Here is a 115,343-nt window from a genome sequence, read left to right on the forward strand (position 1 = left end):
TCCCCATTCGAGGTAAGCACTAATGTACCTAAGTTTTCTAGAGTTGAATCTCCTGAAACAAACTTATTAGAAGAACCGATAAGTTTCAAAACATTCGTATTTATTAAGGTTCCTCCTCCGGATAAGGTTCCTGTTGTCCAATTAAAATTATCTGTTTCCGAAAAGTTAAAAGTGGCATTTTCTCCGTCTGGGATATTTAAAATACTATTCCAGTTTAGGTTACCCACTATATTTCCTTCTAGTGTACCAGATGGATTAATGGTTGTATCCCAATCCATAGTAGCACCAGCAAATACATTATAGGTTCCATCTGTAAAATTTTTTCCTAATGTATTTTGAAAAGAAAGTGTACCAGCTTCTACTTGAATAGTTCCATCATTATTATTTATAGGAAGTACAATTGCAGCGACTCCAGAAGAAGTTGTCTTTTTTATCAATCCTTCATTACTTAAAACACCAGGTGTTCCCGACCAACTGATATTTCCTGTATCTGCCTGCATATCAATAATCCCTTCTATTGGATTATGCAACACACTTTCACTACCAGTAATGAGTAAATCCCCACTAGAAGTAATGTTGATGAACCCCTCATTTTCAAGTGTCATTTCACCACTTATAGACTTATTAGAAGTAGTTCGCAAATTTATAACACCTTGATTGGTTAATGAACTTAGCGAACCATTAATGGTTCCAGAATTCCAATTAACAGTAGTATTAGGTCCAAAATTAGAAGGCGCTGTAAAAGTTAGATTTGTATTTATTTCAAATACAGAATCGCCTTGTAAATTGATGGATTTAATGTTGCCAAATACGTTTAGGACGACTGTATATCCGGATGGTATTATAACATCATCTGTTGTTGAAGGAATGGCAAATACATCCCAATTGGCTGGGTTGTCCCAATCGTTATCTGTTCCTGCGCCAATCCAAGTGACTTGCGAAAATGTTGCTGTACTAGTCAAGCATAGCAAAGTAATTAATTGTAATAATCGTTTCATGATTAATAGCTTTTTATGGTTTATATACTATTACATCGAAACGATTGTAAAATGTGAGCATAAAAATTTAAACTTTACTTAAATCGTACAAACTTGGAACTTTGAAAGGTATAGTTCGACACAGGAATAGTTGTATCCTTTTGTAAAGAATACCAAGGAGAAAGCTTGGTGTTTTCTAAATTTTTAACAAGATGTACACTTTGCGCTGGTGTATTGCCTTGAAACAGCAAGAATATTTTTTCTCCTTTATTATTTACTGCTTCGTCACCAAGCATTACAATATGTCCTGGAGAACCACCTTTAATTAACATATCGCCAATTTTTAAATCTGAAGCCTCTATAGATTTTAGTTCATTAAAAAGAGACAATGTCCCCGAATACATGTAGATTACATTAAGGTATTTATAAAAATTTTCTTTCGTATGGTTTTCCGTTGCTGTTTTATAAAAACTAACTTTATTTCCATTGATTTTTGGTCTAAAACCTGCTGCATATTTTAACCAAGAACAATAATGACCACTAGTAAAATTAAAACCAATTTCGTCTTTTCTATTTTGCATCCAAAGGTATTCACTTCTAATTCGAATTAAAGCATCAGCACATTGTTGGAGTCCGTTTTTTGGAACAGGAACTTCTAAAATTCCGATATGTCCTCCTTGCCAAAAATACTCGGTGTCATCATAATTAATAATTTTACTTCCAAAGGGTTTCAATGGATAGTTTCTTAAATATTCTTGAAAAGATCCTTTGGGGTAGATTACTCGTTTATATCCTATAGGCAAATTTACTCTCGACACAATGGTAAGACTGTCTTTATTTATAAGACTTGTCGTTACTACAGTTGCTTCCACTTTTGCTACCATCTTTTTTACTGGTTTAAATTGAAAGACGCAAACAACAATTGCTGATAGTGATAAAACAAGTAATACAAATTTCTTCATAGCGTTTATAACGAAAAAACCCAACACTTTCGTATTGGGTTTAAATTTTTTAAGCGATTTATAAATTTCGCGTTTTATTTCTAGAAATAATATTTCTTTTAATCTGCGGAGCCAACGGTAAGGCTTAAATTATTGCAACTGCCTATACCTAAGACTCTAGTTCCTGTCCAAGTATATCCCGAACAACTAGCTACGTAATTGTATGAACCTGCAGGAATATCAATCCATTGTACAACAGACGCGCTTGAGTCCTGACAATACACAAAGCCGGTAGAAGGATCTTGACCGTCCATAGTTTTTGTTTCCAGTAGATCTACAGCAACTGTAATTACGCCACATCCAATATCTCCAAAAGCGCTAAATATTAATTGCGATTGTCCTTGCCCTTCCAAACTTTCACTTTCTGACTCATTGTTATCGCTGGAACAAGAACTTATTAGTAAAATAAAAACTAAAAGGGATATTATTTTCAATGTTATTTTCATGGTGTTTTTTTATAAAAGGCAACTTTGATTGTTTCTCCATTGCCTTTTTTTATTAAAGGCTAATATAATTATTAATTAATACAACTAAAAAATTCTAGTATAGTAGCTTCATTATTTGCTACAGTTACGGTTATTGTTCCAGTGCTTGGATTAGACGAAATCCAACCTGTTTGGTTCACAATTTCTACGGTATAGGTTCCATCTTCTAATCCAGAAAAGAATACATTTCCATTTGCATCTGTTGTTTCTGTTCTTATAATGGTATTTGAAATATCTTTTAAGATAAATGACCAACCATTTCCTAATTGATCTACGCCATTATCAAAAACAGAATCACAATTTTCTTCTAAAATATTTAAAACACTTATTACATTGTTTTGACAACATCCTTCCACGTTATTAGAAATAGAAGCATCCCCATTAGTAGTTACTAAATTCCCTACAAGTGAGAAACCTAACACTGTAGCGTTGGTATTTACCAAATAGGCTCTTAAACTATAACTTCCTGAGGACAAACATAAATTAGAAGTGCTCCAAGTTTGAATTCCTGTATTAGACCAAATATATGTTGGACTTGTATCTATTGGAAAATTATTTGAATTATCAATTAATTCTAAATACACTTGATCATCTCCTTTTAAGGTAAAACTAAAGTCTATACAAGTATCTTCTAATATGCAAAAAGGTCTTTCAAAAACATATGGCACTTTATCTCCATTATTATTACTTGCGTTATTACAACCAAAAGTATCTGTGGTTCCTAAATCCATTGGTGCTAATGTTGTAGATCCTGTTTGATTAACCCATCCATCTGGACCAAAATTGGCAAAGTTAATTACATAAGCATCTCCATTAATTGTTGAAACTAAAGGGTCTGAACAAGATAATAGTGGTGGGTTATTAATCACTCTCCAAAATGGATCTACAATTCCTTTCCCAGGAGTAAGCACATTTCCATTTGTATCTATTCCTGTAGAAAGATTTAATTCGGATTGCAAATCACAAGTAGGTGGAATTACTGGTCCGCCTGTAATATATTCACAAGATTCATCACTACTACAAGAAAACTGTAGGAACAAAAAGCATAAAAAAACTAGTTTAAAAAAGGTATAGGTTATTGTATTTATTTGGGTATTGTTTGTTTTATCTATTGTTTTCATAATTTCTAAATTTTTAGTTTAAATCCAAGCAGCAATTAACAACTGCTTGGATTTGGTTATTGATTAATAGCAGATTAAATCAAATTATATTAAAAGCATACTACTTTAAATTCTGTTCTTCGGTTTACACGATGCTCATCATCTGTACATGGTACATTATTTTCACATTTTGTGTTTTTTAATTCACTTTCGCCTGCTCCTCTGGCTATTAAGCGATCTCTAGATATACCTTGGCTTGCTATATAGTTTACTGTAGCATCTGCACGACGTTGTGATAATTGTTTGTTATAGGCATCAGAACCTTGACTATCGGTATGTGATGACATTTCTACTTGAATGCTTGGATTATCACGCATTAGTTTTACTACACGTTGTAAATCTGGAATGGATATTGGTAGAATTTCGGCCTTATCTAAATCGAAATTAATATTATCCAGTTTAATTGCCTTACCACATGGATCTACACACATTTCTAAGTCTATAAATAGTGTAGTATCTCTATTGTACCATCCTGTAGAAACTTCTACTTCATTTGAATAGTAACCATTTTTTCTTCCGTTTAACACAAAAGTGGACTCTTGTGTTAGGTGAAATATAAAATCACCTTCTGCATTTGATAACGTATTCTTCTGTGATGCTTTTGTTTTATCTTTTAAAATAATATCTACACCTTGTATTCCTTCATCTGTATTACACTCTAAAACATTTCCTTTAAGTATAAATTTCTCATTGGTGTATAGAATTGTTTTTTGAATTCCGGAGCTTTCCTTTTGACAATTTTTAAATTCCTCTTTAGCAATACTTCCTTCTAATAAATCTATATTATAGAGCTGTCCTTTAATGATATAATTATCTTCTACAACATCATTAAAAACAACTACTCCGTATGTATTTGTTGTTCCTGTTTGCACAATATTTCCATTTAAGTCTGTTAAAACCACATCTGTATTTGGTAATACTATTCCTGAAAATTTATCTTTTGCTGTTACCGTTACTCCACATCCGCAAGTTGTGCAACAATGTGGCATATGGTCTTCTTTACACACAGGGCAAACATTTTCCATCTTATTTAGTTTAAAAGTGACACCTGCAAATATGCCTACCGAAGAAATATCACAATCGCATGACTCATCTCTTAATAAAGGATTTGCGTCTAATTCATTAATTGGTTCTCCTACACTTCCTGTTCCAGAACTAAAAGGGTGGTACATAGCCGATATTCCTGATTCGTTTAATTCTTGTACACCAAAATGTTTCATATAATATGCTCCTGCATGGACACCGAAATTTTTGCTTAAGAAATAAGTGAAACGCACTTGACCTTTAAAAGTAAATACCCCGGAATCTTTATAACCAGCATGAAAGTTTAAAGGCGTTGTTCCTAATGTAGATGTACCTTCTAAATAGGTTCTTCCTCCATCTATTGAAGCGAAACCAAAACGTGTATTCAGTTCTGTTTTAAATGTACCCGATTTATTTCTAAACTGAGCATTTGGACCAATACCATAAAACATACGAGTTATATTATCTTCGCTTACGCGGAAAGTATTTATAGGTGTCAATCCATCAGATGCATAAAGATCTGTAGTTGGATATGTACTTTCTGGCTGGTTTTTGATATAATCAAAATCGAAACCCAACCCGAACCAGTTCCAATAATAGTCTAAAGAAAGACCTAAATCTATTCCTCCTTTATAATCTATGTATGGTGTGTTATTTTTGTAGGTAGGAAAATCATAACCAATTCTTGGGCTTAATTGAAAATAATTTCGATCTAATGGCTCTTGTTGTCCCATGGCTGAAAATGTATTTGCAAATACAAATAACATTAATACTAATTTTAATAAATTTTTCATGATAAAAGTTTTTGTTAATTTGTTACTCATACTTATATAAAGAAGCAGGTAAAATTGTTACCCTGTATTTGGTATTAATTTATAGCAGAACAAATATTTTATTAGAACTTCTTATATATAAGGGGATACTTATATATGTAGATTGGACTTGTTTATGTAGGTAGAATAAAAAACCCAACAGGAATATGTTGGGTTAAAAGTGCGCTTATAATTTAAGGTAATTAATCTCTATGCACATGAATAGTTATTAAAAGTGTATGTGGATTTGGATCTGAAACTACATAAAAAGTTCCTGACAAAACAATATCTATATCGTCTCCTGGATTATCACCAAAAGCAATAATATTAAAATTAATACTGTTAGCTGCTGCATCATCAAAGTTAATTCCTGGAATGATAAAAAATGGACTTAAAGATCCTGTCATAGTATTAGAAAATGGAGCTGTAACTGTAAAAGGACAAGTTGCTACTTGCATCCCTAAATTTGCAATAAAAGTATTTGCGCTTAAATCTTCAGATGTAATAGTAAACTCGCAATTATAACCTGAAGTTGGTGTCATTGGGTAATCTTTTGCGATAATATTATAAGAGTAATTCTGAGGTATTCCGTTATCGATAATAATCTCAATACTTTCAGCAGCTCTTGATACGGAATTATTATTAGTACTACAGCTTGAAAAAACTAAAAAAAACATACTAATAAAAGCGAATTTGTAAATATAATTTTTCATTATAAAAAAGGTTTTAAATTTTGTTATTCATACTTATATAAAGAAGCATGTAAAATTGTTACCTCCTTTTTGAAACAAATTCAAAAAAAAAAAAAAGACCTTGCAGTTTTTAAACTGTAAGGTCTGTATATCATTAATTTTTACTTTTCTTAAAATTACAGTCTTTTAAAGACTCTTAATTTCTATCCTCCAAAATCATCAAATCGGATATTCTCATCATCAATACCGAAATCTTCTCCCATTTTTTGAACCGCTTGATTCATTAATGGAGGACCACAGAAATATAATTCTATATCTTCCGGTGACTCATGTTTAGATAAATATTGATCAATTACCACTTGGTGAATAAATCCTGTAAATCCGTCTCCTTCTGTATCATCAACATCTTTTTTAAGTTGCCAGTTATCTGCTTCCGTAGGATCGGATAATGCAATAAAGAATTTAAAGTTCGGGAAATCTTTTTCTAATGCTCTAAAGTAATGGATGTAGAATAATTCTGCTTTAGAACGTCCACCATACCAATAAGTTACTTTTCTTCCTGTCTTAATAGTTCTAAACAATTCATATAAATGAGAACGCATAGGTGCCATTCCAGCTCCACCACCAACATATAACATTTCGGCTTCACTATCATTGATAAAGAATTCACCATAAGGTCCAGATATAGTTACCTTATCTCCAACTTTTTGGTTGAATATATACGATGATGCTACTCCAGGATTTACATCCATCCAGCCACCTTTGGCTCTATCAAAAGGAGGAGTTGCAACACGTACGTTAAGCATGATTTTTCTTCCTTCTGCTGGGTAAGAAGCCATAGAATATGCTCTTTCAACAAGTTCGTTATTTTTCATAACTAAAGGTCTTAAACCGAACTTATCCCAATCTGCTTCAAATTTATTTGGCTCTCCAGGATGATCTTCTGGATGCGCAGTAATATCCATATCTGAATATTTAATTTCACAGTTAGGAATTTCAATTTGAATGTACCCTCCTGCTTTGTAGTCCATATCCTCAGGTATTTCTACTACAAACTCTTTAATAAATGTTGCTACATTATAGTTTGAAACAACAGTTGCTTCCCATTTTTTAATTCCGAAAACTTCTTCAGGAATTGTAATTTCCATGTCTTGTTTCACTTTTACCTGACAAGATAAACGTGCTCCATGAGCTAATTCTTTTCTAGAAAAGTGAGGTGTTTCTGTTGGTAATGCTTCACCACCTCCAGAAAGAACGTGACATTCACATTGAATACATGTTCCACCACCACCACAAGCAGATGGCAAGAATATTTTTTGTGCACCTAAAGTAGATAGTAAACTGTCTCCAGAACCTACTTCTATTTCTCTTTCTCCATTAATAGTAATCTTTACAGGACCAGATGGAGATAATTTTTGTTTTACAAATAATAACAGAGATACTAATAGTAAAGTTACTAGTAAAAAAGCTGCTACAGTTGCTATTATGGTTCCTAATGTACTTGCTGCTAATATCATGTTACTCTGTTATTGTTGTGTTGTTAGCTAACTCTTTTGTGTTCTCTTGATCTACAGTTTCGATTTGTACTGTTTTATCTTCTTTAGTTTCTTCATCTCCTCCTGTTAACATTCCACCAAAACTCATAAAACCAATTGCCATTAAACCTGTAATGATAAATGTGATACCTAAACCTCTTAATGCAGGAGGCACGTTAGAATATCTAATTTTCTCACGAATAGCTGCAATTGCTAGAATTGCTAAAAACCATCCTATTCCAGAACCAATACCATAAGTGGTAGCTAATCCTAATGTTGGAATTTCTCGGGATTGCATAAATAAAGACCCACCTAAAATAGCACAGTTTACTGCAATTAATGGTAAGAAAATACCAAGTGAATTATATAATGATGGTGAGAATTTTTCAACCACTATTTCTACTAATTGTACCATGGTTGCAATAGTTGCAATGAACATGATGAAAGAAAGGAAGCTTAAATCGTAGTCTGCATATTCTTCACCTAACCATGATAGTGCTCCTGGTTGTAACACATATTGATCTAATAACCAGTTTAAAGGTACTGTTATAGCTAATACAAAAATCACAGCAGCTCCTAAACCAACTGCTGTACTAACTTTTTTAGATACTGCAAGGTATGAACACATTCCTAAGAATACGGAAAATACCATGTTATCTATAAATATTGATTTTAAAAATAATTCTAAATGTTCCATTTTTTTATAGTTTGTTAGTAGTTACTAGCTTAATCTTCAATTAATGCTTTGTTTCTACTACGTTGTACCCAAATAATAATTCCTACAACAATTAATGCCATTGGAGGCATAATCATAAAACCATTATTTTCGTAACCTAAAGCGTATAATCCTGTTTTTTCAATAGGATCTCCTAAAACAGGAATACCTAATAAAGTTCCAGCTCCTAAAAGCTCTCTAAAGAATGCTACGATTATTAAAATAACACCGTATCCTAAAGAGTTACCAATACCGTCTAAAAAAGAAGGCCATGGTTTGTTCGCTAGAGCAAAAGCTTCAAAACGTCCCATAATGATACAGTTTGTAATAATTAATCCTACAAATACAGAAAGCGTTTTACTTAACTCGTAAGCAAAAGCTTTTAAGACTTGATCTACTATAATTACTAATGCAGCAACTACGATTAGTTGAACAATAATTCTAATTTTTGAAGGTATAATGTTTCGCATTAAAGAGATAACTACGTTACCAATTCCTAAAACAAATAATACCGAAACGGACATTACGATTGCTGCTTCTAATTCTGCAGTAATTGCTAATGCAGAACAAATACCTAAAACTTGAATTGTAATAGGGTTATTATCTGCTAAAGGGTCTGTAATTAATGCTGCGTCTTTTTTTGATAAAAGTCCCATAAATTAATTCTTTTTTAAGTTATCAAAATAAGGCACATACTGTTTAAGCTCTGATTTTATCATTGCAGAAACACCGTCTCCTGTAATAGTTGCTCCAGCTATAGCATCTACCTCATTATCTGTTTTGTCTTCGTTTTTAGGATCGTTGTTGCTTTTAGATATATTAATACCTTTAAAGTTTCCGTTAGACTTTAAGTGCTCACCAATAAAGTCATCCATAAAGAAACGTTGTTTAATGTTTGCACCTAAACCAGCAGTTTCTCCTTTATGATCAAAATAAGCACCTTGTACTACCATGTTTTCATCCATAGCAATGTACGCCCAAACGGCATCCCATAATCCTTTTCCTCTAATTGGTGCTATATAAAATGTTTGACCATCTTTTTCACCTACAAACAAAGGAAGTTTTCTAACATCACCTGCTTTAGCAGCTGTTTGTTCTTTTTTTACATCGATTAGATATGCTTCTTGATTTTCTGAAACTTTATCCCCTTCTAACACTAATTGTTTTTTAATGTATTGTGAAAATAATTCAGGAGCTTTATCTGTTGAAACAAAAATAGCAGAATTGCCTTCATTTTCATTAACCCCCATAGCATACAAAATGTTTTGTTGCCTTTCTAATCTTTCGTTATTATCAATTCTAGGACGTAGTGCAGATGCTGTAAAAGCTAGCAAACCTCCTACTACAATTACCATAGCAATGGCAAAAAGTATAGTATATGAATTTTTATCTGTTCTTTTTTCCATGTTTAAGCAACTTTAGTTTTTAAACGCTTCATTCTTCTTTTTACATTTCCTTGTACCACATAATGGTCAATGGTTGGAGCAAACACATTCATTAATAGAATAGCTAGCATAACTCCTTCTGGATATGCAGGATTGAATACTCTAATTAGTATTGAAATGAATCCGATTAAGAATCCGTAAATCCATTTACCTTTATTAGTTTGTGATGCAGTAACAGGATCTGTTGCCATAAACACCGTACCAAAAGCAAAACCACCAATAAGTAAGTGATGCCAAAAAGGAGTACTCATTAATCCGTAAAACTTACTACTATCTGCAATGACATCTGCATTTACAAATCCATTAAATATTAATCCCATTACTAAAGCCCCTGCTACAGAAGACAACATGATTCTCCAGCTTCCTATTTTAGCGAAGATTAAGAATAATGCGCCTAGTAATATTAATAATGTAGAAGTTTCACCAACAGAACCAGGAATAAATCCTAAAAACATATCTGCAACAGAATGCGTTACTTCGTTGTTTTGTGCAAGAGTTCCTAAAATGGTTTCTCCTGAAATAGCATCTGGAGTACCAGCTGCTTCTACAGCTCCTTGCACCCAAACTTTATCTCCAGACATCCAAGTAGGATATGCAAAGAATAAAAAAGCACGTATAGTTAATGCTGGATTTAAAATATTCATTCCTGTACCTCCAAACACTTCTTTTCCTATAACAACACCAAAGGCTACTGCAACTGCAAGCATCCATAATGGAATATCAATTGGTACAATTAACGGCACTAACATTCCTGTTACTAAGTATCCTTCTTCTACCTCGTGGCCTTTAATTACAGCGAAAATAAATTCGATAAGCAAACCAACTCCGTAAGAAACAATTACTAGTGGTAAAATTTTAACTAAACCAATAACTAAGTTATCCCAAGTCCAAAAAGAGGAGCTAAAAAACCCGTTAGCAGCTTCTATCGTTCCAGAAGCTAAGTGATGTTGGTAGCCTGCATTAAACATACCAAATATTAAACATGGTACAAGTGCCATGATTACGGTATTCATGGTACGCTTTAAGTCATCTGCTGCTTTTATATGAGTACCATTATGCGTGGTCTCATTTGGTAAGTATAAAAAGGTATGGATTGCATTAAATGCAGGAGCCATTTTGGTACCTTTATACTTTTCTTTTAAGTTATGTAAACTACTTTTTAAACCCATTATCCTATCTCTTTTAGCATTAAGTCTAAACCTTTTCTTATAATATCTTGATGTGGTTGTTTAGATACACATACAAATTCTGTTAAAGCAAAATCTTCTGGTGCAACTTCGTACATTCCTAAAGCTTCCATTTCATCTAAATCTTGATACATACAAGCTTTTAAAATTTGCATTGGATATATATCTAAAGGAAAAACCTCCTCGTACGTCCCTGTAGTAACAAAAGCACGATGTTCCCCATTTGTATTGGTATTTAAATCGTATTCTTTTTTAGGAGTTAACCAAGAAAATGTAAGTGCTCTTGAAGTAGAAACCTTGTTAAACACAGGTTTATTCCATCCAAAAAATTCATAATCATTACCTTCTGGTATTACAGTAATAGTATTGCTATAATAATCTAAAAAGCCATCAGGTTGCACTTGCTTTCCGCTTAATACATTTCCTGAAATGATTCTAATGTTATCGTTTTTATCTACACCGTTATCATAAATCATAGAAGCAACTTCTGCTCCTAACTTAGTAACAAAATATCTAGGTTTTTTAACGGATGAACCTGCAAGAGCAACAATTCGCTCTGCATTAAACTTACCCGTTAATAATAATTCCCCAATTATAACAAGGTCTTGTGCGTTAACCGTCCAAACTACTTCTCCTTTATTAACAGGATCAATTTTGTTTATTTGCGTACCAACATTACCAGAAGGATGTGGTCCGGAAACTGGATGTATTGTTGCTCCAGAAACATTTGCCAGTGGCGAGTTCCCGTTTTTACCAACAGAAATATGAACTTGCCCTTCGGTCAATTTAGTTAAAGCAGTAACTGCAGCCTGTAATTCTGCTTCTTTACCTTGAAGGGTAAAGTCTAAATCTGCTACTAAAGGAGCAGAAGCATAAGCAGAAACAAAAATTGCTTTTGGTGCTTTGTCTGGATTTGCAATTACATCATAAGGACGTTGCTTAATAAAAGGCCAACAACCTGAAGCTAACAAATGTGCTTTAATGTCTTCTGCCTTTGCGGCATCTACATTAAGCTTACCATTATCTTGGTAAGACTGCTCTTTGTCAGCTTGAATTTTAACTGCTAAAATTTTGCGTTTTTCTCCACGAGGAATATCTATTATTTCACCAGAAACTGGAGAAACAAACTTTAAAGCTTCATTAGATTTATCGTAAAAAATAGGCTCTCCTGCTTTTACTTTAGTTCCAACTTTTGCAATTAATTTTGGTATAACACTGTGGAAATCTTCTGGTCTTACAGAGAAAAAGTTACTGATAATTGCGTTCTCTTTTGCCGCTTCTGCAGTTCCTTTTAACTTAATATCTAGACCTTTTTTAATCTTAATGTCGTTTGACATATTATAAATCTATTTGTTAATAGTTATAGTGTTTTAAATTTTTAAGTCTCTTAAAAATCGATGCAAATTTACGAATTAATCCATAAAAACACGTCTAAAAATCGCCTTCCATACTATTTATACTCAATCTAAATAAATTAATAAGCTTAGGCATAAAAATTGCTTATATTTACTGCAAAACAACAATTACAGATCTGTGAATTTTAAACATCTTATAGCAACCCTTTTATTCTCTACAAGCTTAATTGCGCAAATCGCACAAGAAGTTGCTCCACCTGACTACATTAAAACAATTACTTTTAAAGGAAATACAGATGAAAGTCAATTACCTGTTTTAAAACTTGGAGAATACTTACAATTAGAATTTGACGCGCTAAATGGAGACGAAGAAGATTATTATTATATAATTGAACATTATAATTACGATTGGACACCTTCGGTTTTAGCTAAAATGGAATATCTAGAAGGTTTTGACAACCAACGTATTCGAACTTACGAAAATTCGTTTAACACCTTACAAATTTATTCGAATTACCAACTTACAATCCCAAATGAAAGAACACGAAGATTAAAAGTATCTGGAAATTATATGCTTAAAATATATGACGATTATGACGAGCTAGCATTTTCCAGAAAATTCATGGTTTACGAAGAAAGTGCAAATGTTGGAGTCGCAATAAAACGATCTCGAGATGTTAGAAACATTAAAGACAAACAAACTGTAGATATTACTATTTCTTCTAACAATACTCCGTTTAACAATCCAAAGCAGACTATTAAAACAGTTATCATACAAAACAATAATTTAAACACTGCAATTTCTGGCATACAACCAATGTACACCCTTGGCAATGAACTTATTTATAAATACAACACCGAAACTAGCTTTTGGGCAGGAAATGAATATTTATGGTTTGAAAACAAAGATGTAAGAGCTGCAAACACAGGAATACAGTTTATAGATTTAAAAGAATTATACCACAATTATTTATACACCAACCTTGTTAGGAGAGACACACCTTACACTTACAATCCAGATATTAATGGTAATTATCTAGTAACTGCATTAGACGCTAGCAACTCAAGTATTGAAGCAGATTATGTATGGATGTTTTTCTCTTTATTGTTAGAAGAATTACCAGAAAACAAAGAACTACATGTATATGGTAACTTTAATAATTACACTATTGATGAAAGTACTAAAATGAGATTTAATGCAGAAAAAGGAGTTTATAAAAACGAAATATTACTAAAACAAGGATTTTATAACTACAAATATGTTGTTGTAAATAAAAACGGAAAGTTAGATGAAGGTGCTATTAGCGGAAATTTTTGGCAAACTGAAAACAATTACAAAGTATTAGTTTACTACAAAGATTTAGGTGCACGCTACGATAAAATTATTGGTTTAGGTGAAGCAAGCTCTGTAAATATCACTAATTAATAAAAATAATTTACTATCTTCCTATCAAAGAAATACTAAATAAAGGTTGAATAATTTATTTTTTTAGTATTTTTGACTATTAAACCCCTTGATTATCAGAAGTTAAAATGGTTCAACAAGTTACAAAAGGCATAAAGATTTCAGTAGATACTACTTTTGAAGGCACTTTTTATAGAAACTATAAAATACAATTTGCCTTTGGATACCAAGTAACTATTGAAAACCAGAGCAAAGACTCTGTGCAACTTAATGCAAGACATTGGATAATTTTTGACGCTTTAAATCATGTAGAAACGGTTTCTGGCGAAGGTGTTATAGGTAAAAAACCTGTTTTAAAACCAGGAGAATCTCATACTTATAATTCCGGATGTTTACTTACCTCTCCTTTTGGAGCAATGAAAGGATATTATGAAATGGTAAATTTTAGCAATACCAAAAAATTTCAAGTAGCAATTCCTACCTTTAAATTAAGCGCTCCTTTTGCTCTAAATTAAATTTCTTTTATTTCAAATTTATAAACAGTTTCTTTTTGTTTTACATGAAAAAACTTACAATTAGAATAATGAATAAACTCAAATGCTTCCTGGTAATTAAATCCTGCTTTTGTGACTTTATATAAAGCGTGTACATCAATGTTTCCATAAGGCGAAATTCTTTTATACCAATACTCTAATCTATTTTCAGTAGCATGTAATTCGTACCAAGCTCCTGCTGCAATACCCGAAAGCCATTGTGCATTTTCATGAAGATTTTCAACAGGCTTAGGTTTTAATGTACCAACAAAACTTGGTACGTGATTTTTTAATCTATCCAAAAAATACAACCTATTATCTTTACTTACAGTCGATTTATATTCTGAAATTTCTCCAGTTTCAGAAACCTCATAAACCATATTCTCTGTATCTGCAATTACCACATTCCCAATGGTACTTGGTGTAAACCATTTCGATTTTTCTAATTTATCTTTTATCAACTTATCGGTTACAGAAACAATTAAAGCGTCCGTTACAAAACGTGCACAATTGCAAGCTTCTTTAATAAACGCTGCATAACGTATAAAGTCTCGTTGCTGCATCATAGTGATATGTTGTCTTGCCGAATAATAATCTACAGCATTACAAACCGAAGCTATTAATTTACCATCACCATGTGTAAGTTTAGGATGTGTCGCTAGAAACTCTAAAATTTCATTTAAATTCTCAATTTTGTCATTTTCAAATTTGGCAACAACCGGAAAACACAACTCATGATCCGTGTCTTTTCCTCGAACCCTTCCATTAGGTTCTGGAGTAATATATCTTCCAAAATCATGATATTCTAAAATACCTGTAGCTTTTTCAATTAAAACCAAAGCAGCATGACCAGCTCTCAAATAATTCTTTTTACCAACTCCTAAAAAACGTAAATATGGAGAATACCATTCGTCTGCAACCATAACAATAGTTTCAGGATAGGCAAGTGTTAAAATAATTGCTGTATTATTCATGAATAGTTTCTGGAAATGAAATAGATTTTGATAATGTAGTATTTTTTTGCAGGTTTTCAAAAACCATAGAAACAGAATCTTTTGTCTTAACTACTTGTGTGATACTAGTAGTTTTAACAACACCTCTATCCATTATTACACCATAATCGGTATTCTTTACATTAGTTTCTTTATGAAATTGTAACGCTTTCGCGGAAGTCAATTCGGTTCCGTTTTTAAAATCATCAAACCATTGTTTACGTTCTTCTTTCATTTTTTCAGAATACAAAGTTGAAGAAGACCAAACTCTAGCCATTTTCGGCAAATTACTAAAATGTTTTTGAGTACCATCCCAAACCAATTCATAAAATTTTAATTCGGTATTCCAATCTGCAATTACTAATGTAAATGGTTCTATATTTTTAAAATCATAGGCTTCAATCGCAGTTACAATTTCTTCCGAAGCTAATAAATCTGTAACCACAACACCACGACTTAATCTGTAGTTCTTTTTTTTATTATGCGCTTCAAAACCTCCATTTAACAAGCAAACTATTCGATTCTTATCACTTACACCGATCCAAGTCCCTCCGGATTTTTCATCCTTTGGAAATAACATTTTAGTATTATTTACCAAATAAAAATCTGGAGGTAATGAAATACGATTTGGTGCTTCATCTCTATTAGAGGTTAACACAAAATCATTTCTGCCTTTAGAAAAAATGGTTACTGTACACATGTTTTTTGTAGTCTTTAAAGCGCATAGCAACTTACAAAAAAAATCTTATAATTTAACTTGCCTTTAGCATTACAAAGAATTTCTAATCTATAAAAATATCGTAACTTTGCATTTTAAAAATTTTTGAATCACAAAACCAAAAACAATCATGGGAAAAGGATTTTTTAATGTACCAATTGCAGTTAACGAACCAGTAAAAGATTACGCACCAGGTTGCGAAGTTCGTGAAGCTATTGCAAAAACATATAAGAAAATGTACAATAGCAATCTAGACGTGCCAATGTACATAAACGGTAAAGATGTTACTACAGGTAATACCAAACCAATGTCTCCACCACACGATCATAAACATATTGTAGGACAATATCATGTAGCAGAAAAAACGCATATTGATGATGCTATTTCTACTGCACTTGAAGCAAGAAAAAACTGGTCGCAAGTGCCATGGCAAGATCGTGCTGCTATTTTTTTAAAAGCAGCCGAACTAATAGCTGGGCCTTATAGAGCAAGAATTAACGCTGCTACTATGATGGCGCAATCTAAAACAATTCACCAAGCAGAAATTGATGCCTCTTGTGAATTAATAGACTTTTTACGTTTTAACGTACAGTTTATGACAGATATGTACCATGAACAACCAGAAAGTACTAGTGGTGCTTGGAATAAAATTGAATACAGACCATTAGAAGGTTTTGTATACGCAGTATCTCCATTTAATTTTACAGCTATTGCTGGAAACTTACCAGCTTGCATGGCGATGATGGGAAATGTTGTAGTATGGAAACCTAGTGATTCTCAAATATATTCTGCAAAAGTTATTATGGATGTATTTGAAGAAGCAGGTGTACCAGCTGGTGTAATTAATGTAGTATTTGGTGATCCAGTAATGATTACTAATACCGTATTAGCTAGCCCAGATTTTTCAGGTTTACACTTTACGGGTTCTACTTTTATATTTAAAGAATTATGGAAACAAATTGGTAACAATATTCATAATTACAAAACATACCCAAAAATTGTTGGAGAAACTGGAGGTAAAGATTTTATTGTAGCTCACAAATCTGCAAACCCAAAACAAGTAGCAACAGCTATTTCTCGAGGTGCTTTTGAGTTTCAAGGCCAAAAATGTAGCGCAGCTTCACGTGCTTATATTTCTAAAAGTATTTGGAATGAAGTTAAAAAACATGTTATTGAAGATGTAAAATCTTTTAAAATGGGATCTCCAGAAGATATGAGCAATTTTATTACTGCTGTAATCCACGAAGGTTCTTTCGACAAACTAGCAAAATATATTGATGCAGCTAAAACAGATAAAGATGCAGATATTATTGTTGGTGGTGGTCACGACAAAAGCAAAGGGTACTTTATTGAGCCTACAGTAATTGTAACAGAAGATCCAAAATACACAACTATGTGTGATGAATTATTTGGACCTGTTATTACTATTTATGTTTTTGAAGATGATAAATACTCGGAAACATTAAAACTTGTCGACGAAACGAGCGAGTATGCTTTAACTGGAGCAATTTTAGCTACAGACAGATATGCTGTTATAGAAGCGACTAAAGCTTTAGAAAACTGTGCTGGAAACTTCTACATTAACGACAAACCAACTGGAGCGGTAGTAGGCCAACAACCTTTTGGAGGCGCTAGAGGTTCTGGAACAAATGATAAAGCTGGAAGTATTTTAAACTTACAGCGTTGGGTTTCCCCTAGAATGATTAAAGAAACATTTGTAACTCCAACAGATTACAGATATCCATTTTTAGGATAAACACCAAATGATTACATATTCTTACAAAAACCTTTAAAATTTTATCATTTTAAAGGTTTTTTTACGCCTTTTATCTTAAAATCACATATTATTAAAAATCTATTAATAGAACTTCATATATTTAAAAAGATTAATCAATCTTTTTAAATATATGAAAAGTTACTACTTATTATTATTACTTTCCCTCTTTACTTTAAGTGCTCTCGCTCAAAATAAAAAAGCGTTTCAAAAATTGGATGTTTCCGATATGGAAACTTCTGTTTTAGCACAAAAATCGACTATAATAGATATTACAAGTTTCAACCAAAAACCAATTAACAAATTAAACTTCTATCAAGTCTATAAGACTATCGCGCAAGGAGATATAAAAGAACGTCTTTTACCTGTTCAAAGTTTAAAAAAACAGAGTACAGAGAGTTACTTTACAAAAATAATTCCGCTTGCAATACTACATAGTGAATTTGAATCTATAACAGATGCTGCTATGCAAAACAATATAGTTACTAGGAATGCACAAGGAAATTTAGTCCGAACAAACACTACAACATCCATTTTTGAAAAAAGCACAGTAACCACTGCTACCGCACTTCGAACAAAAACCAAAGGGTTAAAAACTACATTTCGCTTAGATGCTAATAATATTTTTAACACTACAAATAATGCAATTGAAAATATAGCAATAGACTTTAATAATGGAGAAGGTTTTAAAACAGTAAACCCTAACCAAAACATAAGTATCCTCTATTTTGAAGAAGGAGAAAAAACACTCCAATTTGCTATAACTTTACATACTGGAGAAGTCCTTTCAAGAACTTCAAAAATAGAGATTAAATACTCAAACGAAGATTTAAGCAACATTTTTAACCGAGAAGTTTTCACCTTTACTTCCAGTATTACCCCAAACTTATCTGCTTATGGAGAAGCTACTTCATATCCTGGTGTTGGGGAATATGAAATATACTTAAGTGACGATAATGTATTAGATAAGCCTATTTTTTTAGTCGATGGATTTGATCCTGGAGACGGAAGAAATATAACAGGCTTACGCGAATTATTAGATTTTGATGACAATGGCATCACTTCAAACTTAGAAGCTTTAGTTAAAGAAGAAGGTTTTGATGTAGTCTATTTAAATTTCCCAATCTACACTAGAGCTGCAGACAATGCTGTTATTGATGGTGGATCTGATTTCATTGAACGCAATGCCATGCTATTAGTAGAATTAATAAATCTAATAAATGCGCAAAAAGTAGGAACAGCTCAAAACGTAGTTATTGGTCCAAGTATGGGAGGATTAATTTCTAGATATGCTTTAAATTATATGGAAGCTCAAAGCATGAGTCATGAAACTAGATTATGGATTTCTTTTGATGCGCCACATCATGGTGCAAATGTACCTATAGGTTTTCAACACCAATTCAATTTTCTTGCTTTTGGGCTAGATGATTTTTGGGTTCTGGGAGACCAAAATGTAGAAGAATTACAACCTATTATTGACGGTATGCTTACTTCTGCAGCAGCAAGACAAATGCTTACAGACCAATTCGAACCGCATATAACAGATAGTGATGGAGTGACTTTTAATAATAGCTTGTCAACACCAAGAGCACATCCTTACAAAAATACTTTTGACAATAATATAAACAGTTTTAACAGTTCTGGGTTTCCTGAATTAACCAGAAACGTTTCCATTATTAATGGTAGTGGAAATAATAGTCGATACCCAGACAACACAGCAAACGCAAACAATTTAGTTCCAGGCAGTCAAATTGTAAATGCCAATATTGATCTTTTTGATGTTGCAGAATTAAAAGCAAACACGTTTTTCACACCTGCTGCTGGCACACAAATTGAAATGAGTCAAGTACACTTAGATTTTCCTTGGTGGTTTCCTTTAGCTAACGATAGAGAAAATAACGCAAGAACTACTTCTTTCACCTATTCTAATGGTATTGACGCAGCATCAGGTGGGCTATTTGACATATTAGGACTAACAGAGGATTTAGCTACAGATGGTTTAGTTGGCGAATTTTTAGGAGCATTAACCACCGATCACTTTAACTTTATACCAAGCGTTAGCGCTATGGCTTTTCAAATAACAGCAGGCCAAATCAATTGGTTTCATACACCTTCTGGAGTTACAACAGCTAGAGCTACATCTAACACAACTCCTTTTGATGCTTGGTATATGCCTACCGAAAACGAACCACATGTTACCTTAACAGAACAAAATGTAGCTTTTGCATTAAATGAAATCTTTCAAGAAACTTTAACCACAGATACCAACATACAAAACAGCATTAAACTAGAACAAAACCCAATTACAGATGCTTTACATATTCTAAGTTCAAAAACTTATGAAAACGCAAGAATTACCGTTGTAGATGCGACAGGAAAAATGGTTTACAACAACGTTTTAAACTTAAACACGAAAACAAGCATCCCTTTACATATTGCTTCTGGTCTATATATTTTAAATATTGAGACGCAAGAAAAGAAAAACTTAAAGACAAAATTTATAGTAAGATAACACCTAAATCCAAAGTATTAAAAAAGCTTCTCAATGAGAAGCTTTTTAATTTATAGTTTATATTTTAATGGTAGATGCACCAGCTTTTTTGTTTCAAAAAAAGCTTCAGTATAAAAATCTGAAATATTATAAATAGTAGCTTTGGGGTAATCTTGCAATTCTTCAGTTAAATCCCCTCCTTTTAAATAAATAATTCCATTTTTAAGTTCGTGATTTTGCTTTTTTGCTACTTTACCTTTTACCCAATGCACAAAAGTTGGCATAGCTGCTACTGCTCTACTTACAATAAAATCGTAAGTATCATTTATTTCTTCAACTCTAGAATGGGTCGTTTTTACATTTTCTAAACCCAAACCTTCAGCAACTTCTCTAACCACATTTAATTTTTTATTAATACTATCTACTAAATGAAAAGAGCATTCAGGAAACAAAATAGCTAAAGGTATTCCAGGAAAACCTCCTCCCGTACCAACATCCATGATTTTGGTTTTAGGCTTAAAATTAATCAACTTAGCAATAGCTATAGAATGTAGTACGTGACGCAAATACAATTCATCAATATCTTTTCTAGAAACTACATTAATCTTTAAATTCCAGTCTTGATACAAAGCTTCTAACTTTGTAAATTTATCAATTTGATCTTCAGTAAGGTTTGGAAAATACTTAAGAATTAGCTCCATGGTTTTCAATTTTGCACAAAAGTAGATAAATTATTGTGCATTTTTATGAAAATTTTATTAAGATGCAAGTCTTTATTATTTATCTTTGTTTACCTAATTGATATTGTATTTATTCGTTTAAATACAGTAAAAATAAATAGCATGACAAAACAAACAATAACTTTCTCTAGAACAGACTCTGCAAAATTTTTTAGAACACTAAACAAACGTGTTAATAATTATTTTAAAGAGAATAACATTAAAAAAACAGGAAATTGGAAACTTTACATTAAAGCCATAATAATGTTTACATTATTACTTGGCCCTTTAGTGTTACTACTAACGGTAGATTTACCGACTTGGCTTCAAATAATATCTATGATGATTATAGGTGTTGGAATGGCTGGAGTAGGAATGAACGTAATGCATGATGCAAATCATGGTTCATTTTCAAGCAAAAAATGGGTGAACAAATTAATGGGAAGCAGCATCCATATTTTAGCTGGTAACGATTATAATTGGAAAGTACAACACAACGTTTTACACCATACCTATACTAATATTCAAGGTCATGATGAAGATATTGATGCTGGAAGAATTATTCGTTTTTCTAAACATTCAAAATGGTTAAAAATTCATCAGTATCAAAAATATTATGCCTTTTTCCTATATGGCTTATTAACTGTAAACTGGGCTATCACTACCGATTTTAAACAAACTTATGTTTATTTAAAAAGAAAACTATCGTATGGCGATTTTCCTAAACCTGCTACACAATGGACTAAATTAATTATTGGTAAAATACTATACTATTCCATTTGGGTCGTTTTACCTTTATCTTTAGGTTATACTTGGTGGCAAGTTTTAATTGGATTTCTAATTATGCATTATACCGCTGGAATAATTTTAAGTGTAATTTTTCAATTAGCGCATGTAATGCCAAACACAGATATGCCTGTGCCTGACAAAGAAGGAAATATGAAAAACACTTGGGCGATTCATCAACTATTTACTACTTCTAATTTTTCACCTAAAAGTTGGTTAGTAGAATTCTATACAGGAGGATTGAATAGACAAGTAGAACATCATTTATTTTCTCATATTAGTCACGTTCATTATAAAAACATAGCTAAAATTGTTAAAGATACGGCACATGAATTTAGCTTACCATACAACGAATACAACTCTATATGGAAAGCAATAGCCGAGCATTATGAACAATTAAAAGTATTAGGACAAAAACCTACTATAGCATAACACCCTTTTTTTGCACTTCAAAATAACAATTTATAAATGAACCAACTTTCAGAAAGAATTACAAACATGTCTACGTCTGCCACTTTAGCAATGGCAGCAAAAGCAAGAGAACTTAGAGCCGAAGGCAAAGACATTATAGGATTAAGCTTAGGAGAACCAGACTTTAATACTCCTGATTTTATTAAAGACGCTGCAATAGAAGCGGTAAACGATAATTACAATTCGTACTCTCCTGTAGACGGTTATGTAGATTTAAAAGAAGCCGTAATTACAAAATTTAAAAGAGATAATAAATTAACATATACCTTACCACAAATAGTGGTTTCCACAGGTGCAAAACAATCGCTTTATAACATTGCGCAAGTCATGTTAAACAAAGGAGACGAAGTTATTTTACCTTGTCCGTATTGGGTAAGTTACAGCGACATTGTTAAGGTTGCTGAAGGTGTTCCAGTAGAAGTAAAAACCTCTATTGATACCGACTTTAAAATGACAGCTGCACAGTTAGAAGCGGCAATTACACCAAAAACAAAAATGCTTTGGTTTAGTTCTCCTTGTAACCCGAGCGGATCCCTATATAGCAAAGAAGAACTAGAAGCTTTGGCTAAGGTTTTAGTAAAGCATCCAAATATTTATGTGGTTTCTGATGAGATCTACGAACACATAAACTACACAGGAAAGCCCCACGCAAGTATGGCTGGAATAGACGGTATGTTTAACAATACAATTACAGTAAACGGTGTTTCTAAAGCTTTTGCAATGACAGGTTGGAGAGTTGGATTTATTGGTGCTCCAGACTGGATTGCTCGTGCTTGTAACAAAATGCAAGGACAAGTAACTAGTGGGACAAACTGTATTGCTCAACGCGCTGTTATAACTGCTTTAAATGCAGATCCAAGTGTTGTTAATTATATGATTGACGAGTTCAAAGTACGTCGTGATATGGTTTTAAATTTATTAGAAGATATTGAAGGGTTTAACACAAATACACCAGAAGGTGCTTTTTATGTGTTTCCAGATATTTCTTTTTTCTTTGGAAAAACACTAAGAGGAAAAACAATAAACAATGCTACCGATTTTTCATTATATATTTTAGAAGAAGCTTTAGTAGCAACAGTTACAGGGGATGCATTCGGTAACCCTAACTGCATTAGAATCTCTTATGCAGCAAGTCAAGATCAAATTAAAGAAGCAATTAAAAGAATTAAAGAAGCGCTTAGCTAAATTTTAATTTAAATAAATTTTAAAGCCATAAACAAAATGTGTTTATGGCTTTTTTCATATAATTACAAATACAAGAACTAACAAAGTAATTACCAAACTTATTAAATACGCAATAGTTTCTTCTTTATTTTGAATAGCCATTTGCAAGCGTATTCGTTCTAACACCTCTGGTGTAGCTTCTGGAAAAGAATACAAAGATGTTGTTTTGATCTTTTCACCAAAAAACGATCTCGTAATCTTCTTTTTTAAACGTTTTAGATTTTTATTATTCTTTAACGTTAATAACATCGATTCTCCTAAAGGCATAGCTTATATATAAATAAAGATCAAGGTAATTAGCAAACTTAAAACAAAGCTCAGCAGCAACAATTGCTTGACTCTAGTTTGTTTTTGTTCTCGCTTTATCTTCTCTTCAATTTTTATCAAATCTAGTTTAGTTGCTTTATTAGGAAATTCTAATTTACTACTAGAATAGCTTCCTTCCAAAGCATTTCTTTTACTTCGATTTGAACGCATTTTTTCATTATTCTTAAGAATAGTAATCATGGACTGCACTGAACCACCAAAACCCATAAATTTTCGGTTTAAAAAGTGAAACATTAAATTTTTAGACAATAGAAGTGTATTACAAGAATGAAAATTCACGTTTTCTATTTAAATACTATAAAAGATTATTTTGAGAATAGCTCAAAGATCATCAGTTAACAATCTGTACGAATACCATTTACTAATTAAACAACTGTAATAAAATGTGTCTTATTCCTTTCTATTTCAATTTAAAAAGAAACCGTAACTAAGGCTATGCTTTATTTTTCTATTTCATATAAAGAAAAAAACTAGTCATTTTCTTTTACAGTAATTTCAATTGGCAAATGGCTTAAAAGCTGCTTTATACTATATAAGTAGCATATATTATTAAAATGTTACACTTTCGAAATGAAAAAAAATGGATTCAGAAATACACTAAATAGTAGCCATAAGAAATGCTACAAAAAACAACGATACTTTTAATACTGTTTCTATACTACAAGTTGTATTAAATTGTCTGCTCTTTAATCGTTGTTTAATTCCGAAAATAGAATTTGCATTCGCTCTTTCAAAATTACTTTTAACGATCTTTTGGTAGTTAGAATTTAAAAACCCTAAAGGTTGAGTTACGATGTCATTTTCTAATTTGGGAAGTGGTTCTAAATCTTGTGTTGTAAATACTAATTCCATGATTGATGATTTTAATTGGTTTGTATAATAAAGACGAGTCAATTATAAAATTGTTACAACACCAATAACCTTGAAACGCTACAATAGCGTAGAAACACCTATGATTATTACAAAACTTATTGAAAAAATATTTTTAAAATCTTATCTGTTTCGCCAGAAGAATGGCGTAAATAATATAAGAACAGTAAACAATTCTAACCTACCAATAAGCATTAAAAAACTACACCACCATTTCCCTAAATTTGGCAACGCGGCATAGTTATTTACTGGACCAAAATCCCCAAGTGCTGGACCAACATTACCTAAACTAGAAGCTGCCAAACCAATAGAAGATTCAAAGTTAATACCCATCATAGAAAACACTAAAGCACCAACTATAAAAGACAGCATATAAAGGATAAAAAAGGCTAATATATTAAATACAATTTCTTTTGAAATCGCTTTTTTATTATATCGCACAGGTACAATTGCATTAGGATGTAAGGTTCTTTTAAACTCTAAAAACCCATTTCTAATAAGCACTAAGTGACGAACCACTTTAACACCTCCAGAAGTACTTCCGGCAGATCCACCAAGAAACATAATACCAAAAAAGAAAACCACTAAAAACGGCGTCCATAAAGTATAATCTGCAGTTACAAATCCAGTAGTAGTTATAACAGATAACACTTGAAATAAAGCATGACGAAAAGCACTTTCTCCTTCACCCCAAACCATTGGATGTGCAATAGATGACTCTGTAAGATCTGCTTTAAAATAAATTATCAATGCAACAACTAATGTAAAAATAGCGACAAATTTAAAGTAGAGTTTAAACTCTTCATCACGAATAATTTTCTGAACTTTTCCTTTAAAAGCAAAATAACTTAGTACAAAGTTAGTTCCTGCTAAAAACATAAATACGATTATTATATATTGTATAACAGGCTTATCATTCCAGTAAGCAACACTAGCATTTTTGGTAGAAAAACCTCCTGTAGACAAAGTACAAAGAGAATGATTAATAGCATCAAAAAATGTCATTCCTGCTACTTGTAGTAAAATCGTTTCGGCTATAGTATAACCAAAATAAATTAACCATAAACGTTTGGCAGTATCGGTAATTCTTGGATGTAATTTATCGGTACTTGGCCCAGGAGCTTCGGCTGCAAAAAGTTGCATCCCTCCAATTCCTAATAAAGGCAAAATAGCTATTGCTAGTACGATAATACCCATTCCTCCAATCCAATGGGTTAGGCTTCGCCAAAACAAAACACCTTCAGGCACTACTTCTATATCATTTAAAATAGAAGCTCCTGTGGTTGTAAAACCAGACATAGTTTCAAAAAAAGCATCTGTAAATTGCGGGATACTTTCTGTAAAAACATAAGGCAGTGTTCCAGAGAGTGACATCACTACCCAACCAAAAGTAACTACAATATAGCCTTCACGTTTATTCATTTCCTTGCTGTGATTTCTAGTATAAACCATACCAAAAAGACCAACCAACAATGTCACTATACCAGAAAGAAACAGCTCTAAAGTTACACCATCTTTATAAATCAAACTTATTAGTGAAGACAACAGCATAAAGCCACCATTAAACAATAATAGTAATCCGAAAAAATGGAAAATAATTTTGTAGTTAAGCTTAATTGCTTTCATTTTCATTTACAAGAATATTTTTTCAACGCGCTTAATAGATCTTGGCAAGCAACACACCACAACATTATCGTTTTCTTGTATTTTAAAGCTTCCTAATGCTATATGTCCTTTTCCATCTCTAATAACACCCCCAATAATTGCAGATCTTGGAAAACCTACATCTTTAATAAACTTGTTATTAATTTCCGAGGTTGCTTTTACCTTAAACTCTAATAACTCTGCATTCATGTTATTCAGTTTAGTCATTGCAACAACTTCGCCTTTACGTATATATCTAAAAATGTTATTTGCAGCAAGTAATTTTTTATTAATAAGCGTATCAATACCAATAGATTGAGATAGCTCAAAGTAGTCCATGTTTTCTACAAGTGCAATTGTTTTTTTAACCCCTTTAGATTTTGCTACTAAGCAAGACATAATGTTGGTTTCCGAATTTCCTGTTACAGAAATAAAAGCATCCATATCACTAATATTCTCTTCGTCTAACAAATCTACATTTCTTCCGTCTCCATTTATTACTAGCACTTTTTCTAACTCATCTGCAAGATCAAATGCTCGCTCTTTATCTTTTTCAATAAGTTTTACATTAAAACTTTTATTGCATAAATCTCTAGAGGTTTTATAACCAATTTTACTCCCTCCAAGTATCATTACATTTTTAATTTCCGTATTACTTTTCCCTGTCATTCTACATAACTCTTCTCCTCCTCCTTCACTAGTTATAAAAACGACATTGTCACCTTCTTTAAACTGTGTATCTCCTCTTGGAATAATAGTATATTGCGTACCAAAACGTTGAATTGCGATTGGAATAAAATGAATTTCATTAAACAATTGCGCTGCTTCTTTTACTGTTTTACCAACAAAGGAAGCCGTTCTAGATAAGTTTAAACCAACCATAGTTAGCGCGCCTTCTTCAAATTCGTAACTATCGTTAAATGCAGACTGATTTAATAACAGATTAATTTCTGATGCGGCTAATGATTCTGGAGAAATTAATTCGTCGATACCTAATTCGGTAAAACCAACTTCATCCTTATGGTTTATAAACTCGGTGTTTGAGATTCTAGCAATGGTACGTTTTGCACCAAGTTGTTTTGCTAAAACACAAACAGTAATATTTGTAGTTTCTGAAGCGGTTACAGCAATTAGTAAATCACTCTGGTTAACATTTGCTTCTTTTAAAATTGAAATTGACGTAGCATCCCCTTTAATCACCTTAATATCTAAATGATTATCTGCATAAGACAGACTATCTTTATTAGTATCTAATAAGGTTATTTCTTGCGATTCGTAAGACAATAATTTTGCTAAATGAAATCCTACTTCACCAGCTCCAGCAATAATTATTTTCATCTGTTATTAAATAATTTTTTTTAAAAAGTCAGATGTAATATGCATTTAATAAATAACAAACCATTAATAGGTTTGTTAGGCATGTTTCATTTGTTTTTAAAATAAAAAGTATGCAAATATACTGCAAATTATTAAGATTCAAATAAGTTGCCGTATTTGATTTGATTACTCAAGAACTATTAAAATAAAAAAAATATGTAAGTTTGCCAAAAAAATAGATTTGTCGAAAATAAAACCATACAAGGATAGCGATTTAGGTAAAAAAGAACAAGTTACCAAAATGTTTGATACTATTTCTAAAGATTATGATGGCTTGAACAGAGTTATCTCTTTTGGAATTGATGTTTCTTGGCGAAAAAAAGTAGTTGCAATGGTTAAAGAAACACAACCAAAAACTATTTTAGATATTGCAACTGGTACTGGAGATCTCGCTATTAACCTTGCACAAACGAATGCTGAAAAAATTATTGGCTTAGACATTAGTAGCGGCATGCTTAATATTGGTAAAACCAAAATAAACAAGCATGGTTTAGAAAACACTATTGAAATGGTTTTAGGCGATAGTGAAAACATGCCATTTGAAGACAACTCTTTTGATGCCATAACCGTAGCTTTTGGTGTTAGAAATTTTGAAACGCTAGAAAAAGGGCTAAAAGAAATTCATAGAGTATTAAAACCTAAAGGTACTTTTGTTATTTTAGAAACTTCTATGCCAACAAAAACACCTTACAAACAAGGGTATAATTTTTACACAAAAAATATTCTCCCTCTAATTGGCAAAATATTCTCTAAAGATAGAAGTGCTTATAAATATTTATGTGAATCTGCTTCCGTTTTTCCTTTTGGAGAAGCTTTAAACAATATTTTAAGAGAAACTGGGTTTATTAATGTTACAGATTTCCCACAAACATTTGGTGTGGCAACAATCTATAAATCGTCAAAATAATTTATGAAAAATATACTTGCTATACTAATTACACTATTTGTTTTTCAAACATCTTCGGCACAACTATTTAGTAGAGAGAAAATAAAAAACAATGAAAATATTGACAAAGCTAGACTAAGCTATGGTTACTTTCTTGGTTTTAATAGCTATGATTTTAATTTTGACTACAACCAAGATTTAAAAGATATTCAAGTAGAAACCAGTACAGGTTTTAATGTTGGACTTATTGGAAACTTACGAATCAACGATTATATTGATATACGATTAGAACCTGGCTTATCTATTACTTCTCGTAACTTAATTTATGACGAAAGTTACTTTGCTGGAACAGAATTTACGGAAGCAGATTTAATAAGAGAAGTTAAATCTACATATATACACATACCGCTATTATTAAAATTATCTACAAAAAGACTAAACAATTTTAAACCTTTTATTGTTGGAGGTATTTCTACAGCTTTAAACTTATCGAGTAATCAAGATAACCCTGATGATAATTCTTCTGGAGAATTTAGAATGAAAAAAAACAACCTTTTTTATGAGCTAGGTTTTGGTATCGATTTCTATATGTTCTTTTTTAAATTTACACCTTCTATTCGTGGTATATTTGCTATGAATGAAGAATTAGTTCCTGATGTAGATCCAAATAGTCCTTGGACCAGTAATGTTGCTAGTATGAAAACAAGAGGTTTGTTTATAAACTTAACCTTTCAATAAACTAGTAAAAAGGGCTAGTCTTGTTTATAGAAACACATTAACTCCTTTTAAACTCACTTAACAAAATCGCTGTAGCAGTAGCTACATTTAAACTTTCGGTTGCTTGAATCTGCCCAAACCTAGGAATACTAATTCGTTTAGTCACCAATACTTCTGTAGTTGCAGAAATACCATTTGCTTCGTTCCCTAAAACTAAAACCCCTTTATTGGGTAATTGGTTTTTATATACATTTTCTCCATCCATAAAAGCACCAAAAACTTCTGTTTCATTTTCTTTTAAAAAATTTTCCAGATTTAGATAACTTACATTTACTCGCGTAATAGAACCCATTGTTGCTTGAATTACTTTTGGGTTATAACAATCTACAGTAGCAGTACTACAAATCAAATCTACTATTCCAAACCAATCACATAATCGTATAATGGTACCTAAATTCCCTGGATCTCTAACATTATCTAAAGCAACTATTAAATTATTAGCGTTAATCGATGTTGCATCTGGAATTTTAAAAATAGCTAAAGCGGTATTAGGTGTGGTTAAAAAGCTAATTTTTTTTAATTCCTTTTCTGTAATAATAGTTTCCTCTTTAGTATCTAAATGAAAGGATGTAGTAGTAAAAACATGATACAACGTTAATGAAGAATCTAATAACTCTTTTATCGTTTTTATACCTTCTGCAACAAATAAACCTTCTTGCTGTCTATACTTTTTTTGCTTTAAACTAGTTATTAATTTTATTTGGCTTTTGGTTAACATGTAAATAATGTATTTTTGAAACTATAAAAAAGGTTTTTCTGGATAAAGATGAAACCTTAAATTCATTTAAACAAAATTAGTATTAATTTATCACATAACATTCTTGAAATTACAGTCCTTTAAAATAGTATTTTTTGTATTACTTACAGTACTTTTTGCTTCTTGTGATGCAGTTAAAAGGGTTGGTGAAAAAGAACACTTACTAGTTAACAACACTATTGTTGTAAATAACAAAAAAGTAAATACCGAAAGAATAAATAACCTTTTATACCAAAGCCCAAACAGAAAGCTTTTAGGTATTCCATTACGATTACACATTTACAATACTGCTAGACCAAATATAGATTCTATTGTAAATGAAAAAATTAACAGAAACCCAAAACGCAAGGCAAGATTAGAAAACTTTCTTTCTAAAAAACAACTAGATAAATATTTACAAGCAAAAATAAATTTTAATGCTTGGCTAAAAAAAACTGGAGAAGCACCAGTAATTGTTAATGAAACAAGAACTAAAAAATCATTAAACATTTTAGAAGCTTATTACTTTAACAATGGTTGGTTTAATGTAAAAGCATCTGCAAAAACCGATACCTTAACCAACAAAAAAGCAACTATAAAATATACAGTAAATACTGGAAAAGCATATTTTGTAGACTCTCTTACAACATCAATAGACTCTCCTGTTTTAGACTCTTTATATAAAACACAATCACATAAATCATTATTAAAAAAAGAACAATATAAAACAAGTAACTTTGATAATGAGCTACAACGTATTACCGATCAATTTTTAAATTCTGGAGTCTATCATTTTAGTCAAGAATATATATATTTTGAGATGGACTCTATTGACAATAACCAAAAAGTAATGGTCGATTTACAAATAAAAAATCGCCTGCTTAGAAAACAAGACTCAATTTACAGACTACCTTTTAAAACATATAAAGTTAAAGATGTAAACATTTATACCAATAGCACCTATGATAACAGAAACAAAACCATAAGTGATACTTTAACATATAACAACTACAACCTATTTAGTATTGGCAAAATGCGTTTTAAACCAAAAGCTCTTACAGATGCTGTTTTTATCACTCCAAACAGTATTTTTAAAGACATCAATAAAACACGCTCTTACAGACATTTAAGCAACCTAAAAACGTTTAAATATCCAGATATAGAATATATAGAAAACCAAGACACAACACTTACAGCAAATATATATTTATCTCCTTTAAAGAAATTTAAGTTTGGTTTTAGTGCCGAAGTCTCACAAAGTAATATACAAACCGTAGGTTTTGCTTTAAACCCAAGCCTTTTAATGCGAAATGTATTTAGAGGAGCAGAAACCCTAGAACTCTCTGCTATTGGGTCCATTGGCGCATCTAAAGATGCAGCAAATGATAGCGATCAATTTTTTGATATTAATGAAATAGGCGCAAATCTTAGACTAACCATCCCAAGATTATTTTTCCCATTTAATACCGAAAAAATAATCCCCAAACACATGTTTCCTAGCACAATAATATCTTTAGCAATGTCTAGTCAAACCAATATTGGTTTAGACAAACAAACCGTTACCGGAACTTTCAACTACAAATGGTTCCCCAACAACATGGTAACCAACAGACTAGACCTTTTTAACGCACAATACGTAAGAAACTTAAACACCGACAATTATTTTAATGTTTATGAAACTTCCTATAATAATTTAAATAATATTGCTCAAGATTTAGACTACACAACAGACGGTGCCGATTTAAGCATTCCAGAAGAAGCAGATCTATTTATGGAAGACGTATTAATAAACAATAATACCTCCTTAACTTCAGGAGATGAAGATTACCAAACCATTTCTGCAATAAGCGAACGTAAAGATAGATTAACAGAAAACAACTTGATTTTTTCTTCAAATTATTATTACACAAAAGATAAGCGCGAAAACTTATTCGACGAAACCTTTTCTATATTTCGTTTTAAATTAGAATTAGCCGGAAATATATTCTCAACAGCATCCAATCTTTTAAACTTAGAAAAAAACAGTAACGATCAATATGAATTTTTTAATGTTGCATTTTCGCAATTTGTAAAAACAGAATTCGACTATATTCGTCATTGGGATTTAGGAAAGAAAAATGTTCTTGCTGCTCGCGGATTTGTAGGCATAGCAATACCTTATGGCAATTCTACAAACATCCCTTTCTCTAAAAGTTTCTTTGCTGGAGGAACCAACGATAATCGCGCATGGACAGCCTATAGTCTTGGCCCAGGAAGTTCAGGTTCTAACAACGAGTTTAATGAAGCAAACCTAAAACTAGCCTTTAGTTTTGAAAATAGATTTAATGTCTTTGGAGATGTAAACGCAGCACTATTTATCGATGTTGGTAATATCTGGAATGTATTAGATGATGTAGAAGACGACGCATACACTTTCAATAGCTTTTCCTCCTTAAAAGATATAGCTATTGGCTCTGGTTTTGGTATCCGATACGATTTTGGATTTGCAGTAGCAAGACTTGATCTAGGCTTTAAAACCTACAATCCAGCACTAGAAAACAATCGCTGGTTTAGAAACTACAACTTTGGAAATGCAGTATATAATATTGGTATAAACTATCCGTTTTAAGGCATTTACAACGAAAACGTTATCGCAGTTTTCTAGTTAAGAATCTACATATTCTGCAATAATTATTCAAAAATTGCGTACTTTTGGTTAATCATATTTTTAAATAAAAAACCAAATAAAAATGGCACATAATATAAAACCAGGAGTTGCAACTGGAAAAGAAGTTCAAGAAATTTTTAAATTAGCTAAAGAAAAAGGTTTTGCCTTACCAGCAGTAAATGTAATTGGATCAAACACTATTAATGGTGTTTTAGAAACTGCTGCAGCATTAAATGCTCCGGTAATTATTCAATTTTCTAATGGTGGTGCACAGTTTAACGCAGGAAAAGGGCTAAGTAACGAAAATCAAAAAGCAGCAATTGCAGGAAGCATTGCAGGAGCAAAACATATACACTTAATGGCAGAAGCCTATGGTGTTCCAGTAATTTTACATACAGACCATTGTGCTAAAAAATTACTTCCTTGGATTGACGGTTTATTAGATGCAAGTGAGCAACATTTTAAAGAAACTGGTAAATCTTTATACAGTTCCCACATGATCGATTTAAGCGAAGAACCTCTTGAAGAAAACATAGAAATATGTAAAGAATACCTAGCAAGAATGAGCAAAATGGGAATGACTCTAGAAATAGAACTAGGAATCACAGGAGGAGAAGAAGATGGTGTAGACAATAGCGATGTAGACGAATCTAAACTATACACACAACCAGAAGAAGTTGCCTATGCTTACGAAGAATTAAGCAAAATAAGCGACCAATTCACTATCGCAGCAGCATTTGGTAATGTACATGGAGTTTACAAACCAGGTAATGTAAAACTTACACCAAAAATTCTAAAAAACTCCCAAGAATTTTTATCTAAAAAACACAACCTACCACACAACCATATCGACTTTGTATTTCATGGAGGATCCGGATCTACACTAGAAGAAATAAGAGAAGCTATAGGTTATGGTGTAATAAAAATGAACATCGATACCGATATGCAATACGCATTCATGTCAGGTATTAGAGATTACATGGCAGAAAAAACAGACTACTTACAATCACAAATAGGTAGTCCAGACGGTCCAGAATCTCCAAACAAAAAACACTACGATCCTCGCGTTTGGTTACGTAAAGGAGAACAAACATTTGTAGAACGTCTTAAAAAAGCATTCGAAGACCTAAACAATGTAAATACCCTTTAAAATTATTTTGGCGTTACCCAAGGGTCGGGCTCTCGCAAGTCGCAATCAAAGATGTGCTCCAACAATTGCTCCATCCCTAACGCAAACACAGGTAATTACATAAAATAAAATTCCGTTTAAACTGTTTTTAATCAGCACTTAAACGGAGTTTTGCATATATTACAAATACAAGAAAACAAGATAGCCCTCTCTATTTTTCCTTGGTATTAATAAAATCAGTAATTTTGCACACTTACCTTATTTAAAAGTAAGAACTAACTAAATTAATTTTAGAAAACTAAAATCGTAAATCTATATGGCTTGGTTTAAAAGAAAAGAAAAAGGTATCACTACCTCGACTCAAGAAAAAAAAGACACACCAAAAGGCCTTTGGTACAAATCACCAACAGGTAAAATAGTAGACGCAAAAGAACTAGAAAAAAACTTTTACGTAAGTCCAGAAGACGGTTATCATGTTAGAATTGGTAGCAACGAATATTTCGAAATTCTTTTTGACGACAATAAATACAAAGAGTTAGATACTAAACTAGAATCTAAAGACCCTTTAAAATTTGAAGACACAAAAAAATACCCAGACCGTTTAAAAGCTGCTCAAGAAAAAACCAAACTAAAAGATGCAGTACGCACAGCAGTAGGGAAATCTAAAGGTAATGATTTAGTAATTGCTTGTATGGATTTTAGCTTTATTGGTGGATCTATGGGAAGTGTTGTAGGAGAAAAAATAGCTCGAGCGGCAGATTATGCCTTAAAAAAGAAACTACCATTCATGATAATCTCTAAATCTGGAGGAGCACGAATGATGGAAGCAGCATTATCCTTAATGCAATTAGCGAAAACATCGGTAAAACTTGCACAATTAGCAGACGCAGGAATACCTTATATTTCTCTATGTACAGATCCAACAACAGGAGGAACAACAGCTTCCTTTGCCATGCTGGGAGATATTAACATTAGTGAACCAGGAGCCTTAATTGGTTTTGCGGGACCAAGAATTGTAAGAGATACTACTGGAAAAGAACTACCGGAAGGATTTCAAACTTCAGAATTTTTACTAGAACATGGTTTCTTAGATTTTATTACACACAGAAAAGAATTAAAAAATCGAGTAAACCTCTATATAGACTTGGTACAAAACCAACCTTTAAGAGCTTAAAAATAAGAACAATACCTCTAAAGACCTTTAACTTCAAAAATTAAAGGTCTTTTTTATTATTTATATATCTATATAAATATAAAATAACTATATTTGCCGCTCGAAAGAAGAGCTTTCGTGTACATAACAATCATTTACAATAATATTAGCATGTATTTAGATCAAAAAGAAAAAGAAGCCATTTTTAAAAAACATGGTAAAAGTGCAAAAGACACTGGTTCTGCAGAAGGACAAATTGCTTTATTCACTTACAGAATTAACTATTTAACAGGACACTTAAAAAATAATCGTAAAGATTATAATACAGAACGTTCTTTAGTAAAATTAGTAGGAAAAAGAAGAAGCTTACTAGATTACTTAACGAAGAAAGATATCTTAAGATATCGTGCAATAGTTAAAGAATTAGGATTAAGAAAATAATCTAAATAAAAAGACCACGCTTTTCAGCGTGGTTTTTTGTTATAAATCAACTCGATTTGGAAGAGTCTAAACTCCAAAATTGAAGAAGCTAAATACAGTTTTTCATTGGTCCACAACAACTACACAACACAACTACCAATGTTTAATTAGAATTAAAAAATTTATGATTCCAAAAGTATTTAAAGAGGTCATAGACCTTGGCGATGGAAGAGAAATCTCTATCGAAACTGGTAAACTAGCAAAACAAGCGCATGGTAGCGTTGTTGTTCAGTCCGGAAAATGTATGATGCTATGTACGGTAGTATCTAATTACAAACAAAGTGATGTAGACTTTTTACCATTAACGGTAGATTACCGCGAAAAATTTGCAGCTGCAGGTCGTTATCCTGGTGGATTCTTCAAAAGAGAAGCAAGACCTAGTGATGGTGAAGTATTAACTATGCGTTTAGTGGATAGAGTTTTACGTCCATTATTCCCAAAAGATTATCACGCAGAAACGCAAGTTATGATACAGTTAATGTCTCATGACGAAAACGTTATGCCAGATGCAATGGCAGGTTTAGCAGCATCGGCAGCTATACAATTATCCGATTTCCCTTTTGAATGCCCAATCTCTGAAGCAAGAGTTGGTCGTGTAAATGGAGAGTTCGTTATCAACCCTACAAGAGCACAATTAGCAGAATCTGACATCGATATGATGATTGGAGCTTCTGCAGATTCTGTAATGATGGTAGAAGGTGAAATGGATGAAATTTCTGAAGAAGAAATGGCAGATGCAATTAAATTTGCACACGAAGCGATTAAAGTACAATGTGCTGCGCAAGTAAAATTAGCAGAAGCTTTTGGTAAAAAAGAAACACGTGAGTACGCTCCAGAAAGAGAAGATGCAGCATTAGCACAAAAAATTCATGAAATGGCATACGATAAAGTATATGCTATTGCCAAAGCAGGTTCTTCTAAAAAAGAACGTGGAATGGCTTTTTCTGAAATTAAAGAAGAAATTAAAGCAACTTTCACTGAAGAAGAGTTAGCAGATTTTGGAGACTTAGTATCTAAATACTATAGCAAAGCCGAAAAAGCTGCTATTAGAAACTTAACTTTAGATGAAGGTTTACGTTTAGATGGTCGTAAAACAGATGAAATTAGACCTATTTGGTGTGAAGTAGATTACTTACCATCTACACATGGTTCTTCTGTATTTACCCGTGGAGAAACGCAAGCATTAGCAACCGTTACTTTAGGAACATCTAGAGATGCAAACCAAATAGACATGCCATCTTACGAAGGCGAAGAGCGTTTCTATTTACACTATAACTTCCCTCCTTTTTGTACAGGTGAAGCTAGACCATTAAGAGGAACATCTCGTAGAGAAGTTGGTCATGGTAACTTAGCGCAACGTGGTTTAAAAGGAATGATTCCTGAAGATTGCCCATACACAGTACGTGTAGTATCCGAAGTTTTAGAATCTAACGGTTCTTCTTCTATGGCAACTGTTTGTGCTGGTACAATGGCATTAATGGATGCAGGTGTTAAAATGACAAGACCTGTTTCTGGTATCGCAATGGGATTAATTTCGGATGCAGAATCTGGAAAATATGCTGTCTTATCTGATATTTTAGGAGATGAAGATCACCTAGGAGATATGGATTTTAAAGTAACTGGTACCGCTGAAGGTATTACTGCTTGCCAAATGGATATTAAAGTAAAAGGATTAAGCTACGAGATTTTAGTGAATGCACTAAAACAAGCTCGTGATGGTCGTTTACATATCTTAGGTAAATTAACAGATACAATTGCTGCTCCTGCTGCAGATGTTAAAGAGCATGCACCTACTATGGTTTCTAGACGTGTTCCTAATGAATTTATTGGTGCATTAATTGGACCTGGAGGAAAAGTAATTCAAGAGATGCAGAAAGAAACAGAAACAACTATCGTTATTAACGAAGACCCTGTTACTGAAGAAGGTATTGTTGAAATATTAGGTGTTGGTAGAAAAGGTATTGATGCTGTAATGGCAAAAATTGATGCTATTTTATTCAAACCAGAAGTTGGTAGTGTATATGAAGTAAAAGTAATCAAAATGTTAGATTTTGGTGCTGTTGTTGAATACACAGAAGCACCAGGAAACGAAGTGTTATTACACGTAAGCGAATTAGCTTGGGAACGTACAGAGAACGTAAGTGATGTTGTAAACATGGGAGACGTTTTTGATGTAAAATACTTTGGTATAGACAAACGAACTCGTAAAGAAAAAGTATCTAGAAAAGCAATCTTACCAAAACCGGAAGGTTATGTAGAAAGACCACCAAGAGATGATAAACGTTCTGGTGGACGTGATAACAGAGGGAGAGATAATCGCGGACGTGATAACAGACGTGACGATAGAAAACCTAGAGAAGATAAATAAAATTTTTATTTTAAAACTTTAAATTAAAAACCCAAATAGATGAATTTCTATTTGGGTTTTTTAATTCCTTAAACTCTTTTTTTATTTAAATTATTTGTTAAACCACATAGAATTAAAACATAAATATTCTAAAACTTAAAAAAAACTTAAATCGTTATTTTAAAACATCTAAACCTACAACATCCACGTAAATCTAATTGTAAATAGAAACTTAACAACCAAAAGATTTATGTCCACAAAATCCCCAAAACTCTCAAAAAGTAATTCTAAAAAATTAAACAGCTTTTTTAAAACCTTTTTAAACACAAATAAAAAAACAGAAAACTCACAAAACAAAATGGTACTGTTAAGTACTTTTTTACTCCTTTTAATGGGTATTTATTTTTTTTCTGTATTTCATAATGATTTCAATACGTTTAATAATTACACAACGGGATCACAAATAGGTTATACATTTATAATTATTGCTACAAGTCTATTTATTTACAAAACCTTGTTTTTTATATATACAGCCTACCACTATATAAAATACAAACCTATTAGTTCTGTATGCGATAGTGAATTACCAACTTGCACCGTAATTGTTCCAGCATATAACGAAGGAAAACAAGTTTGGCACACATTAATGAGTTTAGCAAAAAGCAACTATCCGAAACATAAATTACAACTTTTAGCTATAGATGATGGTAGCAAAGATGACACATGGAAATGGATGCTAGACGCCAAAGAACAACTAGGCGATTGTTTAGAAATAATAAAACAACCTAAAAACATGGGAAAACGTCATGCTTTATACAAAGGGTTTCATATAGGTACTGGACAAATATTTATAACGGTAGATAGTGACTCGATTGTAGTAGAAGACACCCTTAGAAACTTAGTTAGCCCTTTTGTAAAAGACAAAAATTGTGGCGCTGTTGCAGGAAATATTAGAGTATTAAATAACAAAAAGGAAATGCTTCCTAAAATGCTAGATGTAAGTTTTGTAATGAGTTTTGAGTTTGTACGTTCGGCAGAAAGTAATTTAAAATCGGTATTATGCACTCCTGGTGCTTTAGCTGCTTACAGTAGTACAGCAGTTTCGGACTGCTTACCAGAATGGATAAACCAAACTTTTAGAGGAACTCCTTCAGATATTGGAGAAGATAGAGCAATGACTAACATGATTTTAAAACAGGGGAAACATGTTCTCTTTCAAAAAAACGCTATTGCCTACACGAATGTACCAGAAGAATATTTAGGGCTTTATAAAATGTTTATTCGCTGGGGAAGAAGTAATGTTCGTGAAAATTTAGAAATGGGAAAATATGTCTTCACCAATTTTAGAGAAGGAAAAAAAACAGGAACAAGATTATTATTTATTAGTCATTTTATGCACTTAATAATGAGTTATCCTTTAATTCTTTTTATGCTATTCTTTGTTTTAGTACATCCGTTGCTTTTTTTAGGTTCTACAATGGTTAGTATTTTAATTTTATCCACTTTTTCGTTGGTGTTTTTTACAAATAAACATAAATCTTCTCAAGGTTTTTGGGCTTATCCATATAGTATTTTATATACCTTTGGGTTATTTTGGATTACACCTTACGCTATAGCAACTGCTGCTAAAAGCGGTTGGTTAACGCGTTAATTAACTAGACGTAACACCCTGTAATTGAAAAAGATAATTGTTAAGCGCGTTAAGGATTGTAGTGGCATCCTTTTTTATTTTTCTTAAAAAAGATATAACGAAAAGCCTGCCCTTTTTAAGTTTTTTTGCTTAAAAAGGGAACGTCAAAAAAATAAAATGAAACTTTTTGTAACATTTACTGTTATTTCTACGTATAACTATATAGAACGTTTTATTCACACAAATTTTTACACGAAAACATTAGATGAGACAACTTAAAATTACCAAGCAGGTTACCAATAGAGAAACCGCTTCATTAGACAAATATTTACAAGAAATTGGTAAGGTTGACTTAATTACAGCAGACGAAGAAGTAGAATTAGCACAACGTATTAAAGCCGGAGATCAAGTTGCTTTAGAGAAGTTGACAAAGGCTAACCTACGTTTCGTTGTATCTGTAGCGAAGCAATACCAAAATCAAGGTTTAACATTACCAGATTTAATTAATGAAGGAAACTTAGGTTTAATTAAAGCTGCGCAACGTTTTGATGAAACTCGTGGTTTTAAATTTATATCGTATGCGGTTTGGTGGATTAGACAATCTATTTTACAAGCTTTAGCAGAACAATCTAGAATTGTACGTTTGCCTTTAAACAAAATTGGTTCTATTAATAAAATTAATAAAACGTTTGCATTCTTAGAACAAGCACATGAAAGACCACCAAGTGCAGAAGAGATTGCTAAAGAATTAGACATGACTATTAACGATGTTAAGGAGTCTATGAAAAATTCTGGTCGTCACGTAAGTATGGATGCGCCTTTAGTAGAAGGGGAAGATTCTAACTTATACGATGTATTAAACTCTGGTGAATCGCCAAATCCAGATCGTGATTTATTACACGAATCTTTACGTACAGAAATAGAACGTGCTTTAGAAACATTAACTCCTCGTGAAGCAGATGTTATTCGTTTATACTTTGGTTTAGGAAACCAACACCCAATGACTCTTGAAGAAATTGGAGAAACGTTCGATTTAACTCGTGAGCGTGTTAGACAAATTAAAGAAAAAGCTATTCGTAGATTAAAACATACGTCTAGAAGTAAAATATTAAAAACATATTTAGGATAGTAATTATTAAATATTACGACTAAATTACCGTAACAAACAGTTTAAGCTCGAGAAATCGGGTATCTCATAACTGTTCGTTTTTTGATTGATGAAAGAACCCAGAGCTGATTACTCTGGGTTCACTCATTTTAAAACTCATCTTACATATTCGCGAAAAGAAGAAGCTTCCCATTTTTAAATCCCTACACAAAGTGGAGAGACTTTAGAAAAGACTTTTCTATATTTGCAAAACACAACAAAAACTAAAAATGGCTTCAAAAATAATTGCTCCTTCGATGCTTGCCGCAGACTTTGGCAACCTACAACGTGATACAGAAATGGTTAATAATAGTGATGCAGATTGGTTTCACATTGATGTAATGGATGGTCATTTTGTACCTAATATATCCTATGGAATGCCAGTAATTGCTGCTATTAAAAAACATGCAACAAAGCCATTAGATGTACATTTAATGATTGAAAAACCAGAACGTTACATTGAAGAATTCGCTAAAGTTGGTGCAGATATTATAACTGTACACCATGAATCTACTGTACATTTACATAGAACACTTACACAAATTGAAGATGCTGGTTGTAAAGCTGGCGTGGTATTAAACCTAACAACTCCAGTTTCTGTTTTAGAGGATATTTTACCTAAATGTTATATGGTTTTGCTAATGTCCATCAACCCAGGTTTTGGCGGTCAGAAATTTGAAGAGATGACTTATTCTAGAGTTAAAAAACTTCGTAAAATGATAGAAGACCAAGGTTTAGACACTAGAATTGAAATTGATGGTGGTGTCACCGATAAAAATATTGAAAAACTTGTAGAAGCTGGCGCAGATGCTTTTGTTGCTGGAAGTCACGTTTTTAAAAGCGAGAATCCTACTGCTACCATTGCTAACTTAAAAAGGCTAGCAAACAGTTAATATCCTGCAAAATTAAAGTTTAACATTTGTTTTACTTTGTCATAAATTTTGGGAAACTCTGATCGAAACTCGCTTGGGGTTTCTATAAAATTTTCTACTAAAACAGAAACAAACTCAAACTGGTTTTCAAAAGCATAGTCTCTAAAATAACCGGAAGTCGTCAGTTTTTGTTTTAACACCTCGCTGGTTTCTACTAATCGAGTGAGTTCTTGAAAAGAATCTAAAAAAATTGCTGCACTAGTGCTATAACTTCGCGATTTCAAAAACGAAAAGTGCATGGCATGAATACATTCATGCACTCCTAAATTCATATTATCATCTTCAATATTATACCCTTTTACAAAATCTTCCCAAGAAAAAACTAAAGCATTGTAAGCCATATTAAATTCTCCTTTATGCATACTTTTATTCATTGTAGAATAATATGCTTTATCATAAATTATCACTTTATCTATACATTCAATTTTATAATCTCTATAACCAAAAGTAAGTTTTGCTGCTGTAGCAGAAATCAATACTTGCATGCTATTCGTCACTTTAGATTCTTTTCCAATAAATTCCCAGTTTTTTAAATAGTAACTAAGTCGATGCTCGAAGTTCTTTTTTTCGGAAAGGCTTAATCGTTTATAAAAATCAAATTCTTGTTTTAAAATAGATTTATAAGCGATAGGAAGTTGATTCCTTTTCAAGTAAACATGTGTGAAAAATTGTTTCTTTTTAAAAAACGTTACGCGTACCTTTTCTAAAAAAGTAAAAGTGCCGCGAACAGTCATAATTATAGTTAATATAACTGTAAACACAATTAATATAACTGTTAGTATTATAATTAGTAATGGTGGGGTTTCATAATCTGTTTGAAGAAGAAAAAAGAGATTTGACATGAATTATAAGTAGGCTTTTATAATTTTGTTAAAAATTAATACTGCCAATTTACATGTAATGGTTTTAGCATCCAAGGAAAACTAAGGATTCTAAAAGAAAAAGGGACTTTATATAGCAACATATCATAAGATCTATTTTGCACAGTTAATTCCCAGTGTGCTACTTTTTCGGAAAGCTTTCCTTCTCTTTGAAACCAATTCTTACGAAATCCGTCATGAGAAGTAGTTCCAATAGCAGTCCATTGGTATATTACTGCATCCAATAAACCCTGCATAAGTTCTTTTTGATTTTCTGAAATTGGAGTTTCCTCATTCCCTAGAGTTTCTATAGGAAGGCCACAAATTAGTTTATTTAAAACTAAAAAAGGTGCTTCAGTTTGTTCTATTCCTGTTGCCAAGTATTGTAAACAATGAACCGCTTGTAATTGTAATTTCTCATTTTTAAAACGAATACCTTTCGTAAGTGCAAGCCTTTCAAAAAGTAATGGAAAATACCCATTTAAAAGCACCAATCCTGCATTATTAATAAAAACATCTTCGTTTAATTTCATTTTATTCTTCTTTATAGTAGGTTTTTATTATATATACTTGAGCAAATAATTTACGTAGCATTACAACTAGTTTTATGAACCAATACAGGACTTATTCCTCCTGAATAATCTAGTATAGAGCAATACCTTGTTTGTTTTAATATAGCTTTCAATTTTAAGAAATTTGGGTCATGATAGGGTTTAATTACTTTCCTTCCAGTTAATACTAATTCTAAATCTTTATCGTACAATTTCTGTGTTAAAAAAAAGCTTGCTATTCCACCTCCAAAATCTACGTTTGTGATCTCACCATTTTGTTCCTTTTCATATAAATAAGCTTTGAAAGTAGAATTAAAACAATCATAAAATTGTTTCCAAAGCTTTGTTTGTTCTCCTATCAACTCCACATACAAAATCATTTTAGATTCCATTATAAGATAGCCATGAATGTTCATGTCTTTTTCTATAACGGCTTTATTCAAAGATTCTGCAATCATTATTTTACGAAATTCATTTGGAATATGATGATGCCAATTCTTATAAACCAATTTAAATAATTGTCTTTTTGTCCCATCTATAATTACTTTAGACTTTTCCATCATGCTGTAACTAAATACTATTTAAAGTATTATTTTTTTTTGGAATTCCTTTTTTATACCTTCTAGTAATTCTTTTTTTGTGACTTCAATAGAATTTCTTTCTACTGCTTTTAATGCACAAAATCTAAGTACATTATTAATACCTCCTCCTGATAATTCATAATCTTGTGCAAGTTGCCTTACATCAATATCTTTAGATAATTTACAACCATTAGAAAATGTATTCTTCCATAATTGATAACGAGAATTGGCATTTGGCATACTAAAAGGAATTATAGATTGGAATCTTCTAATAAAAGCTTGATCTATATTATTTTTTAAATTAGAAGAAAGTATCACCACACCAGAAAAATCTTCTATACGTTGTAATAAATAGGACACTTCTTGATTCGCATAACTATCATGTGCATCACTCACGTTAGTTCGTTTACCAAATAGCGCATCTGCTTCATCAAAAAAGAGTATCCAACCTTTTTGTTCGGCTTTATCAAATAATTTACTGAGGTTTTTTTCGGTTTCACCAATATATTTTGAAATAACCATTGATAAATCTATTCGATACACATCTCTATTTGTGACTTTACCAAGTAAGGTTGCGGTAAGCGTTTTCCCGGTTCCAGGAGGACCATGAAAAAAAGCGCGAAATCCTGGCTTTAACCTTTGTTCTAATTTCCAATCTTTCATAATTGTACTACCATGTTGTAACCATGTCTTTATTTCGAATATTTGGTCTAAAACAGTATTATCTAGCACAAGATCATTCCACTCTAATTTTGTGCTTATTTTTTTTGCTAGAAAACTGGGTATTTGTTTTACTTCCTGCATATATCCTGTAATAAAATAATCTAGCCATTGGTCATTTAAAGATAGGATCCCGTTGTATTTAGGAATATATTTTTTTGTTTTACTCAATGCAATAACATCTTCTTTAATTAAAATAGAATCCCGGTTAAATAAATGCATCGCTTCATACCTTAACGCAGGATTTGTTGCAGAAATCAGAAACATAACTGTTTCACCAGTTGGCAGAAACCCTCTATGTTTTTCATCTATTATTCCACCAAACGCAGTGAATTCTCTTTTGTATATTTGATTTTTTTCTAAGAAAACATCCAGAATTTCTGGTTTAATATTTGGAGTCATAGCTAACACAAGCACTAATCGTTGGTAGATATTAAGCTCCCAATTTATAACACTTGTAGCATAATAATCTCTTTTATTTTCCAGATTAGGCAAGGGAATATCTTGCCATTTATTTTGGTTATCTTCTTGTTTTAAATAACTCTTAAGAACTTGATCTATTACTTTTTGTAACCAATCGATTTCATTGTATATCGTTTTTAAAGTTTCCGTTTGACCCATAGCGTATAAATAATTTATTAATATCTTCTAAATTTGCATCTTCCCATTTAAAGTAACTCAGTGCAGTATTCGGATTTAACGTATTTGGGGGTAGCATATCTAAAACATTAGACGCAATATTTACGCAATGTTTTTGAGAAACAAAATTGGGATCCTGATAATAATCCTGATTAAAAAAATCGTTAGCCCAATCCTCTTTATTCTTTTGTTTAGAAATTAAATCTCTTATGAAGGCTTCTACTTTTTCATTCTTAACAGTTAATTTTTTTGCTTTAAAAAACTGAGGAATTCGTTTGTCTTCTCTTTGGTAATACTCAATATTTCGCGAGCTAATTGTTTTAGTAGTATCATGGCAAAACAAATCTTGTAGTCCAAAATTTTCTGCTTCAGTAGCTAACTCTAATTCTGCATCACTATTACCTGAAACTACTAAAGACCAACCTTCCGCAGTTGCACATTCGTTAACAACATACAATTCGCGAAAGGAATAATATGTTTGAGTCATTTTTATAATAAGCGCATCCTTAAAAGCATTCCAATTAAAAAGCTTTGTAGATTTCGGATTGTTTGCTGTAAACCAATAACTACCAGCACTTTTAAATGCTAATATTTGTTTACTGTATTCAAAATTTCCTTCTAAAGCATTTTCACCATTTGTTCTACCAGAATATGGTTTAGAAACTCCTTCATTAAAATTCCAGTTTGCGGCATTTAATAGTATGTTAGATTCTATTTCGCAATCATTCTTGTCTACAATCCCATCTCTAAAAACGTTCCCTAAAACAACCATTTGTCCATCTTTAATTTGAAAAAAGTCACCAGGGTACAGATTCTGATTTTGAATTATTGAAGGTATATATCCTCCTGTTTTTAAATAAAAATCTTCGTGAAATTTTTGATATAAATTATTCATAATTATTGTTTTAGTTTTGTGTTAAGAACCTAAATACGCAGCATTAGCAGCACTTAATCCAGCTTGTAATGAATGCAACTTGACTTCTGCTTTATTAAGATTACTTATAGCTTCGTCAAGCTGGTTTATTGTAATTTGGCTCACTTTTATCGCTTTTATATTTTCCTCTTTTGCTTTTTTATAAGCTTTTTGTAATTGGCTATAAATTAATGATTGAGCATTCATTGCATCCTCTTGCGAATTAGAAATGGCTTTTATATTTGAAACTAAATTTATAGATTCTTGGTTCTCTAAATTAGCAATCCCATTAGATTCCATAATAGAAGATTGTGAATTAGAGGAAGATGTTAAAGCGACTAAAGCAAGTGTTACTGCATTAGTTGCATCTTTTTCTGAAGTTATTATCCTATTAATCAATTCATTTGAAATAAGAGGATTCTTTGCTTTATTTCGAATTATTAAAGTATGAAGTTTTTTAATTACTTCTGCACTATAAATAAGCTTATTTACAACAGTTTTCATTGAAGAAGCCATTTTATCTATCCCATCATTTGCGGTTATGGTTTCACTTAAAGCTATATTAGATTTGCTCTCTAAATCTTTTGCTGCAGCAAGAATTTGTTCTATCAACAAAAGGTTGTTTTGTGCCTGTTTCTTAATCTCTTCAGAAGAAGTAAGAAATCCTTGAAATTTACTTGCTTTCTCTCTAAGCGAACTAACAATAGTTTGACATTGTTCAACTTCATATTGCGCATCAAATACTTGCGTTGTTAATTCATTAATTGCAGCTTGCTTTTTTTCGTTAATATTATATATGCTGTTTTTCATGGTTTGCTTATTTATTTCATTTTAAATTCTTTAATCTTCCCAATTTTGAAAAACAAATGATTTAGTATTCGTAGGGTTAGAAACTGCATTCGTGTATTCCCCTAAAAAATGAGGTTTTACTAAAGGAATTGTAAGAACAACTGGAGTATAACGATTACCTTTTACCATGATATTACCATAAACATCAGTACTTTCGGCACCTAATTTAGCAACATACATCGCTGTATTTACTTCCCCTTTTTTAGTGGTATCTTTTTTTAAGCTTGCTTCTATAAAATTACCACTAGAAACTTGCTCAGCTAAAAGTAAATTGAAATAAGGTTTTTCTATATTCTTCTCCTGATATTGATATTGCCTTGCTATATAATTTGGTAAAAACATACAGCGATAAATAACAGAAATATCTGGATTTGTTTTTGTTTGAATAATAAATGAAAATGTGGTTTCTATAGTTTCATTTAAAGGAGTAATAATTCGCTCTTCTTGTATGTCAAAGGTTTTAATATCTGGACCTATTAACGAATGTGCTAAACTAAATGACAGAGAAGGTATCGATAAAAAATCCTCAAAATTATTAATGTGTTTTTTATATACCGTTTTATAGATAGCATAAACTATAATTACATATTGTTCTCCTAACTGCAGTTTTTCTCCATCCGTATCATTTAATGCTTTTATAGTAATTGATAATTCAACCGAATCATCAAATTCCTTAATTTCTTTGAAATCCTTATTATTAGTACCTTTGGAAACAATTTGCTCTGCACTATTTAACTTAAAAATATTTTTGTTCTTCTCTTTTACCAAAAAGATAAAATACTTTTCTACTGGATTACTAATTGGTTGATTCGCTTTTTTAAACGGACTTTTTATAGTATCGAAACTAACGGAATAACTATCATTAGCATCCGCTTTTTCTAGTATTCTAAGATTTAAATTTAATTCTTTATTGTTCTTAAAATAAGCTAATTCTGCTGTCGATAAATTAATTACACTAGTTTTTAAATTCCCTTTTGCTTTTTCTTCTTTACGCTTTGTTTGACCAATCAAAACATTATCTGTTGTTATCCTATTGGAGACTTCTTCTAACTCTGACACAATAATTTTAAATAATTTTTCAACTAGTATATTGGTAGCGTTTGCTTTTTCAAATACTGTATTAGAAGAAATTTTTGCGGTAGACGAAGAAGCATTCATAGCTAATAGCGACGTCTTTTCAGCATCATAGGCTGTAATAACCATAAGATCATTAGCCTCACTTGCAAGTTGCTCAACAGCATCACCAAAATCTTCTGCTTTTATCCTACTAAAAACACTTGCTATATCTGAAGTTAATTTTAAAATTGCATTTGCAGCTACCTGAACATTTGCAGCTGCAACTGCAGTATTTGTAATTGCTTGATCAACATCATTTTTTTCTTGCCTAGCATAGTCTAAAAGGTTATTTGAAATATTACTAATATTTACTAGCTGCTTATTTATACTATGTTTTGTTTCAAATTCTTGATTTGTTATTTTTAGATTTTCTTGTGCTACAATCACATCTCCTTGCAAATAATAATGACTAAAAAGTGAAGCATTTAATTGTGCATTTAATTTCTTTTGTTCTAACTCTTGTTCCTTTAAAACAGATAGAACAGTTGCGTGTAAATTCCCCTTATATGTATTCAAAATATTCGTTTTAATAATTCCAACTCTATATTTTACCCTCCTATAATTACGTTTGGAGCGCCTATTACTATTTTACCTCCATGTGCTGTAGTATCTCCAACTCTAGCTGCTGGCATACCTCCAATTAAAACGGTTGCAGACCCTGTAGCAATGGAATCTAGTGGACCAACACAAACTAAAGCATCTCCAACCTTTGCTGCTGGCATACCACCAATTAGCACCGTTGGTTCTCCTGGGCCTAGAATTGGGCCTCCAACATGAGGAATAGGAGGTACTCCTGATGTTTGCATTGGACATTCGTGAAAATCGGTTACTCTTGCTGCTTCTGGCATATTTCTTTTTGTTTAATTTATCATTACCATTGCTCCTTGAAGCGTTAATTGTCCTCCTCCTTGAACACTTGCTGAAGCACTTCCTTCTGCCGAAAATTCTACATCTGCTTTATGTTGAATATTTAGACCTTTTACATTCACATCTCCTCCTTGAGCTACTAATGAAATTCCTTGAGCACCTATAATACTAACTTTTTCACTCGAATCAATAGAAATGCTTTTCGGACTTTTTAATTCAATACCAGTTTGAGACATGGTAATTGTATTGTCATTTTGATCTTGAATAATAATTTGTTTATCAGCATCACTAAACACAACTTTATTCTTATCTGGAGTTGTAATTGTGAATGTTTGATTTTCGTCATCAAAAATAATTTCAATACCAGATTTAGACACTATTGCTTTAGTGGAATTGTGCGGATTAGGATTAAGACCTTCCGACGGTTTTAACTTCGGATTGCTATATAAACTTCCTAATATTATTGGAAATCTTGGGTCTTCATTTAAAAAACCAACCACAACCTCATCGCCAATTTCAGGCATAAAAAAAGCACCTGCATTATTAGAAGCATAAAAACTAGAAAGTCTAGCCCAAAGTCCTTCTCCTGAAGTATTAAAAAGTGGTACATCTACCAAAATTCGGTATTGATTTTCTGGGTCTTGGTCTATTTTTTTTACGGTTGCAGTAAACAGTCCATTTACACCAGATAATAAACCTGAAGGAGAAATTGCTTTAGTCTTATTTTGCTTAGCAATCCATTCATCTGAAAGTCCGATTCCGTATTCTGTCATCCAATTACCATCAGAAATATTATGAGTTACTTTAGATACTAAATGATCTCCATTAAAGCGATCTCCCACTGCACTTAAGGTGATGTATTTGCCTATTTGAACTGAAGGATTACCCGGACATACAACTTTGCCTTGTATTTTTGATAAATTATTTTTAATTAGTTGAGCTTGGTTCCAATTTTCGAGCTCGTCGTTTTTAATTGGTGCTGGCGATTGTAAATCAAAAGTTTTTAACCCTACCACTTCTGAAAGTTTTGTACTTGATAAATTGCCAGGACCAGAAAAACTATTCTTCATTTCTGCATCAATTAATTCTTGATTTGCATAGTCCCAAGAACTAGATTTCACTTTATCTAATTGACTAACAGCATTAAGATTTGCATGAAACTCATAAAGATTATTACCAGATTCTATTTCTAAAACTGAGGTTGTATCACTATCTGGTTTTTCAACAGAAACTTTACCATTAATCGTTTTTACTATTAAACCATTAGCTGCGGCTCTTGCTAATATAAAATCCCAATCGGTTGTATCATATTGTACTTGTTGTGGCCAAATAAAAGTTGTAGCAGTAATATTGGTAGTGATACCTGAATAGGTTCCTAAAATAGACGTCAAGATATCGCTATCACTTGTTTTTATAAAGGTTTTACTTTTTCTACCAACTGTTGTTTTAATTGCTTCATCACTACATGTTACAATAAGTGCGGAACCTATAATATGGTCAATACGTATGGTTTGTTCCGTAATAATTCCTTTGAAAATAATTTTGTTATTATTATCATATCCAGCTTCAATACTAATTTCTCTACCAGGAAGAAATGTATCAGAAGAACTCGCTTGAAATGTTCCAGTACTAAAATCACCATCCAGAATTTCAATTTGAGCTGTACTTATTTTATTAACTGCATGTTCTACTTTAATAGAATATACTCGATTTTCATCTGGAATAGTACTACCACCAACTTTTACTACAAAAGTTACAATTCCTCCACTACCTATATCATTTCTTACTGCCATTGGTTTATTTTTAATTAAAGTTTAAAGAATTATTGCTTTTAGTTTCCATTTGAAATTGTTAATTGTTCGTAAGCAATTTCTAAGGTATCTATTGCGACTTCACTTCCATCCGATTTAAGATCTGTACTCGTAATTTTAGTTGGCCAAGCGTTGTTAAGTTCCCATTGCATAGTAACCTCGCTTTTTTCATTTAATAATTTGATAAATACTGTCCTTCGTTTAATAGTATTCATTGAGATTTCTGCATGCCATTTCCAGAATGTATTATCATTAACAAACACACCTCGTTTCATAGTAATGTTACCATACTTTACAATTCCAGGCATTTTCTCTGTTGAAAAAAGTTTACTATTACTATGTCGATATTCTATAATCTGATTTTCTACATCCATTCCTGAAACTTCTTGAAATGCTACACCTTGTAGTTCGGTTCCTAGATCTACTTCAAATCTAAACTTTGGCATTGGCCAAGTTGCGTTTTCTTTACTTCCATCTATTGCCATATTTTTAGTTTTCTTGTTTTAGTTTGATTTTTTCATTTGAATTACAAATGAAAAAACAATAAACTCTACTGGTCGTACTATAGATACACCTACACTTACAATCATATTATCATTTAAAATATCTTGATTAGTCATGGTTTCATTTAAACCACATCTCACAAAAAAAGCGTCTTCTTGTGTTACTCCTTGAAAGCCACCCTGCCTCCAAATGGAAGTCAAAAAATTACTTATCATCTTTTTTACAACTAACCAAGTATTACTATCATTGGGTTCAAAAACAAAAGCTTTTGTAGCAAGTTTACAGGACTGTTCTAAAAAAATAAGCATTCTACGAACGGGTATATACCTCCAATCGGTACTATTACCATCTAGAGTTCTTGCCCCCCAAACTAGCACACTATTACCACTAAAAAACCGAATTGCATTAATAGACTTTCCAGAAACTGCATCTACATTTAAGCCAGCTTGATCTATACTTGATAATTTAATAGGTAAAGAAACAGCTCCAACTATAGATGTATTTGCTGGAGCTTTCCATACACCTTCTTGATTATCTGTTGTTGTGATAACACCTGCCATTGCACCACTTGGCGGAAGCATATTAGCTACTATTAGTGTTTCTTTAATAATTAAAGAATATAAAGGACTTGCAGTTAACAAAGCTCTATTAAGCGCTTCTATAGTTAGATTTGTATCCTCCAAACCCCTAATCATTTTAAAGATTTTAGTTATATTTTGATTTGCGTTTTCAGCAAGGCTTAATAACGCTTCTAATTGTTCTAAATCTCCACCAAATAAACTGTTAAAATCAATATCCGTTTGCTGCATCATGGTAGTTCCTATAAAAGGATAATAAGCACAACCAAAAGACAAGCCTCTAGCTCCTGTATTATTTCGAAAGGTTTCAATATCATCCAAATAAAGTATAGGATCAGGATCACGACCACCAATAACATCAAAAATGCTAATTGCTGTTTGCATTTCTAAATTTTGAAATAACATAGATTGCATAAGTGTTGCATTATTTACAACAGAAAGCAAAGTAGCTTCCGGACAAATATACATGGTTGGCTCCTGCTCTTTTTTTAATAAAGCAATTCCGTTTTGTAAGTCGTTTAATTGCACATTAGAGTTTACAATTTGATCGCCAGGATGCATTGGTGTTTTAGAAGGACATCCATAAGTTCCTACAGAAACAATATAGGCGTCTTCTCCTCCATTTTCGTAAAACAGACGAATACTATTATACATATAATAAATAGTGTTTGGATCTGGCACTATCGCATAGAAATCACCTGCAATAGTAATACAACTTCCTTTTATTGGTTTTTGCTTTTGCTTTACCAGATAATATTCTGGACTATATTGTTGTTTTGGTATTGCCGAAGCTGGAGCATCTGGATAACAGAATATAAATTTAAATTCTGCGAATGATGAGATTTTTGTGGGTATGTTAAAATACGATTTTCCTTCATAAGAAGCTTGAGGAGTATAGCCAATAAAAGCTGGAATAGCTGTTGGCACAGGAAGTATAGAGTTATGAAAAGCATTTACTTCCTCTATATAAACTCCAGGTGTTTTATATTTTGCAGTCATAGCGTTCTATTTTATTAGTTACATATATTATATATAAATATATATTTGTGACAATAGCTTTTGATTTCCATGTTCTATGCTAATCTCCAAGTTTTGAGGGCTTGCGTTAGGCAAACCAGAGAAAATCTCCTTAGTTATTACTTGATTATTTTCTTCTTTTACATCAATCAAATCGAATGTATACTTTGGTGTTTGGCTTAATTTTAAAGGTTTATTAGCAGTAAAGCTTATTGCTTGTTGTCCATTTTTTAACACAACTTGTTTAGGTGCACCAAAAGACACATCGACATTACCTTGAATAGAAGGATTAGATAGATTTCTATTAATAATATGATATTGCCAAAAAGTTGCTCTAGCTGTTAAGGCTATTAAAAACTCTTGCCTTTCAGAAGAAGCTTCAATAATATCCTGAAAATAGATTTTTATAGTCGCAAATTTATCATTGCTATTTTCGGCACTTGGTTTAGGGATTAATTCTACCGTATTGGGGTTGCTTTTGTTTTCTATAGCATTACTAGCATATAAATAAGAAGGAATAAAACCAAAAGGAATATTGGTGTAATTGTAAAAATCGGAATCTGATATTACCATATTAAAATCAAAATAGTTGTTGGTAGTTACACTTTCTATAGATTTTAAAAATGCTTCTGTAGCGAACTCTGAATTAATAAATATGTTTAACGAATCCTGCATCGTTTGTATTTGAATATCAAATCGATTCTTTATTTGTTCTGTTATCCATCCTAAAGACAGACTAACCCCTTCTGCTAAAGAAGCATTAAAGTACTCATGCGTTATTTTAATAGTGCATATTTTTTTATAGGAAACTGTACTCATAATTAATTTCTATAGTTATTAGAATAATAGCTATTGATATAATTCAAAAAACAGTAAAGTTTAATTACACGAAAAGGAATAATAATTTTCAACGAAAGCTTTTCTGTTTTACTAAAAAAAACCAATAATAATCTAAGACAGTATATTATACCATCCTGCTATTTGTTGTTTTATTCAGTATCAACAGAATTAATGTTGATTTCTGTGGGAGAACTTAAATGTACGAAATTATTTGATTTTAAGAACGTTACACATAAAATAAGTTAAAGCGAGATTGATTTAAACTTATTATTGGGATTAACTTCGCTGTGCTTGTTATTCCCTCAAAGCGCAGCTTTGAAAAAGATAAAGCTGTACTTACAAATTCAAGCTAGCTTGATTTGACATGCTTAAAAGAGGACTAACTTCGCTTTGCTCGTTTCTCCTCGAAAGCTCCGCTTTGAAAAAAGAAAAGTTGCATTTACAAATTCAAGCGAGCTTGATTTGACATGCAACTTTTCTTTTTATTTGTGACCTCGAGAGGATTCGAACCTCCAACCCTCAGAGCCGAAATCTGATATTCTATCCAGTTGAACTACGAGGCCATAATTCCTGCGAAAGCAGGAATCTTATTTAATTGCAGTAATAACTACCCTTAGCATTCTACTAAACAGACTGCTTGGGTGTTTTACTCCGGAAATAACATATGTTTAAGACAATTTTGCCTTTACAATAGTAGAAATTGTTTTACCATCTGCCTGTCCTGCAAGTTTTTGGTTTACCATTCCCATTACTTTTCCCATATCTTTCATGCCTACTGCACCAGTTGCTGCAATAGTTTCTACTACTACTTTTTCAATTTCTGCTTCGCTAAGTTGTGCTGGTAAAAACTGACTAATAACTTCGGCTTGTGCTAGTTCTGGTTCTGCTAAATCTTCTCTGTTTTGTTCCGAAAAAATGGCTGCACTATCTTTACGTTGTTTAACTAATTTAGAAAGTATTTTTATTTCTTGATCTTCGGTTATTTCTTCTTTAGATCCTGTTTCTGTTTGTGCTAAAAGTATTTCAGATTTCACTGCTCTTAATGCAGCTAATGCTGTTTGATCTTTAGATTTCATTGCAGCTTTCATCGCTGTCATTATATCTTGTTGTAAGCTCATAATAGTATTTATTTTGAATTGCAAAGATATGAAAAAGCGAGCAGTTGACTCTATAGAGTTTTAAAGCATTTCAACAGAAGAACACTTTCATTTAAAAGATTTCCACTTTCGTGGTAATACAAAAACCCGAAAAACCTCTGGGTGAGTTTTTCGGGTTAGTTGAAGTTAAACACTAAACTTAACTTTTTATTTTAAGAGATTTCGTTATGAAAACGAAGGCATGCAACTACGCCTTTTTAAAAATAGAGTTTCCTTAATCTACATTATCGTGTAAAAACGAATTATTACTTCTTAATAGCATATCGTCATTATCATCTGTACTTAAAGAAGTACCAGAAATACTATTTTTTTGCGATGAATGCTGCACATCTTCAAGATCTACACCTTGACGTTTGTAGGCTGGAATTTTTTCTATATCATCAATTTTTGCAGTATTGAATTTATAGTTAAAGTCTTTCATCTTACGTCTGCGTTCTTCTGCTCTTTCTTTTAGCATGTCTGAAATTGGACTATTCATTGGGTCAATTTCTTCTACTTGTTCTTCAGTTACATTGCTTTCTACAACTTTCTTTTCGAAAACAACCTCTTGGTCTAATACCTTGTCTACAACTTCTACAATTGGTTCTTTTTTCTTTGGCTCTGCATTGGATTCAAATTCTAAATAGTCGTCTAAAGCATAACGTATTTCACCATCTTTATTGGTTTCGGTAACGCTTACAAGTTCAATAAAATCATTAACTGGTAAGTCCTTAATTTCTTCTTTATTTAAATCATGAATCACCTTTTCCTCTTGAATTTCTTGCTTCCCCGTTGGAGTTTTTGGCTTTGTAGATTCACTTAAAGGCATATCGAAAGTAAGCGTTATTTGCTGTTCTTCTTCTTCAAAATCTTTTATAGTTTCGACGGTTGGCGTGGCATTCGTAATTACAAAATCATCTTCTTGTAAAGAATCTTCGACCTCTTCAAAATCATCGTCTGCAAAACATTTATCTTCCGATTTCTCTTCTTTTTTTGCAACTACCTCATCATAAACGACATGCATGTTTTTAATAATTTCTGTAGTCGGAATTAAATTGAATGGTTTTGGAACTTCCTTTTTTGGAATTTCAAATTCATCTTCTAATTCATTTAAATCTAAAGTATGCTTTACAATTGGGGGCTCTACCTTTTTTTCTAACTCAATATTTGGAGTTATAATTGCTGGGCTTTTATCTTTTTTAGATAAATCTTGCTCTAAGGTTTGCTCTTCTTCTAAAGAATGAATTACCTTTTTAGTTTCGGTATTAGAGATTTCATCTTGTTGTTCGATATCAAATCCTGTAGCAATAATGGTTACAGCAATAGACTCATCTAACGAATCGTCTTCACCAACTCCCATAATTATGTTAGCTCCATGACCTGCTTCGTTTTGAATATGATCATTGATTTCTCCTATCTCATCAATAGTAATTTCTTGAGCCCCAGAAACGATTAGCAACAATACGTTTTTGGCACCAATAATTTTATTATCGTTAAGCAATGGAGAATCTAATGCTTTACGAATTGCTTCGTGTGCACGATTTTGTCCAGATGAACTAGCAGATCCCATAATTGCTGTTCCGCTATTACTTAAAACGGTTTTAGCATCCCGTAAATCAATATTTTGCGTGTAGTGATGTGTAATAACTTCTGCTATACCGCGAGCTGCTGTAGATAGCACTTCGTCTGCTTTAGAGAATCCAGCTTTAAAACCAAGATTACCATAAACATCACGAAGTTTGTTGTTGTTTATTACGATTAATGAATCTACTACGTTTCGTAATTTCTCGATACCTTCTTGGGCTTGCTCGTTACGCATTTTTCCTTCAAACTGAAAAGGCATTGTTACAATACCAACGGTTAAAATGTCTAAATCTTTAGCCATTTTTGCTATAATTGGTGCTGCACCTGTACCAGTTCCGCCTCCCATTCCTGCGGTTATGAAAATCATTTTGGTATTGGTATCTAACATACGTTGTAGATCTTCAAAACTCTCTATAGCAGATTGCTCTCCTACATCTGGATTTGCTCCTGCCCCCAAACCTTCGGTAAGGTTAAGTCCTAATTGAATTTTATTGGGAACACCACTGTTTTGAAGTGCTTGTGCATCTGTATTACAAATTACAAAATCTACTCCTTTTATGCCTTGTTGAAACATGTGGTTGATAGCGTTACTACCTCCACCACCTACTCCAATAACTTTAATTACGTTCGATTGGTTTTTTGGTAAATCGAATGCTATATTGGTTTCGAATTCTTTGTTGCTGCTCATGAATTTCGGTTTTATTTTCTTACGTATTACTTTACTCTGCGTTATCTAAAAAATCTTTTACTCTGTCGGTTAGTTTGTCTAAAAACGAACGTCTTTCTTTTACTGGTGCTTTTACTTCTTTCTCTTCGTTTGCCTCTTCGTTTTCTTCTACTAGAAAATCGGATGTTTCTACAACAGTTTCTGCTTTTTTTCTTTCATTTCGTTTTAAGCCATCCATAACCAAACCTACAGCTGTAGCGAACAATGGACTTGTAATCTCATCATCGCTATTACCTGCAAGGTGTTCATTAGGAAACCCAACTCTGGTATCCATTCCTGTTATGTATTCAACCAATTGCTTTAAATGTTTTAATTGTGCGCCACCACCTGTTAAAACAATTCCAGCAATAAGTTTCTTTTTTTGTTCTTCGTGACCATAATTTTTAATCTCTACATATACTTGCTCTACAATTTCTACAACTCGAGCATGTATTATTTTAGAGAGATTTTTTAAAGTGATCTCTTTTGGCTCTCTACCTCTTAGCCCAGGAATAGAAACAATTTCGTTGTCTTTATTTTCTCCTGGCCATGCAGATCCAAATTTTATTTTTAAAAGCTCGGCTTGTTTTTCTATAATAGAACAGCCTTCTTTTATGTCTTCTGTAATTACATTTCCTCCAAAAGGAATTACAGCAGTATGCCGAATAATACCATCTCTAAAAATGGCTAAATCTGTGGTTCCTCCTCCTATATCTATTAGTGCAACTCCAGCTTCTTTTTCTTCTTGACTTAATACAGCGTTAGAAGATGCTAAGGGTTCTAGCGTTACACCCTCCAGATTTAGTCCTGCACTTTGTACACATCTACCAATATTTCTAATAGAAGATACTTGACCAACTACTACATGGAAATTAGCTTCCAATCTTCCGCCATACATACCAATTGGTTCTTTTATTTCGGCTTGACCATCTACTTTATATTCTTGTGGTAAAACGTGGATAATTTCTTCTCCTGGAAGCATTACTAACTTGTGCACTTGATTGATTAATCTATCTATATCTTCTTCGTCAATAACCAAATCAGAATTTGCTCTAGTAATATAATCGCTATGCTGCAAGCTTCTTATATGTTGCCCTGCAATACCAACGGTTACTCCTTCAATTTTGGTTGCTGCAGCAGTTTCTGCTTCTTGAATTGCCAATTGAATAGATTGAATGGTTTGCGTAATATTATTTACTACACCACGATGTACACCAAGGCTTTTAGATTTACCTATACCTAAAATCTCGACCTTACCATATTCATTTTTACGACCAATCATAGCCACAATTTTTGTGGTTCCGATGTCTAGTCCTACTGCTATATTATTCTCCATAGTTTACGTTTTGGTGCACACTACTTGGTTATCAAACTGTAAATTAACTTTACTGTAATTATTAAGTGTTTTTTCTTTTAATGCTTTTTGATAAAACACCTTTAGGTTATTTATCTTTTTATCTAATTGATTTAATTGACCTAAATGCACTATAAAGGTGGATTGTCTCAATTTTAAATAAATGCTACTATCTTCGTTTTGATGAATCTCAATAACATACTTGCTTAAAAAAGCATCTTTATTAATTTTCTCTGCTATTTTAAACACATTAGCAAGTGCTTCTTTTTTTACTAAACCTGTTACTAATGGCACTCTTGCAGCATGATTAGATGACAAAGGCATATAACTTCCTTGGTCATCTATATAATACGACGTATTAGCACTTACTCTAGCTATAGGTTTTTTTTGTTCTACTTCTGCCTTAAGCTCCCCATTTACAGAAAGATACACTTCAGCAGACTTTATCATTGGATTAGAATTTAGGGCAGATTCTAATTTATTCAAATCTAAAATTTCTTTAGATGCATTTGTAACCCTTTCTTGATTTTGTATTAACAACTTACTAACATTGGCCTGCGTTATAAACAAATTATTATCCCCTAAAAAATGCACTTTTGGTTGCGACACTTTTCTTACCTTATTTTTAGTTGCCGAAAAAGCATACAAAAACACTACTAACACTAGCAGAACAAAGGTTTTTATGTAATTCCAATTAATTCGAGACATGTAGTGCATTTTTTATATGTTTTACTTCTGCTCCAATATCTCCTGCACCAATAGTTAAAATTACTTGCGCTTTACTCTTTTTTATTTGTGTAATCAACTCATTTTTAGCAACAAGCTGTTTATTATTATTTTTAATTTTTTGCAATAACCAATTAGAGTTCACACCTTCTATTGGTAATTCTCTTGCTGGGTAAATGTCTAGCAACATTATTTCGTCAAACTGCGACAAACTTGAAGCAAAATCATCAACAAAATCTTTTGTTCTAGAAAATAAGTGCGGCTGAAAAACAGCTAACACTTTTTTACCGGGATACATTTCTCGAACCGCTTGATACACTGCATTAATTTCTTCTGGATGATGTGCATAATCATCTATAAAAACCAATTCTTCGGATTTTATCTGGTAAGTAAATCTGCGTTGCACGCCTTTATAAGATGCTAAAGCTTTGGCGAGCTGCTGGTGAGGGCAACCATATTCTACAGCCATCGCCAAGGCTATTAATGCATTCGACAAATTATGTCTACCAGGTAGGTTAAATTGGACTCTTTCTAGCGTTGTATTTGGCATTTTCACATCAAACACATAAACACCATTTTCAATTTTTATATTTTGAGCGGAATAATCGGAATCGTCTTCAACTCCATAAGTAATTCCTTTTAAAGGCAAACCATTCTTAATAAACAACTTACCATTTGGTTTTATTTTTTTTGAAAAATCTTGGAATGATTTTATTAACTCGGAAGCATCACCATAAATATCTAGATGATCTGCATCCATAGAAGTTATACATGCTAAATCTGGAGAAAGTGTCAAAAAAGATCTATCAAACTCATCTGCTTCTACGACAGAAACTTTGCTTCCGTTTAAAATTAAATTAGAATTATAATTTTCACTTATGCCTCCTAAAAAGGCAGTCAATGCTACATTACATTCGTACAACAAATGCCCTAAAATACTTGTAGTAGTAGTTTTACCATGCGTTCCTGCAACAGCCAAACAAAAAGTATTCTCGGTAATTAACCCTAATATTTCAGAACGCTTTAAAACCGTGAAATTTTTATCATTTTTAAAATAAGCTAATTCCTTATGATCTTTTGAAACCGCAGGCGTATACACAACCAAGGTGGTATCATAATTTAAAAAAGCATCTGCTACATTTGCAATAGAATCTTCATAATGAACTTTAATACCTAAATCTACCAAGCTGTCTGTGATAGCAGTTTGGGTTTTATCGTAACCTGCTACATTTTTATTGTTTGCTTGAAAATAGCGCGCAAGTGCACTCATGCCAATACCTCCAATACCAATAAAGTAAACGTTATGTATATTATTTAAGTTCATTAATTCAAGACACTTCGACTACGCTAAGTGTTACGTTTTATTATTTAGTTTTATTATTTAGTTTTATTTACTTAGAAGCTTTTCAACCTCGTCTGCTATTTGTTTTGTTGCATTTACTAATGCAAGTTTTTTAATATTTTCTCCTAATTCTTTTTGCTTTTCTGGTGAAGCCATAAGTTGTGTAAACTTGTTTTCAAAATCTACAACCAAATCACTTTCTTTAATTAATAAAGCTGCATTTTCATTAACAATTGCCATGGCATTTTTAGTTTGATGGTCTTCTGCTACATTAGGTGACGGAATAAATACAACTGGCTTACCAACAATACACAACTCACTAACCGAACTTGCTCCCGCTCTAGAAATAATAACATCTGCTGCTGCATAAGCCAAATCCATGTTATTTATAAACTCATGCAATTGCACATGCTTTTCGTTCCCATCTATTTTATATGTTTTATAATACAGCTTTCCACATTGCCAAATCACCTGTATGTTTAATGTGTTAAAATAATCGAGTTCCTCTCTTATTAATTCATTTATACGTCGTGCTCCTAAACTACCACCAATAACCAAAAGGGTTTTCTTGCCTTCAATTAAGTTGAAAAAATTTCTAGCTTCTGCTACTTTAGAATCTATATCTAATAAGTCTTGACGAACAGGATTACCAGTTTTAATCATTTTTTCTTTTGGAAAGAAACGCTCTAAACCATCATAAGCAACACAAATTTTTTGCACCTTTTTAGACAACAGTTTGTTTGTAATTCCAGGAAAAGAATTCTGCTCTTGAATTAAACCAGGAACGCCACTTGAGGTTGCCATTTGCAATAATGGTCCACTAGCAAATCCTCCAGTTCCTATAACAACATCTGGTTTAAATTGTTTTACAATTTTTTTTGCATTATGTAAACTACTTAATAATTTAAATGGAAACATTAGATTTTTTAATGTAAGCTTCCGCTGAATTCCAGAAATCCAAAGTCCTTTAATAGCATAACCTGCTTGAGGCACTTTCTCCATTTCCATTCGGTCTTTTGCACCAACAAACAAAAATTCTGCATATGGAAAACGCGACTTCAATTCATTTGCAATAGCAATTGCAGGATAAATATGTCCTCCTGTTCCTCCTCCAGATAATATGATTTTATGTTTCTTCATTTTTTTCGTTACTAATGCACGAATATTTTTTTTTAGTAAACCTGCTCGATTATTAAAATCACGCAGGTTGTTTTAATTAAATTGCTTCCGAAAGAATTTCTAACGGATTATCTTCTTTATTTTCTTTGTTTTTATCTTCTTCTCTTTTTGCACTCACACTCAATACAATACCAATTGCTAAGCATGTCATCCAAATAGATGTTCCTCCGCTACTAACTAATGGCAAAGTTTGTCCTGTTACAGGAAACAATTCTACAGCAACTGCCATATTAATTAATGCTTGAAACACTATTGGCAAGCCAACTCCAAGCACTAATAGTTTACCAAAAACGGTATCTGATTTTTGTGCTACAATCACGATTCTAAAAAGCAACCACATGTACATTATCATTAGAAAAAAACCTCCTATTAATCCGTATTCTTCAATAATTATTGCAAAAATAAAATCAGAAGAAGACTGTGGCAAGAAGTTTTTCTGAATACTTTTTCCAGGACCAACACCCTGTACTCCACCAGTAGCAATTGCCGTTTTTGCATGCTCTATTTGATAATTTGCCTCTGTATCTTCACCATTTGAAAAACTTTCAATCCTACTCATCCAGGTATCAATTCTATTTGGCATAGCATCTGGAAACGCTTTTGCTATCAGAATAAAAAACACAAGAGCTAAAATACCAGTACCAATGATTACTGCTAAATATCGTAATGGATAACCACCTAAAAACACCAGCATCACAACCATAACAAACATAATTGCTGCTGTCGAAAAATTTGCTGGAAGTATGAGTATTAACACAAAAAAAACAGGTATCCAAAGCGGCAAGATTGTTTCGGCAAAAGTGATTTTTTGCTCACTTATTTTAGACATATATCTTGCTACATATACCATAAGTACAACTGCTGCCAAAGTAGATGTTTGAAAAGACATATTTACTATTGGAATTTGAATCCATCGACTAGCATTTGCTCCTTCTATAGTAGTTCCCTGTAACATAGTAACAACCAGCAACACTAATACCACAGGAATCATGACCATAGACAAGCCCCTAAAATATCTATATGGAATTTTATGTACCCCATACATAATTGTAAAACCTAAAAACAAATGCATAAAGTGCTTTACAAAAAAAGAAAAGGTATTACCAGAACCCCCAACATAAGCCAAGTTACTTGCTGCGCTATATACAGGTAGGAATGAAAAAATAGCCAATAGTGCAACTATTGCCCAAATTAATCGATCTCCTTTTATATTTTTAAATAATTCTTGCATTTTTTCTTACAATGAGATGCTTAAACATGCGTTAGCATAACATTTCTCTTCTAGTTGTTTTATAAATTTCTTACTGCATCTTTAAACTGTCTCCCTCTGTCTTCGTAGTTTTCAAATAAATCGAAACTAGCACAAGCAGGAGAAAGTAAAACGGTATCACCAGATTGCGCAACCTTGTAAGCTATTTTTATGGCTTCGCTCATAAACTGTGTTTCTACAATAACATCTACCATACCTCCAAAAGTATTCATAAGCTTTTCGTTATCGACACCTAAGCAAATAATCGCTTTTACTTTTTCGTTTACAAATGAAAAAAGCTCTTGGTAATTATTCCCTTTATCTACTCCTCCAACAATCCAAACTGTTGGACTATCCATACTTTCTAATGCATAGTAAGTTGCATTCACATTAGTAGCCTTAGAATCGTTTATATACTGCACCTTATTAATTTTTAACACATGCTCCAAACGATGCTCCACCCCTTGAAAATTCTCTAAGCTTTCACGTATCGTTTGTTTTCTTATTTTTAACAAATGTGCTACAGTGGATGCAGCCATTGCATTTTTAACATTGTGCTTACCTTCTAATGCTAGTTTGCTTGTTGGCATAATTATATGATTGTTATCTATGGTTATTATTATATTTTCTTTATCTAAATACGCACCGTTTTCTATAGTTTTCACTAATGAAAAAGGCAATAATGTGGATTGAACTGGATGTGCTTTTAACCAACTAGTTATTACTTCATCGTCTGCATCGAAAATCAAATAATCTTCTTTTGTTTGATTTTTTGCAATGTTAAATTTGGAAGCGATATAATTTTCAAATTGATAATCATATCGGTCTAAATGGTCTGGAGTAATGTTTGTTATTACTGCTATTTGTGGCTTAAAATCTACAATTCCGTCTAACTGAAAGCTACTAATTTCTAATACGTAGTTTTTACAATCTTCTTGTAAAACCTGCTTTGCAAAACTGTCGCCAATATTACCTGCTAAACCAACGTTTAACTCTTGTTTTAAAATATGATTTGTTAGCGTAGCAGTTGTAGTTTTACCATTACTTCCCGTAATACCAACTATAGTAGCATTGGTATATTTGGAAGCAAATTCAATTTCTGAAATAACAGGAACATCCTTTTGAATTAACTGCTGGATTAAAGCAATTTTTTCTGGAATCCCAGGGCTTTTCATTACTACATTCGCATTTAGAATTTTAGATTCTGTATGCATTTGCTCTTCCCATTCAATCTCATTATGTATAAGAACTTCTTTATATTTTTCTTTTATTGTCCCCTTATCGGAAACAAAAACATCATAGCCTTTTGCTTTCCCTAAAAGTGCTGTACCAACACCACTTTCTCCTCCTCCTAATATGACTAATCTCTTTTTTTTCATGCTTTGTCATGCTTCGCAATGACGTAAATTCTACTTTTATTAATTATGGATTCCGCATCTAGTACAAAATGACAAGCACTATCTAATTTTTAAGGTTACTATGGAAAGTATTGCTAATAAGATTCCAATAATCCAGAACCTAGTAACAATTTTACTTTCGTGATAACCTGATTTTTGATAGTGATGATGCAAAGGCGACATTTTAAAAATGCGTCGTCCTTCTCCATATTTTTTTCTTGTATATTTAAACCAACTCACTTGCATTACTACCGAAAGGTTTTCCGCTAAAAAGATTCCGCATAAAACTGGTATTAACCACTCTTTACGTACAGCAATCGCTATAACCGCAATAATCCCTCCAATAGTTAAACTTCCAGTATCACCCATAAAAACTTGCGCTGGATAGGTATTATACCATAAAAATCCAATGAGCGCTCCCGTAAAAGCGGCTATATAAATGGTAATTTCTTCTATCCTTGGTATAAACATAATATCTAAGTAATCTGAAAAAACTATATGCCCAGATACAAAGGCGAAAATCCCAAGCGTTAATACAATTATTGCTGAAGTTCCAGCTGCAAGCCCATCAATTCCATCAGTAAGATTAGCTCCATTAGAAACCGCAGTAATAATAAAAATAGAAGCAAGAATAAAAATTATCCAAGCATATTTTGCCCATTCAGGATTTATCCAAGTAATTAAATCTGCATAATCAAACTCGTTTCCTTTTACAAAAGGGATCGTTGTTTTGGTAGATTGTTCTTCTGCCGCAAAAAGCTTAGAAGGAAATGCGTTTGGATTTTCAGCTAAAATCTCTTGTTGTTGCGCTACTGGAAGTTTTTCTTTAATGGTAACATTAGGATTAAAGTATAATGTTGCACCAACTATAATACCTAAACCTACTTGACCTAATATTTTAAATCTTCCTTTTAATCCTTCTTTATCGTTTTTAAATTTTTTGATATAATCATCTATAAACCCAATAGTTCCCATCCATAACGTAGTAACTATCAAAAGAATAATGTATGTGTTTTCTAGTTTTGCAAGTAATAACACAGGAATTAACGTAGCAAGGATTATGATAATTCCTCCCATGGTTGGTGTTCCTGCTTTTTCGGCTTGCCCTTCTAAACCTAAATCTCTAATAGTTTCACCAACTTGCTGTTTTTGTAAAAAACGAATAATGCGTTTACCAAATATTGTTGAAAACAATAATGAAATTAGAATAGCAACAGCTGCTCTAAAGGTTATAAAACCAAAAAGTGATGCCCCTGGAAATTGGTATTGTTTTTCTAAATATTCAAATAAGTAATACAGCATTGTTTATATCTTTTTCTATTTGATTCTACATCAACTGCAGAATAACAAAACTTATTTTTGTAATTGTTTTAAAAATTCTTGTACTATTTTATAATCATCAAAATCTTGACGTTTGCCATTAACCTCTTGGTAAGTTTCATGTCCTTTCCCTGCAATTAATATAATATCGTTAGCATTTGCTAACTGGCAAGCTGTTTTAATAGCCTGTTTTCTATCTACAATAGATATTGTTTTTTTATAATTTACAGGCTCAACTCCTGCTTCTATTTCTTCAATAATGGTTTCTGGAACTTCACTTCTAGGATTATCACTTGTAAAAACAACTTTAGTACTTAAAGCCGAAGCAATATTGCCCATTTTAGGTCTTTTGGTTTTATCTCTATCTCCTCCACAACCTACAACCGTTATTAATTCTTCATTTTTTGTACGAATACTATTAATGGTTTCTAGCACATTTTTTAAAGCATCTGGAGTATGTGCATAATCTACAATTGCAGTGATTTTTTCATCTGAAATTAAATACTGAAAGCGTCCACTTACACTTTCTAAAGCACTTATCAACCTAAGAATTTCTACTTTTTCAAGACCTAACAATTCTGCAGTAGCGTAAATTGCTAACACGTTATACGCATTAAACTCCCCAATAAGTTTAGTCCAAACTTCTGCTTCACTAACTTTAAGCAGCAAACCACTGAATTGATTTTCTAAAATTTGTGCTTTATAATCCGCATAGCTTTTTAATGCATATGTACATTTTTTCGCTTTAGTGTTTTGCAACATTACCAAACCATTCTTATCATCTGCATTTACAAGTGCAAATGCATCTGTAGGAAGGTTATCAAAGAACTTTTTTTTCACATCACGGTATTCTGCAAAGGTCTCATGGTAATCTAAATGATCATGAGATAGATTGGTAAAAATACCACCTTCAAAATAAAGCGCCTCAGTTCTATTTTGATGGATTCCATGTGAACTTACTTCCATAAAACAAAAAGCCACTCCTTCCTCATTCATTTCTTTTAAATAACGATTAATTGTCAAAGAATCTGGAGTAGTATGCGTCGCCTTGTATTCTTTGTTATCTACCATTATTTTCACAGTAGAAAGCAATCCAACTTTATAACCAGCATTTTTAAACAACTGATATAACAGTGTCGCTATTGTTGTTTTTCCGTTTGTACCTGTAACACCTACAAGTTTTAATTTTTTAGACGGAGAACCATAATAATTATTAGCCATAATTGCTAGTGCTTTTGTTGCATTTTCTACTTGCACATAAGTCACTTTAGCATTAAAATTATGAGGCATCTTCTCGCAAACAACAACCATTGCACCTTGCTTTATCGCAATATCAATATAGTCATGACCATCTACAACAGCACCTTTAATAGCAACAAAAACATCGTTAATAGCAATTTTACGCGAATCGAAATCTATATTTCTAATATACACGTTTGTACTACCAACCACTGCATTGATATTTACCTTATATAATATGTCTTTAAAATCTATCACGATGCTTCTAAAACTATTGTTTGTTTATTTTTGAGTTTCGTATTTTTATCTACGGATTGTTTTTTAACAATACCAGACCCAGAGACTTTTACTTGTACATCCACATCCATATTTTCTAACAAGGAAATAGCATCCATTGCCGGAATACCAATTACGCTTGGCATAATTGTTTTATAGGTTTGCGCTGTTTTGTAATAGCTTTCAAATTCATTTTCTACAGAAGCATTTTGAACCTCAAGCGACTCTACCTCATCGACAATTGGTGTATCTGTAAATATTTTTTGCGCAATACGTTTAAACACTGGACCAGTTACATCTGCACCATAATAGCCAACTTTAGTACTTGGTTTATGTATAACTACAATGCAAGAATATTTTGGATTTTCTGCCGGGAAGTACCCTGAAAAAGAAGATATATACTTTGGATTTTTATTCCACTCTTCATTGTTTGCATAATCGGTTCTAGCCGTTCCTGTTTTTCCAGCCATAGAAAAAGTTTCGGAATACAATTTTTTACCTGTTCCCCTTACTACAATATTTTTAAGAATATCTTTGATTTGAGAAAGTGTTTCATCAGAACAAATCTTACCCACTAACACTTCTTTTTCAAAAACTTCAATTTCTCTATCAAATTCTTTTACAGCTCTTAAAAAACGTGGTTTTATCAATTCTCCATTATTTGCAATGGCATTATAAAACGCTAAAGTTTGCAATGGTGTTAATTGCATATTATAACCATATGCCATAGAAGGCAGTGCATTTCTACTCCAAATTGCATCTCCAGGCTGTGGAATTACTGGTTTTCCTTCCCCAATAATAGAAACACCTAATGGTTGATCTAATTTCCATTTTCTTAATGTTTTAAGAAATTTTTCTGGTTTTTTTGAATAATGATCATCCACAACAGTTGCCAATCCAATATTTGAAGAAACCTCTAATGCTCTAGCTGCAGAAATTTTCCCATAACCACCATGATGTGAATCACTAATAGTTCTACCATAAAAGCGCTTCTTTCCATTTCCAGCATCTACAACGGTAGATGTATCTACAACCTTATCTTCTAAAGCTGCCATTAAAGCCATTACTTTAAATGTAGAACCAGGTTCATGAGATTCTCCAACAGCATAATTTAGTTTTTCGTAATAATTCCCTTTACTCGTTCTACCAAGGTTAGAGATTGCCCTAATTTCCCCAGTCTCTACTTCCATCACAACCACACAACCATGTTCTGCTTCGTAATATTCTAATTGTTTTAAAAGTGCATGATGTGCAATATCCTGAATATTAACATCTATTGTAGTATATACATCATAACCATCTTTTGCTTCTACCTGGTCATAATCTACAATTGGCTTCCATTGCCCTTTTCCTATTTTTTGTTTTAATCGCAAACCATCTGTACCTCGTAAATACTTAACACCAAAGGCACCATCTATCCCTGGTCTTGTTACATTACCATCTTCATCTGTACGTTCATAACCTATAGTACGCTCAGCAATCCCTCCCATGGGATGCTCACGTTTAGTAGTTTGCTCCACAATAAGCCCACCTTTAAAAGCACCAAGTTTTAGCATTGGGAAATTGCGAAACTGAATGTAATCGGAATACCCTAAATCTCTAGCCAACAGATAGTATCTATTTCTATTTGCTCTAGCTTTTCGCAATTCTTTTTGATAATACGAAGAAGGCTTTCCAGAATATTTTGACAGCGCCTCACTTAAAGGTTTTAAATTTTCTTCAAAGATTTTTGCTGAAGGTGTAATAGCATCAATTCTAATATCATATTTAGGAATAGACGTTGCTAATAAATTCCCATTTACAGAATACACATTCCCTCTATTTGCAAGAATTGGAACCGGCTTAATAGTTCTACTATGCGCTAACTTTTTGTATTTATCTCCTTGCACAAACTGAATGCTTAAAAGTTTAAACACAACAGCCAGAGCAAAGATGAACATACATCCTGCTATGAAATACAATCGGTTTAATATGTTCTTTTCGCTTGCTGCCAAAATGGAACTAATCTTTTTGTGATTTAACTTTTATTTTTTTTGGTGGAACCTCTGAAATAGCGATTCCTTTATCTGCCATTTCACCTTCTAAAAACGACTCTTTTTTCAACTTCATCAATCTACCCCTACCATCTATCATAGCAGACCGAAGCTCTTTAACATGATTATTTAATTTTGCAATTTCGTGCACTTTTTTATCTGCACTATGCGAACTCGCAATCATTACTATAGCTAAACCAGAAATAAACAGAATCATTTTCCAGTTCTTAAAGGCATCATCACTCACCAGAAACCTTCCTTTTAATATACTATAGATATTTTTTTTCACCCTCTTAAGCTTTTAGCAATTAACCTTTAACTTCGAGCTTTTCAGCAATACGAAGCTTAGCACTTCTTGCTCTATTATTTATTTTTATTTCCTCTTGTGTTGGCACAATTAAACCTCCAACTTTTTTAAGAGGCACTTCAAAATTGCCAAACATATCACGCTCTGGTTCTCCTTCAAACAAACCGTTTCTTATAAAACGTTTTACCAGCCTATCCTCTAAAGAGTGATAGGAAATAAAACTCAAACGCCCATTAGATTTTAAAACCTCAGGTGTTTGCAACAAAAACTCTTTTAAGGCTTCAATTTCTTGATTTACCTCAATTCGAATAGCCTGATAAATCTGCGCCAAAACTTTATTCTCCTTCTTATGTTGCAAAAAACGTTTTAACACTTCTTTTAATTGGTCACTAGTCTTAATTGGCGCATCTTTTCTTTGCTCTACAATTTCTCTCGCCATTGCTGGAGCTTGCCTTAACTCTCCATATTGTAACAACACTCTTTTAATATCCTCCTCTTCATAATCATTAATTACATGGTAAGCTGAAACTTCGCTTTTCTGATTCATTCGCATATCCAAATCTGCTGCAAATCTGGTCGAAAAACCTCGCTCTGCAACATCAAATTGATGCGAAGAAACTCCAAAGTCAGCCAAAACACCATCCACCTGCTTTGCCCCATAAAACCTTAAAAACCTTTTCATGTGTCTAAAATTTTCATGAATCAAAGTAAAACGCGGATCATCTATTGTATTTTCAAGCGCATCTGGATCCTGATCGAAAGCAAACAACCTCCCATTTGAACCAAGTCGCTTTAATATTTCCCTACTATGACCTCCTCCTCCAAAAGTGACATCGACATAAACACCATCTTCCACAATGTTTAAACCATCAACGGTTTCTTTTAATAAAACAGGATTATGATATTCCATCGTCTTCATCGTCTTGTCCCATTACTTCTTCAGCTAAATCTGCAAAATCTAGAGCCGCATCATCAATGGCTTGTTCGTATTTATCTTTATCCCAAATTTCAACAATATTAATTGCCGAAGAGACCACTATATTTTTTGAAATACCTGCAAAAACCACCAAATCTTTTGGAATTAAAAGCCTACCAGTAGCATCTACTTCAATCATTTTTACTCCAGCCGTAAAACGTCGAATAAAATCATTGTTCTTCTTTTTAAATCGGTTTAACTTGTTCATCTTACTCATTAAAGCCTGCCATTCACTCATAGGATAAAGCTCTAAACAAGGCTGAAAAACTGCTCGTTTAAGTACAAAACCATTTTGCAAAACAGGAGACAACTGCTTTTTTAACGCAACAGGAAGCATCAACCTTCCTTTTGCATCCACCTTGCATTCGTATGTCCCTATTAATGAGTTCAATGTGACTTTTATCTATTAAAACGATTAAGATTCAAATATATTGAAAATTCTACCACTATTTACCACTATTTACCACATTGTTAATAAATTTTCGACTAAAGGATACTTTATTTCGTTTATTAAAAAACAAAACAATCACAAAAACACTGAATACCAGTAACTTAAATCGACACTAGGATAACCAAAAAGGTTTATTAACATCTCCTACAAGAAACTCTACCAGTGTTTTTATTTAATTTGTTATAATTTGAATGAATTAACTATATTTGTTTTTAATAGAAATGACTAACTAAATCTATGACGCATCGCTTAAAAAAGGAGAAAGATTACAGCTATATTGAGGTTGGAGAAGGCAATCCTATAATTGTACTTCACGGACTTATGGGAGGATTAAGTAATTTTGATGCTGTTACTAAACATTTTAGTGAGAAAGGATACAAAGTTCTTATACCGGAACTACCTATATACAACATGTCTTTACTAAAAACCAACGTGAAGACATTTGCAAATTATTTACATGATTTTATTGAATATAAAGGCTTAAACGATGTTATTTTATTAGGAAATTCGTTAGGAGGACATATTGGTTTATACCATACTAAATTATATCCTGAGAAAGTTAAAGCACTTGTAATAACTGGTAGCTCTGGACTATACGAAAGCGCAATGGGAGGTGGCTACACCAAACGTAGCGACTACGAGGTAATAAAAAAGAAAGCTCAAGATGTTTTTTACGACCCTGCAGTTGCGACTAAAGAAATTGTAGATGAAGTTTACGAAACAGTAAACGACAGAAACAAACTTATTAAAACACTGGCTATTGCTAAAAGCGCGATTAGACACAATATGGCTAATGACTTACCTCACATGCAAGTACCTACTTGCATTATTTGGGGTAAGAATGACACAGTTACCCCACCTGAAGTGGCAGATGAATTTAAAAGCTTATTACCAGATTCTGATTTATTTTGGATTGACAAGTGTGGTCATGCAGCAATGATGGAACACCCAGAAACTTTTAATCTGATCTTAAATGACTGGCTAAAGGAACGAAATTTCTAAAACACGAGTTACAACGCTTTTAGTGCTACTATTTTGGTAACTAACTCTTATGTCTTTACCTTTGAATTTTAGTATTAATTTAATGAGGCTTCCGTTTTCACGGAAACACAATCGTGATGAAAATAAAATCTGCAAAATTTGTAATGAGCAACTCTGATGTTGCAAAATGCCCAAAAGACAGTATTCCAGAATACGCTTTTATTGGAAGAAGTAACGTAGGTAAATCTTCGCTTATAAATATGCTTACTAGCCGTAAAAGTCTAGCCAAAACATCTGGAAGACCAGGAAAAACACAGCTAATTAACCACTTTTTAATTAACGAAGAATGGTATTTAGTAGATTTACCTGGTTATGGATATGCTCGGGTTTCTAAATCTGCAAAAAAGACATTTCAAAAATTTATAACACAATATTTTGCACTACGCGAGCAATTAGTAACAGGCTTTGTATTAGTAGACATAAGACACAAACCACAACCTATAGACTTAGAATTTATGCAATGGCTAGGAGAAAATGGCATTCCTTTTTCTATTATTTTCACTAAAGCAGACAAGTTGAAACCTAAAGCTATAGAAAATCATGTAGAAGATTACAAAAAAGTCCTTTTAGAAACTTGGGAAGAAGTACCAAACTATTTTATTACTTCGTCATCTAAAGATATTGGAAAAGAAGAAGTATTAAAATATATAGATTCTTTGAATGCGAATATGGATTTGAAATAAGCGGATACATAAAAAAACTTGCACTATTAATGATAATGGCTTTTGCAACTTTTTTATTAAGCTGCCATTCTAAAAAATCTCAAAACAGCTCTGCTAACGAAGTGCAAATTCAGAAAGACACAAAAACAGACACACTAACAAAACATTTAAAACCATTTAACGAAGCATTACCTACAATAGGTCTATTAATGTACAATGGTGTTTTACAAAGTGAAGTTATAGCAACCTCGGATGTTTTTTCGAAACCAAGCCAAGATGGCAAACCCCTTTTTAATGTGATAACAATAGCGGAAACGGAAAACCCAATTACAACAGAAGAAGGAATACGAATTGTACCAGATTTCACATTAAAAAAATGCCCGAATCTAATTGCTTTATTTGTACCAAGCGCATATGATATGTTTGCGCAAGTAAACAACAAAAAGTTAATAGATTTTATCAAAGAGAAAAACAACAAAACGAAATACATTGTAAGTAATTGTGCTGGAGCGCAATTAATAGGTAAATCTAAAATTGCAGATGGACACAAAATTGTAACTTGGATTGGAGGTGGAGAACAATTACAAAAAGATTATCCTAATTTAAAAGTTCAAAATGATAGTTTAGTCACTTTTGTTGAAGACGGAAAATTTAGTTCTTCAAACGGAAACTTAGCCAGCTATATACCAGCGCTACATTTATTAGAAAAAATAACTAGCCTAGAGCATCGAAAATTTGTAGAAAGTTATTTGTATCTAGACAGGCTTCAAAATTGGAATAAATAAATTCCTTTTTAGTTAATAAAAATCAACTCTTTACATCTAGCGCATCCCGAAGTGCATTTCCAATTAACATAAAAGCCATTACTAAAGTCATAATACACAATCCTGGAATTAATGCCAAGTAAGGTTTTCCTAAAATAATATAATTATAATGATCTTTTATCATTGCCCCCCAACTAGCCATTGGAGGTTGTGCGCCAATTCCTAAAAAACTCAATCCACTTTCAATTAAAATAGCTGCCGCGAAATTTGCTGCAGATATCACAATTACTGGAGCCATTATATTTGGTAGAATATGTTTGGTAATAATTCTAAAATTATTAAAACCTAAAGCTTTTGCTGCTGTAACGTACTGCATTTCTTTTGCACTAATTATCTGACCTCTTACTACTCTAGCAACTTCTACCCACATGGTTAAACCTACTGCAATAAACACTTGCCAAAAACCTTTTCCTAAAGCTAATGTTATTGCTATCACTAATAACAATGTTGGTATAGACCAAGTAACATTAATTATCCACATAATAAAAGCATCCATTTTACCTCCAAAATAGCCTGCAATACTCCCCATAAAAACTCCAATAATTAAGGATATAAAAACGGCGACAAAGCCAATAAAAAATGAAATTCTTGCTCCAACTAAAATTCGGCTTAGCAAATCCCTTCCGTATTTATCTGTTCCAAAAAGGAACGTTTTAGTAGTAATTAATTTTGTTTCCTGTGAAGGGTTGAAACTCAAAGTCTTCTCTACACCTACCAATCCATCGGAAGCATATTCGGTATAAATCAAACTATTACCTTCTATTTTATAACTAGAAATTGGGATTTCGGTTTCTGTATTTTTTCTTCCGAAGAAAAGTTTATCGAAATAATTCTGCTCGTTTTTAATCGCAGAAGAAATAGTCAACATTTGCACTTTAAACCCAGGCTTTTTAGAGTGTATAGCCAAATGCATCTGATTTGCATATTGGGAATTATCTGGAGCTATTGCATAGGCAAAAACAGAAATTAAACCAATACATACGATAAACCAGAAACTAAAAACGCCCCAAAAATCGTTTTTAAATTTTTGGAGCGCTAAGGCACTTAATGAGTTTGTTTTACTACTCATAAAACTATTTAATCTTTTACAGTAGTAGCTACTTTTTTAATGCTATAAGACATTTTTAAATCTTCAAGTACATGCAAAGCTTCTTCCATATACACGTCTTGACTTAGGCTTTCATGCCATCTATCTCTTTTTTCTTTTAAAATTGAGTCTGTTGCAAACAATTTGTTTTCATAAGGCAAAGACTCAAACGTTAGGTTTGTTTGGTATTCTGACAATTTATCAAAACGTTTTGCTTCTTCCTCAGTTAATTCTAATTCCTGTTTGTATTGCTCATAATTTAGAGCGTGCATATTCTCATCCATTCTGGTTTTAACCCATTTGGCATTTTCTTCAATTAGCTTTAACTGTTCATTATTACTCATACGCTCTTGACTCTTTTTAATAGTAGAATCATAATCAAAATAATTATCCCAGTATTCATAATCTACAGCTTCAATTTTATCCCAAGGCAATGGGTTTTCTTGGTCTTTTTCACCAACATTAATAAAGCTATATCTATCTGGAACGACTACATCACTTTTAACTCCTTCTAATTGAGTAGAACCTCCATTAATTCTGTAAAACTTCTGCGTAGTAAGCTTTAAAGCTCCTAAATCTCCTTGCGAGTTATTACGTACCATTCGATTTAAATCTAAAACATTTTGAACGGTACCTTTTCCATAGGTTTGCTTACTTCCAATAATGATTGCCCTTTTATAGTCTTGCATTGCTGCAGCTAATATTTCGGATGCAGATGCAGAAAGTTCATTTACTAAAATCACTAATGGTCCATCCCAAACAATAGACTTATCCTTATCTTTTAAAACTTCTTTAGGTTCACCTGTAGATCGCACCTGCACAATTGGACCTTCTTTAATGAACAAACCAGCCATGTCTACAACTGTTTGTAAAGAACCGCCACCATTATTACGAAGATCTAAAACCAAACCTTCCATTCCTTCTTCTTTTAAACGCTCAATTTCTTGTTTTATATCACTTGCAGCATTTCGTTTTCTATAATCTTCAAAATCTACATAAAACTTAGGTAGATTGATTACACCATATTTTTTATCCTTATTTTTTACAATAGAGGATTTAGCATAGGTTTCTTCTAGCTCGACAATATCTCTAATTATTGCAATTTCTTCAATAGTACCATCTACTTTTTTAATGGTAAGATTTACTGTTGTTCCTTTTGGACCTTTAATAAGTTTTATAGCATCGTCTAGACGCATACCTACAATATTAACCGCTTGTTCTTCATCTTCTTGACGTACTTTTTGAATAATATCACCAACTTCTAATTCTTTACCTCTCCAGGCAGGTCCTCCAGAAATTAGTTCTACTATTTTAGTGTTATCCATTTTTTTAGATAATCTTGCTCCTATTCCTTCTAATTTACCAGACATTTGTTGATCAAAACGATCTTTATCTTCTGGTGCAAAATAAAAAGTATGTGGATCGAACTCTTCTACAATAGCATTAACATAAATAGAGAACCAGTCTTTACGCTCTTGATCGTCTATATAATCGTTGTAATAATTATTTATAGATTTTAAAGTTTCATTTCTAGCTTCTGTTTCTAGTTGCGCTAGTGTTTTTTTATCGGAAGATTTTTTATTTACATTAGATTCGTCTTCAAAAGAATTATCTACACTTTCTTTTTCGTTCTCAGAAACCAAATCATCATAATTAGCAATAGTAGTAAATTTAAGTTGTTGTCTCCAACGTTCCTTCATTTGCTTTTTATTCTTTACGTATTCTAATTTTTCGTAATCGGAACTATAACTTTCATTTACAGAATAATTAAAAGGCTTTTCTAAGATATCTTTATAGATTGCTTTCGTTTCTTCAATACGCTCTAATAAACGCTTGTGTGTTAGATTGAAAAAAGCAATATCATACGCTTTTAACTGGTCATCTAATTCTGTTTTATATTTTTCGAATTCGTCTATATCGGACTTATAAAAATAACGTTTTAGAGGATCTAGTTGTTCTAGATAATCGGTATAAACTGCTGCAGAAAAATCGTCATTTAAATCTTTAGGGTCAAAATGCCCACGTTCTAACACATAAGTAATCACTTGTATTAGTAGCTTATCTTTATCTGGATCATCAAAAGTTTTACTAGTAAAACTACAAGATGCAAATGCTAATAAAAGCAAGAGGATAAACACATTATATTTCTTTTTCATTTCTTAAATGCATTAATTAATTTAAGCCAAAGTGCTTAAGTTAGGGTTTTGTCTCAATTTACTAAATTAAAGAAAAAACTGTGCCAATGAAAGGTTATGGATACTAATTTTTTGTTAAACCGAAAATATTAATAATATGCTACATAAAATATGTATTTTAGCATAGCTAAAAACAGATAATATATGACAACAAAACCACTAATTTTAGTTACTAACGATGATGGCATAACTGCCCCTGGAATACGCGCATTGATAGAGGTTATGAATACGATAGGTGATGTGGTGGTTGTAGCACCTGATAGCCCGCAAAGCGGAATGGGTCATGCTATTACATTAGATTCTACATTACATTTAGAACAAGTACATATTGATAACGGCAATCAAACAGAATATAGTTGCTCTGGCACACCTGCGGATTGTGTAAAATTGGGAATTAGCGAAATACTAGATCGAAGACCAGATTTATGCGTTTCTGGTATTAATCATGGTTCTAATTCTTCTATTAATGTCATTTATTCTGGCACTATGAGTGCAGCACTTGAAGCAGGAATTGAAGGAATACCATCTATCGGGTTTTCTTTGTTAGATTTTAATTGGAATGCAAACTTTGAAGCTGTTAAAGAATATGCTAAAAATATTGCATTAAACGTTTTAGAAAACGGACTACAAGAAGGTGTTGTTTTAAATGTAAATTTCCCTAAATTGAAGCAAGAAGAAATTAAAGGTGTTCGAATTTGCCGACAAGCAAAAGCAAATTGGAAAGAAGAATTTGATAAAAGAATTAGCCCACAAGGAAAAGAATACTATTGGCTTACCGGAAAATTTGTTAATTTAGATAAAGGAGAAGATACCGATGAATGGGCTTTACAAAACGGTTATGTTTCTGTGGTACCAGTTCAATTTGATTTAACTGCTCATCATTGCATACAGAAATTAAACACTTGGGATTTTAACAAATAGATTATTAATTCCGCTTTTACGGAAAACAAAAGAGAGAAAAACGCTTTCGCGGAAACTGAAGATGAAAAAAGATATTACAATTGGTTTAGTAGTTGGTTTCATAGCAAATCTTATTGGCTTATTTATTGCCACTAAAGTTTTAGGAAAAGGAGATGGTATTTTAGACGCTATAGAAATTGCAAATGCGCAAGGTTTTATAAGCAAACTAATTAGCTTAGGTGCAATATTAAACCTTATTGCTTTCTTTTTCTTTTTAAGCAAACGACAAGATAATCGGGCTAAAGGCGTATTAATTGCAACAATATTTATTGCTATTTTAACGCTTCTTTTTAAATTTATATAAATGTAATATCCATATCTAAAACGTAATAATTATGGATAAAGATATAATGGATACTGCATGTAACCAATTAAAGAAAATAGATACGTACGCATGAAATATTACATTATTGCAGGAGAAGCTTCGGGCGATTTACATGGCTCTAATTTAATGAAGGCATTACAAAAAGAAGATGTGCAAGCCGAATTTAGATTTTGGGGTGGAGATCTTATGCAAAATGTTGGTGGCACATTAGTAAAACATTATAAAGAAAGAGCTTTTATGGGTTTTGCAGAAGTACTACTAAATATAAACTCTATTTTTAAAGCAATATCCTTATGTAAAAAAGACATAGCTAACTACAAACCTGATGTCGTTATTTTAATTGATAATTCTGGTTTTAATTTACGAATCGCAAAATGGGCAAAAGAAAACGCCTTTAAAACGCATTATTATATTTCTCCACAAGTTTGGGCATCTAGAGCAAGTAGAGTAGAGAAAATTAAAAAATATGTAGATGCGATGTATGTTATTCTTCCGTTTGTGGAAGACTTCTATAAGAAATACAACTACAAGGTACATTTTGTTGGGCACCCTTTAATTGATGCTATTGCCAACAGAACGCAAGTAGACGAATACACATTTAGAAAAGAAAACCAACTCAACGAAAAACCAATTATTGCATTACTTCCTGGAAGTAGGAAACAAGAGATTAAAAAAATGCTTTCTGTTATGCTTAGTGTTGTAAAAGAATATCCGGATTATCAATTTGTAATTGCTGGTGCTCCAAGTCAAGAATATAGTTTTTACCAACAGTTTATAAACACAAAAAATGTCTCTTTTATTTCTAATAAAACTTACGACTTACTTAGCGTCTCTACAGCTGCACTAGTTACTTCTGGTACAGCAACATTAGAAACTGCGCTTTTTAAAGTACCACAAGTAGTCTGTTACAAAGGCAGTTGGTTATCTTACCAAATAGGAAAACGTATTATAACACTACAGTTTATTTCTTTAGTAAATTTAATAATGAATAAAGAAGTAGTTACCGAATTAATTCAAAAGGAATTCAACACAAAAAGATTAAAAAAAGAGTTAGATATTATTTTAGACGAATACCAAAGAACGAAGTTCTTTATGAACTATTATGAGTTAGAAAAAAAACTTGGTGGCAGAGGTGCTAGTGAAAAAACAGCAAAAATTATTTATAAAGCTATAACAACAGATCATTAGATTTTTATATGAAAAAAATTGCCTTACTCCTTTTACTAACAACCATATTAGCTTGCGGATCTTCTAAAAAAAAGCGAGTGGTTACCAAAAAAACACGTACCACAAAAACAGTTTCGACAAAAACAAGCACTAAAAAAACAACACCAAAAACATCTGCTACAAAAAGTAATGCAAATATAGAAAGCATCCTAGAATACGCAAAAACTTTTGAAGGAGTCAAATATAAATACGGAGGTACCACCAAAAAAGGGATGGACTGTTCTGGCTTAATATACACTTCATTTAAAAAAGAAGAAATCAGTTTACCTAGAACTACTCATGGCTTATCTACAACTGGAGATTGGATCGATTTAAAAAAAGTACAAGAAGGAGACTTGCTCTTTTTTGCAACACAAAAAAACAGCAGAAAGGTGAATCATGTTGGTATAGTTACTACTGCAAGAACCGGCTACGTGGAGTTTATTCATGCATCTACCAGCAGAGGAGTAATGATTTCTAATCTTGCCGAACGATATTGGTATTTAGCTTATGTACAAGCAAGACGAATATTATAATCAAACTATTTAGTGTCGAGTATTTACTATAAATATAGATTATTTACTATATTTATATGTGAAAATTCTAAATTTTACAGTAATTAAACTTGGCGTTTGTCTTTGTATAGGAATATTAATAAGCGTTTACTTTACTATTTCAACAACATGGTCGTTGTTTGTTTTGTGTATCGAATTCCTCCTATTGGGTATTTCCTTATGTATTTCTAGAAAACAATTTATTAAAACGCTTTGGTTTGGACTATTAGCATTTACGACTACTATTTTAATAGGAGTTGTAAATACAAACATGCACAATGAAAAACGTCTAGACAACCACTACATTCATTATAAAACAATACCTAAATCGATTACTATTCGTATTGAAGAAGTATTAAAACCTAGTAATTATAATGACAAATATATTGTTGAAATATTAAAAACAGACACCTTAGCTTCTTCAGGAAAAGCATTGTTAAATATAAAAAAAGAGAGTCTTCAAAAGAAGCTAGAAGTAGACGAAATATTAATTACTTCGGAAGGTTTTCAGGAGATTAATAAAACTTTAAATCCCAATCAGTTTGACTACAAAAAATACTTAGAAAAGCAATATATCTATAAGCAAATATATAGTCGCAGTGAAAATCTATTCCGCGTAAGCGATAAAAAACACACACTTATTGGTTATGCCAGTTTACTACGAAAAACCATAAACACAAAACTTAAAAAGCACGGTTTTAAGGCTGACGAATTAGCGATAATTAACGCATTGATTTTAGGGCAAAGACAAAATATAAGTAAAGAAGTGTACACAAATTATGTGAATGCTGGAGCAATACACATTCTTGCTGTTTCTGGTTTACATGTTGGCATTTTACTACTTCTTTTAAACACAATATTTAAACCTTTGGAACATATAAAACATGGTAAAGTTGCAAAACTAATTAGTATAATCTTTTTGCTGTGGTGTTATGCAATTATTGCTGGAGCCTCAGCCTCTATTGTAAGAGCAACAACGATGTTTAGTATTGTTGCGATTGGTATGCATTTAAAAAGACCAAGTAATATTTATAATACATTGGCAATATCGGTGTTTTTTATTCTGCTTTTTAAGCCTTTATTTTTGTTTGATGTTGGTTTTCAATTAAGTTATTTAGCAGTACTTGCCATTGTTTCCATACAGCCAATAATTTATAAAATTTGGAAACCTAGATTATGGCTGACAGATAAACTTTGGCAAATTACAACTGTAACTATTGCTGCACAGTTTGGCGTTTTACCCATTAGTTTGTTTTATTTTCACCAGTTACCTGGATTGTTTTGGTTATCTAATATTGTAATTATTCCGTTAATTGGTATTATTTTAATAAGTGGAATTATCATAATTATTTTAGCTTTATTAAATGTGTTACCATTATTTTTAGCAGATGCTTTTGCGCATATTATTCGTTTAATGAATACTTTTTTTGAATGGATTGCTAGTAAGGAAGAATTTCTCTTTCAAGGAATTTCATTTCATCTTATATATGTGATTACTTCTTATTTAATTATAATAGCGTTAGTACGCTTGCATTTAAAAAAGAACTACAAAACTTTAGTGTTTTTATGTGTTGCAGTTATTAGTTTCCAAATAGCATCTATATATACATCTTTTAAAAATAGTAAGGATGCATTTATAGTTTTTCATAAAAGCAAGCATACAGTTATAGGCTTAAAAAGCAACAAAACACTAAAGGTTTTTCATAATTTAGACAATATAAAAAACAACAAAACCATAAGTACTTTTGCAGTAGCAAATTATATAAAAACGATTCATGAAGATACTTTACAGGATATTTTCTTTTATAAAAACAAAAGTATTTTAATAATAGATAGTCTTGGTCTTTATAATATAAAAAGCATAAAACCAGATTATGTTGTATTACGAAATTCTCCAAAAATAAATATGGAAAGATTAATAGATTCTTTAAAACCAAAAGTAATTATTGCAGATGGAAGTAATTATAAAACCTATGTTTCCCGATGGGAAAAAACTTGTGTAAAAAGAAAACTCCCTTTTCACCAAACAGGTAAAAAAGGAGCTTTTATAGTATTAAATACAGAATCAAATTCCGAATAGAAGTTTATCCTTTAAATGTTGGCTTAAACGCTAAATAGTATTCGTTAAATGCATCTTGTGTTGTTAACTCTTTATAATCATCATTAGCAAACATTTTTAAATACAATTCTATTTGATCTGGTTTTTGGTACCCTTTAATAGGAGCAATTACTTCTGCTTTTTCATCTAAATAAACAATTGTAGGATATGCATTCACTTGAAAAAATCTAGCTAATTGATGCGCACTGTTACGGCGTTTAGCTTTTGCTGGATCATAATTAGGATTGGTGTATTCTTTTCCTTTATAGTTAGCAACCGCATTTCCTTCTGCATTAAACTTTACTGCGTAGAAATTTTCATTTACATAGGCGGCAACTTCTTTGTTTTGAAACGTATTTTTATCTAACATTTTACATGGCCCACACCATTCGGTGTACATGTCTATCATAATTTTTTTAGGTTTTTTCTTTTGAAGCTCTAAAGCTTGCTCAAAAGTGACCCAATTAATTTCTTGAGCAGCAACCGAACCAATGGTAAAAACTGCTATTAAAAGTGTAAGTGCTAAATTTTTCATTTTTATATAAATAATTGTATGAGATTTTTTTCTAGAAGAATAGTCTCAATTACTATTCCAAAATTACAAAAAATAAAAAAACACCTCTTTTTAATGAGGTATTAATATAATTATTTTACGCCATGCATTAGTTTCTTTAATAGTGGATTTAATAGCATAGAAACAACTCCTACAGCAGCAGGGACAAGTGTAAATATTAAAAAGAAAGTACTTAAAGAGTACTGTTCTGTAATTTTATCAATCATTCCTCCCATAGAACCAGCTGCTTTATTACCAATGGCAATAGCTAAATACCAAATACCAAACATAAAACCAATCATTCTTCCTGGCACTAATTTGCTCAAATAAGATAGACCAACTGGTGATATACAAAGTTCGCCCATAGTATGTAGTAGGTATGCAAATATTAAAAACATCATGCTTACAGAAGCTGTTTTTGCTCCTGGTGCAATTCCTAAGGTACCAAATACTAAAACACCGAATCCCAAACCTAATAGTATTAAGCCTATTCCGTATTTCATAGCAACACTTGGATTGTATTTACTTTCCCACCATTTAGAAAACAAAGGAGCAAGTGTAATAATAAAGAAAGAGTTTAAAATACCAAACCAAGATGCTCCAACCTCGGTTGCTTCTTTGCTAAACTCATTATTAATTTTATAAAAAACAACAGCCCAAAGAAATACAAAAGTTAATCCTAAAACCACATTAGACATTAAAATTTTAGAAGCTGTTTTTTTGAATAACAAAACTAAAACCCAAGTAATAATTGCCAAAGGAACTATAGTTAGTATGGTATCGATTATTTTAAACACACTTGCAGAGGAACCCGTAAGGACTCTGTCGGTATAATCTCGAGCAAATAAAGTCATAGAACCTAAAGACTGCTCAAAAGCTGCAAAGAAAAACACGGTAAATATTCCGAATATAGAAACAGCAATAATCTTATCTCTTATTACTTTTGTATATCTAGAAATTCTAGTTATTATTAAATATAAAAATAAAACCAAAGCAGTTAGTATGGTTACATTAGAACCATCCATATCACCAACACTAAAGTTTAATAGGTTAACATTTCCAATTTTAGACATTGGATCATTAAATAAATACAAAACACCTCCTATAGCAGAAAGCACTATTAATATTTTATCTACAGATGTAAAAGGGTTCCGTTTAACTGCAGCTTGAACATCATGTTCCTTAGGACTTTCTTCATTTATATTTTGAGGTAATTCTACTTCATGAATTCTAGAAGGTTTTTCGCCAATTTGCCCAAATAGATCTTTAGCTAACCAAAATTGAATTAAACCACCAAGCATAAATATTCCTGCCAATCCGAAACCATAACTCCAACCAATATTTTCTGCAAGGTAACCACAAAGCATCATCCCGAAGAAGGCACCAGCATTAACTCCCATATAAAAAATAGTGTAAGCACCATCTTTTTTAGATTCTTTTCCTTTATACATTTCAGAAATCATAGAAGTCACATTAGGCTTAAAGAAACCTGTACCAATAACTAATAATGCTAATCCAATGTATAAAGATATCGTAGTTTCAAAAACCATTGCAGCATGACCTAGCATCATAATAAAACAACCTATAATAACTGCCCATTTATATCCTGTAATTTTATCTGCAACCCATCCACCAACTATTGGTGTTAAATAAAGTAATGAAGAGTATGTTCCAATTAATGCTAAAGCATTTTCTCTAGACCATTCCCAACCAGGGTTATCGCTTAAAAAAGGAGCTGTAAGAAAAAGAACTAATAATATTTTCATTCCGTAAAACGAAAAGCGTTCCCACATTTCGGTAAAAAAAAGTACAAACAATCCAGCTGGATGTCCAATTACTTTATCTTTAAAAAGATTTTCAATATCTGTATTCATTTATTATAGTTTAGTTAGTTCGCTTATAGAAATACTCTATTACTACTCAATTCCATGCATTTTTCTTTTAAGCATCGGATTTAATAATAACATTATTAATGCGGCAGCAATTGGAATGATTGTAAATATTAAAAAGAAAGTTGACAACCCATATTCTTCAGAAATTGGATCAATGAAACTACCTGTTAATCCACCCAAAAGATTAGCGAAAAAATTAGCTGTAAACCAAATACCAAACATTAAACTAACTAATTTAACTGGCGCTAATTTACTTACATAAGACAGACCTACTGGAGACACACATAGCTCTCCCATGGTATGTAAAAAATAAGCTATAACTAAAAACATTAAACTTACTGAAGCTGTTTTTGCTCCATCTGGAATTGCAGAAGCTCCATAAGCCAAAACACCAAATCCTAAACCTACTAAAAGTAAACCAATAGCAAACTTAACAGGGCCAGAAGGGTTTAATTTACTTTCCCAAAGTTTAGAAAATAAAGGTGCAAATAAAATAATGAATAGGGAGTTCAATACAGAGAACCATGAAGCTGGAACTTCTGTTGCATCCGATTGGAATTCTCTATTTAGCATCCAAATTACAATTGCCCAAATAATTACAAAACTAAGTCCTAATAAGATATTAGCTAATGAATATTTAGCGAAAGTTTGTTTAAATAACATTGCTAAAACCCAAGTTATTACTAACATTGGCACAATGGTTATTATCGTATTGACAATTTTAAAAGTCATCGCGGCACTACCTATTAGTGCTCTATCAGTATAATCTGCAGCAAAAACGGTCATTGAACCTCCTGCTTGTTCAAAAGCCCACCAGAAAAAAACTACAAATAAAGAAAAGACTCCTATAACAAACATTCTATCTCGAACTACTTTAGAGTTTTCTGCTTCATCAAGAACTTCTTCAATATTTTCTTCTAATTTTTCAACACTATGTTCTAAGGTATCTTCAAAACCCTCTGCCATTTTAGGTGACAATCCTATTTTTCCAAAAATCTTTTGCGTAAAATAAAACTGCAACATTCCTAAAAACATAAATATTCCAGCTAATCCAAAACCATAATGCCATCCTATATTCTCTCCAATGTAACCACATAAAAGGATACCTAAAAATGCTCCTGCGTTGATTCCCATATAGAAAATGGTATAACCACCATCTTTCTCTTTTCCTTGTGTTTTATATAATTGTCCTACCATGGAAGAGATATTTGGTTTAAAAAAACCGTTCCCAATAATTAAACAAGATAATCCAGCGTAGAAAAACATAGAAGTAATTCCTTCTAAGGCCATCGATGCATGTCCTACTGTCATAATAAACGCTCCAAGAACAACTGCTTTTCTATACCCCATAAATTTATCGGCTATAAAACCTCCAATTATTGGTGTTAGGTAAACCAATCCGGTATACCAGCCATAAAGCACAAGTGCGTCTGCTCTACTCCATTCCCAGCCACCATCAATTATGGTTGACACTAAAAATAATACGAGTAAAGCTCTCATTCCGTAATAAGAGAAACGTTCCCACATTTCTGTGAAAAATAGTACAAACAACCCTGAAGGATGTCCTAAAACTGTTTTTTGATTCTCTGCAGAGCCTCCAAATTTAAATTCCATGTTATATTAGTTAGTTAGTTAATAAGTTTACCCTTTAATCTTTACTTTTTGCTGTTCTTTACTTTCCTGAATTGGCAATTTATCTCCAAGTTTGTCATTAATAAAGTTCGTCATTTTTTTATACAAGTGTAGTCTAGTATTTCCTCCATAAATACCATGATTTTTGTCTGGATATACCATCCATTCAAATTGTTTATCTGCTTGTATTAAAGCTTCTACCATTCGCATGGTATTTTGTAAATGCACATTATCATCACCAGAACCATGAATTAAAAGAAAATCGCCTTTTAGTTTATCTACATGATTGATTGGTGAATTTTCATCGTAACCACTTGCATTTTCCTGTGGTGTAGTCATATAACGCTCTGTATAAATAGAATCGTAAAAGCGCCAACTTGTTACAGGTGCAACTGCAATTGCCATTTTAAATACATCATTCCCTTTAAAAAGTGCATTACTACTCATAAAACCACCATAACTCCATCCCCAAATACCTATTCGACTTGCATCAATATATGATCTAGTCCCTAATAATTTTGCAGCCTCAATTTGGTCTTCTACTTCATACTTACCAAGTTCGTTTTGTGTTACTTTTTTAAAATCTGCTCCTTTAAAACCTGTTCCTCTTCCGTCCACACAAACTACAATATACCCTTGTTGTGCAAGATGTTGGTACCAATAATCGTTTGCACCATTCCAACGATTTGCAACTTGTTGTGAACCTGGTCCAGAATATTGATACATAAATAATGGATATTGTTTATTCTCATCGAAATCTGCTGGTTTAATCATCCACATGTTTAAATCATTTCCATTTACACTTAAAGTAGAAAACTCTTTTTTAGAGGTTGTATACTCCAATACTTTTTTAGAGAGTGCATCATTATCTTTTATGCTTTTCACCAAGTTTCCTGTTGTAGCATTGTTTAATGTATATTCCGGAGGTGTTGTTGCGTTAGAGAATGTATTAATAAAATAGGTGAAATCTGCACTAAACGAAGCATTATTTGTGCCTGTGCTTTTGGTTAATCGTGTTTTGTTAGTTCCTTTTAAATCAATTTTATACACATCTCGATTTATAGAACCATTTTCAACGGATTGATAATAAATAGTATTTGTTTTTTCATCAAAACCATAATAATTGGTTACTTCCCAATTCCCTTTTGTTATTTGATTGATTAGTTTTCCATTTTTATCGTAATGATAAATGTGATTATATCCATCTTTTTCGCTAGTCCAAATAAAACTATCATCCTTTAAAAAAGTTAGATTATCAGTTACATCAACATATGCTTTGTCTTTTTCGGATAGCACTAAATTTGCTGTACCTTTTTTAGCATTAATCATCCAAAGATCTAATTCACTTTGATGTCTATTCATATATTGCGCACTAAGCACATCGGCATCATTTGTCCATTTTATTCTTGGAATATAGAAATCATTGTATGTTTTATCTAATTTTACAGGAGAAGCTGTCTTGGATTTTAAATCATATAAATGTAAGGAAACCCTAGCATTCTCCTCTCCTGCTTTCGGGTATTTAAAAACTTGTTGTGTTTGGTATAAAGCAGATCCATAGACATCCATAGAAAACTCTGGAACCTCTGTTTCATCAAATCTTATAAATGCTAATCTATCACTAGATGCATTCCATTCGAAAGCACGAACAAAACCAAATTCTTCTTCGTAAACCCAATCGGTAATACCATTAATAATTTTATTTTTTTCGCCATCAAAAGTGATTTGGGTAGTTTCACCTGTAACTAAATTCTTCACAAATAAATTATTATTTAAACCATAAGCCACTTTAGTTGCATCTGGAGAAAATGTTGGTTCTTGTATTTTTTCTTCCGCAATTAATGTAACCGAAGTATCTTTTGTATCATAAACATAGAACAAACCTAAAGTCGATCGTCTAAAAATAGATTCTACTTCAGTAGCTAAAATAATTTTACTTTCATCTTGACTAAAGGTATAGTCTGAAAAATAAGGTATCTTATCTAAATTCGCAGAGTTTACCAAAGTATTTACTTTACTAAGTGTTTTATAATCGTAAACATCGATAGTTGTAGTTCTAGAAACTCTATCAAAATTTAAAACAGAATATTGTTGTCCGTTTTTCATAGAGTGTAAAGCATCCATTCTTTCGGCTCTAAAAGTACCATTCCAGATATCTTCTAAAGAAATATTTTTGGTTTGTGCTGTAGAAGAAATTGCTGTAAATAAAAAACAACTTAATAGGAAGAATTTAAAAGTTCGCATTGAAAATAATGATTTTATCAAATGAATGTCAAGTTTACTAAAAATTAAGCAAAAAACCCTAAATATTAACAGTAAATTAAAGTAAAAAACACTTAAAAACGGTTAAATTTTATACCATTAAAACTTAAGTTACTTAAATGAAAACCATTAAAAAAGGGAATACTATCTTTGTCTTTTTAAAACACAGTACATGAGTGCACCTATTTCTGGTTTTTCTAAATTATCTAAATCTAAAAAAATAGATTGGATTGTAGAAACCTATTTTTCGAATAAAGAAGAAGCTAAAAAAATTATTAAGCAATATTGGAACACCAATATATCGCTACAAAACTTACATGATGAATTTATTGAAAACACGATAACCAACTATTATTTACCATTTGGTGTCGCGCCTAATTTTTTAATAAATGATAAAATGCACACAATACCAATGGCTATTGAAGAAAGCTCTGTAGTTGCTGCTGCTAGTAAATCGGCCAAGTTTTGGTTAGCACGTGGAGGCTTTAAAACTAAGGTGCTTTCTACAACTAAAATTGGACAAGTACATTTTATGTATTCTGGTGACTACAATATTTTAGAAACTTTTTTTAATACTGTAAAAAGCCAACTTATTGCAGATGCCAAACCAATCACAAAGAATATGGAAAAACGTGGTGGTGGTATTTTAGATATTATTTTGAAAGATAAAACCGAAGCTATTTCTGGTTATTATCAACTACATGCAACTTTTGAAACACAAGATGCAATGGGAGCAAATTTTATTAATTCGTGTTTAGAACAGTTCTCAAAAACGTTTAAAGCTGCAGCAGAAAATCATTTACAAGACAACATCGAGATTGTAATGAGTATTCTGTCTAATTACGTTCCAGACTGTTTGGTTCGCGCAGAAGTAAGCTGTAAAGTCGCAGATTTACCAAAAGATGATTTTAATGCCGAAAAATTTGTACAAGCAGTAGCTATTGCGGAAGTTGAACCTTATCGAGCAGTTACACACAACAAGGGCATTATGAATGGGATCGATGCTGTTGTACTTGCCACTGGTAATGATTTTAGAGCAGTGGAAGCTGGTGTTCATGCATATGCAGCTAGAAATGGAAAATATAGTAGCTTAACACATGCTACCATTGAAAATGATGTATTTACTTTTTGGATGGAAATACCTCTAGCTTTAGGAACTGTTGGTGGTTTAACCAATTTACATCCTTTAGTAAAATTAGCGTTAGAGCTTTTACACAAACCAAGTGCTAAAGAATTAATGCAGATTGTTGCAGTTGCTGGATTAGCACAAAACTTTGCCGCATTGCGCTCTTTAACCACTACAGGAATACAAGAAGGGCATATGAAAATGCACTTAATGAATATATTGAACCAAATGGAAGCTACCGATTTTGAAAAAGAAACACTTGTAAACCATTTTAAAACAAATAGCGTCACTCATAGCGCTGTTGTTGAAGCGTTTAATGCGTTAAGAGAAAAAAATTAAAGGTGAAAAATTATTACAGCAGCGGAAAATTATTACTTACAGGTGAATATGTAGTGCTTGATGGCGCTTTAGCTCTTGCTGTACCAACAGCTTTTGGCCAAAGCTTAACTATTGAAGCCCTAGAGGAACAGAAAATCATATGGAAAAGTATAGACCAAAAAGGGAACATTTGGTTTGAAGCAACATTTATATTAGAAAACAATATAATTTCTCAACACACAACAAAAGACAGTGCAGTTTCTAAGCGACTCATACAAATACTACAAGCTGCAAAAACACTAAATACTGAATTTTTAAAAGATAAAAAAGGGTATCAAATCGCAACACATTTGGAGTTTCCAAAAAACTGGGGACTTGGCACTTCTTCTACTTTAATAAATAACATTTCGAATTGGGCAAATGTGGATGCATACCAACTATTAGAAAAAACTTTTGGAGGTAGCGGTTATGATATTGCTTGTGCACAAAATGAATCTACAATTACCTACCAACTACATAACACAAAAGAGACTCTAGATAGTATAAAAAATCAAAAGCACAGTCGTATAATAACCCCTATAATTTTTAATCCGCTATTTAAAGAGCATTTATATTTTGTGCATTTAAACCAAAAGCAAAACAGTAGAGACGGCATTGCCCATTACAAAAAAAACAATTCAAATCTAAAAGAAGCTATTAGCGAAATAAATAAAATCACCCAAAGTATTATCACCTGCAAAACGCTTAAAAAGTTTAACGCACTTATAGATCGGCATGAGCAAATCATTTCTAAAATAATACGTTTAAAACCAGTTAAAGAAATACTTTTTAAAGACTTTAACGGAAGCATAAAAAGTCTTGGTGCATGGGGAGGGGATTTTGTTTTAGTGAGTTCTAAAACTAATCCAACAGATTACTTTAAGAATAAAGGTTTTGATACTATTTTAAGGTTTGATGAAATGGTTTCTAATATTTATTAAATGTTAGTATTAGATGCTGAATCTCCTTCCGCATGACAAAAGAGTATATTTTAATATAAACCCGTTTGCTTACGACTTATCACAAAAAAACGACACTTCAGAAATTTGCTTTTGAGGACTCTTTGTTATATTCCTAATTTTACATTGTTAAAACAAATAAGGTATCATGGAAGAAACAATTAAAATATTTATTTATATACATGCCTTTTTTGGCGGATTAGGATTAATTTCCGGAATAGGAAGTATTATAGTCAAGAAAGGAAGTATTCCGCACAAAAGAATGGGAAAACTATTTTCCATTGGAATGATAACTAGCTCCTTAATTTCTATCCCTATTACTTTTATACCAAATCACGAAAACACTTTTCTTTGTCTTATCGGCTTATTCACCATCTACTTAGTGATTTCCGGAAACCAAATACTGACTTTTAAATCCAAAAGCAAGCTATCAGCAAATGGTTTAGATAAAACAATTTCTGGAAGTATGCTACTCCTTTCTATTGCAATGATTTCATTTGGTGCTTATGGTCTACTATTAGGAAAGACTGCTTTTATACTGTTTATGTTTTTTGGAGGTTTCGGACTACTATTAACGATAAAGGATTTTATGTTCTACAAAAACTTTAAAGCACTCAAAAATGGTTGGCTACGCAATCATATAGGAAAGATGATTGGAGCGTTTATAGCATCTATAACCGCTTTTATAGTTGCCGGTTTAGGTCTTGGAAGTATCCTTTCTTGGATCTTGCCTTCTATTCTTGGAACCATTTACATACTATATTGGAAAAGGAAATTGAATTAGTTCTCTAAAACCGAATTTAATACCATTAGCAATCATTACTCCAAGAAATACGATTTAAACCCGAGATTAGTAATAAAAAAAGCCCTTTTATATTTCTCTAAAAGGGCTTTATATTTTTAATGTTCTAGCTTTTACTACTGAACTGTATTTGCTCTGTTATCTTCAATATTTGAAGCATCTTTTAAAGCGGTATATAATCTAGAATCTACTTCCGTTTGTTTTTGTTGTCCTACTTGGTTTGCAAAAGCTTGGTAGTTTGCTAGCTCAACTGCTGGAGTAGCTTTAGTTACCTGTACCATGTACACACCATTTTCACCAACAATTAATTTAGAAGTTTCACCTTCCTTTAATCCAAAAGCAGCACCAACAACTTTAGGTTCTCTACCCACTCCTGTAACTGTAGGAGTTTTCATGTTTACTGCTAAAGCAGTTCTAATGGTTTGTCCTTCTGCGCTAGCAAGATCTTCTAATGTTGTTGCAGAAATTCTACTTTTAATCATATCTGCTTTTTTAGCTTTACGAATTGCTGGCAAAGCAGTTACAGATGCGTTTTGTGTATTCATTAATCCTGCTTTGTTTTTAGCAGTTAATTGTACTACAGCAAAACCATTAGATATTGGGAATTTTTTAATATCTCCAATTTCTGCATCTTCTTCAAAAGCCCAACGAACTATTGCTCTTTGGCTATTTAAACCAGGGATATTCTCATCTAAAACCTTAATACCATCTACTGGACGTACAGTATAATTATTTTCTTTAGCTACATCTTGAAATACACCATTTGCAACTGCGTTTTCAAAACTAGCAGCATCTCTAAACACTTTAGAAATTGTAGCTTCACTAGGCTCAATTTTTCTTGCAATTGTAGCAACCTTAATAGTACGTTGCATATTTTTCTGTCCTAATATTTCAATAATATGATATCCGAATACTGTTTCTACCACACCAAAGTCTCCTTTACTATTTTCAAAAGTAAAATCTCTAAATTCTGGAACCATAGCGTTATACGTAAACCAATCCAGAACTCCTTCTTTTTCATTACTTACTGTATCTGCTGAAAAATCTAACAAGCTAACAAACTTAGATGGCGAAGACTTAACAACGTTCATTATACTATCTGCAGTAACTTTTGCTTGTTCTTTTGTTTGCACTGTTTCTGCGGTTGCAGAACGAGAACCAACAAATGGTAATAAAATATGTCTTGCTTTTACTGAATCTGGCATTTGTGTTACTGCAACAACTTTAGATAATTTAAAGTTATTTGCATCTTTATAAGGACCAAATACTTCACCTGCATTTAAATTAAAAATACTATCAGCAACAGCTGCAGGTAAATCTGTTTTTTTAATAAAACGATTATCGAATTTAATGTCTGAATTTGCATTTACAAAAGCTTCATTATCTTTTGCTTTTACAAAACTTAAAACGGTATCATTTCTTTTAGTTACTTCATTATATACAACCTGATCTTTTAAAAGATTTTTTAGGTTTTGTTGAATAGCGTTTTCATCTTCAAGAGATGCCACTTCATTAAACTGTACATAGTTTATATTTCTAGAAGCTTCTACAGTGTATTGTTTTACATGACTGTTCATGTAAGCTGTGATATCACTATTAGAAACAGTAATTGTACTATCTACTATAGAAGAGAAAGGTACTTGAATAAATTTAATATCTACTTGGTCTCCTTCTAATTTATGTTGTAATTCTCCTTCTGCAAGTGTACCTACCATTCCTGCTTTAACCATATTAACATAGTTCTGGTTAAGTGCATTAGCAGCAACTCCTTCTTCATAATCAATCCATTGTTGGTATGCTATTGAAGACGTTTCCTTTAAGTTCGCAATATATTCATTCATTTTATTTTCATCAAAAAGGCCAGCTTCATTTTGAAAATCTGCATTATTAGCTAAACTTGTTTTTAACAAATCTCGCATTTGGTCTTTTTCTACTGTAAAACCTAATGCATCAAATTGTGTTTGCATTACCGCTTGACGAACTTCTTGGTTCCAAACGTTGTTCATCGCCTGTGTACTAGTTCCGTTTCCACCCATTTGGCGTTGCATCGCTTCTACTTTTTGCATAAAATCTTCTCGTGTAATGTCTTTGCCGTTAATTGTAGCGACAACATTTTGCGATTTTGCTGTAAGTGCATCACTGTTTCTAAACAAATCTGCTAATACAAATGAGAATAATGCTAATGCGATTACTGCAATTAGTACTAAGGATTGTTTTCTAATGTTATTTAAAATTGCCATTTTTGGTATAAATTTTATTCAATATAGTGCGCGAAAATACCATTTTCTATTTAATAATAAAAGGTTATTTCAATAAAATGAAGTGAAGTTGAAGATGAAGATGAAATTGAAGCTAAAAAAAGAGAACTGTTTATTGCAAACAGTAATTAAAGGCTAGTCTTCGTCAAGTATTTTAAGCGCTACCAAATCTATTTTTGTGTTTGAAACTTCTAAGATAGTAAACTGGAAATTCTCAATAATTACTATTTCATTTTTTTGCGGAATTTCTTCAGTATGCGCTACTATTAATCCTCCTAAAGTTTCATAGTTTTCTTCATCGGGCAAATTAATTTTAAAGGTCTCATTAATGTAGTCTACTTCTATTCTTGCTGAAAATTTAAAATTATTTTCATCTAATTTCTCTTCTATTAAAACAACAGTATCATGTTCGTCTTCAATTTCACCAAAGAGTTCTTCAACAATATCTTCAACAGTCATAATTCCAGAAGTTCCTCCATATTCATCTAATACAACCGCTATACTTTTACGTTTTTTAATCAACACATTAAGCACATCATTTATTAGCATGGTTTCTGGCACAAACTCTACTGGAAGCAGTATCGATTTTAAGTTTTTAGGTTTTTTAAACAACTCAAAAGAGTGTACGTAGCCTAAAATATCATCAATATTTTCTTTATATACTAAGATTTTAGAGCATCCTGTTTCTGTAAAAATGGTATTGAGATTTTTAATAGATTCCTGAATTTCTACAGCTATAATTTCGGTTCTTGGAACCATTACTTCTCTAGATTTCACTTCAGAAAACTCTAAAGCATTTTGAAAAATTTGTATTTCGGTATCTATCTCATCATGCTCTTCTACAGATTCCATTTGCTCGCTAATATAATTACCTAGTTCTATTTTAGTAAAGGCTAGTTGCACTTGATCTCCTTCGGTTTTAAAGAATTTCTTAAGAACAAAATCGGAAATCCAAAGTACAAAATCGGAAATAAAAGTAAACAACACATAAAAAATATAGGCAGGGAAAGCCAATATTTTAAGGAGAGAATTGGCATATATTTGAAAGAATACTTTAGGTAAAAATTCAGCAGTTATAAGAATTACAATGGTTGAAATTATTGTTTGGGTAAACAAACTAAAATCTACAAACAAATAATTTATTATACTGTTATTAGATGGCAACATAGATTGAAACCAATTGACTAACAAATCTCCCATAAAAAAACCATAAACTACCAATGCAATATTATTACCAATAAGCATGGTTGCTATAAACTTGGAAGGTTTAACGGTAAGCTTTGAAAGTATTTTTGCTAAAAATCCGTCTTGTTTTTTTTCAATTTCTATATGTATTTTATTAGAAGATACATAGGCGATTTCCATTCCAGAAAAGAAGGCGGAAAGCAATAAACAAACAATTATAATAACAATGTAAACACTCATTATTTAGCGTTATTATTGTCTTCGAATTTTTTATTAAATTTTTTACGAAAGAAAAACATAAAAATAGCTAAAGCTGTAAAAGCTAAAGATATATAGGTTCTATTTCTATCTATACTCCAATTAGTTACTGCATCATACAAAAACAATGCTGCAAAAAACAAGTATATGTATTGAAAAAACTTAGCGGTTTTCATTTATGTTATTTTGGTTGAAAGTTATTTATTGCAAAGATAGGTATTATTCCTCAAGTGTGATGACACCATCTATTTCTAACACTTGTGCTTGTTTAAATTTGGAATCGGAATCAAAACCATTTCCATTGATAAGATCTCTACCTTGTCTAAAGGTTACTGGTTTGTTTGTAAAGAGCCATTCTTTGGTTTGATCGTAATACAATTGCTCTGCAAATAACGTGTCCTTTTTGTGCGAAGTCACTACCACATTACCTTGTAAGTCTATAAGATTGGTTTCTTTATAAGAAATAGCATAATCTGCTATAACGGTACTTTTTTGATTTAGATCGTCATACAGGTGCAAAATAACACCATCTGGGAATTCATTAAAACCAAAATTTCGATTCGTAAAGTCTAGCATTTTCGGGCTAATAAGATTTGCTGTTACTCTACCAGAATCGGTATATTTTAAATTTATATCTTCTGCAATACCAATTGGTTGATCTTCTGAAACACCAATTTTTTGCACTTCATTAAAATTGCTTTTACATGAAAAAAACAAAGTCACAGTAAATACTGTGACTAATGTTTTTATATATAAATTTTTGTTTCGCATTATATGCTTGGCACCTTTACAGTTCTACCAATCCAACATCCAATACTAATAGATTGTCCAGCTTTACCTGCAGAAAAAATCTCTGATTTACTTGGTGCTTTTGCTTCATAATTAGCAGCTAAGCTACTACTTCCTGCTTTTCTTGCTTCGGCAGCAGCCAACCAAAATACAGCTCTTTTATTAAAGTTTGTATCTCCACAACTGTTTGCACTTGCTGCATACATTCTAGCAATTTGTTCGTAAGGTTTTTTATCTGATGGGTTAGCTTGTAAAGACTTCATAAAGAACTCTCTTGCTTTACCATAGCTTCCTTTTTGTTTAAAATCTCTAGCAATAGTATTATATAGTTTTGCTTTTCTAAAAGGATCTGTTTCTAACTGTAACGTTTGGTCAAAGTATTGTTGTTCACCTGTTATTAAGTATAAATAGTACGATGTTTTTGCGTTAGGCTCAATACTATTTTTTTGTTTTACAACTTTAACAAACATTGGATCTTCTTTACATCCTTTTTCGTACAACTTGTTCATTGCTCTTTGTAGCCAAACACCGTCGTTTTTGTTTTGCTCGTAATCTTTTTGGTATAAAGGAATAAGGTTTTCACAGTTTGCTCTATCCCCTAATTTAGAATCTACACTTCCTGATATTTGATCGAAAGCTTTTAATGAACTTTCATAGTATCTTTTGTACTGACCATCTTTTTTAGTTAATGGAGTTCCAGCTTCTTCTTTGGCCATTAATTTATTTAAACCTTCAGAATTGTTTTTAACTTCGGTATCAATTTTATCTACAACATCATCGTATTTATTGAATAGTTCTTGTGCCGTTTTCTTTCCGCCATCATATAAATCTACCATTAAAGAAAAGTAAGTATATAAAGATTTAGCATTTTTAAACGTTTTTAAATCTGTTGTGTATGCTTTATCGAAAGCATTATATATTTCTTCATCACTTAAACCTAATTCGGTTTTGTAGTCGTACATTAACTGTGCTTTGTCTGATAATAAATCCCCCACTTTAGTTTTACTTGGAAAGTTTTCTAACTTCTCATCCCAAAGTTTTAAAAGGTCGTTAATAAATGCTACTTTTTCTGTTCCTGTAGAGTTTTCAATTTTATGTTCTAATATTTTTTGTCCATCCACAGGGATTGCGTTGTTAAACTTTGGATATTTAGTACGTACTTCCATCCAAGGACCATAAGCTGCATCATAGTTTTTAGCTTTCACATATTCGTGAAAGATAGAAAGTTTTGTCATTGCTTCTTCGTTTTGTGCAAAGCCAAAGCCAAGTCCTAAAAATAAGAGTGCTAATAGTGTAATTTTCGTTTTCATCATCTTTAATTTTTTAATGCTGTTAATCGTATTTGCTTTTTTGAAACCATCTATCGTTCAAAGATAAACTTAATTGGAAATTAATAAAATTCTCTTGAATTAAATTTTTATCGGTTGTTCCTCGTTTACCAATCTCAAAACCTAAGTTTGCATTAGATAATATGTTTCCAACTGGTAACCCTACTCCAAAAGATATGCCAAACTCATTTATAGACTCTCCATTTATTACTAAACCAGTCTTTTCTGTTCGAAATCCAGCACGATAAACCACACGTTTTAAATACGATCTATAGGCATTGTAATCTGGAATATAAAAACCACCAAATGAAAAAGTATTCGCATTTTCATAAGTAGTTTCTGCACTTGACGAAGCATAAAGTGCATTACTAAATTTACTTGTTTCTTGAAAAACACTTTCTACACCTACAAACCATTTTCTTGGTTGTCCTAAACCAACACCAAAAGAAAACTTAGCTGGTATTACTAAATCGGTTTCTTTTAGATCTGCTTCTTGTAAATTAACTTCCAGCGTATTTATTACAAATTCTTGTTCTGTACTAGCATCAATAGTAATTGTATTTATTGCTCTTTGGTTTTTAGACTTCAAATCACTTTTAGGTGAAAAAGTTACTCCCGAAACCAATTCCAAGTTCTTATTTAGCTTGGTTTTATAGGAAACACCTAAATTGTAACTTAAACCACTTAGATCTGATCTATTATCTTCTCTTGTTTGGTATTGCACAAGATCCCCATCATTATAAACATACTCCACAGTACTTCCTTCAATGTTTCCAAAGTTATACTGTAGATCCACACCAAAACTTAAGTCCTTTGTTATTTGATATCCGGCAGAAAAATAGGTTTTATTTACACCACCTTCCCCTTTGTACTTTGTGGATATACCATCATCTCCATAATTTTCTAATTTATAACCAACGGAAGTATAAGGCATTAACCCAAAACCAACACCTAACTTACCTAAAGGCAACGAAATTGCAATATAATCGAAAGTGGAAGTGGAAGTTCGATCACTATCTGAAGCATTTTTCAGTTTGGTTGATGTGTGCCCACCACCAACAGAAAAAGTCATTGGTCTACCTTCGTTATTATATATACTTAAATCGTCTCCACCATAAGAGGCTGGATTTCTTAAATTGACATGTGTACTATCGGTATAAATACTTAGCCCACCCATACTTCTGTTTTCTACTGTACCTTTAAACTTTAGACTACCTATTCCATAAAATGAATATGGAGAAGAAGTACCTTCTTGAGCGAAACTTTGAATTGCAAAAAAAGCAATAAAAACTATAACCAGTTTTTTTATCATTAGTGTGTATTATATTGTAAAATAAAATTTAATCCCTCTAAAAGGAAATTAGAGTTGGCAAATATGCTACTTTTTAATTGTTTAGACAAAAAATTAGCGTCTCCTCCTGTTAAAATAATTGTTAAATCAGGATATTTCAACTTATATTCCTGAATTGCTCCATCAATTTCGAGCAAAACTCCTTCCACTACTCCAGAGTGCATTGAAGCTGCTGTAGTATCTCCAACAATATTTTTTGGTTCCTTTGTTACTAATAACGGTAGATTTGCTGTAAAATGATGCAGTGCTTTATAACGCATACGTATTCCTGGAGAAATTGCACCTCCTAAATATTCGTTGTTATTGGTAATAAAATCAAATGTGATACATGTTCCAGCATCTATAATTAGCACATTTTTATCTGGAAATTGCTGTACAGAAGCACTTACTAAAGCAATTCTATCTATTCCTAAAGTTTTAGGTGTACTATATAAATTTGTAAAAGGAACTCTTGTTTCGTGATTTAATAATAATGTATCGTAATATTTTTCAAGATAATTAATATCTGTTTTTCTTAATTTTCCAACCGAAGAAAAAATAGCTTTCTCCATGTTTTTATATTTTTTTCTAACAGCTCTTAAACTTTTTAAAACCTCTATGTTTTTAACTTTAAGAAGATCAATCAACTTATCTCCTTGAAAAACAGCGATTTTCACAAAAGAGTTTCCAACATCAATGACTAAGTTCATACTTTTTATAAAAGCATCAAATTTACAAAATACATGATAAAGAATATTCTATTTTTCTTTTAAATATGAATTTATCTTCTTTCTAGAAGTCTGGTTTATAAAATAATAAGCATTCAATAAAAAATTTTACAAATTTTCCTTTGCGAATAACAAAAAGGTATCTATATTTGCACTCGCATTTTTATGCTACTGGTGCCTTAGCTCAGTTGGTAGAGCAATGGACTGAAAATCCATGTGTCCCTGGTTCGATTCCTGGAGGCACCACCATCAAAATTTGTTAACCCTTGATTATCGTGAGATTCTCAAGGGTTTTTTGGTTTATAGTCTTAAATGTACTCTATTAGGATTAACAAACTCTATGCTTGTAAAGCGTGCAGAGACACCCTCACGTTTTTCAGGGCTTAATAAATATCTTTTGGGTGGGACTCCTTATAAGGTGTACTTTATATTTGTTATGACTTAAAAGAATAAAAACTATTGGTCTTTCTAATAATTTATAATAGCGTATTAAATGATGACAATAATACAAGTGAAGTTCTTTAACTTGAACCTCTATTTATTTTAGACTCACTGGCTTTAGTTGTTTTTATTTAAAACACAAATTAGCTAGTCTATTATATAACCCAAGTAAAGACTACTTCTAATCATATATTTTAATATTGTTTAAAGCGCTTAATTGGACGACAATTTATCGTGTAGACCACCTACTATCGCAATGCACTACTCAATTTACACATAGTAAATACGTAGTTTTAAAACAAAACAACTTTTTAGACCATAAAAACAAAAGCCCTGAGATGTAATTCTACAAGACTTTTGCCAAGGGAAACTAAATAAGTCTTTGATAGACTATTTTTATTAAAAAAACCTGCCCAAAAAAAATAGTATTTATAGAGCAGGTTCGTTGATTTGCTATTAATCAACCTATCTACAATGAAGTAGACTTTTTTATTGCTTAATCAGCTTGATAGTCTTTTTATACTTATCAGAAGATAACTCTAAAAAATACAATCCAGTTTGTAAACCTGATACATCTACAGAGGTGTTTAAATCGCTAGTATCTATGCTTTTTACTAATACACCATTTACATTAAATAATTTTGAACTAGTAATAATTACTGTATTGTTTGTTTCTATCTTAAAACTAGTAACTATTGGGTTTGGGTACACAGAAATTTTATTTAAACTAAAGTCTTCAACTGATAGTATTGCAAAGTCAAAAGATGTTGTTCCTGATAAAGCAGAAGCGTTTGGATCTACTACGTTTGGAAATGTTGCAGATCCATCATCTACCATATCTGCAGCCATAAAACTTTTTAAGGGTGTTACTGTAGTTGCTAATGCAGAATCGTTGGCTAATATTTCAATAATTCCGCTAGTTGGCGCACCATCTACCTGAATGGTTACCATTGGTGTTATTGTACCTGCTGAAGGTGCTGGTAACGTTACTGGGCTTCCTAAAGTTTCTGTTATTAAATAACCATCAATAGCTGCTTGCCCCACCGCAGTTCCGTCAAAAAACGTAGCAGAAGCACTGCTTCCAATAGACGATGTAATGCTAGCTGTAACACCATCTGGTACGATAATAGTAAATCCGTAACTCTGTACTGAGGTTGCAAAGTTAGAGGTACTAGCATTTGGTACTGCACCTATAGAATAACTATAGTTTCCGTTGTCAATTAATGTATACGTGTAGCCATCTTGTGCTTGTGTTTTTGTTGCAAAAACGCAAAATAATGCCATACATAAAGTAGTTAAAGTAGTTTTTTTCATGATATTTAATTTTTAAATAATTGTTATTTAGTTTTATTTAATTTTCTGGTAATTGTTCTTGTATTTGAAATGTGGTAAAGTTTAAAAAGTTACCTGGATGCGCTAATACGTTTTGTAAGATGAATGGTTCATCTGGTGTTGTACCTATATATTGAATTATTCCATCCATGTTAATATCATTTACATCATATCTATTTAAAGTAAATGTTGGGAAGTTTAAGAAGTTTCCAGTATCATTAAATACAACAGATAATATGTTTGGTGAGTCTGCTTCGGTTCCTAAATATTGTACAACAGTATCTCCATTTACGTTTCCTGACCAGAGACCTAAGACATCTGTAGGCATACCAGAGTCTGTTTGTGCATTGGTACCAAAGGTTATTGGGTTATTAGCATCTGTAAAGTCTATGCTGCTTACGGTAGCCGATAGCGCAAATGTATTAGCAGTCATAATCCCCAAGTGGTTACGGTGCTTTATGACCACAAAATAATTATCAGTTAAGGCATTAAAACTAAGCGGTGAAACACCATCAGTATCTACTACATCACCATCGCGCTGCAAGAGTGCCGATTGGCTTGCAACAATACTAGTATTGTTGTTAGCATCACGCAGTTCTATAGATATCCAATCTACAATAGCATCGTTACCTTCGGTATCAAATACTGTGGCATCTACTGTTAAACCATCTGCATAAGGACTTGTGGTTGGTAGTAAACCTGCGACTCTTAAATCGTCACGCATTAAGTCTTCTTCGCCTGTGTTTGGATTCGTGGCTGCACCTTGTAAAAACACTTTTGGGGCTAAAACGATATCAAAATCAACTCCTGTGACTGATTTAAAACCATCCCATTGACCTGAATTCATATACGCTGTTAAACCGTCTTCAGGCACGAACAAATCAATACCAGAACGGTTTCCAAAACTATTGAGACCATCCCCCCTCGTATCTGTGCTAGGTGGATTAGCGGCTAACACTGTTACAGTTGCTAACGGGTTATTTAAAAAAACACCTCTCTCAATAGTAGTAACAGAACTTCCAAGAGTAATACTTGTTAATTGGTTATCTCCAAAAGCTAATATTTTTAATGTGGTTACCGAGTTAGGAATTATAACACTTGTTAATTGATTATTTCTAAAAGCATCGTTACTGATAGTAATTACTGAATTCGGGATGGTAACACTCGTTAGTTGGTTATTACGAAAAGCACTTCTATCAATAAAAGTAACAGAATTAGGGAGGCTAAGCGTTGTTATATTATTACCATTAAAAGAACTAATTCCTATATTTCTAATTGTATTTGGAAAAGTGATAGCTGTTAAACTAGAAGATATAAAAGCACTATCTCCAATAGCTGTAACTACAAAGTCTAAACCACCGCTGCTCACATTTTCTACAATAATAAGATTTGGAGAAACAGTTGTACCTCCAGTAATGGCTACCTCATTAGGATTTAAAGATGTGACTTCGTAGTTAAAATTATTTTCAGTAAAGGTATCACCTACTTCAAAATTAACTACTCCATTTACAGAGTTAAATCCTACCCAACCTGCTGCTTCATAGTCCGCTTCTGTACCAGGCGGTATGGTTAAATCTATATTTTGTTCATTATTAAAAGAATCATCATTTGTTCCTAAAAAAACACTTGGCGGTGTAGTATTTAATGAAGTGATACTACTAAAATTAGAACCTCTAAAAGCTAACTCATCAATGCTTACTACATTTTCTGGTAGTATTAAGCTTGTTAAATTATTACTTTCAAAAGATCTAAACCCTATAGTTTCTAAACTAGTAGGCAATACGACACTGGTTAAATCATTATTTGAAAAACAGCGTTGCGGAATACTTGTAATACCTTCTGGAATAGTCACTTCTATTAAAAGATTATTACGAAATGATTGTTCTCCTAATTCTCTTATAGTGCTTGAAAAACTTACACTTGTTACATTAGAATCTATAAAAGCACTATCTCCAATGGCTGTAACGACAAAATCTAAACCACCGCTGCTCACATTTTCTGCAATGATAAGATTTTGAGGCACAGTTGTACCTCCAGTAATAGCTACTTCATTAGGATTTAAAGATATGACTTCATAATTAAAATTATTTTGAGTAAAGGTATCACCCACTTCAAAATTTAGTATTCCATTTACAGAATAAAAGCCTGTCCAACCTGCTGCTTCATAAACTACTTTAGTTCCATCAGGTATCGTTAAAGCAACAGCACTATTATCGCCAAAAGCATTAGCAACTGCCATTGGTGGAGTGGTAGCTGTAATTGTAATACTAGTTAATAAACTCCCATCAATGGCAATAGCTCCAATACTTGTTACCATAAAATCATTACCTCCATTACTTACTAAAGTTTCAATAATAAGGTCTTGTGGTATTGAGGTTCCACCTGTGAGTTCAACTTCATTAGGATTTAAAAATATGACTTCGTAGTCAAAATTATTTTCGCTAAAAGTGTCACCTACTTCAAAATCAACCACACCATTTACCGAGTTAAATCCTACCCAACCGATTGCTTCATAGGCCGCTTCTGTACCAGTCGGTATGGTTAAGTCTGTATTTTGTTCATTATTAAATGAATCATTATTTGTTCCTAAGACAACACTTGGTGGTACAGGATTTAATGAAGTAATAGTATCAAAATTAGACCCCCTAAAAGCAAATTGGCCAATACTTACTATGTTTTCTGGTAGTATTAAACTTGTTAAATTATTACTTTCAAAAGATCTAAACCCTATAGTTTCTAAACTAGTAGGCAATACGACACTGGTTAAATCATTATTTGAAAAACAGCGTTGCGGAATACTTGTAATACCTTCTGGAATAGTTACTTCTGTTAAAGCATTAAAACGAAATGTTACTTCTCCTAATTCTCGTAAGGTGCTTGCTAAACTTACGCTTGTTAATCCCGCACTTTCAAAAGCACTATCTCCTATAGCTACAACGGTGTATGTAATACTAGCGTCTGTAACTGTTTCGGGTATTACTAAGTCTAAGGTGAGTGGTGTTCCTCCTGTAAGGCTAACTTCGTTAGGATTGGTAGAAGTTACACTATAGTTTAAACCGTCTATGGTAAATGTGGTTTGTGCAATACTTGTTGCAGCTATGATAAAAGCTATTAGACTAAGTAATTTTGTTTTCATAATTTTTATTTTTAAAACAGTTAATACGAATTATTAAAAAACTGATTATCTTTCTGTTAATTAAATTTAACCACTCAACCTTTGAGTGGTTTATTAGCAAATTTATTGTTAGTATAAGTGTAAGTATGTAACAAAAGTGAAGAACCCTATAACTTACCCGACAACAAACTGGCAGCAATTAATCTAGAATAGGTGTTTTACACATCATTATGTTTTATCGTATACTTCATTAGGACTTAAACCAAATTCTTTTTTAAAACATTTAGAGAAATATGACGGACTGGAAAACCCAAATTGAAAAGCAATTTCTGCAATGGAACAATCTCTTAAAGCGAGTGCCAATTTTGCTTTATTAAGACGAATAGATGCAATTAACTGTGAAGGTGACTTTCTGGTAGCTTCTTTAATTTTTCGTTGTAATTGACGTTCGCTGATGCCTATTTTTCGTGAAAGCATGTCTACACTAAAAGCACTATCATCAATATGATTGTCTATGATTTGTAATACATCTTCTAAAAATGAATTATATTGATTAAAATTATAAAGGTGATTTTTTGTGTTTTTTTTATTTGTATCCAACACTTTACTCACGCTATACAATTTACATAGCTTACAAGAACCATACTCTAGCACAGAAGAGTCTTCTGTAAAATTAAACTCTGAACCCGTTAATAAGTGCTTTATCGTTTGGGTAGCCAGTATGTGACTATAGTTAAGTTGAGATCGCATGGATTGCATCATGTATTCATCACGCTTGTTTAGGGTTTCTTTATAAATATCACTTCGCTTTGCCAAGTATATTCCCATAGAAAACGACGTCTTTATATCCTCTAAGTTATTGAGCAGTTCTATACTACAATGCACTGCTTTTCCTGGTGTTTGAAAAGCAGCTATAAAATGCTTTTTATCATTTTTTAAAATAAGACCACCACATTCGTTTACATATTGATGTATCATCTCGTTAATAAGATTTCCTCTTGTAGATGAAAAAACTTCACCAAACAACATGGTACATATACCTTTCTTTTTTTGTGTACTGGGTTTTAATGTTTTAATAAACATCTTTATTTGATCTAAAACTTCTACTGTATTTCCTACCCAAAACAAATGATCATCTCCTTCAAACTCTACAAACTTTGAACCTTTTATACGCTCTGCAATAAAACGTCCTTCTTCAATTTTAACATCAATATCATTGGTACGTTGCATGAGTAAAGTAGGCACGTTTATATAGCCTAAAATATCAATAATATTAACCTGTGTATTCGTTTTTGTTAACTTCATTGCCGCAGTAGGACTGGCTCCAGAACGAAAATAGTTAGCGAGCCAATCCATAAAAACAGGATCATTGGCTTTAGAAGGGACTAATGTTTCTAAGTTCATTTCACCACTTCCCCAACTGTTTTCTATCATATTGTATACCTTTTGACGTTCTTGATCTGTTGGTGCCCAAGGGTAGTCTAGAGAATAGCGTCGTTTGGCAAAAATGCCAAATGCAATTAAAGCAGTTACTCGATTGGGATAGGTAGCACTAAACAAAGCTGACACGCTTCCACCTTCTGAATGCCCAAAAAGAATCGCTTTTTTAGAATCTACAGCGTCCATAACCGCTTTAATATCTTCCATTCGCTCTTCTAATGTAGAAAATTCAACTGCACGATCTGATAGACCTGTGCCTCTTTTATCGAAGAGAATGACTCGTGCTATTTTACCTAATGTTTCAAAAAAATCAACCAATTCTGGGCATGCCCACATCCAATCTATATTAGAAACCCAACCAGGAATATACACTATATCTATAGGACCAGAACCAAACACTTGGTATGCAATACTGACAGCTTCAACTCCACTCTTAGTGTATTGAATTGGTGGTTTCATAATTGTTATTTGAAATGACAACACAATAGCTAAAAAGTAAGTTGTTTTGTGTCGCTATTAATTATTACAAATAACCAAGCCTTATCATTAAAAAACAAAATAATAGGGTAGCGACAGAGTAGCGATAATTATAAATCACTAAAAATTAATACATTAAAAATGTCGTGTTTTTACAATTACATAAGACCCTTACTATCTATATAAGCGATAATATCGGTATTTGAGTCTAAACCCATTTTTTTTCGCATGCGATATCTATACGATTTTACGGCAGGTATTGTAGTATTTTGAAGCTTACTTATCTCAGCTGTATTAAGACCAATTTTCATGAGGCAAAGAAATTCTTTTTCTTTAGGTTTTAATTGTGAAAAATGAGTGTCTAAACGTATTTTAAAATCAATATTCACATTGTCGAGGTATGATTGGACACTTGTTGAGTTTTTTTGCACCAATTTTTCTGAAAGTAAATTTGCCGATAAGGAACGTAATGCTGTTTTTCGTTTTTTTTCGTTTGTAAAGGTTATAATTTCTTTTATGTCGTCTAAGGTTTTATTAAGTACCTCCTCTGTAATAGAGTTTTCTACAACTACTTTTTTAAGTTCAGTTTCACGATTTGCTAATGCTAAATCTGCTTTAAGTTTTTCAACTTTTTTGAGCTCAATTTCATTAGCTGCAAGTTTTAGTTTTTGTTTGTTATTTTTTCTTATAAAGAAAATCAAAACAGCACCTAGTAAAGCAGTTATGAGCAATAGAATAAAATACAATTTCTTTTTTGAGGCTTCACTTTTTAGTTCTACAGCAGCTAATTCCTTTTCTTTATCAAACTTGTAGGTCAGCTCTAGCTCTGTAAAACGTTTAATCTCATTGGTATCATTGAGAGAATCGGAATAGATTTTAAAGCTCTTGTGTGCATCAAAGGCGTTTTCAAATTTTTTTGCACGTGCACTTATGATGTATTTCCACTCATATTGATCTCTTATCCTTATTTTATCATTTACTTTTTTTGAATAACTAATAGCTCTATCAATAGATTGTAAGGCATCCTCATAGCGTTTTAAAGATGTGTACGAACTCGCAAGATTATTATAAACGGAGCTTAACTGGGTGTAGTTTTTTGAATCTAAAATTTTAAGATTCTCACAAAGTACTTCAATAGCCTTGTCATGAGCGTCTTCAAAAATATATGAGGTGCCAATATTAGCATTGGCAGTCACTTTCATTTCGTTTGTAGGATGAACCGTTTTTGCAAGCCTATAAAAATAACGAGCAGAATCGAGCTTGCGATATCTATTATAGACATGGCCTAATTTTATATAGGTGTACGCTAAATCATAAGAATTATCATTTTTTTCAAGAATTTCTACAGCAAGCTTGTAATTATACTTTGCATTTATGGTATCATGTTTCTTTAGAGCGATTGTGCCTCTACCTGTGTAAGCTCTACTGATACCCAAACTATCTTTGATTTTAATACTTAAATCAAGTGCTTGTTGTTGGTAGTCTAGCGCTTCGGTTAAATTACCTTGGACAATTCCGCAATAGGCACGACTTTGTAAAATTTGGACTTTGAGCTTTTGAAAATAGCGGCTGTTATCTAAATTATTATCTATAATTTTTTGAGTCTCTACATCTAAATCACACGCCGTTTCTACATCAAATGCACCAAGTTCATTTGATAATTTTATCATCAGTGGTACTTTAATAGAGTCTGATGCTGCTTGTTCTATTTGATATCTTAGAGATTTTACGATACTATCAAGCTTTTTTGTTTGTGCATTGACGCAACAGGTCCATGAAAAAAATAATAGGATACTAATTTTGATTTGGTAACGCATAAGCTTATTGAGGCTTTATTCAAATAATAATCCCAATATACTAAAACTGATTGTTTTTTTATGATAGTGTATAGTTAATACCAGATATGTAATAGTGTTTTTGACATTGCTTTAGATTTAATAAATAAAAGAATACTCAAAAATTAGTAAAATTAATACCTGACAAATAATTATTACTATTATTAAATTTTAAGTAATTCTATTATATACTCTCTAATTGTCTCTTGTATACAATTATACTTAGCTCTTTATTTTAAATATCCGCATCAGTATTAACTGTATAAAAGCCCATAAATATTTATGTAGCTATATTTTAAGACGTTCCTGGAGGCACCACCATAAAAAAACCCGAACTATACGTTCGGGTTTTTTGGTTTTAATAGGCGCTTAAGAATGTGCTAATATGTCTTTTAAGGAAATTAATCATCTGTTTTCAAAATCGGAAAACCAATATATGAAGTCTGGGAAATGTTCAAAAAAACCTCACTTAACCCTCCTCTGTTGTGATGACTTCTACATATACAATTGCTTTTTTAAACTTTTTCCTTAACCTACAAAAAACTATATGGAAGAATACAATTCAAAACTTCCAAAAGATGAAGAATAGGAATCTCTAATTAGCCTATATTCTACAAAAAACAAAGAACAGGGCATTGGTAATTTTGATGACATAGAAATCACTAGAAAACCGATTGAAACATTAAATTTTGAATATTGATTCAATGAGGAATTGAGTAATTTTAAGGAACTGTACTTCTTAATTACAATTAGATATTTAGACACTCATAAACATCCGATATTAACTTTGAACAGCGATTTAATTAAAAGCAAAATATATTCACATTAGCTAATACCGAATTAAATGTTTCAGGGCTAAATCATGCTAAAACCGAAGACTTAAGTTGAAAAAAAAAAAATGATTTTACCAATTTCTCAAAATCCTTCTTTGAATTAGTTAAATCCAATAAACTCAATATTACACCAATTTACGACAAGTTAAGAGAGCTAAATTTACGCACAGTAATAAATTAAAAAAAGATAAAACTATTTTTCAAGTTTGAAGATTATTTATTACTGGAGAACTATTTGGTAGATGATGGTAAATTTTGGTATAGCGCTTATTTAGCAAATCGTAATTCATGAGTTTTTTTTTAAAAATACTCTAATAGCTTCAATTTCGTTTTGTAGCTTTTTAAGCTGATCTTCTAACTTTTTAATTTTAGCGCTTTGTTGTTCAATTTCATCTTGTTGTTCTTGCACAGCATTAATAAGCGCATAAGTAAACTTATTAGGATCTACTTCTAAAAACTTTTCAGATTCAAAAGAAATCTCCCTTACCATATCTGGTGCAATTATCTTTAATTCTTGCGCTATAACACCTTGATATATTTTGTTTTTAATTACCTGATTATTTCCAAAAATCTTTCGCATTTTAGTATTATAAGAAAAATTAACAGGTCTAATTTTTGTAATCAACTCTAATCCTTCTTTATAATTGCTAACATTTTCTTTTAAACGTAAATCTGAAAACACTGCCCATGTTCCACCGCCAGATTTGTTTGCTGTACCATTTACAGATAAATCTGCTGTAGTAACAGCTGTGTTTATACCAATAGCATCATTAACACCATCTACAAACAACATATGCGTTTGATTGGCACTTTGCACAATCAACCCACCACTATCATGAATCTCAACAGGTCCATTATTCGCATTTATTATTCTACCAAAGCCAAAACCTCCTTCGTTATAAGCTTGTCCTAAGGTGTTTCCGCTTAAGCTACTAGCATCTTGAAAACTTACCACGCCAGCACCATTTGTTGTCATGACTTGGTTAGCTGTCCCATCTGTAAGTGGCATATCATATTCATCATTAATATTCATTAAACCACTTTTATATATAGTAAGTGCATTACTACTAGTAGCTGGACCTAAGCCATTACCAATAGTAAAAAGTCTGTCTGTAGGACTATAAATAAAAAGGTTTGTATTATTAACAGGTGTATAAGTCGTGTTGTATGTGCCAAAAGTAGTTTCTCCATAAGAATGTGTTGTTGTTCCTAAACCAAAAGCCATCGAAAATAACCCATTAGATTGAGTTCCTGCTCCAAATGCCATTGAACCTGCTCCAGTAGATTGTGTTCCTTGACCAATTGAATATGAATTAGACCCTATGGATTGAGCTCCACCACCTATGGCGAATGAGAAATCTCCAATCGCATGGGAACTTGTACCAAAAGCAATCGATACAGCACCAGAAGCCACTGTATTTAAGCCAAAAGCAATTGTGTTAGAACCTGAAGCCAAATTTCCTTGACCAAAAGCAGTTGAACTATATCCAGAAGCCTCATTAAAAAACCCAAAAGCTGTTGAATAAATATTAGAAGCAGTATTAAAATCGCCAAAAACTGTCGAATAGTCACCGGAAGCAGTAGTAAAATAACCGAAAGCTGTTGAATAGTCACCAGAGGCAGTAGTAACAGCTCCAAAAGCGGTAGCATAATTACCCGAAGCGTTAGCATAATCACCAAAAGCTGTTGATCCATTTTGAGAAGCTGTTGTACCTAATCCAAAAGCTGTTGAACTAACTCCAGAAGCTATTGTGTTATTACCAAAAGCTAGTGAGTTATCTCCAGAAGCCATAGTACCAAAACCAAAAGCTGTTGAGTTTTGACCAGAAGCTACAGTATTTACACCGAAAGCTGTAGAGTTTTCCCCAATATTAATATCATTCCATGAATTACCTAAGACTCTACCTGCTCTAAATGCCGCTTTATTAGGATTAAAGAACATGCGTGTACCACTACCAGTTACTTCGGCATCTATAGTGTTTCCTGTGCCAAAAGATCCTGTTACCAAAAAACCATCTTCTCCATTAATAAGCACAGCACCATCTGTAGCTTCTATACTTTTACCTAAGCCTAACCCTCCTTGATCATAGGCTTCATTTAAGGTGTTACCGCCACTATTAGAAGTTCCAGTGATTATAACCCAAGAAGTTGCTACATTGTCCCAATAGTAAAACCCTTTATATGGCACGCCATTACCTGTAACAAAAACAAGCATTCCATTTTGGTTTATAGTTGGATTAACACTTGGAAAATTATCTATTTTTGGTATTAAAACACCATCATTATTTGCTGGTGTTACTTGATTTGAAGACTGTATATCTAAAGTAGCATTAGGATTAGTAGTTCCTATACCTACTTGTGCATAGGACATAACACTCAATAAAAGCGCTATAAGAGATAAATTAATTTGAAGGGTTTTCATAAACAATACAGGTTATTTAAAATTTAAACACTTTTTTTTAAGATTTTTATGAAGCCGCTCTTAAAACAAGTTGCTCCAATTCTCTAAATACTTTTTTTTGAGAACCAACTAGCAACGTTTGCTTTATAACACCAGTAGCAATATCTATTATATTTTAGTGCATTTTATATTTTTTCCTAAGTAAACATTCATTATTTTGCTTGATATAATGTGATTTATTTTTATAGTTCTTCATTTATAAAAAAAGCCTTAATAGCATCCATTGCTTATTTTTTTTAAAATAATGTATGCTATCCTCTGACCGCTGGCATCTGTTCTCAAACACATTCGTCATAAGTTTCAGAACATTTGTAAATTGATTTTTTCTAAGAAACCTCTAAGCTTATCTACTGAATTATACTCGTTTTTAATTCCTATTCCGTTTTTCATTGGTTTTGGTTTAAAGATTACTGATATAAAACCGCTTCTATTAAAAAATAAAAAATGGTTTTATACCCTTTCTTGTTTGAATATAATATTGAGACTAGTTAATAATGACTTTTTTAGTAATTATACCTTCATTAAAATCTAATTTCAAAATATAGATACCATTAGATAATGTGTTTGTTGATATAATAAGCTCTTTACCTGTTTTTACCTTTGCTCCAGAAATATTATAAATGGTATAGTTTTCTAATCTTACACTATCAGGTGAAATTACTTTTAGGTCATTAGCCCTTGTAATTATTTTTATATCATTCATCAACTCAAAATCGGAAATACTTAAGCCTGCATCTTCAGTTACAACCAAAAAGTCTGTCCACAAGGCTCCAGCATCTGTTACGTATGCTCCAGTAGTATTTGGTGGTATGTGTAGATTAATATCACCACGAGCAATAATGCTTCCAAAAGTATCATTTGTACCTGTAATTATTGTTGGAGGTGTAGTCGCTAGAGAAGTTACATCGGTTAAGCCAACGTCCATAAAAGCTAATAAACCAATATTTAAAACACTATCTGGTATTGTAATACTAGTAAAATTAGCCTGACGAAAAGCAGCATCACCAATACTTGTAACACTATTACCTATTACAACATTATTTAGATTGTTATTTTGAGCAAAAGCACCATCACCGATAACAAGAACACTATCAGGGATTACAAGACTCTGTAAATTATTAAAAGCGAAAGCTGCAGTACCAATATTAATAATACCATCTGGAATAACAACATTCGTTAAACCACTACCATTAAAAGCATTATTACCAATATTAGTAACATTATAACTTATACAACCACGAGCAACAATATCTGGTATATTTACTGAAGTAACACCTGCTGTATTGTATCCTGTAACAGTGACTTCGTTATTCCCATTAATTTGATAGGTAATATAATCTACTGTAAAAGTTGCATTAAGTCCTTCTGCAACACTATTGAAACCTGCCCATGTTGCAGCTGCATATGCACTTGCTGTGCCAGATGGTATAGATAAATTTATATTACTACGATATGAAGCACCAAAAGAATCAGTACCACCTCCTGTAAAAATTACAGGTGGTATTGTTGCTTCAGAAATAACACAAGTTAATTGAAGATTTGCAACAAAAGCATTTTCACCAATAAAGGTAACACTATCCGGAATGGTAACACTTGTTAAATTATTATTTTGAAGTGCAAAGTTTCCAATACCAGTAACACTGTATGTTATACCATCATTAGGGTTGTCAATTGTTGAAGGTATATCTATATCTGTTCCGCCAGAAACATAATCTCTTACGTCAACAGTTGTTGTAGTTGTTATATCAAACTCTAAAGTATTGTTGTTATTATCAAGAGCTGTAAATGTTTGCGAATGCCCAATTATAGATATAAATAAAGTAGTTAAAACAAGAAGTATTTTTTTCATAATTTTTTAGTTTTAAATTAAAGTTTAAAGTGAATTTTGGTTTTTAATGTTAGTAATCTATTTTTATAGAATTATCATTTATTCCTTGTTTAAAAGTAAATGTAGTCCCTCCGTTTTCCGGCTTTAACATTACTGTATATTCCGTTTTCGATACGTCTCCGTTTTTTGGGAATTTTATAAAAGCCATAGATAATGTTGGGTTTTCAATATTCTTATCGGTTTTTAATTGTCCAGTAGCTTTTTCTGCTAATTCGCCTAATATTGAGAGATTAATATTTTCATCTAACTGAAACATAAAATCTGAAGCTTGTGTACCTTGTGGCACTTCTAGAGAGATCTCTTGGTTTTGTTTCCAAATGCCTTTTGTTTGATTCCACTGTCCCATTTTTAAAGAAACAGGATCTTTAGTTACCGTAACACCTATAATATTTCCTAAGGATTTATTGTAGGTAATTGTTAAATCTGTGTAATAGGCATCATCCCCAAATTCATTTTTAATGTCTTTTTGTATTTCTAAAAAACCATTTGCTGTTGCTGGTTGTTTTGCCGAATTTCCTCCACAAGACTGGAGTATTATTATTGAAAATGCTACTATTACTGTAAGTTTTAATACTTTCATTTTAGTGTTTTTAGTTTATTAGCCATCATAGTTTCTATAATGACTTTATTTTTAACAACAATAAAAGTACGTAGCAAAAAAGAGGTAGAAAATAGGGAATCTATTTTCTAAGCTTTAGAATAAATAAGTGCGATACTTGAAGAAATATCTGTAAAAGGGCAAGAAGTTTAGTTGTTATTCCAGTTTAAAAAGGTAGTTAAAAAACCTTCTTTTTTTCGAGAAGACACAGGTATTTTTTTTCCATTTTTCAAATGAATAACACCAGATTTATCATATTTATCTATGAATTTTAAGTTGACCATAAACGATTGATGTGGACGTGTAAAATTAGCAGCAGAAAGTCGTTCTTCAAATTCCTTTAACGTTTTTGAAACTAAATATTTTTTATTATTGCCACAATAGAAAGTAGTATATCCTTTGTCGGTTTCACAATATAGTAATTCATTTAAATCTATAACTTGAAAACTATCGTGCAGAGACAATATTAATTTAGAATCTTCATTATTCCAAACCTCTTTCACCATTTTTATTTGTTGTTTTTGTTCTACAATAGGTAATGTAGAAACTTTTTGCAAGGCTATTTGAAGTTCTTCTACATCTACAGGTTTCAATAGATAATCTACAGCGCCTATTTTTAAGGCTTGAATAGCGAATTCTTCATAAGCAGTAATAAAAATAACTTTAAAGGCTAGGTTTTCTGTTTGGGCTAAAAAATCAAATCCAGTACCATCAGTAAGGTTAATATCTAAAAAAATCAACTCTGGCTTACAAGAATTTGCAACTACAACAGCATCTTTTACAGATTCACATTCACCTATTACTTCGACTTTAGTGTCTGTTAATTGTAATAAATTAAGTAATCCTTTTCTAATATATGCTTTATCTTCTACTATTAGTGCTTTCATTATGCTACAATTATTTTGTAAGGAATTATTAAAGTAACGATAGTTCCTTGCTCCTTATATTTTTGTCTATCTTCAATAGTAACAGAACCCTTCATTTTAAAATCTTTAGATAACATTTTTATTCGTTCTGAAGTAATAGTAGTGGATAATGATTTTTTGTGCTGCTTTTTATTTTCTACTAAGGAATCAACCCCAATCCCATTATCTGTAATAGTACAAATTAGTTGTTTATTTAAATATTTAAGTTGAAGATCAATTTTCCTATTATCTTTTTTATCTTTAAAACCGTGTTCTATAGCATTTTCAATAAAGGGCTGTACAAGCATTGGTGGTATTTCTAATAAAGACTCATCGATACTTTCGTCTACTAATATTGTATATTGATACGATTGACTAGCTTCTAAATTTTGAAGTTCTAAATAGTTGTTTATCGCTGTTAGTTCTTCATATAACGGCACCGTTTTGTCTCTTGAATTTTCTAACGTAATGCGAAGTAATTTTGAAAATTTAGAGAGATATAAAATAGACTTTTTTTCTTCTTTATTTAAAATCATACCTTGTAAAACAGAAAGTGAATTAAAGATAAAATGTGGTGTCATTTGTGAGCGTAATAATTTTTGCTCAATTACTATATTTTGTGTTTTTGATTTTTCGTTTCTAAATTTTTGATAGAATATAATAGAACCTAATAATATTGAAACCAAGAGAGCTCCAATAATTGCCCAAAGATAATTTTGTTTTGACTTTTCTAAATCTTTAGTAGTAGCTGTTACTGTTTTAGTCAGTTTTAATTCTCTAAAACTAGCTAACTCTAATTCTTGCTTGTATTTATACTCGTACTCTAATTGCGTGATTTTCTCAACACTTTTTTTACTTAAAAGACTATCACTTAATATTTTAAATTGCTGATAACTCGATAATG

Annotated in this window: 96 protein-coding genes and 2 tRNA genes (1 of these 98 running past the window's edge); 28 read left to right on the plus strand and 70 right to left on the minus strand. The window is 32.0% G+C overall.

Translation table 11 applies throughout. From position 1 onward, the window contains the following. From Q4512_RS00005 to Q4512_RS00060, 12 genes are all read right to left on the minus strand, one after another. Positions 1-998, minus strand: a 998-nt coding sequence (locus Q4512_RS00005; RefSeq protein ID WP_303420293.1) for a hypothetical protein, incomplete at its 3' end; no start/stop codon positions are given. Positions 999-1,072: 74 nt separating this feature from the next. Continuing rightward, complete coding sequence (locus Q4512_RS00010; protein ID WP_303420294.1) at positions 1,073-1,939, minus strand: DUF4846 domain-containing protein; 867 nt, start codon at positions 1,937-1,939, stop codon at positions 1,073-1,075. A 98-nt stretch (positions 1,940-2,037) separates the two neighbouring features. Then, complete coding sequence (locus Q4512_RS00015) at positions 2,038-2,424, minus strand: hypothetical protein (RefSeq protein ID WP_303420296.1); 387 nt, start codon at positions 2,422-2,424, stop codon at positions 2,038-2,040. Positions 2,425-2,495: 71 nt separating this feature from the next. Further along, the gene (locus tag Q4512_RS00020; protein WP_303420298.1) at positions 2,496-3,584 is read right to left on the minus strand and encodes an SdrD B-like domain-containing protein; all 1,089 of its coding nucleotides are present in this window, start codon (positions 3,582-3,584) and stop codon (positions 2,496-2,498) included. Positions 3,585-3,673: 89 nt separating this feature from the next. Beyond that, on the minus strand, positions 3,674-5,440 hold the full coding sequence (locus Q4512_RS00025; protein WP_303420300.1) for an OmpA family protein: 1,767 nt from the start codon (positions 5,438-5,440) through the stop codon (positions 3,674-3,676). Positions 5,441-5,661: 221 nt separating this feature from the next. Further along, on the minus strand, positions 5,662-6,171 hold the full coding sequence (locus Q4512_RS00030) for a hypothetical protein (protein ID WP_303420302.1): 510 nt from the start codon (positions 6,169-6,171) through the stop codon (positions 5,662-5,664). Positions 6,172-6,353: 182 nt separating this feature from the next. After that, a complete protein-coding gene (gene nqrF, locus Q4512_RS00035) occupies positions 6,354-7,667 on the minus strand; it encodes an NADH:ubiquinone reductase (Na(+)-transporting) subunit F (protein WP_303420305.1) in 1,314 nt (437 codons plus the stop codon). Between the two features lies 1 nt (position 7,668). Then, positions 7,669-8,382, minus strand: coding sequence for an NADH:ubiquinone reductase (Na(+)-transporting) subunit E (gene nqrE, locus Q4512_RS00040; protein WP_303420307.1), 714 nt, complete (start codon positions 8,380-8,382; stop codon positions 7,669-7,671). Positions 8,383-8,411: 29 nt separating this feature from the next. Then, entirely contained in the window at positions 8,412-9,056 is a 645-nt protein-coding gene (locus Q4512_RS00045) for an NADH:ubiquinone reductase (Na(+)-transporting) subunit D (RefSeq protein ID WP_303420309.1), read from the minus strand. Positions 9,057-9,059: 3 nt separating this feature from the next. Then, positions 9,060-9,806 carry a Na(+)-translocating NADH-quinone reductase subunit C gene (locus tag Q4512_RS00050; protein WP_303420311.1) on the minus strand — a complete coding sequence of 249 codons (747 nt, stop codon included), beginning with the start codon at positions 9,804-9,806 and terminating at the stop codon, positions 9,060-9,062. Between the two features lie 2 nt (positions 9,807-9,808). Next, positions 9,809-11,014 (minus strand): NADH:ubiquinone reductase (Na(+)-transporting) subunit B, encoded by a 1,206-nt coding sequence (locus Q4512_RS00055; protein ID WP_303420313.1) that lies wholly within the window; start codon positions 11,012-11,014, stop codon positions 9,809-9,811. After that, the gene (locus Q4512_RS00060; protein WP_303420315.1) at positions 11,014-12,369 is read right to left on the minus strand and encodes a Na(+)-translocating NADH-quinone reductase subunit A; all 1,356 of its coding nucleotides are present in this window, start codon (positions 12,367-12,369) and stop codon (positions 11,014-11,016) included. The genes Q4512_RS00055 and Q4512_RS00060 overlap by 1 nt, the downstream gene beginning before the upstream one ends. Positions 12,370-12,565: 196 nt before the next feature. Between Q4512_RS00060 and Q4512_RS00065 the strand changes: the two genes are divergently transcribed. Both Q4512_RS00065 and apaG read left to right on the plus strand, forming a co-directional pair. Next, a complete protein-coding gene (locus Q4512_RS00065; protein WP_303420317.1) occupies positions 12,566-13,813 on the plus strand; it encodes a DUF5103 domain-containing protein in 1,248 nt (415 codons plus the stop codon). Positions 13,814-13,920: 107 nt separating this feature from the next. Continuing rightward, positions 13,921-14,307 (plus strand): Co2+/Mg2+ efflux protein ApaG, encoded by a 387-nt coding sequence (apaG, locus tag Q4512_RS00070; protein WP_303420319.1) that lies wholly within the window; start codon positions 13,921-13,923, stop codon positions 14,305-14,307. Here apaG and Q4512_RS00075 read toward each other — a convergent pair. After that, on the minus strand, positions 14,304-15,299 hold the full coding sequence (locus tag Q4512_RS00075; protein ID WP_303420321.1) for a DUF6695 family protein: 996 nt from the start codon (positions 15,297-15,299) through the stop codon (positions 14,304-14,306). The genes apaG and Q4512_RS00075 overlap by 4 nt on opposite strands. Beyond that, on the minus strand, positions 15,292-16,017 hold the full coding sequence (locus tag Q4512_RS00080) for an NRDE family protein (RefSeq protein ID WP_303420323.1): 726 nt from the start codon (positions 16,015-16,017) through the stop codon (positions 15,292-15,294). Before Q4512_RS00080 ends, Q4512_RS00075 begins: the two co-directional genes overlap by 8 nt. A 148-nt stretch (positions 16,018-16,165) precedes the next feature. Between Q4512_RS00080 and pruA the strand changes: the two genes are divergently transcribed. Together pruA and Q4512_RS00090 are read left to right on the plus strand one after the other, a co-directional pair. Beyond that, entirely contained in the window at positions 16,166-17,791 is a 1,626-nt protein-coding gene (gene pruA, locus Q4512_RS00085) for an L-glutamate gamma-semialdehyde dehydrogenase (RefSeq protein ID WP_303420325.1), read from the plus strand. A gap of 151 nt (positions 17,792-17,942) precedes the next feature. Beyond that, on the plus strand, positions 17,943-20,321 hold the full coding sequence (locus Q4512_RS00090; RefSeq protein WP_303420327.1) for a T9SS type A sorting domain-containing protein: 2,379 nt from the start codon (positions 17,943-17,945) through the stop codon (positions 20,319-20,321). Between the two features lie 50 nt (positions 20,322-20,371). Here Q4512_RS00090 and rsmG read toward each other — a convergent pair whose 3' ends face one another. Then, on the minus strand, positions 20,372-21,001 hold the full coding sequence (gene rsmG, locus Q4512_RS00095) for a 16S rRNA (guanine(527)-N(7))-methyltransferase RsmG (protein ID WP_303420329.1): 630 nt from the start codon (positions 20,999-21,001) through the stop codon (positions 20,372-20,374). A gap of 141 nt (positions 21,002-21,142) precedes the next feature. On the opposite strand from rsmG, the gene Q4512_RS00100 reads away from it, so the two are divergent. Beyond that, positions 21,143-22,237: an acyl-CoA desaturase gene (locus Q4512_RS00100; protein WP_303420331.1), complete on the plus strand. Its 1,095-nt coding sequence runs from the start codon at positions 21,143-21,145 to the stop codon at positions 22,235-22,237. Positions 22,238-22,273: 36 nt separating this feature from the next. Then, positions 22,274-23,461: a pyridoxal phosphate-dependent aminotransferase gene (locus tag Q4512_RS00105; protein ID WP_303420333.1), complete on the plus strand. Its 1,188-nt coding sequence runs from the start codon at positions 22,274-22,276 to the stop codon at positions 23,459-23,461. A gap of 54 nt (positions 23,462-23,515) precedes the next feature. Here Q4512_RS00105 and Q4512_RS00110 read toward each other — a convergent pair whose 3' ends face one another. The 5 genes from Q4512_RS00110 to trkA form a co-directional block, all read right to left on the minus strand. Beyond that, a complete protein-coding gene (locus Q4512_RS00110; RefSeq protein ID WP_303420335.1) occupies positions 23,516-23,767 on the minus strand; it encodes a hypothetical protein in 252 nt (83 codons plus the stop codon). A 3-nt stretch (positions 23,768-23,770) separates the two neighbouring features. Next, the gene (locus Q4512_RS00115; protein WP_303420337.1) at positions 23,771-24,034 is read right to left on the minus strand and encodes a hypothetical protein; all 264 of its coding nucleotides are present in this window, start codon (positions 24,032-24,034) and stop codon (positions 23,771-23,773) included. A gap of 390 nt (positions 24,035-24,424) precedes the next feature. Then, positions 24,425-24,679 (minus strand): hypothetical protein, encoded by a 255-nt coding sequence (locus Q4512_RS00120; protein WP_303420339.1) that lies wholly within the window; start codon positions 24,677-24,679, stop codon positions 24,425-24,427. Positions 24,680-24,820: 141 nt separating this feature from the next. Beyond that, entirely contained in the window at positions 24,821-26,323 is a 1,503-nt protein-coding gene (locus Q4512_RS00125) for a TrkH family potassium uptake protein (RefSeq protein ID WP_303421806.1), read from the minus strand. Positions 26,324-26,329: 6 nt separating this feature from the next. Next, a complete protein-coding gene (gene trkA, locus Q4512_RS00130) occupies positions 26,330-27,679 on the minus strand; it encodes a Trk system potassium transporter TrkA (RefSeq protein WP_303420341.1) in 1,350 nt (449 codons plus the stop codon). A 220-nt stretch (positions 27,680-27,899) separates the two neighbouring features. Here trkA and ubiE point away from each other — a divergent pair, with 220 nt between their 5' ends. Together ubiE and Q4512_RS00140 are read left to right on the plus strand one after the other, a co-directional pair. Then, positions 27,900-28,625: a bifunctional demethylmenaquinone methyltransferase/2-methoxy-6-polyprenyl-1,4-benzoquinol methylase UbiE gene (ubiE, locus tag Q4512_RS00135; RefSeq protein ID WP_303420343.1), complete on the plus strand. Its 726-nt coding sequence runs from the start codon at positions 27,900-27,902 to the stop codon at positions 28,623-28,625. A 3-nt stretch (positions 28,626-28,628) separates the two neighbouring features. Next, positions 28,629-29,342: a porin family protein gene (locus tag Q4512_RS00140; protein ID WP_303420345.1), complete on the plus strand. Its 714-nt coding sequence runs from the start codon at positions 28,629-28,631 to the stop codon at positions 29,340-29,342. Positions 29,343-29,379: 37 nt separating this feature from the next. Here Q4512_RS00140 and Q4512_RS00145 read toward each other — a convergent pair whose 3' ends face one another. Continuing rightward, positions 29,380-30,099 (minus strand): RNA methyltransferase, encoded by a 720-nt coding sequence (locus tag Q4512_RS00145; RefSeq protein WP_303420347.1) that lies wholly within the window; start codon positions 30,097-30,099, stop codon positions 29,380-29,382. A gap of 103 nt (positions 30,100-30,202) precedes the next feature. Between Q4512_RS00145 and Q4512_RS00150 the strand changes: the two genes are divergently transcribed. The 8 genes from Q4512_RS00150 (at position 30,203) to rpe (ending at position 41,543) form a co-directional block, all read left to right on the plus strand. After that, positions 30,203-32,725: a BamA/TamA family outer membrane protein gene (locus Q4512_RS00150; protein WP_303420349.1), complete on the plus strand. Its 2,523-nt coding sequence runs from the start codon at positions 30,203-30,205 to the stop codon at positions 32,723-32,725. 121 nt (positions 32,726-32,846) lie between these two features. Next, entirely contained in the window at positions 32,847-33,914 is a 1,068-nt protein-coding gene (gene fbaA, locus Q4512_RS00155; protein ID WP_303420351.1) for a class II fructose-bisphosphate aldolase, read from the plus strand. Between the two features lie 295 nt (positions 33,915-34,209). Then, complete coding sequence (gene accD, locus Q4512_RS00160) at positions 34,210-35,067, plus strand: acetyl-CoA carboxylase, carboxyltransferase subunit beta (protein ID WP_303420353.1); 858 nt, start codon at positions 34,210-34,212, stop codon at positions 35,065-35,067. A 150-nt stretch (positions 35,068-35,217) separates the two neighbouring features. Then, entirely contained in the window at positions 35,218-35,487 is a 270-nt protein-coding gene (gene rpsO / locus Q4512_RS00165) for a 30S ribosomal protein S15 (protein WP_303420355.1), read from the plus strand. 163 nt (positions 35,488-35,650) lie between these two features. Beyond that, positions 35,651-37,894 carry a polyribonucleotide nucleotidyltransferase gene (locus Q4512_RS00170; protein ID WP_303421808.1) on the plus strand — a complete coding sequence of 748 codons (2,244 nt, stop codon included), beginning with the start codon at positions 35,651-35,653 and terminating at the stop codon, positions 37,892-37,894. 229 nt (positions 37,895-38,123) lie between these two features. Further along, positions 38,124-39,524: a glycosyltransferase family 2 protein gene (locus Q4512_RS00175; RefSeq protein ID WP_303420357.1), complete on the plus strand. Its 1,401-nt coding sequence runs from the start codon at positions 38,124-38,126 to the stop codon at positions 39,522-39,524. Positions 39,525-39,768: 244 nt separating this feature from the next. Continuing rightward, on the plus strand, positions 39,769-40,632 hold the full coding sequence (locus Q4512_RS00180; protein ID WP_092205627.1) for an RNA polymerase sigma factor RpoD/SigA: 864 nt from the start codon (positions 39,769-39,771) through the stop codon (positions 40,630-40,632). A 248-nt stretch (positions 40,633-40,880) separates the two neighbouring features. Continuing rightward, positions 40,881-41,543, plus strand: a complete 663-nt coding sequence (gene rpe / locus Q4512_RS00185) for a ribulose-phosphate 3-epimerase (RefSeq protein ID WP_303420362.1) — start codon at positions 40,881-40,883, stop codon at positions 41,541-41,543. Here rpe and Q4512_RS00190 read toward each other — a convergent pair. The 27 genes from Q4512_RS00190 to mraZ form a co-directional block, all read right to left on the minus strand. Continuing rightward, positions 41,540-42,424, minus strand: coding sequence for a zinc-dependent peptidase (locus tag Q4512_RS00190; RefSeq protein WP_303420364.1), 885 nt, complete (start codon positions 42,422-42,424; stop codon positions 41,540-41,542). The genes rpe and Q4512_RS00190 overlap by 4 nt on opposite strands. A 35-nt stretch (positions 42,425-42,459) precedes the next feature. Beyond that, a complete protein-coding gene (locus Q4512_RS00195) occupies positions 42,460-42,975 on the minus strand; it encodes a contractile injection system tape measure protein (RefSeq protein ID WP_303420366.1) in 516 nt (171 codons plus the stop codon). A gap of 50 nt (positions 42,976-43,025) precedes the next feature. Continuing rightward, the gene (locus Q4512_RS00200) at positions 43,026-43,556 is read right to left on the minus strand and encodes a hypothetical protein (protein WP_303420368.1); all 531 of its coding nucleotides are present in this window, start codon (positions 43,554-43,556) and stop codon (positions 43,026-43,028) included. Positions 43,557-43,574: 18 nt separating this feature from the next. Further along, entirely contained in the window at positions 43,575-44,915 is a 1,341-nt protein-coding gene (locus Q4512_RS00205; protein WP_303420370.1) for an ATP-binding protein, read from the minus strand. Further along, positions 44,878-45,828 (minus strand): hypothetical protein, encoded by a 951-nt coding sequence (locus Q4512_RS00210; RefSeq protein WP_303420371.1) that lies wholly within the window; start codon positions 45,826-45,828, stop codon positions 44,878-44,880. Before Q4512_RS00210 ends, Q4512_RS00205 begins: the two co-directional genes overlap by 38 nt. 21 nt (positions 45,829-45,849) lie before the next feature. Then, complete coding sequence (locus Q4512_RS00215; RefSeq protein WP_303420372.1) at positions 45,850-46,656, minus strand: hypothetical protein; 807 nt, start codon at positions 46,654-46,656, stop codon at positions 45,850-45,852. A 30-nt stretch (positions 46,657-46,686) separates the two neighbouring features. Next, positions 46,687-48,327, minus strand: coding sequence for a hypothetical protein (locus Q4512_RS00220; RefSeq protein WP_303420374.1), 1,641 nt, complete (start codon positions 48,325-48,327; stop codon positions 46,687-46,689). A gap of 32 nt (positions 48,328-48,359) precedes the next feature. Beyond that, positions 48,360-48,659 carry a PAAR domain-containing protein gene (locus tag Q4512_RS00225; RefSeq protein ID WP_303420376.1) on the minus strand — a complete coding sequence of 100 codons (300 nt, stop codon included), beginning with the start codon at positions 48,657-48,659 and terminating at the stop codon, positions 48,360-48,362. A gap of 12 nt (positions 48,660-48,671) precedes the next feature. Continuing rightward, the gene (gene vgrG / locus Q4512_RS00230; protein ID WP_303420378.1) at positions 48,672-50,471 is read right to left on the minus strand and encodes a type VI secretion system tip protein VgrG; all 1,800 of its coding nucleotides are present in this window, start codon (positions 50,469-50,471) and stop codon (positions 48,672-48,674) included. A gap of 38 nt (positions 50,472-50,509) precedes the next feature. Continuing rightward, positions 50,510-50,974 (minus strand): phage tail protein, encoded by a 465-nt coding sequence (locus tag Q4512_RS00235; RefSeq protein ID WP_303420380.1) that lies wholly within the window; start codon positions 50,972-50,974, stop codon positions 50,510-50,512. An 18-nt stretch (positions 50,975-50,992) separates the two neighbouring features. Then, positions 50,993-52,570 carry a phage tail sheath C-terminal domain-containing protein gene (locus Q4512_RS00240; protein ID WP_303420383.1) on the minus strand — a complete coding sequence of 526 codons (1,578 nt, stop codon included), beginning with the start codon at positions 52,568-52,570 and terminating at the stop codon, positions 50,993-50,995. Positions 52,571-52,597: 27 nt separating this feature from the next. After that, on the minus strand, positions 52,598-53,407 hold the full coding sequence (locus Q4512_RS00245) for a hypothetical protein (protein WP_303420385.1): 810 nt from the start codon (positions 53,405-53,407) through the stop codon (positions 52,598-52,600). 510 nt (positions 53,408-53,917) lie between these two features. After that, positions 53,918-53,991 (minus strand) — tRNA-Arg (locus tag Q4512_RS00250). Positions 53,992-54,096: 105 nt separating this feature from the next. After that, positions 54,097-54,546 (minus strand): GatB/YqeY domain-containing protein, encoded by a 450-nt coding sequence (locus Q4512_RS00255; protein WP_303420387.1) that lies wholly within the window; start codon positions 54,544-54,546, stop codon positions 54,097-54,099. 253 nt (positions 54,547-54,799) lie between these two features. Beyond that, entirely contained in the window at positions 54,800-56,836 is a 2,037-nt protein-coding gene (ftsZ, locus tag Q4512_RS00260; protein ID WP_303420389.1) for a cell division protein FtsZ, read from the minus strand. A 31-nt stretch (positions 56,837-56,867) separates the two neighbouring features. Beyond that, entirely contained in the window at positions 56,868-58,190 is a 1,323-nt protein-coding gene (gene ftsA, locus Q4512_RS00265; RefSeq protein WP_303420391.1) for a cell division protein FtsA, read from the minus strand. A 3-nt stretch (positions 58,191-58,193) separates the two neighbouring features. Continuing rightward, a complete protein-coding gene (locus tag Q4512_RS00270) occupies positions 58,194-58,916 on the minus strand; it encodes a cell division protein FtsQ/DivIB (RefSeq protein WP_303420393.1) in 723 nt (240 codons plus the stop codon). After that, positions 58,903-60,258 carry a UDP-N-acetylmuramate--L-alanine ligase gene (gene murC, locus Q4512_RS00275; protein WP_303420394.1) on the minus strand — a complete coding sequence of 452 codons (1,356 nt, stop codon included), beginning with the start codon at positions 60,256-60,258 and terminating at the stop codon, positions 58,903-58,905. The genes Q4512_RS00270 and murC overlap by 14 nt, the downstream gene beginning before the upstream one ends. Positions 60,259-60,321: 63 nt before the next feature. Next, complete coding sequence (murG, locus tag Q4512_RS00280; protein ID WP_303420395.1) at positions 60,322-61,416, minus strand: undecaprenyldiphospho-muramoylpentapeptide beta-N-acetylglucosaminyltransferase; 1,095 nt, start codon at positions 61,414-61,416, stop codon at positions 60,322-60,324. 76 nt (positions 61,417-61,492) lie between these two features. Beyond that, complete coding sequence (locus Q4512_RS00285; RefSeq protein ID WP_303420397.1) at positions 61,493-62,686, minus strand: FtsW/RodA/SpoVE family cell cycle protein; 1,194 nt, start codon at positions 62,684-62,686, stop codon at positions 61,493-61,495. Between the two features lie 59 nt (positions 62,687-62,745). Beyond that, complete coding sequence (gene murD / locus Q4512_RS00290; protein WP_303420399.1) at positions 62,746-64,083, minus strand: UDP-N-acetylmuramoyl-L-alanine--D-glutamate ligase; 1,338 nt, start codon at positions 64,081-64,083, stop codon at positions 62,746-62,748. A 78-nt stretch (positions 64,084-64,161) separates the two neighbouring features. After that, a complete protein-coding gene (gene mraY / locus Q4512_RS00295; RefSeq protein WP_303420402.1) occupies positions 64,162-65,403 on the minus strand; it encodes a phospho-N-acetylmuramoyl-pentapeptide-transferase in 1,242 nt (413 codons plus the stop codon). Positions 65,404-65,454: 51 nt separating this feature from the next. Further along, positions 65,455-66,918 (minus strand): UDP-N-acetylmuramoyl-L-alanyl-D-glutamate--2,6-diaminopimelate ligase, encoded by a 1,464-nt coding sequence (locus tag Q4512_RS00300; RefSeq protein WP_303420404.1) that lies wholly within the window; start codon positions 66,916-66,918, stop codon positions 65,455-65,457. Then, complete coding sequence (locus Q4512_RS00305; RefSeq protein WP_303421810.1) at positions 66,915-68,876, minus strand: penicillin-binding protein; 1,962 nt, start codon at positions 68,874-68,876, stop codon at positions 66,915-66,917. The genes Q4512_RS00300 and Q4512_RS00305 overlap by 4 nt, the downstream gene beginning before the upstream one ends. A 61-nt stretch (positions 68,877-68,937) precedes the next feature. Then, positions 68,938-69,258, minus strand: coding sequence for an FtsL-like putative cell division protein (locus tag Q4512_RS00310; RefSeq protein ID WP_303420406.1), 321 nt, complete (start codon positions 69,256-69,258; stop codon positions 68,938-68,940). Between the two features lie 19 nt (positions 69,259-69,277). Continuing rightward, positions 69,278-70,186 carry a 16S rRNA (cytosine(1402)-N(4))-methyltransferase RsmH gene (gene rsmH / locus Q4512_RS00315; RefSeq protein WP_303421812.1) on the minus strand — a complete coding sequence of 303 codons (909 nt, stop codon included), beginning with the start codon at positions 70,184-70,186 and terminating at the stop codon, positions 69,278-69,280. Next, on the minus strand, positions 70,173-70,643 hold the full coding sequence (gene mraZ / locus Q4512_RS00320) for a division/cell wall cluster transcriptional repressor MraZ (RefSeq protein WP_303420408.1): 471 nt from the start codon (positions 70,641-70,643) through the stop codon (positions 70,173-70,175). Before mraZ ends, rsmH begins: the two co-directional genes overlap by 14 nt. A gap of 297 nt (positions 70,644-70,940) precedes the next feature. Here mraZ and Q4512_RS00325 point away from each other — a divergent pair, with 297 nt between their 5' ends. The 3 genes from Q4512_RS00325 to Q4512_RS00335 all read left to right on the plus strand — a co-directional run bounded on the left by Q4512_RS00325 (position 70,941) and on the right by Q4512_RS00335 (position 73,191). Next, positions 70,941-71,705: an alpha/beta fold hydrolase gene (locus tag Q4512_RS00325; protein WP_303420410.1), complete on the plus strand. Its 765-nt coding sequence runs from the start codon at positions 70,941-70,943 to the stop codon at positions 71,703-71,705. 116 nt (positions 71,706-71,821) lie between these two features. Next, positions 71,822-72,427, plus strand: coding sequence for a ribosome biogenesis GTP-binding protein YihA/YsxC (gene yihA / locus Q4512_RS00330; RefSeq protein WP_303420412.1), 606 nt, complete (start codon positions 71,822-71,824; stop codon positions 72,425-72,427). Positions 72,428-72,456: 29 nt separating this feature from the next. Beyond that, positions 72,457-73,191 carry a DJ-1/PfpI family protein gene (locus Q4512_RS00335; protein WP_303420414.1) on the plus strand — a complete coding sequence of 245 codons (735 nt, stop codon included), beginning with the start codon at positions 72,457-72,459 and terminating at the stop codon, positions 73,189-73,191. 22 nt (positions 73,192-73,213) lie between these two features. On the opposite strand, the gene Q4512_RS00340 is transcribed toward Q4512_RS00335, so the two are convergent. Continuing rightward, complete coding sequence (locus Q4512_RS00340; protein ID WP_303420416.1) at positions 73,214-74,299, minus strand: ABC transporter permease; 1,086 nt, start codon at positions 74,297-74,299, stop codon at positions 73,214-73,216. An 8-nt stretch (positions 74,300-74,307) separates the two neighbouring features. Beyond that, positions 74,308-76,473 (minus strand): carboxy terminal-processing peptidase, encoded by a 2,166-nt coding sequence (locus Q4512_RS00345; protein WP_303420418.1) that lies wholly within the window; start codon positions 76,471-76,473, stop codon positions 74,308-74,310. 183 nt (positions 76,474-76,656) lie between these two features. On the opposite strand from Q4512_RS00345, the gene surE reads away from it, so the two are divergent. From surE to Q4512_RS00370, 5 genes are all read left to right on the plus strand, one after another. Beyond that, positions 76,657-77,433 carry a 5'/3'-nucleotidase SurE gene (gene surE, locus Q4512_RS00350; RefSeq protein ID WP_303420420.1) on the plus strand — a complete coding sequence of 259 codons (777 nt, stop codon included), beginning with the start codon at positions 76,657-76,659 and terminating at the stop codon, positions 77,431-77,433. Positions 77,434-77,494: 61 nt separating this feature from the next. After that, the gene (locus tag Q4512_RS00355) at positions 77,495-77,776 is read left to right on the plus strand and encodes a hypothetical protein (protein ID WP_303420422.1); all 282 of its coding nucleotides are present in this window, start codon (positions 77,495-77,497) and stop codon (positions 77,774-77,776) included. A gap of 90 nt (positions 77,777-77,866) precedes the next feature. Beyond that, positions 77,867-78,985 (plus strand): lipid-A-disaccharide synthase, encoded by a 1,119-nt coding sequence (gene lpxB, locus Q4512_RS00360; protein WP_303420424.1) that lies wholly within the window; start codon positions 77,867-77,869, stop codon positions 78,983-78,985. Between the two features lie 8 nt (positions 78,986-78,993). After that, positions 78,994-79,539, plus strand: coding sequence for a C40 family peptidase (locus Q4512_RS00365; RefSeq protein ID WP_303420427.1), 546 nt, complete (start codon positions 78,994-78,996; stop codon positions 79,537-79,539). Between the two features lie 58 nt (positions 79,540-79,597). Continuing rightward, positions 79,598-81,637, plus strand: coding sequence for a ComEC/Rec2 family competence protein (locus Q4512_RS00370; RefSeq protein ID WP_303420429.1), 2,040 nt, complete (start codon positions 79,598-79,600; stop codon positions 81,635-81,637). Positions 81,638-81,641: 4 nt separating this feature from the next. On the opposite strand, the gene Q4512_RS00375 is transcribed toward Q4512_RS00370, so the two are convergent. The 4 genes from Q4512_RS00375 to Q4512_RS00390 all read right to left on the minus strand — a co-directional run bounded on the left by Q4512_RS00375 (position 81,642) and on the right by Q4512_RS00390 (position 87,976). After that, entirely contained in the window at positions 81,642-82,190 is a 549-nt protein-coding gene (locus Q4512_RS00375; RefSeq protein ID WP_303420432.1) for a thioredoxin fold domain-containing protein, read from the minus strand. 110 nt (positions 82,191-82,300) lie between these two features. Beyond that, entirely contained in the window at positions 82,301-84,082 is a 1,782-nt protein-coding gene (locus Q4512_RS00380; RefSeq protein WP_303420434.1) for a peptide MFS transporter, read from the minus strand. 42 nt (positions 84,083-84,124) lie between these two features. Then, on the minus strand, positions 84,125-85,714 hold the full coding sequence (locus Q4512_RS00385; RefSeq protein WP_303420435.1) for a peptide MFS transporter: 1,590 nt from the start codon (positions 85,712-85,714) through the stop codon (positions 84,125-84,127). A gap of 27 nt (positions 85,715-85,741) precedes the next feature. After that, entirely contained in the window at positions 85,742-87,976 is a 2,235-nt protein-coding gene (locus Q4512_RS00390) for a S9 family peptidase (protein ID WP_303420437.1), read from the minus strand. Positions 87,977-88,166: 190 nt separating this feature from the next. Between Q4512_RS00390 and Q4512_RS00395 the strand changes: the two genes are divergently transcribed. From Q4512_RS00395 to Q4512_RS00405, 3 genes are all read left to right on the plus strand, one after another. Next, positions 88,167-89,459, plus strand: a complete 1,293-nt coding sequence (locus tag Q4512_RS00395) for a hydroxymethylglutaryl-CoA reductase, degradative (protein ID WP_303420439.1) — start codon at positions 88,167-88,169, stop codon at positions 89,457-89,459. A 2-nt stretch (positions 89,460-89,461) separates the two neighbouring features. Continuing rightward, complete coding sequence (locus Q4512_RS00400) at positions 89,462-90,418, plus strand: GYDIA family GHMP kinase (RefSeq protein WP_303420442.1); 957 nt, start codon at positions 89,462-89,464, stop codon at positions 90,416-90,418. A 166-nt stretch (positions 90,419-90,584) separates the two neighbouring features. Next, the gene (locus Q4512_RS00405) at positions 90,585-91,220 is read left to right on the plus strand and encodes a hypothetical protein (RefSeq protein WP_303420444.1); all 636 of its coding nucleotides are present in this window, start codon (positions 90,585-90,587) and stop codon (positions 91,218-91,220) included. Positions 91,221-91,354: 134 nt separating this feature from the next. On the opposite strand, the gene Q4512_RS00410 is transcribed toward Q4512_RS00405, so the two are convergent. The 7 genes from Q4512_RS00410 to Q4512_RS00440 all read right to left on the minus strand — a co-directional run bounded on the left by Q4512_RS00410 (position 91,355) and on the right by Q4512_RS00440 (position 99,096). Next, entirely contained in the window at positions 91,355-93,478 is a 2,124-nt protein-coding gene (locus Q4512_RS00410; protein WP_303420446.1) for a SurA N-terminal domain-containing protein, read from the minus strand. Between the two features lie 153 nt (positions 93,479-93,631). Beyond that, positions 93,632-94,921: a hemolysin family protein gene (locus Q4512_RS00415; RefSeq protein ID WP_303420448.1), complete on the minus strand. Its 1,290-nt coding sequence runs from the start codon at positions 94,919-94,921 to the stop codon at positions 93,632-93,634. Then, positions 94,921-95,115 carry a hypothetical protein gene (locus tag Q4512_RS00420; RefSeq protein WP_303420450.1) on the minus strand — a complete coding sequence of 65 codons (195 nt, stop codon included), beginning with the start codon at positions 95,113-95,115 and terminating at the stop codon, positions 94,921-94,923. The genes Q4512_RS00415 and Q4512_RS00420 overlap by 1 nt, the downstream gene beginning before the upstream one ends. A gap of 43 nt (positions 95,116-95,158) precedes the next feature. Further along, complete coding sequence (gene lptC / locus Q4512_RS00425) at positions 95,159-95,710, minus strand: LPS export ABC transporter periplasmic protein LptC (protein WP_303420452.1); 552 nt, start codon at positions 95,708-95,710, stop codon at positions 95,159-95,161. Beyond that, positions 95,710-97,038, minus strand: a complete 1,329-nt coding sequence (locus tag Q4512_RS00430; protein WP_303420454.1) for a hypothetical protein — start codon at positions 97,036-97,038, stop codon at positions 95,710-95,712. The genes lptC and Q4512_RS00430 overlap by 1 nt, the downstream gene beginning before the upstream one ends. 22 nt (positions 97,039-97,060) lie before the next feature. Then, positions 97,061-98,368, minus strand: a complete 1,308-nt coding sequence (locus Q4512_RS00435; RefSeq protein WP_303420456.1) for a hypothetical protein — start codon at positions 98,366-98,368, stop codon at positions 97,061-97,063. Then, positions 98,368-99,096, minus strand: coding sequence for a type III pantothenate kinase (locus tag Q4512_RS00440; RefSeq protein ID WP_303420458.1), 729 nt, complete (start codon positions 99,094-99,096; stop codon positions 98,368-98,370). The genes Q4512_RS00435 and Q4512_RS00440 overlap by 1 nt, the downstream gene beginning before the upstream one ends. Before the next feature lie 191 nt (positions 99,097-99,287). On the opposite strand from Q4512_RS00440, the gene Q4512_RS00445 reads away from it, so the two are divergent. Further along, positions 99,288-99,363 (plus strand) — tRNA-Phe (locus tag Q4512_RS00445). Between the two features lie 681 nt (positions 99,364-100,044). Here the strand turns inward: Q4512_RS00445 and Q4512_RS00450 are convergent. The 9 genes from Q4512_RS00450 to Q4512_RS00490 form a co-directional block, all read right to left on the minus strand. Then, on the minus strand, positions 100,045-100,869 hold the full coding sequence (locus Q4512_RS00450) for a T9SS type A sorting domain-containing protein (protein WP_303420460.1): 825 nt from the start codon (positions 100,867-100,869) through the stop codon (positions 100,045-100,047). A 37-nt stretch (positions 100,870-100,906) separates the two neighbouring features. Beyond that, positions 100,907-104,023, minus strand: coding sequence for a leucine-rich repeat domain-containing protein (locus tag Q4512_RS00455; protein WP_303420462.1), 3,117 nt, complete (start codon positions 104,021-104,023; stop codon positions 100,907-100,909). Between the two features lie 207 nt (positions 104,024-104,230). Continuing rightward, positions 104,231-105,901: an alpha/beta fold hydrolase gene (locus Q4512_RS00460; RefSeq protein ID WP_303420463.1), complete on the minus strand. Its 1,671-nt coding sequence runs from the start codon at positions 105,899-105,901 to the stop codon at positions 104,231-104,233. 176 nt (positions 105,902-106,077) lie between these two features. Then, positions 106,078-107,736 carry a tetratricopeptide repeat protein gene (locus Q4512_RS00465; protein WP_303420465.1) on the minus strand — a complete coding sequence of 553 codons (1,659 nt, stop codon included), beginning with the start codon at positions 107,734-107,736 and terminating at the stop codon, positions 106,078-106,080. A gap of 1,137 nt (positions 107,737-108,873) precedes the next feature. After that, a complete protein-coding gene (locus Q4512_RS00470; RefSeq protein ID WP_303420467.1) occupies positions 108,874-111,009 on the minus strand; it encodes a tail fiber domain-containing protein in 2,136 nt (711 codons plus the stop codon). 523 nt (positions 111,010-111,532) lie between these two features. Further along, positions 111,533-112,897 (minus strand): leucine-rich repeat protein, encoded by a 1,365-nt coding sequence (locus Q4512_RS00475; RefSeq protein ID WP_303420469.1) that lies wholly within the window; start codon positions 112,895-112,897, stop codon positions 111,533-111,535. 49 nt (positions 112,898-112,946) lie between these two features. Further along, positions 112,947-113,516 (minus strand): hypothetical protein, encoded by a 570-nt coding sequence (locus tag Q4512_RS00480; protein ID WP_303420471.1) that lies wholly within the window; start codon positions 113,514-113,516, stop codon positions 112,947-112,949. 167 nt (positions 113,517-113,683) lie between these two features. Then, complete coding sequence (locus Q4512_RS00485; protein WP_303420473.1) at positions 113,684-114,421, minus strand: LytTR family DNA-binding domain-containing protein; 738 nt, start codon at positions 114,419-114,421, stop codon at positions 113,684-113,686. Beyond that, positions 114,421-115,343 carry the final stretch of a tetratricopeptide repeat protein gene (locus Q4512_RS00490; RefSeq protein ID WP_303420475.1) on the minus strand. 1,270 nt of this gene lie beyond the right edge of the window, so 923 of the gene's 2,193 nt are visible here — the last part of the coding sequence; its start codon lies off the right edge, out of view; the stop codon is at positions 114,421-114,423. The genes Q4512_RS00485 and Q4512_RS00490 overlap by 1 nt, the downstream gene beginning before the upstream one ends.

The organism is Oceanihabitans sp. 2_MG-2023 (genome assembly GCF_030547245.1).
In the GTDB taxonomy this organism is placed as follows: Bacteria; Bacteroidota; Bacteroidia; order Flavobacteriales; family Flavobacteriaceae; genus Oceanihabitans.

Excerpts from the sequence above, each read along its gene's own strand:
- Q4512_RS00010 (WP_303420294.1), bottom strand. The coding sequence starts at position 1,939 with ATGAAGAAATTTGTATTACTTGTTTTATCACTATCAGCAATTGTTGTT.
- Q4512_RS00015 (WP_303420296.1), bottom strand. The coding sequence starts at position 2,424 with ATGAAAATAACATTGAAAATAATATCCCTTTTAGTTTTTATTTTACTA.
- Q4512_RS00020 (WP_303420298.1), bottom strand. The coding sequence starts at position 3,584 with ATGAAAACAATAGATAAAACAAACAATACCCAAATAAATACAATAACC.
- Q4512_RS00025 (WP_303420300.1), bottom strand. The coding sequence starts at position 5,440 with ATGAAAAATTTATTAAAATTAGTATTAATGTTATTTGTATTTGCAAAT.
- Q4512_RS00030 (WP_303420302.1), bottom strand. The coding sequence starts at position 6,171 with ATGAAAAATTATATTTACAAATTCGCTTTTATTAGTATGTTTTTTTTA.
- nqrF (WP_303420305.1), bottom strand. The coding sequence starts at position 7,667 with ATGATATTAGCAGCAAGTACATTAGGAACCATAATAGCAACTGTAGCA.
- nqrE (WP_303420307.1), bottom strand. The coding sequence starts at position 8,382 with ATGGAACATTTAGAATTATTTTTAAAATCAATATTTATAGATAACATG.
- Q4512_RS00045 (WP_303420309.1), bottom strand. The coding sequence starts at position 9,056 with ATGGGACTTTTATCAAAAAAAGACGCAGCATTAATTACAGACCCTTTA.
- Q4512_RS00050 (WP_303420311.1), bottom strand. The coding sequence starts at position 9,806 with ATGGAAAAAAGAACAGATAAAAATTCATATACTATACTTTTTGCCATT.
- Q4512_RS00055 (WP_303420313.1), bottom strand. The coding sequence starts at position 11,014 with ATGGGTTTAAAAAGTAGTTTACATAACTTAAAAGAAAAGTATAAAGGT.
- Q4512_RS00060 (WP_303420315.1), bottom strand. The coding sequence starts at position 12,369 with ATGTCAAACGACATTAAGATTAAAAAAGGTCTAGATATTAAGTTAAAA.
- apaG (WP_303420319.1), top strand. The coding sequence starts at position 13,921 with ATGGTTCAACAAGTTACAAAAGGCATAAAGATTTCAGTAGATACTACT.
- Q4512_RS00075 (WP_303420321.1), bottom strand. The coding sequence starts at position 15,299 with ATGAATAATACAGCAATTATTTTAACACTTGCCTATCCTGAAACTATT.
- Q4512_RS00080 (WP_303420323.1), bottom strand. The coding sequence starts at position 16,017 with ATGTGTACAGTAACCATTTTTTCTAAAGGCAGAAATGATTTTGTGTTA.
- pruA (WP_303420325.1), top strand. The coding sequence starts at position 16,166 with ATGGGAAAAGGATTTTTTAATGTACCAATTGCAGTTAACGAACCAGTA.
- Q4512_RS00090 (WP_303420327.1), top strand. The coding sequence starts at position 17,943 with ATGAAAAGTTACTACTTATTATTATTACTTTCCCTCTTTACTTTAAGT.
- rsmG (WP_303420329.1), bottom strand. The coding sequence starts at position 21,001 with ATGGAGCTAATTCTTAAGTATTTTCCAAACCTTACTGAAGATCAAATT.
- Q4512_RS00100 (WP_303420331.1), top strand. The coding sequence starts at position 21,143 with ATGACAAAACAAACAATAACTTTCTCTAGAACAGACTCTGCAAAATTT.
- Q4512_RS00105 (WP_303420333.1), top strand. The coding sequence starts at position 22,274 with ATGAACCAACTTTCAGAAAGAATTACAAACATGTCTACGTCTGCCACT.
- Q4512_RS00110 (WP_303420335.1), bottom strand. The coding sequence starts at position 23,767 with ATGCCTTTAGGAGAATCGATGTTATTAACGTTAAAGAATAATAAAAAT.
- Q4512_RS00115 (WP_303420337.1), bottom strand. The coding sequence starts at position 24,034 with ATGGGTTTTGGTGGTTCAGTGCAGTCCATGATTACTATTCTTAAGAAT.
- Q4512_RS00120 (WP_303420339.1), bottom strand. The coding sequence starts at position 24,679 with ATGGAATTAGTATTTACAACACAAGATTTAGAACCACTTCCCAAATTA.
- Q4512_RS00125 (WP_303421806.1), bottom strand. The coding sequence starts at position 26,323 with ATGAAAGCAATTAAGCTTAACTACAAAATTATTTTCCATTTTTTCGGA.
- trkA (WP_303420341.1), bottom strand. The coding sequence starts at position 27,679 with ATGAAAATAATTATTGCTGGAGCTGGTGAAGTAGGATTTCATTTAGCA.
- Q4512_RS00140 (WP_303420345.1), top strand. The coding sequence starts at position 28,629 with ATGAAAAATATACTTGCTATACTAATTACACTATTTGTTTTTCAAACA.
- Q4512_RS00145 (WP_303420347.1), bottom strand. The coding sequence starts at position 30,099 with ATGTTAACCAAAAGCCAAATAAAATTAATAACTAGTTTAAAGCAAAAA.
- fbaA (WP_303420351.1), top strand. The coding sequence starts at position 32,847 with ATGGCACATAATATAAAACCAGGAGTTGCAACTGGAAAAGAAGTTCAA.
- accD (WP_303420353.1), top strand. The coding sequence starts at position 34,210 with ATGGCTTGGTTTAAAAGAAAAGAAAAAGGTATCACTACCTCGACTCAA.
- rpsO (WP_303420355.1), top strand. The coding sequence starts at position 35,218 with ATGTATTTAGATCAAAAAGAAAAAGAAGCCATTTTTAAAAAACATGGT.
- Q4512_RS00170 (WP_303421808.1), top strand. The coding sequence starts at position 35,651 with ATGATTCCAAAAGTATTTAAAGAGGTCATAGACCTTGGCGATGGAAGA.
- Q4512_RS00175 (WP_303420357.1), top strand. The coding sequence starts at position 38,124 with ATGTCCACAAAATCCCCAAAACTCTCAAAAAGTAATTCTAAAAAATTA.
- Q4512_RS00180 (WP_092205627.1), top strand. The coding sequence starts at position 39,769 with ATGAGACAACTTAAAATTACCAAGCAGGTTACCAATAGAGAAACCGCT.
- rpe (WP_303420362.1), top strand. The coding sequence starts at position 40,881 with ATGGCTTCAAAAATAATTGCTCCTTCGATGCTTGCCGCAGACTTTGGC.
- Q4512_RS00190 (WP_303420364.1), bottom strand. The coding sequence starts at position 42,424 with ATGTCAAATCTCTTTTTTCTTCTTCAAACAGATTATGAAACCCCACCA.
- Q4512_RS00195 (WP_303420366.1), bottom strand. The coding sequence starts at position 42,975 with ATGAAATTAAACGAAGATGTTTTTATTAATAATGCAGGATTGGTGCTT.
- Q4512_RS00200 (WP_303420368.1), bottom strand. The coding sequence starts at position 43,556 with ATGATGGAAAAGTCTAAAGTAATTATAGATGGGACAAAAAGACAATTA.
- Q4512_RS00205 (WP_303420370.1), bottom strand. The coding sequence starts at position 44,915 with ATGGGTCAAACGGAAACTTTAAAAACGATATACAATGAAATCGATTGG.
- Q4512_RS00210 (WP_303420371.1), bottom strand. The coding sequence starts at position 45,828 with ATGAATAATTTATATCAAAAATTTCACGAAGATTTTTATTTAAAAACA.
- Q4512_RS00215 (WP_303420372.1), bottom strand. The coding sequence starts at position 46,656 with ATGAAAAACAGCATATATAATATTAACGAAAAAAAGCAAGCTGCAATT.
- Q4512_RS00225 (WP_303420376.1), bottom strand. The coding sequence starts at position 48,659 with ATGCCAGAAGCAGCAAGAGTAACCGATTTTCACGAATGTCCAATGCAA.
- vgrG (WP_303420378.1), bottom strand. The coding sequence starts at position 50,471 with ATGGCAGTAAGAAATGATATAGGTAGTGGAGGAATTGTAACTTTTGTA.
- Q4512_RS00235 (WP_303420380.1), bottom strand. The coding sequence starts at position 50,974 with ATGGCAATAGATGGAAGTAAAGAAAACGCAACTTGGCCAATGCCAAAG.
- Q4512_RS00240 (WP_303420383.1), bottom strand. The coding sequence starts at position 52,570 with ATGACTGCAAAATATAAAACACCTGGAGTTTATATAGAGGAAGTAAAT.
- Q4512_RS00245 (WP_303420385.1), bottom strand. The coding sequence starts at position 53,407 with ATGAGTACAGTTTCCTATAAAAAAATATGCACTATTAAAATAACGCAT.
- Q4512_RS00255 (WP_303420387.1), bottom strand. The coding sequence starts at position 54,546 with ATGAGCTTACAACAAGATATAATGACAGCGATGAAAGCTGCAATGAAA.
- ftsZ (WP_303420389.1), bottom strand. The coding sequence starts at position 56,836 with ATGAGCAGCAACAAAGAATTCGAAACCAATATAGCATTCGATTTACCA.
- ftsA (WP_303420391.1), bottom strand. The coding sequence starts at position 58,190 with ATGGAGAATAATATAGCAGTAGGACTAGACATCGGAACCACAAAAATT.
- Q4512_RS00270 (WP_303420393.1), bottom strand. The coding sequence starts at position 58,916 with ATGTCTCGAATTAATTGGAATTACATAAAAACCTTTGTTCTGCTAGTG.
- murC (WP_303420394.1), bottom strand. The coding sequence starts at position 60,258 with ATGAACTTAAATAATATACATAACGTTTACTTTATTGGTATTGGAGGT.
- murG (WP_303420395.1), bottom strand. The coding sequence starts at position 61,416 with ATGAAGAAACATAAAATCATATTATCTGGAGGAGGAACAGGAGGACAT.
- Q4512_RS00285 (WP_303420397.1), bottom strand. The coding sequence starts at position 62,686 with ATGCAAGAATTATTTAAAAATATAAAAGGAGATCGATTAATTTGGGCA.
- murD (WP_303420399.1), bottom strand. The coding sequence starts at position 64,083 with ATGAAAAAAAAGAGATTAGTCATATTAGGAGGAGGAGAAAGTGGTGTT.
- mraY (WP_303420402.1), bottom strand. The coding sequence starts at position 65,403 with ATGCTGTATTACTTATTTGAATATTTAGAAAAACAATACCAATTTCCA.
- Q4512_RS00305 (WP_303421810.1), bottom strand. The coding sequence starts at position 68,876 with ATGTTCATCTTTGCTCTGGCTGTTGTGTTTAAACTTTTAAGCATTCAG.
- rsmH (WP_303421812.1), bottom strand. The coding sequence starts at position 70,186 with ATGGAATATCATAATCCTGTTTTATTAAAAGAAACCGTTGATGGTTTA.
- Q4512_RS00325 (WP_303420410.1), top strand. The coding sequence starts at position 70,941 with ATGACGCATCGCTTAAAAAAGGAGAAAGATTACAGCTATATTGAGGTT.
- yihA (WP_303420412.1), top strand. The coding sequence starts at position 71,822 with ATGAAAATAAAATCTGCAAAATTTGTAATGAGCAACTCTGATGTTGCA.
- Q4512_RS00335 (WP_303420414.1), top strand. The coding sequence starts at position 72,457 with ATGATAATGGCTTTTGCAACTTTTTTATTAAGCTGCCATTCTAAAAAA.
- Q4512_RS00340 (WP_303420416.1), bottom strand. The coding sequence starts at position 74,299 with ATGAGTAGTAAAACAAACTCATTAAGTGCCTTAGCGCTCCAAAAATTT.
- Q4512_RS00345 (WP_303420418.1), bottom strand. The coding sequence starts at position 76,473 with ATGAAAAAGAAATATAATGTGTTTATCCTCTTGCTTTTATTAGCATTT.
- surE (WP_303420420.1), top strand. The coding sequence starts at position 76,657 with ATGACAACAAAACCACTAATTTTAGTTACTAACGATGATGGCATAACT.
- Q4512_RS00355 (WP_303420422.1), top strand. The coding sequence starts at position 77,495 with ATGAAAAAAGATATTACAATTGGTTTAGTAGTTGGTTTCATAGCAAAT.
- lpxB (WP_303420424.1), top strand. The coding sequence starts at position 77,867 with ATGAAATATTACATTATTGCAGGAGAAGCTTCGGGCGATTTACATGGC.
- Q4512_RS00365 (WP_303420427.1), top strand. The coding sequence starts at position 78,994 with ATGAAAAAAATTGCCTTACTCCTTTTACTAACAACCATATTAGCTTGC.
- Q4512_RS00375 (WP_303420432.1), bottom strand. The coding sequence starts at position 82,190 with ATGAAAAATTTAGCACTTACACTTTTAATAGCAGTTTTTACCATTGGT.
- Q4512_RS00380 (WP_303420434.1), bottom strand. The coding sequence starts at position 84,082 with ATGAATACAGATATTGAAAATCTTTTTAAAGATAAAGTAATTGGACAT.
- Q4512_RS00385 (WP_303420435.1), bottom strand. The coding sequence starts at position 85,714 with ATGGAATTTAAATTTGGAGGCTCTGCAGAGAATCAAAAAACAGTTTTA.
- Q4512_RS00390 (WP_303420437.1), bottom strand. The coding sequence starts at position 87,976 with ATGCGAACTTTTAAATTCTTCCTATTAAGTTGTTTTTTATTTACAGCA.
- Q4512_RS00395 (WP_303420439.1), top strand. The coding sequence starts at position 88,167 with ATGAGTGCACCTATTTCTGGTTTTTCTAAATTATCTAAATCTAAAAAA.
- Q4512_RS00405 (WP_303420444.1), top strand. The coding sequence starts at position 90,585 with ATGGAAGAAACAATTAAAATATTTATTTATATACATGCCTTTTTTGGC.
- Q4512_RS00410 (WP_303420446.1), bottom strand. The coding sequence starts at position 93,478 with ATGGCAATTTTAAATAACATTAGAAAACAATCCTTAGTACTAATTGCA.
- Q4512_RS00415 (WP_303420448.1), bottom strand. The coding sequence starts at position 94,921 with ATGAGTGTTTACATTGTTATTATAATTGTTTGTTTATTGCTTTCCGCC.
- Q4512_RS00420 (WP_303420450.1), bottom strand. The coding sequence starts at position 95,115 with ATGAAAACCGCTAAGTTTTTTCAATACATATACTTGTTTTTTGCAGCA.
- lptC (WP_303420452.1), bottom strand. The coding sequence starts at position 95,710 with ATGCGAAACAAAAATTTATATATAAAAACATTAGTCACAGTATTTACT.
- Q4512_RS00430 (WP_303420454.1), bottom strand. The coding sequence starts at position 97,038 with ATGAAAACGAAAATTACACTATTAGCACTCTTATTTTTAGGACTTGGC.
- Q4512_RS00435 (WP_303420456.1), bottom strand. The coding sequence starts at position 98,368 with ATGATAAAAAAACTGGTTATAGTTTTTATTGCTTTTTTTGCAATTCAA.
- Q4512_RS00440 (WP_303420458.1), bottom strand. The coding sequence starts at position 99,096 with ATGAACTTAGTCATTGATGTTGGAAACTCTTTTGTGAAAATCGCTGTT.
- Q4512_RS00450 (WP_303420460.1), bottom strand. The coding sequence starts at position 100,869 with ATGAAAAAAACTACTTTAACTACTTTATGTATGGCATTATTTTGCGTT.
- Q4512_RS00455 (WP_303420462.1), bottom strand. The coding sequence starts at position 104,023 with ATGAAAACAAAATTACTTAGTCTAATAGCTTTTATCATAGCTGCAACA.
- Q4512_RS00460 (WP_303420463.1), bottom strand. The coding sequence starts at position 105,901 with ATGAAACCACCAATTCAATACACTAAGAGTGGAGTTGAAGCTGTCAGT.
- Q4512_RS00465 (WP_303420465.1), bottom strand. The coding sequence starts at position 107,736 with ATGCGTTACCAAATCAAAATTAGTATCCTATTATTTTTTTCATGGACC.
- Q4512_RS00470 (WP_303420467.1), bottom strand. The coding sequence starts at position 111,009 with ATGAAAACCCTTCAAATTAATTTATCTCTTATAGCGCTTTTATTGAGT.
- Q4512_RS00475 (WP_303420469.1), bottom strand. The coding sequence starts at position 112,897 with ATGAAAAAAATACTTCTTGTTTTAACTACTTTATTTATATCTATAATT.
- Q4512_RS00480 (WP_303420471.1), bottom strand. The coding sequence starts at position 113,516 with ATGAAAGTATTAAAACTTACAGTAATAGTAGCATTTTCAATAATAATA.
- Q4512_RS00485 (WP_303420473.1), bottom strand. The coding sequence starts at position 114,421 with ATGAAAGCACTAATAGTAGAAGATAAAGCATATATTAGAAAAGGATTA.